At 70.6% G+C, this 98,893-nt stretch carries 96 protein-coding genes (1 of these 96 running past the window's edge); 54 read left to right on the top strand and 42 right to left on the bottom strand.

Going from position 1 to position 98,893, the window contains the following annotated elements; genetic code table 11:
- The 5 genes in view from Psi02_RS07000 to Psi02_RS07020 are tightly spaced (at most 11 nt apart) and all read right to left on the bottom strand, a layout consistent with a single transcriptional unit that may run on beyond the window.
- Positions 1-354, bottom strand: partial view of a lysylphosphatidylglycerol synthase transmembrane domain-containing protein gene (locus Psi02_RS07000; protein ID WP_203972628.1) — the 5' portion only. It extends 627 nt beyond the left edge of the window; 354 of the gene's 981 nt are visible here — the first part of the coding sequence; it begins with the start codon at positions 352-354; its stop codon lies beyond the left edge, outside the window.
- 5 nt (positions 355-359) lie between these two features.
- On the bottom strand, positions 360-1,220 hold the full coding sequence (locus Psi02_RS07005; RefSeq protein WP_203972629.1) for a class I SAM-dependent methyltransferase: 861 nt from the start codon (positions 1,218-1,220) through the stop codon (positions 360-362).
- Complete coding sequence (locus tag Psi02_RS07010; RefSeq protein WP_239094671.1) at positions 1,217-2,305, bottom strand: glycosyltransferase family 4 protein; 1,089 nt, start codon at positions 2,303-2,305, stop codon at positions 1,217-1,219. Before Psi02_RS07010 ends, Psi02_RS07005 begins: the two co-directional genes overlap by 4 nt.
- Positions 2,302-2,700, bottom strand: coding sequence for a 6-pyruvoyl trahydropterin synthase family protein (locus Psi02_RS07015; protein ID WP_203972630.1), 399 nt, complete (start codon positions 2,698-2,700; stop codon positions 2,302-2,304). The genes Psi02_RS07010 and Psi02_RS07015 overlap by 4 nt, the downstream gene beginning before the upstream one ends.
- 11 nt (positions 2,701-2,711) lie before the next feature.
- Entirely contained in the window at positions 2,712-3,695 is a 984-nt protein-coding gene (locus tag Psi02_RS07020) for a zinc-dependent alcohol dehydrogenase (RefSeq protein WP_203972631.1), read from the bottom strand.
- Between the two features lie 64 nt (positions 3,696-3,759).
- Between Psi02_RS07020 and Psi02_RS07025 the strand changes: the two genes are divergently transcribed.
- A complete protein-coding gene (locus tag Psi02_RS07025) occupies positions 3,760-4,554 on the top strand; it encodes a CDP-alcohol phosphatidyltransferase family protein (RefSeq protein ID WP_203972632.1) in 795 nt (264 codons plus the stop codon).
- On the opposite strand, the gene Psi02_RS07030 is transcribed toward Psi02_RS07025, so the two are convergent.
- Positions 4,544-5,209 (bottom strand): helix-turn-helix domain-containing protein, encoded by a 666-nt coding sequence (locus Psi02_RS07030; protein WP_203972633.1) that lies wholly within the window; start codon positions 5,207-5,209, stop codon positions 4,544-4,546. The two genes, Psi02_RS07025 and Psi02_RS07030, sit on opposite strands and share 11 nt — an antisense overlap.
- Before the next feature lie 85 nt (positions 5,210-5,294).
- Here Psi02_RS07030 and Psi02_RS07035 point away from each other — a divergent pair, with 85 nt between their 5' ends.
- Complete coding sequence (locus Psi02_RS07035; protein WP_203972634.1) at positions 5,295-6,182, top strand: aldo/keto reductase; 888 nt, start codon at positions 5,295-5,297, stop codon at positions 6,180-6,182.
- A gap of 74 nt (positions 6,183-6,256) precedes the next feature.
- Here Psi02_RS07035 and Psi02_RS07040 read toward each other — a convergent pair whose 3' ends face one another.
- Positions 6,257-7,321 carry a glycerophosphodiester phosphodiesterase family protein gene (locus Psi02_RS07040; protein ID WP_239094672.1) on the bottom strand — a complete coding sequence of 355 codons (1,065 nt, stop codon included), beginning with the start codon at positions 7,319-7,321 and terminating at the stop codon, positions 6,257-6,259.
- Between the two features lie 392 nt (positions 7,322-7,713).
- Between Psi02_RS07040 and Psi02_RS07045 the strand changes: the two genes are divergently transcribed.
- Positions 7,714-9,294, top strand: a complete 1,581-nt coding sequence (locus Psi02_RS07045) for a purple acid phosphatase family protein (RefSeq protein WP_203972635.1) — start codon at positions 7,714-7,716, stop codon at positions 9,292-9,294.
- Between the two features lie 411 nt (positions 9,295-9,705).
- Here the strand turns inward: Psi02_RS07045 and Psi02_RS07050 are convergent, their stop codons facing one another.
- Positions 9,706-10,257: a DUF4240 domain-containing protein gene (locus tag Psi02_RS07050; protein WP_203972636.1), complete on the bottom strand. Its 552-nt coding sequence runs from the start codon at positions 10,255-10,257 to the stop codon at positions 9,706-9,708.
- A 233-nt stretch (positions 10,258-10,490) separates the two neighbouring features.
- On the opposite strand from Psi02_RS07050, the gene Psi02_RS07055 reads away from it, so the two are divergent.
- The gene (locus tag Psi02_RS07055) at positions 10,491-12,941 is read left to right on the top strand and encodes a M14 family metallopeptidase (RefSeq protein ID WP_203972637.1); all 2,451 of its coding nucleotides are present in this window, start codon (positions 10,491-10,493) and stop codon (positions 12,939-12,941) included.
- 64 nt (positions 12,942-13,005) lie between these two features.
- On the opposite strand, the gene Psi02_RS07060 is transcribed toward Psi02_RS07055, so the two are convergent.
- The 3 genes from Psi02_RS07060 to Psi02_RS07070 form a co-directional block, all read right to left on the bottom strand.
- The gene (locus Psi02_RS07060) at positions 13,006-14,415 is read right to left on the bottom strand and encodes a pyridoxal phosphate-dependent decarboxylase family protein (protein WP_203972638.1); all 1,410 of its coding nucleotides are present in this window, start codon (positions 14,413-14,415) and stop codon (positions 13,006-13,008) included.
- Between the two features lie 130 nt (positions 14,416-14,545).
- Positions 14,546-15,421 (bottom strand): D-alanyl-D-alanine carboxypeptidase family protein, encoded by an 876-nt coding sequence (locus Psi02_RS07065; protein ID WP_239094673.1) that lies wholly within the window; start codon positions 15,419-15,421, stop codon positions 14,546-14,548.
- Positions 15,422-15,534: 113 nt separating this feature from the next.
- The gene (locus tag Psi02_RS07070; RefSeq protein WP_239094674.1) at positions 15,535-16,260 is read right to left on the bottom strand and encodes an alpha/beta fold hydrolase; all 726 of its coding nucleotides are present in this window, start codon (positions 16,258-16,260) and stop codon (positions 15,535-15,537) included.
- Between the two features lie 85 nt (positions 16,261-16,345).
- Between Psi02_RS07070 and Psi02_RS07075 the strand changes: the two genes are divergently transcribed.
- Positions 16,346-16,903 (top strand): TetR/AcrR family transcriptional regulator, encoded by a 558-nt coding sequence (locus tag Psi02_RS07075; RefSeq protein WP_203972641.1) that lies wholly within the window; start codon positions 16,346-16,348, stop codon positions 16,901-16,903.
- Positions 16,904-16,935: 32 nt separating this feature from the next.
- On the opposite strand, the gene Psi02_RS07080 is transcribed toward Psi02_RS07075, so the two are convergent.
- Positions 16,936-17,286 (bottom strand): YciI family protein, encoded by a 351-nt coding sequence (locus Psi02_RS07080; protein WP_203972642.1) that lies wholly within the window; start codon positions 17,284-17,286, stop codon positions 16,936-16,938.
- Between the two features lie 108 nt (positions 17,287-17,394).
- Here Psi02_RS07080 and Psi02_RS07085 point away from each other — a divergent pair, with 108 nt between their 5' ends.
- Complete coding sequence (locus Psi02_RS07085) at positions 17,395-17,895, top strand: hypothetical protein (protein WP_203972643.1); 501 nt, start codon at positions 17,395-17,397, stop codon at positions 17,893-17,895.
- Positions 17,896-17,982: 87 nt separating this feature from the next.
- Here Psi02_RS07085 and Psi02_RS07090 read toward each other — a convergent pair whose 3' ends face one another.
- The 6 genes from Psi02_RS07090 to Psi02_RS07115 are packed head-to-tail and all read right to left on the bottom strand — an operon-like array spanning position 17,983 to position 22,315.
- The gene (locus tag Psi02_RS07090) at positions 17,983-18,255 is read right to left on the bottom strand and encodes a copper homeostasis protein CutC (RefSeq protein ID WP_203972644.1); all 273 of its coding nucleotides are present in this window, start codon (positions 18,253-18,255) and stop codon (positions 17,983-17,985) included.
- Positions 18,252-19,202 (bottom strand): asparaginase, encoded by a 951-nt coding sequence (locus Psi02_RS07095; protein WP_203972645.1) that lies wholly within the window; start codon positions 19,200-19,202, stop codon positions 18,252-18,254. The genes Psi02_RS07090 and Psi02_RS07095 overlap by 4 nt, the downstream gene beginning before the upstream one ends.
- Complete coding sequence (locus tag Psi02_RS07100) at positions 19,195-20,004, bottom strand: amino acid ABC transporter permease (protein WP_203972646.1); 810 nt, start codon at positions 20,002-20,004, stop codon at positions 19,195-19,197. The genes Psi02_RS07095 and Psi02_RS07100 overlap by 8 nt, the downstream gene beginning before the upstream one ends.
- Positions 20,001-20,645 carry an amino acid ABC transporter permease gene (locus Psi02_RS07105; RefSeq protein WP_203972647.1) on the bottom strand — a complete coding sequence of 215 codons (645 nt, stop codon included), beginning with the start codon at positions 20,643-20,645 and terminating at the stop codon, positions 20,001-20,003. The genes Psi02_RS07100 and Psi02_RS07105 overlap by 4 nt, the downstream gene beginning before the upstream one ends.
- Entirely contained in the window at positions 20,645-21,565 is a 921-nt protein-coding gene (locus Psi02_RS07110) for a glutamate ABC transporter substrate-binding protein (protein ID WP_203972648.1), read from the bottom strand. Before Psi02_RS07110 ends, Psi02_RS07105 begins: the two co-directional genes overlap by 1 nt.
- Before the next feature lie 21 nt (positions 21,566-21,586).
- Positions 21,587-22,315 (bottom strand): amino acid ABC transporter ATP-binding protein, encoded by a 729-nt coding sequence (locus tag Psi02_RS07115; protein ID WP_203972649.1) that lies wholly within the window; start codon positions 22,313-22,315, stop codon positions 21,587-21,589.
- Between the two features lie 104 nt (positions 22,316-22,419).
- On the opposite strand from Psi02_RS07115, the gene Psi02_RS07120 reads away from it, so the two are divergent.
- The 7 genes from Psi02_RS07120 to Psi02_RS07150 all read left to right on the top strand — a co-directional run bounded on the left by Psi02_RS07120 (position 22,420) and on the right by Psi02_RS07150 (position 29,288).
- The gene (locus tag Psi02_RS07120) at positions 22,420-23,562 is read left to right on the top strand and encodes an ROK family transcriptional regulator (protein WP_239094675.1); all 1,143 of its coding nucleotides are present in this window, start codon (positions 22,420-22,422) and stop codon (positions 23,560-23,562) included.
- Between the two features lie 451 nt (positions 23,563-24,013).
- The gene (locus tag Psi02_RS07125) at positions 24,014-24,712 is read left to right on the top strand and encodes a FadR/GntR family transcriptional regulator (protein WP_203972650.1); all 699 of its coding nucleotides are present in this window, start codon (positions 24,014-24,016) and stop codon (positions 24,710-24,712) included.
- Between the two features lie 146 nt (positions 24,713-24,858).
- On the top strand, positions 24,859-25,644 hold the full coding sequence (locus Psi02_RS07130; protein ID WP_203972651.1) for a creatininase family protein: 786 nt from the start codon (positions 24,859-24,861) through the stop codon (positions 25,642-25,644).
- A gap of 97 nt (positions 25,645-25,741) precedes the next feature.
- Entirely contained in the window at positions 25,742-26,647 is a 906-nt protein-coding gene (locus Psi02_RS07135; protein ID WP_203972652.1) for a substrate-binding periplasmic protein, read from the top strand.
- Positions 26,648-26,657: 10 nt separating this feature from the next.
- Positions 26,658-27,452, top strand: coding sequence for an amino acid ABC transporter permease (locus Psi02_RS07140; RefSeq protein ID WP_203972653.1), 795 nt, complete (start codon positions 26,658-26,660; stop codon positions 27,450-27,452).
- Between the two features lie 4 nt (positions 27,453-27,456).
- Positions 27,457-28,224 (top strand): amino acid ABC transporter ATP-binding protein, encoded by a 768-nt coding sequence (locus tag Psi02_RS07145; RefSeq protein WP_203972654.1) that lies wholly within the window; start codon positions 27,457-27,459, stop codon positions 28,222-28,224.
- 56 nt (positions 28,225-28,280) lie between these two features.
- A complete protein-coding gene (locus Psi02_RS07150) occupies positions 28,281-29,288 on the top strand; it encodes a CE1 family esterase (protein ID WP_203972655.1) in 1,008 nt (335 codons plus the stop codon).
- A 173-nt stretch (positions 29,289-29,461) separates the two neighbouring features.
- Here the strand turns inward: Psi02_RS07150 and Psi02_RS07155 are convergent, their stop codons facing one another.
- Both Psi02_RS07155 and Psi02_RS07160 read right to left on the bottom strand, forming a co-directional pair.
- Positions 29,462-30,565 (bottom strand): Gfo/Idh/MocA family protein, encoded by a 1,104-nt coding sequence (locus Psi02_RS07155; protein ID WP_203972656.1) that lies wholly within the window; start codon positions 30,563-30,565, stop codon positions 29,462-29,464.
- The gene (locus tag Psi02_RS07160; RefSeq protein WP_203972657.1) at positions 30,562-31,305 is read right to left on the bottom strand and encodes a sugar phosphate isomerase/epimerase family protein; all 744 of its coding nucleotides are present in this window, start codon (positions 31,303-31,305) and stop codon (positions 30,562-30,564) included. The genes Psi02_RS07155 and Psi02_RS07160 overlap by 4 nt, the downstream gene beginning before the upstream one ends.
- Before the next feature lie 766 nt (positions 31,306-32,071).
- On the opposite strand from Psi02_RS07160, the gene Psi02_RS07165 reads away from it, so the two are divergent.
- A complete protein-coding gene (locus Psi02_RS07165) occupies positions 32,072-34,408 on the top strand; it encodes an HNH endonuclease signature motif containing protein (protein ID WP_203972658.1) in 2,337 nt (778 codons plus the stop codon).
- A gap of 376 nt (positions 34,409-34,784) precedes the next feature.
- On the opposite strand, the gene Psi02_RS07170 is transcribed toward Psi02_RS07165, so the two are convergent.
- The 6 genes from Psi02_RS07170 to Psi02_RS07195 all read right to left on the bottom strand — a co-directional run bounded on the left by Psi02_RS07170 (position 34,785) and on the right by Psi02_RS07195 (position 39,674).
- Entirely contained in the window at positions 34,785-35,012 is a 228-nt protein-coding gene (locus Psi02_RS07170) for a hypothetical protein (protein ID WP_203953145.1), read from the bottom strand.
- 161 nt (positions 35,013-35,173) lie between these two features.
- Positions 35,174-36,112, bottom strand: coding sequence for an IclR family transcriptional regulator (locus Psi02_RS07175; protein WP_203972659.1), 939 nt, complete (start codon positions 36,110-36,112; stop codon positions 35,174-35,176).
- Positions 36,113-36,125: 13 nt separating this feature from the next.
- A complete protein-coding gene (locus Psi02_RS07180) occupies positions 36,126-37,385 on the bottom strand; it encodes a cytochrome P450 (RefSeq protein ID WP_239094676.1) in 1,260 nt (419 codons plus the stop codon).
- Between the two features lie 28 nt (positions 37,386-37,413).
- Positions 37,414-38,355 (bottom strand): PDR/VanB family oxidoreductase, encoded by a 942-nt coding sequence (locus tag Psi02_RS07185; RefSeq protein ID WP_203972660.1) that lies wholly within the window; start codon positions 38,353-38,355, stop codon positions 37,414-37,416.
- A gap of 6 nt (positions 38,356-38,361) precedes the next feature.
- Positions 38,362-38,586 carry a hypothetical protein gene (locus Psi02_RS07190; protein ID WP_203972661.1) on the bottom strand — a complete coding sequence of 75 codons (225 nt, stop codon included), beginning with the start codon at positions 38,584-38,586 and terminating at the stop codon, positions 38,362-38,364.
- A 5-nt stretch (positions 38,587-38,591) separates the two neighbouring features.
- A complete protein-coding gene (locus Psi02_RS07195) occupies positions 38,592-39,674 on the bottom strand; it encodes an aromatic ring-hydroxylating dioxygenase subunit alpha (protein ID WP_203972662.1) in 1,083 nt (360 codons plus the stop codon).
- A gap of 183 nt (positions 39,675-39,857) precedes the next feature.
- Here Psi02_RS07195 and Psi02_RS07200 point away from each other — a divergent pair, with 183 nt between their 5' ends.
- From Psi02_RS07200 to Psi02_RS07220, 5 genes are all read left to right on the top strand, one after another.
- Entirely contained in the window at positions 39,858-40,634 is a 777-nt protein-coding gene (locus tag Psi02_RS07200) for an ABC transporter ATP-binding protein (RefSeq protein ID WP_239094677.1), read from the top strand.
- A complete protein-coding gene (locus Psi02_RS07205) occupies positions 40,631-41,338 on the top strand; it encodes an ABC transporter ATP-binding protein (protein ID WP_203972664.1) in 708 nt (235 codons plus the stop codon). Before Psi02_RS07200 ends, Psi02_RS07205 begins: the two co-directional genes overlap by 4 nt.
- Before the next feature lie 3 nt (positions 41,339-41,341).
- Positions 41,342-42,223 carry a branched-chain amino acid ABC transporter permease gene (locus Psi02_RS07210; protein ID WP_203972665.1) on the top strand — a complete coding sequence of 294 codons (882 nt, stop codon included), beginning with the start codon at positions 41,342-41,344 and terminating at the stop codon, positions 42,221-42,223.
- Complete coding sequence (locus tag Psi02_RS07215) at positions 42,220-43,239, top strand: branched-chain amino acid ABC transporter permease (protein ID WP_203972666.1); 1,020 nt, start codon at positions 42,220-42,222, stop codon at positions 43,237-43,239. Before Psi02_RS07210 ends, Psi02_RS07215 begins: the two co-directional genes overlap by 4 nt.
- A gap of 61 nt (positions 43,240-43,300) precedes the next feature.
- The gene (locus Psi02_RS07220; RefSeq protein WP_203972667.1) at positions 43,301-44,530 is read left to right on the top strand and encodes an ABC transporter substrate-binding protein; all 1,230 of its coding nucleotides are present in this window, start codon (positions 43,301-43,303) and stop codon (positions 44,528-44,530) included.
- A gap of 61 nt (positions 44,531-44,591) precedes the next feature.
- On the opposite strand, the gene Psi02_RS07225 is transcribed toward Psi02_RS07220, so the two are convergent.
- On the bottom strand, positions 44,592-45,665 hold the full coding sequence (locus tag Psi02_RS07225; RefSeq protein ID WP_203972668.1) for an acyl-CoA dehydrogenase family protein: 1,074 nt from the start codon (positions 45,663-45,665) through the stop codon (positions 44,592-44,594).
- Positions 45,666-45,732: 67 nt separating this feature from the next.
- Here Psi02_RS07225 and Psi02_RS07230 point away from each other — a divergent pair, with 67 nt between their 5' ends.
- Together Psi02_RS07230 and Psi02_RS07235 are read left to right on the top strand one after the other, a co-directional pair.
- Complete coding sequence (locus Psi02_RS07230) at positions 45,733-46,896, top strand: acyl-CoA dehydrogenase family protein (RefSeq protein ID WP_203972669.1); 1,164 nt, start codon at positions 45,733-45,735, stop codon at positions 46,894-46,896.
- Positions 46,897-46,972: 76 nt separating this feature from the next.
- The gene (locus Psi02_RS07235) at positions 46,973-47,863 is read left to right on the top strand and encodes an IclR family transcriptional regulator (protein WP_203972670.1); all 891 of its coding nucleotides are present in this window, start codon (positions 46,973-46,975) and stop codon (positions 47,861-47,863) included.
- 18 nt (positions 47,864-47,881) lie between these two features.
- Here Psi02_RS07235 and Psi02_RS07240 read toward each other — a convergent pair whose 3' ends face one another.
- Positions 47,882-48,457, bottom strand: a complete 576-nt coding sequence (locus Psi02_RS07240) for a flavin reductase family protein (RefSeq protein ID WP_203972671.1) — start codon at positions 48,455-48,457, stop codon at positions 47,882-47,884.
- A gap of 234 nt (positions 48,458-48,691) precedes the next feature.
- Here Psi02_RS07240 and Psi02_RS07245 point away from each other — a divergent pair, with 234 nt between their 5' ends.
- The 11 genes from Psi02_RS07245 (at position 48,692) to Psi02_RS07295 (ending at position 61,009) form a co-directional block, all read left to right on the top strand.
- Entirely contained in the window at positions 48,692-49,561 is an 870-nt protein-coding gene (locus tag Psi02_RS07245; protein WP_203972672.1) for an alpha/beta fold hydrolase, read from the top strand.
- A complete protein-coding gene (locus Psi02_RS07250) occupies positions 49,558-51,231 on the top strand; it encodes an FAD-binding protein (RefSeq protein ID WP_203972673.1) in 1,674 nt (557 codons plus the stop codon). The genes Psi02_RS07245 and Psi02_RS07250 overlap by 4 nt, the downstream gene beginning before the upstream one ends.
- A complete protein-coding gene (locus Psi02_RS07255; protein ID WP_203972674.1) occupies positions 51,232-52,251 on the top strand; it encodes a ferredoxin--NADP reductase in 1,020 nt (339 codons plus the stop codon).
- 106 nt (positions 52,252-52,357) lie between these two features.
- Complete coding sequence (locus Psi02_RS07260; protein ID WP_203972675.1) at positions 52,358-53,143, top strand: 2-keto-4-pentenoate hydratase; 786 nt, start codon at positions 52,358-52,360, stop codon at positions 53,141-53,143.
- A 13-nt stretch (positions 53,144-53,156) separates the two neighbouring features.
- The gene (locus Psi02_RS07265) at positions 53,157-54,059 is read left to right on the top strand and encodes an acetaldehyde dehydrogenase (acetylating) (RefSeq protein WP_203972676.1); all 903 of its coding nucleotides are present in this window, start codon (positions 53,157-53,159) and stop codon (positions 54,057-54,059) included.
- Between the two features lie 18 nt (positions 54,060-54,077).
- A complete protein-coding gene (gene dmpG, locus Psi02_RS07270; RefSeq protein WP_203972677.1) occupies positions 54,078-55,100 on the top strand; it encodes a 4-hydroxy-2-oxovalerate aldolase in 1,023 nt (340 codons plus the stop codon).
- Between the two features lie 8 nt (positions 55,101-55,108).
- On the top strand, positions 55,109-56,293 hold the full coding sequence (locus Psi02_RS07275) for an acyl-CoA dehydrogenase family protein (RefSeq protein WP_203972678.1): 1,185 nt from the start codon (positions 55,109-55,111) through the stop codon (positions 56,291-56,293).
- A gap of 89 nt (positions 56,294-56,382) precedes the next feature.
- Entirely contained in the window at positions 56,383-57,561 is a 1,179-nt protein-coding gene (locus tag Psi02_RS07280; protein WP_203972679.1) for a hypothetical protein, read from the top strand.
- A 204-nt stretch (positions 57,562-57,765) separates the two neighbouring features.
- A complete protein-coding gene (locus Psi02_RS07285) occupies positions 57,766-58,698 on the top strand; it encodes a VOC family protein (RefSeq protein WP_203972680.1) in 933 nt (310 codons plus the stop codon).
- Positions 58,695-60,179, top strand: coding sequence for an FAD-dependent oxidoreductase (locus tag Psi02_RS07290; protein WP_239094678.1), 1,485 nt, complete (start codon positions 58,695-58,697; stop codon positions 60,177-60,179). Before Psi02_RS07285 ends, Psi02_RS07290 begins: the two co-directional genes overlap by 4 nt.
- A gap of 80 nt (positions 60,180-60,259) precedes the next feature.
- Positions 60,260-61,009, top strand: a complete 750-nt coding sequence (locus tag Psi02_RS07295) for an SDR family NAD(P)-dependent oxidoreductase (protein ID WP_203972681.1) — start codon at positions 60,260-60,262, stop codon at positions 61,007-61,009.
- A 46-nt stretch (positions 61,010-61,055) separates the two neighbouring features.
- Here the strand turns inward: Psi02_RS07295 and Psi02_RS07300 are convergent, their stop codons facing one another.
- Together Psi02_RS07300 and Psi02_RS07305 are read right to left on the bottom strand one after the other, a co-directional pair.
- Positions 61,056-61,334, bottom strand: a complete 279-nt coding sequence (locus Psi02_RS07300; RefSeq protein WP_203972682.1) for a ferredoxin — start codon at positions 61,332-61,334, stop codon at positions 61,056-61,058.
- Positions 61,331-62,479: a 3-ketosteroid-9-alpha-monooxygenase, oxygenase component gene (locus Psi02_RS07305; RefSeq protein ID WP_239094679.1), complete on the bottom strand. Its 1,149-nt coding sequence runs from the start codon at positions 62,477-62,479 to the stop codon at positions 61,331-61,333. The genes Psi02_RS07300 and Psi02_RS07305 overlap by 4 nt, the downstream gene beginning before the upstream one ends.
- A 165-nt stretch (positions 62,480-62,644) precedes the next feature.
- Between Psi02_RS07305 and hsaA the strand changes: the two genes are divergently transcribed.
- Positions 62,645-63,811: a 3-hydroxy-9,10-secoandrosta-1,3,5(10)-triene-9,17-dione monooxygenase oxygenase subunit gene (hsaA, locus tag Psi02_RS07310; RefSeq protein ID WP_203953172.1), complete on the top strand. Its 1,167-nt coding sequence runs from the start codon at positions 62,645-62,647 to the stop codon at positions 63,809-63,811.
- 139 nt (positions 63,812-63,950) lie between these two features.
- Positions 63,951-64,562, top strand: coding sequence for a TetR/AcrR family transcriptional regulator (locus Psi02_RS07315; RefSeq protein ID WP_203972684.1), 612 nt, complete (start codon positions 63,951-63,953; stop codon positions 64,560-64,562).
- A gap of 31 nt (positions 64,563-64,593) precedes the next feature.
- On the opposite strand, the gene Psi02_RS07320 is transcribed toward Psi02_RS07315, so the two are convergent.
- Positions 64,594-65,514, bottom strand: coding sequence for a 3-oxoacyl-ACP reductase (locus Psi02_RS07320; protein ID WP_203972685.1), 921 nt, complete (start codon positions 65,512-65,514; stop codon positions 64,594-64,596).
- 43 nt (positions 65,515-65,557) lie between these two features.
- On the bottom strand, positions 65,558-67,216 hold the full coding sequence (gene casG, locus Psi02_RS07325; RefSeq protein WP_203972686.1) for a steroid-24-oyl-CoA synthetase: 1,659 nt from the start codon (positions 67,214-67,216) through the stop codon (positions 65,558-65,560).
- A gap of 145 nt (positions 67,217-67,361) precedes the next feature.
- On the opposite strand from casG, the gene Psi02_RS07330 reads away from it, so the two are divergent.
- The 4 genes from Psi02_RS07330 to Psi02_RS07345 all read left to right on the top strand — a co-directional run bounded on the left by Psi02_RS07330 (position 67,362) and on the right by Psi02_RS07345 (position 71,396).
- Positions 67,362-68,123, top strand: coding sequence for an SDR family NAD(P)-dependent oxidoreductase (locus Psi02_RS07330; protein ID WP_203972687.1), 762 nt, complete (start codon positions 67,362-67,364; stop codon positions 68,121-68,123).
- Positions 68,124-68,237: 114 nt separating this feature from the next.
- The gene (locus Psi02_RS07335; protein ID WP_203972688.1) at positions 68,238-69,404 is read left to right on the top strand and encodes an acyl-CoA dehydrogenase family protein; all 1,167 of its coding nucleotides are present in this window, start codon (positions 68,238-68,240) and stop codon (positions 69,402-69,404) included.
- 49 nt (positions 69,405-69,453) lie between these two features.
- On the top strand, positions 69,454-70,572 hold the full coding sequence (locus Psi02_RS07340) for an acyl-CoA dehydrogenase family protein (protein WP_203972689.1): 1,119 nt from the start codon (positions 69,454-69,456) through the stop codon (positions 70,570-70,572).
- On the top strand, positions 70,569-71,396 hold the full coding sequence (locus tag Psi02_RS07345) for a MaoC/PaaZ C-terminal domain-containing protein (protein ID WP_239094681.1): 828 nt from the start codon (positions 70,569-70,571) through the stop codon (positions 71,394-71,396). The genes Psi02_RS07340 and Psi02_RS07345 overlap by 4 nt, the downstream gene beginning before the upstream one ends.
- Here the strand turns inward: Psi02_RS07345 and Psi02_RS07350 are convergent.
- Positions 71,375-72,136: an SDR family oxidoreductase gene (locus Psi02_RS07350; protein ID WP_308442212.1), complete on the bottom strand. Its 762-nt coding sequence runs from the start codon at positions 72,134-72,136 to the stop codon at positions 71,375-71,377. The two genes, Psi02_RS07345 and Psi02_RS07350, sit on opposite strands and share 22 nt — an antisense overlap.
- A 144-nt stretch (positions 72,137-72,280) precedes the next feature.
- On the opposite strand from Psi02_RS07350, the gene Psi02_RS07355 reads away from it, so the two are divergent.
- Positions 72,281-73,876, top strand: coding sequence for a FadD3 family acyl-CoA ligase (locus tag Psi02_RS07355; protein WP_203972690.1), 1,596 nt, complete (start codon positions 72,281-72,283; stop codon positions 73,874-73,876).
- On the opposite strand, the gene Psi02_RS07360 is transcribed toward Psi02_RS07355, so the two are convergent.
- Positions 73,864-74,787 carry an SDR family oxidoreductase gene (locus Psi02_RS07360; RefSeq protein WP_203972691.1) on the bottom strand — a complete coding sequence of 308 codons (924 nt, stop codon included), beginning with the start codon at positions 74,785-74,787 and terminating at the stop codon, positions 73,864-73,866. The genes Psi02_RS07355 and Psi02_RS07360 overlap by 13 nt on opposite strands.
- Before the next feature lie 108 nt (positions 74,788-74,895).
- On the opposite strand from Psi02_RS07360, the gene Psi02_RS07365 reads away from it, so the two are divergent.
- The 4 genes from Psi02_RS07365 to Psi02_RS07380 are packed head-to-tail and all read left to right on the top strand — an operon-like array spanning position 74,896 to position 78,345.
- Positions 74,896-75,645, top strand: a complete 750-nt coding sequence (locus Psi02_RS07365) for an enoyl-CoA hydratase family protein (RefSeq protein WP_203972692.1) — start codon at positions 74,896-74,898, stop codon at positions 75,643-75,645.
- Positions 75,645-76,517, top strand: coding sequence for a CoA transferase subunit A (locus Psi02_RS07370; protein ID WP_203972693.1), 873 nt, complete (start codon positions 75,645-75,647; stop codon positions 76,515-76,517). The genes Psi02_RS07365 and Psi02_RS07370 overlap by 1 nt, the downstream gene beginning before the upstream one ends.
- On the top strand, positions 76,514-77,287 hold the full coding sequence (locus tag Psi02_RS07375) for a CoA-transferase subunit beta (protein ID WP_203972694.1): 774 nt from the start codon (positions 76,514-76,516) through the stop codon (positions 77,285-77,287). Before Psi02_RS07370 ends, Psi02_RS07375 begins: the two co-directional genes overlap by 4 nt.
- Positions 77,287-78,345: an NAD(P)H-dependent flavin oxidoreductase gene (locus tag Psi02_RS07380; RefSeq protein ID WP_239094689.1), complete on the top strand. Its 1,059-nt coding sequence runs from the start codon at positions 77,287-77,289 to the stop codon at positions 78,343-78,345. Before Psi02_RS07375 ends, Psi02_RS07380 begins: the two co-directional genes overlap by 1 nt.
- Here Psi02_RS07380 and Psi02_RS07385 read toward each other — a convergent pair.
- The 3 genes from Psi02_RS07385 to Psi02_RS07395 are packed head-to-tail and all read right to left on the bottom strand — an operon-like array spanning position 78,342 to position 81,296.
- Complete coding sequence (locus tag Psi02_RS07385) at positions 78,342-79,322, bottom strand: acyl-CoA dehydrogenase family protein (protein ID WP_203972695.1); 981 nt, start codon at positions 79,320-79,322, stop codon at positions 78,342-78,344. The genes Psi02_RS07380 and Psi02_RS07385 overlap by 4 nt on opposite strands.
- Positions 79,323-79,339: 17 nt before the next feature.
- Positions 79,340-80,467, bottom strand: coding sequence for an acyl-CoA dehydrogenase family protein (locus Psi02_RS07390; RefSeq protein WP_203972696.1), 1,128 nt, complete (start codon positions 80,465-80,467; stop codon positions 79,340-79,342).
- Positions 80,457-81,296 carry an enoyl-CoA hydratase gene (locus tag Psi02_RS07395; RefSeq protein ID WP_203972697.1) on the bottom strand — a complete coding sequence of 280 codons (840 nt, stop codon included), beginning with the start codon at positions 81,294-81,296 and terminating at the stop codon, positions 80,457-80,459. Before Psi02_RS07395 ends, Psi02_RS07390 begins: the two co-directional genes overlap by 11 nt.
- Before the next feature lie 101 nt (positions 81,297-81,397).
- Here Psi02_RS07395 and Psi02_RS07400 point away from each other — a divergent pair, with 101 nt between their 5' ends.
- From Psi02_RS07400 to Psi02_RS07440, 9 genes are all read left to right on the top strand, one after another.
- Positions 81,398-82,171, top strand: a complete 774-nt coding sequence (locus tag Psi02_RS07400) for an SDR family oxidoreductase (RefSeq protein ID WP_203972698.1) — start codon at positions 81,398-81,400, stop codon at positions 82,169-82,171.
- 14 nt (positions 82,172-82,185) lie between these two features.
- Entirely contained in the window at positions 82,186-82,803 is a 618-nt protein-coding gene (locus Psi02_RS07405) for a TetR/AcrR family transcriptional regulator (RefSeq protein WP_203972699.1), read from the top strand.
- A gap of 10 nt (positions 82,804-82,813) precedes the next feature.
- Positions 82,814-83,971 (top strand): acetyl-CoA C-acetyltransferase, encoded by a 1,158-nt coding sequence (locus tag Psi02_RS07410; protein WP_203972700.1) that lies wholly within the window; start codon positions 82,814-82,816, stop codon positions 83,969-83,971.
- Between the two features lie 56 nt (positions 83,972-84,027).
- The gene (locus tag Psi02_RS07415) at positions 84,028-85,107 is read left to right on the top strand and encodes an NAD(P)H-dependent amine dehydrogenase family protein (protein ID WP_203972701.1); all 1,080 of its coding nucleotides are present in this window, start codon (positions 84,028-84,030) and stop codon (positions 85,105-85,107) included.
- Positions 85,104-85,604, top strand: coding sequence for a carboxymuconolactone decarboxylase family protein (locus Psi02_RS07420; protein ID WP_203972702.1), 501 nt, complete (start codon positions 85,104-85,106; stop codon positions 85,602-85,604). Before Psi02_RS07415 ends, Psi02_RS07420 begins: the two co-directional genes overlap by 4 nt.
- A 295-nt stretch (positions 85,605-85,899) precedes the next feature.
- The gene (locus tag Psi02_RS07425) at positions 85,900-87,366 is read left to right on the top strand and encodes a GMC oxidoreductase (RefSeq protein ID WP_239094683.1); all 1,467 of its coding nucleotides are present in this window, start codon (positions 85,900-85,902) and stop codon (positions 87,364-87,366) included.
- Between the two features lie 189 nt (positions 87,367-87,555).
- Positions 87,556-88,518 (top strand): TIGR03560 family F420-dependent LLM class oxidoreductase, encoded by a 963-nt coding sequence (locus Psi02_RS07430; protein ID WP_239094684.1) that lies wholly within the window; start codon positions 87,556-87,558, stop codon positions 88,516-88,518.
- Positions 88,519-88,766: 248 nt separating this feature from the next.
- Complete coding sequence (locus Psi02_RS07435; RefSeq protein ID WP_203972704.1) at positions 88,767-91,010, top strand: xanthine dehydrogenase family protein molybdopterin-binding subunit; 2,244 nt, start codon at positions 88,767-88,769, stop codon at positions 91,008-91,010.
- An 11-nt stretch (positions 91,011-91,021) separates the two neighbouring features.
- Positions 91,022-91,477, top strand: a complete 456-nt coding sequence (locus Psi02_RS07440) for a (2Fe-2S)-binding protein (RefSeq protein WP_203972705.1) — start codon at positions 91,022-91,024, stop codon at positions 91,475-91,477.
- Positions 91,478-91,749: 272 nt separating this feature from the next.
- Here Psi02_RS07440 and Psi02_RS07445 read toward each other — a convergent pair whose 3' ends face one another.
- The 4 genes from Psi02_RS07445 to Psi02_RS07460 all read right to left on the bottom strand — a co-directional run bounded on the left by Psi02_RS07445 (position 91,750) and on the right by Psi02_RS07460 (position 95,840).
- Positions 91,750-92,934 carry an LVIVD repeat-containing protein gene (locus tag Psi02_RS07445; RefSeq protein ID WP_203972706.1) on the bottom strand — a complete coding sequence of 395 codons (1,185 nt, stop codon included), beginning with the start codon at positions 92,932-92,934 and terminating at the stop codon, positions 91,750-91,752.
- Positions 92,935-92,937: 3 nt separating this feature from the next.
- A complete protein-coding gene (locus Psi02_RS07450) occupies positions 92,938-94,023 on the bottom strand; it encodes an ABC transporter substrate-binding protein (protein WP_203972707.1) in 1,086 nt (361 codons plus the stop codon).
- A gap of 108 nt (positions 94,024-94,131) precedes the next feature.
- Positions 94,132-94,968 (bottom strand): ABC transporter permease, encoded by an 837-nt coding sequence (locus Psi02_RS07455; RefSeq protein ID WP_203972708.1) that lies wholly within the window; start codon positions 94,966-94,968, stop codon positions 94,132-94,134.
- Entirely contained in the window at positions 94,965-95,840 is an 876-nt protein-coding gene (locus Psi02_RS07460; protein ID WP_203972709.1) for an ABC transporter ATP-binding protein, read from the bottom strand. The genes Psi02_RS07455 and Psi02_RS07460 overlap by 4 nt, the downstream gene beginning before the upstream one ends.
- A gap of 383 nt (positions 95,841-96,223) precedes the next feature.
- Between Psi02_RS07460 and Psi02_RS07465 the strand changes: the two genes are divergently transcribed.
- Together Psi02_RS07465 and Psi02_RS07470 are read left to right on the top strand one after the other, a co-directional pair.
- On the top strand, positions 96,224-96,856 hold the full coding sequence (locus Psi02_RS07465) for an acyl-CoA-like ligand-binding transcription factor (protein WP_239094685.1): 633 nt from the start codon (positions 96,224-96,226) through the stop codon (positions 96,854-96,856).
- A gap of 89 nt (positions 96,857-96,945) precedes the next feature.
- Positions 96,946-98,634 carry an FAD-dependent monooxygenase gene (locus Psi02_RS07470; protein WP_239094686.1) on the top strand — a complete coding sequence of 563 codons (1,689 nt, stop codon included), beginning with the start codon at positions 96,946-96,948 and terminating at the stop codon, positions 98,632-98,634.
- A 49-nt stretch (positions 98,635-98,683) separates the two neighbouring features.
- On the opposite strand, the gene Psi02_RS07475 is transcribed toward Psi02_RS07470, so the two are convergent.
- A partial coding sequence (locus Psi02_RS07475; RefSeq protein ID WP_373317606.1) for a hypothetical protein occupies positions 98,684-98,893 on the bottom strand: 210 nt, incomplete at its 5' end.

The raw sequence follows: 98,893 nt of genomic DNA on the forward strand, positions 1-98,893 counted from the left end.
GACCACGGCGCGCACGCCCCGGCCCACGTTCCCGGACTGCCGGCCGTGACTCACCGCCCGGTGGACGTCCCCGAGCACTCCCGCGGGCAGCAGCACGTTGAGGAACAGCGCCCGGTAACAGTCCGCGACGGCCGTCGGCAGCGACAGCCGCAGGTCGAGTCGACGCGCCACGAGACACCAGCGCCAGGCGCTGACCACGGTGGTCGCCAGGCCGATCACGAGGGCCGCGATCGCCGACCGGCCGTCGATCACGCGAAGCCCGTCCACGAAGGCGCCCGTGCCGAGGCGCCACACGAGGATCCCCAGGATGCCCGCTCCGATGAGCATCCGCAGCCAGGGCCAGAGCCTGCGCATCAGCGTCACGCGGCGACCGCCCTCGGGGGGAGCACGAGCAGGTCGGTGTGGTGGAGGACGACGCCGAGCTCGCCCGCGTGGCAGGCCTGGAGCCTTCTGCGCAGGTAGGGATCCGTCCGGGACGTGAGGTCGGGCCGCTGCTCGCAGGCGGCGGCGACCCACCCGCGCAGCCATTCCTCCGCCAGAGCGGCGGAGTCCGCGCCGAGCCGCCAGGGGCTCGGACGGCTCCGCACCACAGCTCCGCGTCGCTCGAAGGCCTTGGTGGCGGCGTCGGGGGCGTCGGGGCCGAGCAGACGGCGGCCTCCGGTCGTGCGTCGCTGATGGGCGTTGAAGGCCTCGGCCAGCTCGGCGTCGAGAGGGTCGGCGGGGGACAGGTCGGCCCTGCCCGCGACGGACAGGGTCAGCAGCGCCGGGCAGCCGGCGTCGACACACGCCGCGGCCAGATCGTCGATCTCGTCGAACGTGAGCAGATCCAGCAGCGCGGACGCGGTCACCAGCGACGTGCCGCCGAAGTCGTCGGCGCGCAGAGCGGTGAGATCTCCCTGGCGGGTCTCGACCGTCACCGGGCCTCCGTCGGCCGCCGAGGTGGGCACGCCCTCATCGACGTGGGCGAGCAGCTCGGGATCACGATCACGGAGGATCCAGTGTTGCGGGCCGCGCAGCCGCCCGGCGAGCCATCGGACCTGTGAGCCGGTGCCGCAACCGAGATCCTGGATGACCAGCCGCTCCGGTGCGACCTCCGCCAGGTAGGCCCGCAGCGGGTCGAGCAGCTCGGCCGCTCTGGCCGCGGCGTCCGCGCCCTCGCGCAACGCCAGCCAGTCCGGGGTGACTCGGGCCGGCTCGCCGCCGGATGCCGGCGTGCTCATCGTGTCCCTCCTTGTAGTCGTCCGAGCACGACGGCCATGCGCCGTGCCGTCTCATGCCACGGTTCCAGCCGGTCACGGCGATCGCGTGCCGAGAGCCGGAGCCGGCGCCGCAGGCCGGGATCGCCGAACCAGCGGCGAAGCCCCGCCGAGATCGCCGCGGGGTCCTCCGGAGATACAAGGATTCCCGGCGGATTGCCATCGGAAGCCTCACCGAGGGTCTGCGGCACGCCGCCCACGGCCGTGGCCAGCACCGGGACCCCGCGCGCCAGCGCCTCGGTCACGACCATGCCGTACGTCTCCGAGCGGGACGGGAGCACCACGAGGTCGGCGCCCGCGTACTCCCCGGCCAGCCGCTCACCCGTCAGCGGGCCGGCCAGCCGTACACGGCCGGCGAGCCCGAGACGATCGATCAGCCACCGCAAACGGCCGACATGCGCGGGATCCCGGCTCAGCGGCCCGACGATCTCGCAGCTCCAGGACGGCTCCCGGACGTCCGCGAGGGCCTCGACAAGCAGGTCGTGGCCCTTGGTCGGGGTCACAGAGCCGACGCAGAGCAGCCGGGAGGAGCCGTCGGTGCCGGACGCCAGGGGCGCGCCGTCGGCGCCGGGGGAGACCACGTGGACCCGTTCTCCCGGCAGCCCGTGGTGATCGATCAGCCGGCGCGCCGTCCAGGGGCTGGTGGCCACGACGACTCCGGCGGCGTGCAGGGTCTCCCGTTCGAGGGCGTCCAGGTCCGCCGCCGCGTCCGGCTCCGGCCCGATCTCGTCGCCCAGCGGCAGGTGGACCAGGACCGCCAGGCGCAGCCGCCCGGCGTGCGGGACGATCACGTCGGGGACCCCGCACGCGACGAGCCCGTCGAGGAGGACGACCGCGTCATCGGGCACCGCGGCGAGCGCCCGGGCGAGCTCCGTCCGGGCGTCGTCATCCGGTCGCGGCCAGGCTCCCCGCACGGCGATCTCGTGGACCGGCAGACCGCCCGCCGCGAGCCCCTGGCAGACCTGGCGGTCGTAGACGTTGCCGCCGCTCGGGGCGGCCACGTCGTCGACGTCGCCGGGCAGCACGGCGAACACGGCGGCCGTGCTCACAGGGTGCGCTCGTACGTCGCCCAGGCGACATGCGACTCGTGCAGGGAGACGGTGATTCCCGCGAGCCCGCGGGCCCCCTCTCCGAGCGCGCCCGCGTGAACCCGGTCGGCGAGCCGGTCGGCGATGACCTTGGCCAGGTACTCGGTCGAGGTGTTGACGCCGGTGAAGGCGGGCTCGTCGTCGAGGTTGCGGTAGTTGAGATCGGCGAGCACCGCGCTGAGCTCCTGGGTCGCCAGCCCGATGTCGACGACGATGTTGTCGGCGTCGAGGTCGGCGCGGCGGAACGTCGCGTCGACCACGAACGTCGCCCCGTGCAGCCGCTGCGCGGGGCCGAAGACCTCGCCGCGGAAGCTGTGAGCGATCATGACGTGGTCGCGAACGGTGATGCTGAACAAGGTGGAACCTCTCAGGGCTGGGCGGGGTCGTAGACGATTCGGTGACACAGAGCGGACGGATCGCCGGCGAGACGGGACATCGCCCCGGGCAGGTCCTCGAACCCGCTCTCGCCGGTGATCAGCGCGTCGAACACGGGATCGGCGAGCAGGCGCAACGCCAGCGACAGCCGGTCGGAGAAGCCGCGGCGCGCACGCCGGGCCGGGGACACCATGCCCACCTGGCTGCTGCGGAGGGTCAGACGGCGGGAGTGGAAGAACTCGCCCAGGGGCAGGCTGACCCGGCGGTCGCCGTACCAGCTGAGCTCGATGACCGTTCCCTCGGGCGCGAGCAACTCGAGGGACCGGAGCAGTCCCGCCTCGGTGGCGCTGGCGTGGACGACGAGGTCGCACTCGCCCTCGGCCTCATCGGGCGACGCGAAGCCGACGCCGAGCGCCGCGGCGACACCGGCCCGCGCGGGATTCACATCGACCAGTTGGACGCCGACGCCGGGGAATCCCGAGAGCAGCCCGGCCACGGCGCAGCCGACCATCCCGGCGCCGACGACGGCGATCCGATCGCCGACCAGTGGCGCCGCGTCCCACAGGGCGTTCACCGCGGTCTCGACGGTTCCGGCGAGCACGGCCCGCTCCGGGGGCACCCCGTCCGGCACGGGGACGACCGTCTCGGCGGGGACCACGTAACGGGTCTGGTGGGGGTAGAGGCAGAAGACGGGACGGCCGAGCAGATCCGGCGGCCCGTGCTCGACGACCCCGACGTTGAGGTAGCCGTACTTCACGGGCCAGGGGAAGTCGCCCTCCTGGAACGGCGCCCGCATCACGTCGTACTGGTTCTCGGGCACGCCGCCGCGCAGGACCAGGGTCTCGGTGCCCCGGCTGACCCCCGAGCAGAGCGTACGGACCCGCACCTCGCCTGGGCCTGGCTCCGGCAGGGCGACCGATCTGATCTCGCCCTCTCCGGGAGACGTGAACCAGAAGGCACGTGCCGTACGTATCACCGGGCATCTCCTCAATTGGTGGATAGATGGTACATATGGGTACGAATGAGTACAGGGGTTCCGAATGACGGCACCGTCCATACGAACTACTCCAACAACACGTGCACAGTTCGGCGCGGGTTCAATCCACTGGGAACAGGCCGCCGGGGCGGGTGTCCAGGTCGGCCTGCTGGGCCTCCTCCACGCCGTCGTGGGCCTGAGCACGGCGAGCCTGGCCGCCGGGGTCGTCTACACGGCCGCCCTGTGGGTGTTCCTCGCCGTCGCCGCCAGGCGGTCGGGAACCCGCTCACTGGGCCCGGCCGATCATGTCACGCTGGCTCGCGCGCTGCTCGTCGGGGGTGTGACGGCGCTCGTGGCGGTCTTGGTGATGACGGATCACCCGGCCGGAGGGCTGTCGCTGGTGATCCTCGTCACACTCGCCACGGTGGCCCTGATCCTCGACGCCGTCGACGGTCAGGTCGCCAGGCGCACCGGGACCGTGTCCAAGCTGGGCGCACGCTTCGACATGGAGGTCGACGCCTTCCTGATCCTGGTCCTGAGCGTCTACGTCTCGGTCTCCCTGGGCGCGTGGGTGCTGGTGATCGGCGCCATGCGGTACGCCTTCGTCGTGGCCGGCTGGACGACGCCCTGGCTGCGGTCGGCGTTGCCGCCGAGCTTCGCCAGGAAGGTCGTGGCGGCGACGCAGGGGATCGTGCTCGTCGTGGCCGCCTCGGGCGTGCTGCCGTACCCCGTCGAGGCCGTCTCGGTCGGAGCGGCGCTGGCGTCCCTGGTGTGGTCCTTCGGCCGCGACGTCGTCTGGCTCCGGCGCAACCGCCCCGCCCGGACAGGGGCGGCGCCGGCGGGTAGGGCTAGCCGGTGAGGCCGAGTTCGCCCGCGCGTAGCCCGGCCTGGAACCGGGAATCGGCCTCCAGCGTGGCCATGAGCTCGGCGACCCGTCTCCGGTAGGTGCGCACGGACAGGCCGAGGCCTCTGGCCGCGGTCTCGTCGGTGTATCCGGCGCCGAGAGCGCGCAGGACGGCCCGGTTGTCGTCGTCGAGATGGGGCCGGTCGCCGGACAGATAGGCCGCCAGGTCGGTCGCGTTGTCCCACGCGGCGAGGAAGAGGGCGTGCACGCCGCTGACGAGCGCGGGCGAAGTGGTGACGGTGAACTCGCGTGGGCCCGGAGCCTCAGGGCTCGCGAGGATCATCACCCGCCGGTCGATGATGATCGTTTCGTGGGGGAGCGGTGCCGAGCTGATCCGCACCCGGCCGCCCGCGGCCGTGATCTGGCCAAGGTGCCGTCGCGACGCCTCGTCGGCGAGGGCGGCCGGCGTGAGCAGCTTGCGCACCACGAAACCGGCCGTGCCGTCCGCGTGCATCCGGCCGCTGATCGCCTCCCGTGCCTCAGGTTGCGACCACGTGTCCAGATCGCGGGCCGCGCACACGAACTCGTGACGGGCGCCGGCGAACAGATGACCCGCGCGAGCGACGAGCTCCGCGTCACCGCGGACGGTCATGACCTGGTTAGCAGTCATTCATCCATTATGACCGGCCCGGCCGGGGTGGCAGCTTGTTGCCATCGCATCGACCCGGCTCCGCCGGCGGAGGAGTCTTGCCCATATGACGACGAACGGATATTCGGTTTCTCCCGCCGCGCTCACAGGGGAGTTCCGCCTCGGCGGAGAACTGCCGGTCAACCGGCTCGGTTTCGGCGCGATGCGGCTGCCGACCGGCACCTTCGACGGTCCCGCCCGCGACCCGGAGACGGGCGTCGCGGTGCTTCGCCGCGCGCTCGAACTGGGCGTGAACCACATCGACACGGCGTGGTTCTACCGCCGGGGCGGGGTGGTGGCCAACGACCTGATCAAGACGGCGCTCGCGCCGTACGGGGACGGGCTTGTGATCGCGACGAAGGTCGGGCCGTTGCTGGACTCCTCGGGAGTGCCGAGCGGTGAGGCCGGCCCCGCGCAACTGCGCGGACTCGTGGAGGACAACCTGAGCAGCCTCGGCGTGGACCGGCTCGACCTCGTCTACCTGCGAGTGGGAGGCATGAACGCCCCCGGCGGGTTCTCGATCTCCGACCGGTTCGCGGCCCTGGCCGAGTTGCGCGAGGAAGGGCTGATCAGGCACCTCGGCGTGAGCAACGTCGATGCCGCCCAGTTGGCCGAGGCCCAGCGGATCGCACCGGTGGCGGCCGTGCAGAACAGCTTCCATGTGCAGGACCGCGGCGACGCCGAGGTTCTGGACCGATGTGAGGAGGCCGGGATCGCCTTCGTGCCGTTCTTCCCGCTCGGCGGCGGGCGGCGGCCGATCGACGGCGCCCGTCTCGCCGGCGTCACGGAGCGCCACCAGGCCACGACGCCGCAGGTCGCGCTCGCGTGGCTGCTGGCGAGCTCACCGGTGATGCTCGCGATCCCCGGCACGGGTTCTCTCGAGCATCTGGAGGAGAACATGGCCGCGGGGCGGATCCGCCTGACGCCCGACGACCTGGCCGCCCTCGACGATTGAGCACCGGGCCGCCCACGCAGACGGAGGCGCCTGCGTGGGCGGTCGGGGAGTTCGGGGCGGTCGGGGTGACGGGGTCAGCCGCGGGGGCCCCTGTACTGCCTGGGCAGAGTGAAGCCCCTGTCGGCGAGCACCGCCCGCAGGCGGTCGGGGTAGTCGGTGATGAGGCCGTCGACGCCGTCATCGATGAGCTTGTTCATGGTGGGCTCGTCGTCGACGGTCCAGGGGATCACCTTCAGGCCGAGCCGGTGGGCCTCGTCGACCATCGCCTTCGTGACGTACGGCCGGTAGCCGGGGTCGGTCACCTTCCCGTTCTGCGGGAACCCGTGGACGGGCGAGAAGGCCTTGGCCCCGAACGACTTGATCGCCTTCAGCGGGTCGCCGCCGAAGGCGTCGATGTCGATGCCGCCCAGCCAGGGCGACGCGCCGGGCTGGCCGGTCTGGAGGAAGTCGTAGTTGGTGAGCGCCACCAGCGGAAGCCGCGGCTCGACCTTCCGCATGCGCATGAGCGAGCCCCAGTCGAAGCTCTGGATCGTGACCTGCTTGATCATGTGAGCGCGGCGGATCTCCCGCGCGGCGACCTGGACGAACTGCTCACGCGGCGCGGTCTCCGCCGGGGCGCCCGCCTCGACCTTGGTCTCGACGTTCAGCTTCACATCGTGCGCGTGGAAGCGCTTGACCAGGTCGAACACCTCGCTCAGCAGCGGCATCCGGGCCCCGGGGGCGGGCCGCTGCCCGGGGAACTCCGTCAGCGGCTTCGACCCGCAGTCCAGCGTCCTGACCTGGGCGAGGGAGAGCGTGTTCACATACTTACCGACATAGGGGTATTCGGGGTCGCCGGGGGAGACGGGCCCGGTGTCCTGGCACTTGCGGCCGTCCACCTTGCGGTCGTGCGTGACGACGGCCTTGCCGTCCTCGGTGATCTGGATGTCCAGTTCCAGCGTGCTGACGCCGACGCGCAGCCCGCTGGCGAAGGAGTCGAGCGTGCTCTCCACGACGAGACCGAGGCCGCCACGGTGAGCCTGGAGGTCGAAGCTCTTGTGGTGATGTCTTCCTGACGAGGTCGCGGACGCCGGGTTCGCGAGGGCCATGACGGCCGCTCCGGCAAGTAGGGCCGCGGCGGTGCTGCGGAATCTGGTCACATGCGTCTCCTGGTCCGATGTACGGAAGGGGGCGTGCCCCCGGACGGTGTGGCGCGATGGTGCAGAGGAGTCGTGGCACGACGGCCCGGCAAGCTTCGCGGGACCCGGGCGGGCGCGACCACGGGTCCCAACCTGCCGATGATCCGTGACCCCTGAGGAAACGTCCGGAGAAGGCTCGACCACCTTCTTGTTCACGTCCGGGACGCTCCCGCGCGCATCGGCTCACGGCAGTACGGCGACGCGGCAGGCCGGCCGGGGCGGCACGTCGCGCACACGACGTTCCTCGGGTGGGGCGGGCCGTGCCGCGCTTCATGGATTGTCATTGCCCAGTCGATCAGCTGTTCGCCGTACGGGGGCGGTGACGTTCAACGTCCGGAATTAATTTCTGCCGTATGCCTGGATGTGATTTCACCCGCAGAGACCTGCTCCGCTGGACGGCGGTGGCGGCGGCCGCCGTGCCGCTCACCGGCATGGGCCCCGCACGCGCCTACGCCTCGGCCAAGCCCACGGACGTGATGCCCGTCAACCTGGAACTCGTGACGCTCACCGAGGACCGGGCGGTGATCACGTGGTACACCGGCGTGCCCGGCACCGACGACGGCCTGGGCCGGATGGTCCCCGCGCCCGCCGACGGAGAGGTGGTCTACGGCACCCATCCCTCGCGGCTGAACCGCGTCGCGGGCGGCATCCGCTCGCACACGCCCTACCACCACGTGGAACTGACCGACCTCGAACCTGGCCAGACCTACTACTACCAGGCGCGATCCAACGGGAAGCTCGCCTCGCCCATGGAGTTCACCCTCATCGCCGGCAACGCGGTGGGGACCTCCGACTACGGTCGCGGCACGAACGGCCCCTTCTCCTTCACGACGCCGCAGCCGCCGCCGGGACGTTTCCTGTTCTCGATCGTGCTCTGCAACGACCTGCACATGGGGGAGACCCAGGCCGGGCTGGTCGGCGGCCAACCGCAGTACATCGGCATCTCCCAGGTTCCCGGGCTGCCGCCGTACCCGGAGGTGATGCTGGAGTCCCTGGTCGACGACGTCGCCAGGCTCGACCCGACCTACCTTCTGGCGGCCGGCGACATCTCGGCCGAAGCCGTGCCCGCCGACCTCAACCGGTCCCGGCAACTTCTGACCCGGTTCGGGCGGTACCGCGAGGACTACTTCGTCACGCGCGGGAACCATGACCGCGCGCACAGCGGGGACGCCTACGCCACCTGCCGGGTCGGCAGGTGGCAGGGCAACGACTGCTTCCAGGACGCCTACTTCCCCCAGGACGAGCTGACGTACTTCTCGAAGGACCTCTCGGGGCTGCACGTGATCGGCCTCGACACCTACGACAAGCCGGGCAACGGCGGCGACGCCGGCGGCATGTCGCCGGAGCAGATGTCGTGGTTCCAGGCCGATCTGGCCGCGCACAGGGACCAGCCGACCGTCGTCTTCGGGCACCACCCGCTCGTGATGACCGACTCGCCGTTCCCGATCACTCCGGGCAGTTCCCTCGACGCCGCTCAGGCGGCCGCGGTCCTCGGCGCGTACGCGAAGACCCCCGGCGTCTTCCTTCACCATGCCGGGCACACGCACCGCAACCACCGCACCGTCAGCCCCGCCGCGCCCGGCGTCACGCTGCAGGAGGTCGCCGCGGTCAAGGAGTACCCCGGAGGCTTCTCCCTGCTCAGGCTGCACACCGAGGGGTACGCGCTGAACTTCTACAAGTGCCGCAGCGAGCTGGCGCGCGCGTGGAGCGAGCGCAGCCGGCAGGAGATCCTGGGCTACTGGCCGCAGTTCGCGCTGGGCAACCACGTCTCCGATCGCAACAGCGTCGCCAAGCGGGACCTTTCCGGGCTGCGGCGGCCGCACCACGGCCGGGGACACGGTCACGACGACCACGACGGCCACGGTCACGAGGGCCACGGTCACGACGACCACCACGGCCGCTCACACTCCGAGGTCGCACATAGCGCGAGCTGACCGACGGGACCCTCCGGACGGGCCGCCCGGGGGAAACACGTACGCGCTCACGTGGGGGTGCGGTGTTTCCTGCGGCCCGTCCGATTGCGTCTCCGGAGCGATCCCTCGGTGGAGGAGCCTGAGACGCAGTCATGAGCGTAGGTGACAGCCTGCTGGGAGATCCCTACCTGTTCGGCAATATCCCGCTCTGCCTCGATCGCGGCGGATCGGTCACCGTCACACGAGTCGGGTTCGGGGAGAATCTGGGGGACCTCAATGTGGACGCCTTCACCCGCGTTCGGCAGGGGCATCGTCGTCACCTATCTCTCCGACAGAGTGGAGCGCCGGTTAGGCATTTCCCTCGGCATCGGTTTATGCGCCCCCGGCGACGCACCGATCGAGAGTGTTTGCGCCTGACGGCCTCGCCGCAGGTCACTGGGCCGGTCCGTAGAAGAGGGCCGTCAGCCGGGGCAGGCGGCGTCGCATCTCCTTTTCGTCGCCGAAGTCGAAATCCCAGTCCGGATCCAGGCGGGGATGCCGGACCGAGAAGGACCACGGCGGCGGTTCCTCGCCCGTCACGGCCTGATAGGCGTTCCAGGCCGCGCTGAGGACGTCCTCCCCCTGAAGGTCGTCGCCTTGGGCGTGCGCGTTCCGGACGGCGGGGACGTCGGCGAGCGAGTCGGGGTCTTCGATCGCCTGGCCGTACGCCGCCTCGCCCTGGGCGACGAGCCAGCCCCGGAAGTAGTCGAATCCGTCGTCCGAGGCGCCGCCGTTGATCACATACGCGGCCGCCCACAGGTCCGCTCGATAGGAGGCGTTGAGCAGGTCCCAGAGCGGCCGTTCGAATGCGACGATCTCGGCCGGTTCTCGCTGGGACAGCAGCGCGACCATCTGCCGGGCCACCGCCTCGGCGTCGTCGCGGGTCTCCTCGTCGAGCTCTGATCGGGCCTGGTGGACGAGGCCCCACACGTCATCGGTATCCATGCTCGCCGAGCGTAACGGTCACGAATTACGCGAAAAGCATGTCCTTATCGCGAAATATGGCCATGGTCCATAAGTTCTAGATAAAGATTCTGTTACATTACCGGACGCACCAAATATGGAGATTTAGGCCCTTGACGAAGATTCACTGCCTAGCGAAGATCATGACAATTGCGCACATTCTGCCGGGATAACCCCCTCCCCGGGAAATCGTGTGCCAACTGGAGGAATCTGTCATGGGGCGTTCCATCAATGGCAGGGTCGGCCGCGTAGCGGTCGTACTGGCCCTGCCCATTGCCCTCACCCTCACTCTCAGTCCGAACCCCGTTCTCGCCGATCCCTCTCCGCAGGCCGGTCAGGTCGTGCCGGATCGGCAGCCCAGCACCGACCAGAACGGTGTGGCGCTGCTCCGCATCGTCGTGCCCGACCAGGCGGCGGTCGACCGGCTCAACGACATGGGCGTCGACCTCGCCGAGTACAAGAAGCCTCTCGACAACGGCATCGAGGTCCACGCCGTCCTCAGCCCGCAGGAGGCACAGGACCTCCGCGACCAGGGCTTCGACGTCCGGGGCGCCATCTCCGACCAGTCGGACTACGCCCAGAACCAGGCCGAGCGGAAGTCCGCGATCATGTCGGCCCAGGCGACCGCCGACGAGACCGACACTCTCACCCCGCTGCGCGCCGAGTGGTTCACCAGCCTCGACGACCAGCGGTTCCTCTCGGTAGAGGTCAAGTCGAGCGCCACGGACGCCGAGACGGTGCTCACCGCCACGTGGGACAGCGGCCCGAAGACCGCGCCCGACTCCGGCGGCACGGCGACGATGTCGCGGTTCACCGACGCCGGCCAGTACATGTACCACCGGTTCAGCGCCCCGCTGCCGATCACCGCGGCGCCCACCAAGGTGACCATCACCAGCAGCCGCGGCGGCTCGGTCACCGTGCCGGTGAACAAGTGGCTCGGTGAAAAGCGCAAGCCGCCGAGCAAGCACTACGTCGAGGACTTCGTCGACCACTACATGGACCCCACCGAGGTCACAGGTCGCATCACCTCCCTCGCCAGGCAGTTCCCGAACATCTCGCAGATCATCGACCTGCCGAACAAGACGAACGGCTACCGCCGGGCGGCTCAGGCGCAGTTCGGCACGGTCACGGCGAGCACCTTCTACGTGACCTCCAAGGCGTACGGAAGCGAGGGCGGCAACGACATCGGCGTGACGGTGGCGCAGCCGACCACCGCCTCCGCCCCGCTGTCGATCGCGGTCGCCGGCAAGAACGTCACGGTCACCCTGGCCACCGACGCCGCCGGCGCGATCAGCAGCACCGCCCGCCAGGTGGTGGACGCGATCAACGCCGACACCGCCGCCGCGGCGCTGCTGACGGCGTCGACCTACCGGGGCAACGCGGGCGCGGGCCTGGTGGCCGCCGCGCCGGCGACGAAGCTGACCGACAACCTGAAGGCGCCGCCGAGCGTCTCGCGGGCCCCGTTCCAGATGAAGGCGCTGCGCATCGGCAAGAAGCGTGACGGCTCGAAGGTCGGTGTGTTCCTCTACTGCCAGGAGCACGCCCGCGAGTGGGTGACGCCGCTGACCTGTGTGGAGACCGCCGAGCGGTTGCTGCGGAACTACGACAGCGACCCGGCGACGAAGAAGCTGGTCGACAACCTCGACATCTTCATCATGCCGACGGTGAACCCCGACGGCGGGACGTACAGCTTCTACGACTACAACATGCAGCGCAAGAACATGACCAACTACTGCCCCGCGACCTCCGGGGACCCGGCGTCGCGTAACTCGTGGGGCGTCGACCTGAACCGCAACTTCACCGTCGGCTCGCTGTTCGACGGGTACAGCGGCGCCTCGTCGAGCTGCACCAGCGGCACGTTCGCCGGTCCGTCCGAGCTGTCGGAGCCGGAGACGCAGAACGAGGTCTGGCTGACCCACCAGTACCCGAACATCAAGTTCGCGATGAACACGCACTCCTACGGCGGCTACTTCATGTGGCCTCCGGGCGCCTACAAGACGGCGGGCCGCGAGCTGCTCCCGCGGGTCGACTTCGGCACGGAGAACTACTTCTGGGACGCCTCCAGCCACATCCTGTCGGCGGTTCAGGCGTGGCGCGGCACGGGGATCTGGCCCGGCCAGACCGGTCCGGTCCCGGACGTGCTGTACTCGGCGGCGGGCAACAGCGCCGACGAGCACTGGTTCAACCGCGGCATCATCGGCTGGGACTTCGAGGTGGGCGCGGACGTCTACAACCCGGCCACCAAGCAGTTCGATGCGGTGGGCTTCCAGCCTGACTTCGCCGAGGGACACGAGGAGGCGATGGAGTTCGCCAACGGCCAGCTCGCCATCCTCGAGGTCGCCAGGTCGTTCTCCGACGACAACGACCGGCCGAAGTCGAAGCTCGAGGTGACCGGCCGCACCGACACCTCGGCCACGTTCACCTTCACGATGGACGAGCCGGCCAACGTGTACTACACGCTGGACGGCAGCCGGCCGACGCTGAACTCGCCCCGCCTCGCCGCGGCGGGCATGCGTGAGGGTGCGCAGCAGATCACCGTCGACAAGACCACCGAGGTCCACTGGTTCGCCGTGGACATCGCGGGCAACGTCGAGGGCAACTACAAGCCGGACGGCAACAGCAAGAGCTACCGCAATGAGACGGTCAAGGTCCGCAACGTCCGCTGACCACTCTCCGTTCTCCCTGATGTTCCGCGCGGCCGCCGGTCTCCCGACCGGCGGCCGTCGCGCGTCATCGGTCTCCGGCGTCCGGCCGGGCGCACCGGAGGATCGCCTCGACGGACCGGTCCACGTCGTCCTGATCGGTCGACCAGTTCGACACCGATATCCGCATCGCGGCACGGCCCTGCCAGATCGTCCCGCTCATCCAGCAGGTCCCCTCCCGCTGCACCCGATCCACCACCGCGCGGGTGTGACCGTCATGGTCGCCGTCGGGAGAGAGGAAACGCACCAGCACCTGGTTGAGGGACACGTCGTTGAGCACCTCGACGTCGTCGTGGGCGGCCAGCCGTTCGGCGAACCTGGCCGCCAGCGTGCAGCAGCGCTCCACCAGGTCGGCGATGCCGGTGCGGCCGAGCGTCCGGATGGCGGCGTACACCGCGAACCCGCGGGCGCGACGGGAGAAGTCGGGGGTGTAGTCGATCGCATCGCGTTCCCCGTCGGCGCCGTGGATGAGATAACCGGCCCGGATGCCCATCGCGGCCCGGTGCGCCTCCGGATGGGCGCAGAAGACCATGCCGGAGTCGTAGGGCACGTTGAGCCATTTGTGCCCGTCGGTGGCCCACGAGTCGGCCTGCTCGACGCCCGCCGTCAGATGCCGCAACCGAGGGACGGCCGCGGCCCACAGCCCGAAGGCGCCGTCGACGTGCACCCAGGCCCCGGCCTCGTGAGCGATCGCGCAGATCTCTCCCACGGGATCGAACGCCCCCGTGTTGACGCCGCCGATCTGGGCGCAGACGATCGTCGGCCCGCCACCCTCCGCGAGCGCCTCGGCGAGCGCGTCGGGGCGCATCCGCCCCTGGTCGTCCGTTTCCACGGGGGTGATCGCGTTGCGGCCCAGGCCGAGGAAGCGCAGCGCGCGGTCGATGCTGTCGTGTCGCTGCCTGCCCGCCAGCACGCGCAGGCGGGGCGCCCCGGCCAGCCCGTCGGCCTCGACGTCCCAGCCTTCCCGGCGCAACATCTCGTGCCGGGCGGCGGCCAGCGCCGTGAAATTGGCCATCTGACCGCCGGTGACGAACCCCACCGACGTCTGGACCGGGAGCCCGAACAGCCGCACCAGCCACTCTCCGGCGACCTCTTCCACCGCCGAGGCGGACGGGGCGAGGGCGGCCAGGCAGGCGTTCTGATCCCACGTGGTCGCGAGCCAGTCCGCGGCCAGCGCCGCGGGATGGGCGCCGCCGACGACGAATCCGAAGAAGCGGCCACTCGGTGTGTTCACCAGACCCGGCTCGGCCGCCGTGGCCAGCTTCGCGACCACGTCCCGCGCGTCCTCCGGTCCTTCCGGCAACGGCCCGCCGAGTGCCTCGCGCAGATCCGGCCAGTTCATCGTGTTGCCCACCGGCCGGTCGGGCAGGGCCGTCAGATAGCCCAGAGACCTTTCGTACGCCTCGGTCAGGGGTCCGGCCCAGTCCGGCTTGTCCACCGAATCCTCCTCGCTAACCGCGGGCGTCGATCTGAACGTGCACACGCCCGACGGGTCGCCAGTCTGGCACCAGTTATCAACCTATTTGCCCGAGTATCAGCCTTTAAGGCCGCGATGACGGCCGACGGCGCTACGCGGCGGAGTTCCGCTGGGACGCCGGGTTGTCCGCCGCCCAGTCCAGCAGAGACTCGGCGGTGCGGAACCGCCTGCTGGAGACGTCCTCGCCGAGGATGACGCCGATCAGCCGATGTCCCTGGCGGTCCGCCGCGAACGCCAGGCAGAAGCCCGCGGCCTGGGTGAAGCCGGTCTTCACGCCGAGCGCGCCCGGCAGGTCGAGCATCTCGTTGGTGTTGTTCCACGTGTGGGCGCCGTGCGCCGCGGTCGAACCGATGCTGTATTGCTGCGTGGAGGTCACCTTCTCGAACGTCTTGTCGCGAAGGGCGGCCGCGGCCAGCCGGGCCTGGTCCTGTGCGGTGGAGTAGCCGTCGCCGCCGGCCATCGGCAGTCCGTCGGGGTTGACGTAGTGGGTGTCCTTCAGCCCGAGTTGCTGGGCGGCGGCGTTCATCTTGCCGACGAACTTGTCGACGCCGGGGCCGTAGGTGCGCGCCATCGCGTGGGCGGCGTCCGCGCCCGACGGCAGCATCAGGCCGTAGAGCAGGTCCTTCACCTGGACGCGGTCGCCGGGATCGAGATCGGCGCTCGTGCCGTCGTTGTCGTTGGCATATCGCTCGTCGTCAGCCGTGATGGTGACGGTGTCGGTCAGCTTGGCCTGCCTGAGGACGACGTAGGCGGTCATCATCTTGGTGAGGCTGGCGATCGGCATGCGCCGGGCACCGTCGTCGTTCAGCCGGACCGCGCCCGTCGAGGCGTCGAGCAGGTAGGTCGCCCGGCCGTAGACCGGTGGCGCGGTGTCCACTGTGGCGGAGTGGACGGATGAGGCGGGCGCCTGTGCGGACTGGGCCAGCGCCGGCGCGGAGAACCCGGTGAACAGGCCAAGAACGGCCATGCACACTACCGGGATAAATTTCCTTGTATGCATGCATTTGAGGCTGCCATGACATTAACGTCACTTCTGACCATATCTGGGTAAAATAATCCCGATTATGGTTATGGTGGGGTTTATGGTGCGAGAGTTTCCATGGATGTGGTGGAATCTCCGGCTCGCGCGGCGCTCTCGATGAAACGGGCGATCCTCGCGGGGTCGGCGAGCACGGTGAGGTGCCCCCGTCCGGGCAGATGGGTGAGACTGCCACGGGCGCACGCCCGGAGAAACTCCTCTTCGTCGACGCGGAAGGGGTCGCGGGAGCCGTTCACCAGCCATACCCGGCCGGGATAGGCCGCGAGCGAGGCCACGGGATCCTCGGCGGCGACGGCCTCGACGACCGAGGGCACCACCTCGCAGGAGACGCCACCTGCGGCGAACGCCTTCGCGACCGGCCCCGGAAGCGCCCTGCGGAAGCCGTACGCACTCAGGCGGCCGGCCAGCGAGGGGTTGCGGGCGGCGAGCCTGCCCGCGAGGCGGTAGACCGCGGCGCGACTCCCGGTGGGCTTCGCCGTACAGCCCATCGCCACCAGGCCGGCCACGAGGGCGGGGTGGCGCGCGGCGGTGGCGATGCCGACGTAGCCGCCGAGGGACAACCCGGCGACGAGTGCCCGTCCGCCCAGATCGGTGATGTGGCCGGCGACGACCTCGCAGGCCGCGTCCATGTCGTACGGCATGCCGCGCCTGCAACCGTGGCCCGGCAGGTCCGGGGCGGCGGACGGGCTCGTGAGATGGGCTCTGACCGGGTCCCACATCGTGCCGCTGACCCGAATCCCATGGATGAAGACGATCGGCAGTCCCACCGCGACCTCCTCGAATGCAACGCAACGGTGCGTTGTTTTTGCTTCAAAGTACAACGCAACGGTGCGTTGCACTACACTCCCGGACATGGCTCCTCGCAAGAAGCGGCAGATCCTGGACGCGACGCTCGAGTTGCTCGCGGAGAAGGGGTATGAGGGCCTCACCATCGAGGGCGTGGCCGCGCGATCCGAGGTCAACAAGACGACGATCTACCGCTGGTGGCCGTCCAAGGCCGCCCTGCTCGGCTCGGCGCTCGTCGAGGCGGATGCGCTCGACTTCGAGGCGCCGGACACCGGCAGCCTCGCCGGAGATCTCCGGAGCCTGGTCGACGGCGTCGCACAGCTGCTCACCATCCCTCCGGCGTCCGACATCGCCGTCGCCGCGCTGGGCGCCGCCGTACACGATCCCGCCCTGGCCGACGCGGCGAAGGGCTTCTTCGCCGACCGCTTCGCCCGAGAGCTGCCGATCTTCGAGCGGGCCCGCGAGCGGGGGGAGATCGACGCGTCGGCTGATCCGATGATGATCGTCGATCTGCTCGCCGGCGCCGTCTGGTTGCGGGTCGTGTTCCGGCAGATGCCCCTGGACCAGGACTTCACCGACAGAGCGGTGGCCCTGGTCCTCCACGGGGCGCGGGCGACCGGCTGATCACCGTCTCCGCGGGTCCCGGCTTCCAGGCGTCAGGCCTCGTCTGCGAACGGCCGCACCTCGATCGGGAGCAGGCCGATCGCCTGGGCGAGCTTGCTGCCCCATTCGAGCGCCGCGTCGAGGTCTGGCGCCGTGATGATCGTGAACCCGCCGAGATGTTCCTTGCCCTCGGCGTACGGTCCGTCGGTCATGAGCACGTCGCCGTCCTTGACCCGCAGCACGGTCGCCGTGCTCGCCGGGTGCAGACGACTGGCGAAGACCCACACGCCGGCGGCCTTCATCTCCTGGTTCAGGGCGTCGAGGTTCCGCGTGATCGAATCCATGATCTCGGGCGGGGGCGGATCCCCGTCGGGCTGGATCACGCTGAGCATGTACTGCTTCATGGGGTACTCCTTCGCGCTTGGACGAGTCTCATCCTCCATACGAACGGCCCCCGGCGGGATCGACATCGGACGTGGCGGGGATTTCGGCCGGCCGCCATGATTGGCGTCGTGATCGAAACGTCAGCGCCGGAACCCCGGCCGTGGAGCCGGTACGCCCTCACGATCGCCGGTCTCGCGGTCGTGTTCGGCGGGGGAATCTGGCTCAGGGACGTCTGCGATCTTCCTGAGCACATCTGGAGTGCCGGGATCGTGGCGACTGGGGGCTACATGATCGCCCACCCGTTTCTCGCCCTCGGATACGCCGTCGGCGGGAGTCCGATGCTGACCGTCCCGGTCGTCTGGTCCCTCTGGCGCGAACTCCGGACGACCTGGACGCTGAGGAACCGCCTGGCTCTCTACCTCGTCCTTCTCGGCATCGCGGCGGCGACGGCGCTCACGGCGGCTCTCACGCTTTCCGGCGAGGACACTCCGACCGGCTTCCTGTACTACCTGGCCCTGGGGGTGTTCCTGGCCACCGCGCTGCCTGGTGCGGGTGGGCTCGTGCACGTCCTGTTCGCCTGGCGCGTGGACCGCAAGGCCGGGGTCGGCGCGGCAGAGCCCACGATGTGACCTGATGTGGCCTGGCCAGCATGTGGCCTGGCCGGGGTCGGCCAGGCCACACACACGACTCGGACGGCTAACGCGCGGAGGCGGAGATCACCTCGGACACCAGCGCGGGCGAGGTGACCTGGCGGACGTACTCCGGCCGGCGCAGCTCCCCGCCCATGAACGGATACGGGTTGCGGTGGACGGCGGGACTCGCGACCGGATCGACGAGACCGCCGCGCGGGTCGCCTCGACCGCGCTGAGGGTCGGCGTCAGGCCGCCGTCGAAGAGCGCCGAGCACAGCTCGACCCGATGCGCACCGGCACGTTCGGCCGCCAGCGCGCCCGCCGTGCTGTCGATGCAGATCTCGTACGTGAGGCTCATGATTCCCCCGAGGCGTGGATCTCGCCGACCGGGATTCCCCCGCCCAGCACCGGAACAGTCGCGAACTCCGCGGCCGGCGTGACGTCTCCGCCCGCCGCCCGCAGCGTCGCCAGAGCGATCGCGGTCGTGGCACGCGGGCTCCCGTCGATGACCTTGACCGCCGCCGCGTGCCCCGAGGCGAGCGCGACGACGAGCACCCCTTCGGCCCCGCCCTTCGCCACCGCGCCCGGCAGCGCCCGCATGAGCGAGGTGTTCACGTGACCGGTCCCGCCGACGTACTCGGGGTGTTCGCGCATCGCGTCCGCGACCGCCCGCGGCGCCGTCCCCGGCTCGGCGAGCACCATGGCCTGTACGGCTCTCGCCAGACCCTCCAGCGAGATGCCGAACAGCGGCGCGCCGCAACCGTCGACGGCGACGTGGGCCGCCTTCTCTCCCGACAGCTCCTCGACGACCGCGCGGACCCGCTGCTGGACGGGATGGCCGGGGTCGAGGTAGGAGTCGACGGCCCAGCCGGAGACCGCCGACGCGGCGAGCATCGCGGCGTGCTTGCCCGAGCAGTTCATCCGCTCACGCGACGGTCCCCGGCTGCCTCGGATCAGCGTGTGCCGGGTGGCCTCGTCCTCCGGCCAGTCGGTGGGGCAGCCCAGGGCGTCGAATCCGAGCCCGGCCTCGGCCAGAATCTCGGAGACCAGCCGCACGTGGAAGTCCTCACCCGTGTGGCTTCCCGCCGCGATCGCCAGGCGCGGGCCGTACAGGTCGGCGCCGGAGAGCAGGCAGGCGAGCGCCTGGAACGGCTTGGCGGACGAGCGCGGCAACACCGGCGCGCCGACCTGGCCGCGCGCGACGGCGGTGCGGCCGTCGGGCGTGAGAGCGACGGCGCTGCCGAAGTGCACGCTCTCCACGAACCCCGACCGCACCACCTCGGCGAGCGGGACGAACTCAGACACGGAACAGCCTCCTTCGCGGCTGGCGCGCCTCGAGAGTGCGGGCCAGTTTGGACAGCGATGCGTTGACCACCAGATAGACCAGCGCGACGACGATGTAGGTCTGGATGAGCAGGCCGTTGTAGTTCGCCAGCACCTTGCCGCTGTAGAGCAGTTCGGCGTAGCTGACGACGAAGCCGAGCGAGGTGTCCTTCAGCAGCCCGACCGACTGGCTGACGATCGAGGGCAGGACGCGCCGGGCCGCCTGCGGCAGCACGATCAGGCGCATGGTCTGCCCCTGCGTCAGCCCGACCGCGAGCCCGGCCTCGCTCTGGCCCCGCTCGATGGACAGGATTCCCGCCCGGAAGACCTCCGCGAACAACGAGGCGTTCGAGACGGTCAGCGGCACGACGAGCTTCCAGAACAGGGGCAGGTCCAGGCCGTACCGGGGCAGCGCGAACAGCACGACGTAGACCAGCACCAGTACGGGGATCGTCCGCACGGTCTCCACGTAGGCGGCCGACGGCATCCGGACCCACGGCCGCCGGGAAAGCCGCCCGAGCGCGAGTGCCAGGCCGGCCGCCATCGAGAGCGCGGCCGACACGACCGCCGCGAGCACGGTGGACCACAGCCCGCCGAGCAGGTAGCGCCACATCGGCCAGGTCGCGTACGGCTGCCAGCGGTCGGCGGCGAGCTGGCCGTTCGCGGCGAACTGGCGGACGGCGAGCGCCACCAGGCCCAGCAGGACGACCGCCCCTGCGATGGTCGCGATCCTGATCCTGCGGCGCGCCCGCGGGCCGGGCTCGTCGAACAACACGTTGCTCACCGGACCACCGCCAGTCGGCGTTCGAGCCGGCCGGTCACCAAGCCGGCGCAGGCCGCGACGACCGCGTAGGCCAGGCCGGCGCCCACGAAGATCGGAATGGGCTGGGCCTCCAGGAGATTGACCCGGTTGGCGGCGGCCGTCAGTTCGACGACGCCGACCGCCGCCGCGAGCGAGGTGTTCATCGTCAGGGCGATGAAGATGTTCCCGATCGGCTGGATGACCGTCCGCAGCGCCTGGGGCAGGACCACGTGCCGCAGGGACTGGCCGAAGGTCAGCCCGAGCGCCCGAGCCGCCTCACCCTGACCTGAGGCGACCGCGTTGACGCCGGACCGCAGCGCCTCGGCGATGTAGGCGCCCTCGTAGAGCGCGATGACGACGGTGGCCGTGACCTGGAGGCCGGCCTGCAGGCCGATCTCCGGCAGGCCGAAGACCGCGAGGACCAGCAGGACGAGGAGCGGCAGGTTCTGCAGGGTCTCCACGTAGGCCGTGCCGATCCCGCGCAGGACGGGGACCGGGCTGACCCGCATGGCGGCGATCAGCAGACCCACGACCGCGGCGCCGGCGAACGACGCCGCGGTCAGTTGGAGGGTCACGATCAGCCCCTGCCAGAACTCGGGCAGGTGATCGAGGAACGCGGACATCAGGAACCCGGAACCGATCCGATCTGCGGCGGAGTCGGGGCCTCACCCTGCACGACCGTGCCGAGGGAGCCCTTCCAGATCTGCTGCCAGACGCCCTGGCCCTGGATCTTCGTGAGCCAGTCGTTGACGAACTTCTTGAACTGGTCGTCGCCGTGCTTCAGGCCGATGCCGTACGGGTCGGTCGTGAACGGCGAGCCGACGACCTGGATCGACGGGTCCTTCTGGGCGTCGGCGACGAGGAGCGTCTCGTCCTGGACGTAGGCGACGCCGCGGTCCTGCTTGAGCGCCTGGACGCACTCGGGGTCGCTGCCGAACGTCACGATCGTTGCCTGCGGGGCGAGCTTCTTGATGGCCGTGATCGCGGGGGTGTTGGCGCCGGCGATGACGGTCTTGCCGTTCAGGTCCTCCGGCTTGGCGATCCCCGCCGCACCCTTCTTCACCGCGATGGACAGGCCCGAGGAGTAGTACGGCCCGGCGAAGGCGACCTGCGCGGCCCGCTCCGGAGTGATCGTGTACGTCTGGAAGACGACGTCTACGGTGCCGTTGCTCAGCAGCGCCTCACGGGTCTCGGACGCCGCGTTGACGATCTTCACCTTGGGCTGGCCGATGATGTACTTCGCCAGGGCCTTGCCCATGTCGGCGTCGAACCCCTCGACCTCGCCGGTCGTCGGGTTCTGCTGGGACAGCAGCGGCGCGTCGAGCGAACCGCCGACGATCAGCTCGCCGCGCTGCTTGATCTTCTCCATCGTCGAGCCGGGCAGGATCTCGGCGGCCGAGGCGACCGGAGCCTGCGCGATCACGCCGTTGTCCTTGGGTGCGCCCGGCACCGCCGAGCTCGTCGAGTCCGTTCCGGAACAGGCCGCCGAAAGGCCGACCATCGACACGGCGGCGACAGCGGCCACCCGCCTCATGGACACCATCGGGCCCACCATCCTTTGCGATCAGTGTGTGAGTACCTTGGCCAGGAAGCTCCTGGCCCGGTCCGTCGTGGGAGATTCGAAGAAGGCGTTCGGCTCCGCCATTTCGACGATCTGGCCGTCGTCCATGAAGACCACCCGGTCGGCGGCCCTGCGGGCGAAGCCCATCTCGTGGGTGACGACGACCATGGTCATGCCGTCGGCGGCGAGCTGGACCATGACGTCCAGGACCTCGCCGACCATCTCGGGGTCCAGGGCCGAGGTCGGCTCGTCGAAGAGCATCACCTTGGGCCGCATGGCGAGCGCCCGCGCGATGGCCGCCCGCTGCTGTTGCCCGCCGGAAAGCTGCCCGGGCATCTTGCCGGCCTGCTCGGCGATTCCGACGCGGGCCAGCAGGTCCCGGGCGGTCTTCTCCGCTTCGGCACGGCTGAGGCCGCGCACCTTCATCGGCGCGAGCATCACGTTGTCCAGCACGGTCTTGTGCTGGAAGAGGTTGAACGACTGGAAGACCATCCCGACGTCGGCCCTGAGCCGGGCCAGTTCGCGGCCCTCCACGGGGGCGGGCACACCGTCGATGAGGATCTCGCCGGAACCGGCGGACTCCAGCCGGTTGAGGCAGCGGCACAGCGTGGACTTGCCGGACCCTGATGGACCGATCACCACGACGACCTCTCCTTGGGCCACGTGAAGATCGATGTCGCGCAACACGTGGTGTTCACCGAACCACTTGTTGAGCCCTTGAACTCGAATCATCGCCATCTTCTTTCGAAATCGAAGATAAAGCGGACCGTAATGGATGATTCTGGCGTAGGTCAACGTGTTGCCGTACAAAGTTAACCCGTGGTATTCCTCTGTCCATGTCAGGCAAAGAGAGGTTGCCGGTGCGGGGTGCGCAAGGCGATCTCCTGCGCCTCATCGCCGGCGGGCACGCCGAGTCGCGGGCGGAGTTGGCCCGTCTCTCCGGCCTGGCGGCGTCGAGCGTCTCCCTGCGCGTCGAGGAACTGATCGGGAGCGGCCTCCTCGTCGAAGAGGGATCGGTCAGTTCGCGCGGCGGCCGGCGCCCGAGAAGGCTCCGGGTCAGTCCCACCGCGGGCGTGCTCGCGGTGGCCGACCTAGGGGGGCACCACGCGCGTCTCGGCCTGCTCGACCTCAGCGGCACTCCTCTGGTCGTCGAGGAGCGTCCCTGTGAGATCGCCCTGGGGCCGGAGGCGACTCTGAACTGGATCGCGGCGTCGTTCGACGACCTGCTGGCGACCCACGGACCGGCTGGGGTCCCTCTGCGCGGGATCGCCATCGGCCTCCCCGGGCCCGTGGATCCGGCCAGCGGTCGTGTCGTGTCGCCCTCGCGGATGCCCGGGTGGAACAACTTCCCCGTCGCCGAGCACCTCGGCGCTCACTACGACCTGCCGGTGCTCGTCGAGAACGACGCCAATCTCCTGGCCGTGGGGGAGGCCCGCGCCTGGCCGGGCTGCGAGACCGTCTTGGTGCTGAAGGCCGGCAGCGGCATCGGCTGCGGAGTGATCGTCAACGGCGTCCTGCATCGCGGGCGCGGCGCGGCCGGCGACATCAGCCACGTCCGCGTCAGTTCGGACTCGTCGGTCACGTGCTCGTGCGGCCACCTCGACTGCCTGGAGGCCTACGCCAGCGGGGCCGCGCTGATGAGCGTCCTCGCCGAGCAGGGGATCGCCGTGGGGCGGCCCTCCGACGTCGTCGCCCTGGTGGACGACGGCATTCCGGAGGCGACCGCCCTGGTGAGGAACGCCGGCCGCCTCATCGGCGAGGTGCTCACCGTCCTGGTGAACTTCATCAACCCCGACGCCATCGTGGTCGGCGGCAGCCTGTCCAAGGCGGAGCCGCTCATCTCGGCCATCCGCGCCGCCGTGTACGAACGTTGTCTGCCCCTGGCCACCCGCGACCTCGAGATCGCCGTGACGCGCTCAGGTCCGGACGCGGCGCTGCTCGGCGCGGGCATCCTGCTCCTGGACGCCGTCCTCAGCTGACCGGCCGTCGCCGGATCAGGTGCACGGCTTGTAGGCCAGGTGCACGGCTTGTTGGCCAGGTGCACGGCTTGTTTAGGCCCGGGCGGTCGTGCCGCCGCGGGGTCCCGGTCATCGCGGGGTCTTTCCGTCATCGCTCCGATCGCATCCGCCTCGCGGCTCGGCCGTACGGATCGAAAGCGAGTGGCGCGACGCCGACCAGGTAGGAGAGCACGCTCACCCCTGGGTCGAGCCCTTTCCGTCGGCGTCCACGTCTTGATCGCCACGCGTGCGACGTGCACACGATCACCGGCTCGGTTGAGGACATCTCGGTCGCGCGGCGCGTATATCCGTGCCAGGCCGGTGCGATGAATTGCCCGTTGTGCTCCATTGACAGAATCTTCGTCCACTGCCAGAGTCACCAAGTGACTAGTTCACTTGGTCGTTTTTCGAACGCGAAATGGATGGCGGCAGCATGACGGAGTACGACGCTCCGGTCTCCCCGTCGGTGAGACCGAGCCTCACCGACGGACTGATGACCCAGATCCTGGAGATCATCAGGCGGGACAACCTGAGTTACGGCGACGGACTCCCTACGGTGCGGGATCTGGCGAAACGGTTCTCCGTCACAGCCCCGACCGTTCGGGAGGCGCTCCGCGGTCTGCAGGCGACCGGCGCGGTCGAGTTGCGTCACGGCTCGGGTGTCTACGTGGGGGCCGGCGTCTCCCGGATGGTCCTCGCCAATCCCCATACGACGGGGATCTCCACGGAGGCGACCCTGCAGCTGGTCGAGGCCCGGTTGATGATCGAGCCCACCATCGCCATGCGGGCGGCGCTGCACCGCACGTCGGACAATCTCGACCGGTTGCAGGCGGCACTCGCCACCGCTCTGCAGCCGCGCGACGCCGACCAGCCGGAGGCGCGGTTGAACTTCCACCGCGAGCTCGCCGCGGCGTCGGGCAACACCGTGATCTACGAGGTGATCGACTCACTGCTCGCCGTGCGGCGGCGGGAGCAGCGGGAGGTGCGGCGGATGTACGACCACCGCGCCGACTATGACCAGCACGTCGCCATCTTCGAGGCGGTGGCGGACCAGGACGCGGCGCGTGCCGGCGAGCTGACCCGCGCACACCTGACCGAGATCCGCAACGCGGTCGCCGCGCGCCTGTCCTGACGCCGGCAGGTGGCCGGAGCCGGCGGTGACCGGCTCCGAACTCGGCGCGAGCACAGCTGTATCGATAGGACTGGAGAGACACATTGGTAGGGGTAGGGCCGCAGAGGCAGAGTCGCCCTCGGGGGAGCGGTCATCTTCTCGCCGAGATGACATGGCCCGAAGTGGAAGCAGCCCGCGAAGTCGCGCCGCTGGTGATCGTGCCGCTCGGCTCGTGCGAGCAACACGGCCGCGGCATGGCCTTGCAGACGGACACGGTCCGGGCGGTCGAGCTGGCGAAGTTGGTCGCCGAACGGATGGCGCCCCGCGCGGTGATCGCGCCGGAGACGACGGTCGGCCTGTCCGAGCACCACATGGGCTTTCCCGGCACGCTCACGCTGTCGCCGGAGACGTTGCAGCAAGTCATCTATGAGATCGTCCACAGCCTCCATCGGCACGGCTGGCGCAAGGTGTTCCTCCTCAACGGGCACGGAGGCAACAACGCGGTGGTCGACATCGCGTCGATCCGCATCCGCGCCGACTTCCCTGACATGCACCTCGCCTCCAGCGGCATCTCCGCCCTGGTGCCGGACGTCATCAGCCAAGAGGGGGTCAGCGAGCTGCGCGGCCATTCCTGCGAGGTGGAGACTTCGCAGGCCCTGTACCTGGCGCCGGATCTGGTGCGGACGGAGAGCCTGGTGTCCGGAACGCATCGCCGTTCCGACCTCGATCCCGCGGGCCGGCTCAGCCGGATGCACCCCGCGATCCATTTCCCCCAGCCCTACCACCGCCTCGATCCGAACGGTGCCCTCGGCGACGCCACCGTGGCGAGCGCCGAGTTCGGTGAACGACAGGTGAAGGCCGCCCTGGACCGGCTCACCTCGTTCCTCGAGCAGTTCATCGCCCTGCCGCTGCCCAGTTCGCCATCGGCGCCGGCCACGCCCCATTCCGTCTGAGCATCGCCATTCCGTCTGAGCATCGACGACGGTTCCACGTCGGACACCCCGTCCATCACTTCGTCGGACACCCCGTCCATCACCTCAAGGAGTCACCATGCCCCCCGCATCCGTACGCAGCAGACGCCGGTCCTCATCGCGGCTGGCCGCGGTCGCCATAGCGGTCGCCCTGGCCGGCACGGCCTGCGGCGGCGCCGACGGTACCGATGGCGGCGCGCAGAACGGTGCCGATCTGGGGCTGGTCAAGCCAGGTGTCCTGTCCATCGCCTTCCGCACCGACGACAAGCCGGCGTCGTTCCTGCAGGACGGCAAGGCCACCGGCATGTACGTCGATCTCATGGATGAGATCGCCAAGCGCATGGGCCTGAAGACGACGTACGTGTCCAGTGACTTCGCCAGTCTGCTGCCCAGCGTCCGCAACCACCGGTACGACACCGCCGCGTTCGGTGTGCTGGTCACGCCCGAACGTGAGGCGGTCACCAACTTCACCGCAGCGGTCTCGTACGGCGAGGCTCAACTGATCTCCCTCAAGCAGTCGCCGCTCGCGACCATCAAGGACTCCGGGGGCAAGACGGTCGCCATCACCCGCGGGAGCGCGCTCATTCCGTTGCTGCAGAAAACCGCTCCCACAGTGGTCATCAAGGAGTTCCCGAACATCGCGGCGAGCGCGAACGCCCTTACCGCCGGCCAGGTGGACGGGCTGTTCTCCGGTACGGCCACCGTGCGCGAGTTGCTCGCACAGCACGACGACTTCACCGCCTCCGAGGTGATCACGTCGGGCAAGACCGCGTTCCCCGTGGCCAAGGACAAGCAGAAGCTTCTCGACGCGGTTAACAAGAACCTCGACGGCATGATCGGGGACGGCACGTACACCCGGCTGTTCTACAAGTGGAACCCGGCGGACGCGCAGATACCCGAGGAACTCGTCACCGAGCATCCGGGCATGTCGACGACCGCTCCCGCCGGGGCCACGGCGTCCGCGGCGCCTTCCGCGAGCTCGTAGGAGGCCTGCGATGTTCGAGGGGCTTCAGCGCGTGTGGGAGACGTTCTTCAACCTCGACCTCATCGGGCAGACCCTGCCGACCCTGCTGCGAGTCGGCCTCCCCAACACGCTGCTCCTGGCGGTGCTCGCGAGCGTGATCGGCGTCGTCGTCGGAGTCGTGATCGCGGCCGGGCTGATGTCGTCCAAGGTGGCGGTCCGCCTGCCGTGCCGGATGTACGTCGACGTCCTGCGCGGTCTGCCGCACATCCTCACCGTTTACCTGGTCGGTCAGGGACTGCCGCTCGCCGGGATCACGCTGTTCGGTGAGAGCACCTACGGATATGCCGCGCTGGCGATCGGCCTGCTCGAAGGTGCCTACATGGCCGAGATCTTCCGGGCGGGATTCCAGAGCGTGGAGAAGGGACAGACGGAGGCGGCCCGCGGCCTCGGCCTGTCCCACCTGGAGACGCTGCGTTTTGTGGTCTTCCCGACGGGAGCCCGTCGCGTCCTGCCACCTTTGACCGGGCAGTTCATCCTCGTCATCAAGGGCACCGCGCTGGTCTACCTCCTCGGTCTGACGGCCGGCCAGCGGGAGATGTTCGCGATCGCGCAGGATACGGCGATCGTCAACGCGTCGCTGTCGCCGCTCGTGGCGGCGGGTCTCCTCTTCCTGGCGATCACGGTGCCGTTGACCTACGCGGTCAACGCCTGGGAACGGCGGCTCCGGGACGGGCGGAAGGACGCGCCGACCGGCAGCGCGACCGACAGCGCGACCGACAGCGCGACCGACATGGACCGGGCACTCGCACATCAAGGCACGGGATGACCCCATGACGACACAGACCACCTCGCAGGCCCCCACGACCCACGGCACCCCGGTCACCTTCGACCACGTGAACAAGAGATTCGGGCGGACCCGGGTCCTCCACGACATCTGCCTGGAGGTCCCGGGCGGTCAGACCACGTGCGTCGTAGGACCCTCGGGCTCCGGCAAGTCGACCCTGCTGCGCTGCACCAACCGGCTCGAGGAACCCGATGAGGGCAGGGTGCTCCTCGGCGACACCGACGTGACCGACAGGTCGGCGGACATCGACGCGGTCCGCGCGCGGATCGGCATGGTCTTCCAGACCTTCAACCTGTTCCCCTACCGCACCGCGCTGGACAACATCACGCTCGCACTCCGGCGCGTACGCAAGCTGCCGGCGGACGAGGCGGCCGAGCGGGCACGCACGCACCTGGCTTCGGTGGGGCTGGCAGGCCTGGAGCATCGGCGGCCGGGACAACTGTCGGGAGGCCAGCAACAACGTGTGGCCATCGCCCGCGCCCTGGCGATGGAACCGGAGGTGATGCTGTTCGACGAAGCGACGTCCGCGCTCGACCCGGAGCTGGTCAAAGGCGTGCTTTCCATCATGCGCGACCTGGCCGGACAAGGCATGACGATGATCGTGGTGACGCACGAGATGCGTTTCGCGCAGGAGGCCGCCGGACAGGTCGTCTTCCTCGACCACGGCAGGCTGATCGAGAAGGCCGCCCCGGACAAGTTCTTCGGCGCGCCGGAAAGCCCGAGACTCCAGGCGTTCCTGAGCGCGGTCACCTGACTCCCGCCGCGCTCCGCACCCCCCACCCGCAACCTTCGACAGAAGGCTGGTTCAGCATGCGCACATTCACCCCCAAACTCCTGCGCGTCGCGGCGTCGGCCGCGCTCGTCGTCGGACTCACCGCGGCCGCCGTGACGCCCGCGTCGGCGTCGGCTTCGGCTTCGGCGGAGCCGGTACGGCAGGCCGGACCGCGCGGTCATCAGTCCGGGGTCGTCGACCACCGGGTCCCGACCCGAGGCTGCCGGCGGCCGCCCACCGCGGAGCCCGGCGTCTCGGAGCAGCACACCATCGTCTCCGGTGGCGTGACGCGCTCCTACGTTCTGCACCTTCCCGCGACCTATCGGCCCGGGAGAAAGACGCCACTGGTCATGGCGTTCCACGGCCGCAAAGGCAGCAGTGAGCAGATCGAGGGCTTCTCCGGCATCTCGGCGCTCGACGCGATCGCCGTCTACCCGCTGGGCCTGATAGGCGAGGGCGGCCACACCGCGTGGCAGGGGGCCCCTTATGCCGCGGGCGCCGACGATGTGCTGTTCGTCAGTGACCTGCTCAACGAGCTGCAGGGCACCCTCTGCGTCGACCCGGCCCGCATCTTCGTCACGGGTAAGTCCAACGGCGCAGGCTTCGCCGGCGTCCTGGCCTGCCGCCTGTCTCGCAGGATCGCCGCCGCCGCACCGGTCTCGGGAGCCTTCTATCAGGCCGGGGAGCAGAACTGCGCACCGCGGCGGGCCGTGCCGATCCTGGACTTCCACGGCACCGCCGACTCGATCGTCGACTACCTGGGTGAGCCCGAAGACGGCCTCCCCCCGGTGTTCGACTGGACCGCCGCGTGGGCCGAGCGTGACGGCTGCGACGGCACCCCGCAGACGATCGTCGCCAAGGACGACATCACCGCCTTCCAGTGGACGGGCTGCCGGGCCCACTCGACGGTCATTCACTACCGCATCGAGGGCGGCGGCCACACCTGGCCCGGCGAACTGGCCGACAGCGGCCCCGGGCACGTCACCCAGACCATCTCCGCCACCGCGGTGATGTGGGACTTCTTCAAGACCCACCCGCTGCGCTGACCGAACGGAGAAGAGGCACGGAGGAGGGGCACGGAGAAGGGGCACGGGCACCGTGACAGGTCACGCGGCCCGTGCCCACACACATCCGTGTGTGACGCTCCTTCTCATGTGTTGGCACTTTCCGGCGTTCGCTTTCCACGCACGCGCTTCCGGCGCGCACACGCCCGGGAAGGTCAGTGCAGGGTCGGCGCGTACGGGTCCCACGCCTCGGGCAGAGGGTCGCCGGGCGGCACCTCGGTGCGGATGGGAAGGAACTCGCCACGCTCCGCGGACTCGATGATCGCCGTCATCGTCTCCAGGACGTGGAGCGCGAGAGCCCCCGAGGCACGGTGCGGCGTGCCGGAACGAAGTGACCGTGCCATGTCGAGCACGCCGAGCCCGCGACCGGCCGTGGTTCCCTCGACCGGCAGTTCGCGCCAGTCGTCGTCCCGGGCGCCGCGAATCGACAACGGACCGGCGAAGGTGTTGGGATCCGGCACCGACAGGGTGCCCTCGGTACCGGTGATCTCGATCATCGTCCGGCGTAAGGGCGAGTCGAAGCTGAAGGTCGACGAGGCCGTCGGGCCCTCTGCGAAGTCGATCAGCGCGGTGACGTGCGTCGGCACCTCGACCTTGAAGCTCGTGCCCGCCTTGGGGCCCGAGCCGATCACGCGATGCGTTCCGGTACGCCGGGTGGTGGCCGCCACCTGGCAGGCGGGGCCGAGCATCGCGACCAGTGCGGTCAGGTAGTAGGGCCCGATGTCGAACAGAGGGCCCGCGCCCCGCTGGTAGAGGAACTCGGGACTCGGATGCCACGACTCGGGGCCGAGGTTCTGCATCATGGCGGTCGCGGCGATCGGCGTGCCGATGAGGCCGGCCCGCAGCGCGCGGACGGCCGACTGGATGCCCGCGCCCAGGAAGGTGTCGGGCGCGTTCCCGACCAGCAGCCCTCGAGTATTGGCTTCGGCCAGCAACTTCTCGCCCTCGACGAGGTCGAGTGTCAACGGCTTCTCGCCGTACACGTGCTTGCCCGCGCGCAGAGCCGCCATCGCGACGGAGGCGTGAGCGGCGGGAATGGTGAGGTTGACGACGATCTCCACCTCGGGCAGCGCGAGGATGGTGTCCACGTCGCCGGACACCGGCACGCCGTACTCCCGGGCCGCGGCGGCGGCCCGGCCGGTGTCGAGGTCGGCGACCCCCAGCACGCGGGTGTCGGGGAAATCGGAGAGATGACGCAGGTAGTGGCTGCTGATCACACCGGCGCCGATGATCGCGACGCCCGCGGGCCCGCTTCTCACACCGCCTCCAGAGTGGACAGGTAGGTGCGGCTCTCGGCCAGGGCGTCGACGATGTCGGTCGCGCAGCTGTCGAGTTCGACGATCCGCCAGGCGTCCGGCCGTGCGGCGAGGATCTCGGGTACCGGCATGACCCCGGCGCCCACGGCGGTGTGCGGCTCGTCCTTGACGCCGGGGCCGTCCTTGACGTGCAGTGCCGCGACCCGATCGCCGAGACGGCCCAGCAGGCCGGGCACGTCGGCGCCGCCCACGGCGGCCCAGTACGTGTCGACCTCCAGGAAGACCTCCGGAGGGAGCATCTCGGCCAGCACCTCCAGTGCGTGACGGCCGTCGACACGCGGCTCGATCTCCCACCAGTGATTGTGATATCCGAGCCGCATGCCGTACGGCTTGGCTTGTTCGGCCAGGCCGCTCAGCAGGTCGGCGGTGCGGGCCAGGCCGTCGCGGGTGGTGAACTCCTCGTGCGGGATGCCGCCCGGGATGACGACCATGTCGGCGCCGATGGTGGCGATCGCGTCGAGCACGGCCCCCGGCTCCTGGTCGAGCAGGGCATAAGCGTGGGTGCACGGCACGGCCAAGCCCAGATCATCGGTCAACTGCCGGAAACCCTGCGGATCGGTGGTCGGGTCGAACGGTTCCACCGCGTCGTAGCCGATATCCGCGATCCGGCGCAGCACGCCGTTACGGTCGGCTGCGAGCTGTTCCCGGACTGTGTACAGCTGGACGCCCAGTGGTCTGCTCATCGCTTCATCGCTCCTGTTCCATGTCGAGCCGCACTTCGCCCGTCACACCTGTCACGCCTGTCACGCCTGAAGGGGGAGACGGGGGCGGCGCGCCCGCGCCCGCTGGTGATGTCGTCGCCGATGAACAGGATGGTGCTGCCGGAGTGAGGGTCACGGTGGCTCCTCGACGGGGGTGGGGGACGTCGTCGATCAGCTTTGCTCCCTTCGATTCAACCCCAAAGATCGTCCGAAATGGGAGTTCCAGATGGGGTGATTTGGGGCGCATCGTCGGTCGTCGGCCGACTGTCCGACCTCTGACCCCCTGGCCCCGACCTCTGCCCCTGGCCCGCCTGACTCCCGCCCCCGGCCCTTGAACCCCCGACCTCTGACCGGCACGGGCACGGGCACGGGCGGTGGGCGCTCGCCGTACCGCCCTGCTCCGCTGTACGCCGCCAGCCGCTTGGACCGCGTGAGGGCAGGAGGGCCGCGTGAGGGCGGGGGCCAGGGGAGGTCGAGACCGTCCGGCATATGGGCGCGTGCGGTCTGAACCTCAGTCCCTGTCCTTGAGCGCCCTGGCGGAGGGCGTGATGCGGACGACCGGCCAGGCCGTGGACCCGGTTCACGGTCTTGCGCATTGCGCGGCATTGTGTTGCTCGCTATTTGTGGCATGGACGGGCGAGATCGGGCCGCCCGGTCTCTTGTATATGCGGATTTCTCCTCCGGTGGGAAATTCTGGTGGGGCGCTGCGCGGGGCGTTTTTGTCGGTGGCGGTTGGTAATTTCGTGGTGTGGTTGTCGAGCGGCAGTTGATTCCTCCCGGCCTGGTGGGCATGGCGCCTGGGCCGGAGTCGGCTGCCGCGTTGCATGGGCTGGATCTGGGCCGGTTGAGCGGTTATGACGCCGTGCTGGTGTTGCAGGCGTATGCGCAGCTGGAGAGCTACGTTCAGGCCCGCAAGGCCGAGGTGATGGCCGAGGTGGGGCTCTATGAGCCGTCGCCGGGTGACATGAAGAAAATGGCCTGCCCGGATAAGTATTCGGCTGACGAGATTCGTGCCGCGTTGACTTTGACGCGTCGTTCCGCCGAATACGAATATTGGTTGTCGTATTTCCTGGCGACCCGATTTCGCCGGGTGCGTGACGAGCTTTTCTGCGGCCGGATCGATAAGGCGCGCGCTCGGGTGTTCTGTGACTGGCTGGAGGACGTGCCCGAGCAGGTGGCCGATGCGGTGGTCGCGGCGCTGTTGCCGAAGGCAGGTGAGTGGACGACCAGCCAGTTGAAAGACAAGATCAAACGCCTGTTGCTGGCCGCCGATCCGGGGTGGGCGCGGCGCAGGTACGAACGTGCGGTGCAGCGGCGCCGGGTGGAGGGCACGCGTCTTGATGACGGGACCGTGACCATCACCGGGCAGCAGTTGCCGGTCGACCAGGCGGCAGCGGCGATCTGCCGGGTGAATGCGATCGCGCAGAAGGCCAAGCGGGCAGGGTTGGGAAGCCCGATCGACCACATTCGAGCCGACGTGTTCCTTGGTCTGCTCGATGGTGAGCTCTCCGGCCTGGACGACGACGCGATCATCGCGGTGCTGCTCCGGGCAGCCGCCGAGGCCGCCCACGGCGACGAGGACGACTACGACGACCAGCTTTCCGACGAGACCTTCCCCGACCTGGAATCGGGCGGTGACTCCGGGCCCGAGCCTGATGGCGACCCGTCGCGTGGCAGCGGGCCTTCCGGTGAGACACCCGTCCAGAATGGTGACCTGCAGCGCGGTAGCGGGCCATTCGACGGGACGCCGCCCGACTCAGACCCTGCCCTCGGACTTGACGGTGATTCCGGACCTGGTCCCGACCCTGATTCCGGGCCTGGTGATGATCCCAGGCCTGGTCGCGACACCGATTCCGGACTTGATGGTGATCCCGGGCCTGGTCGCGACACCGATTCCGGACCTGGTGATGATTCCGGGGCTGATCTCCACCCGAAACCCGAGCCGCGGGCTTCCGATGGGACCTCCGATTCGTCCAGGCTCGGTGCGGTCGGTGCGGTCGGTGCGGTCGGAGAGGTGCGGGTGCGTGTCTCCACGCTCTTTCACCTGGACGACTTCCCTGGAGAATTGGCCGGTTGGGGGCCGATCCCGGCGCATCTGGCTCGCCGCCTGGCCAAACGGCAGATCTGCGGGGAATGGCGTTTCGCCGTCTGCGATGACGACGGCCGGCTTCTGTACGCCGGGATCACCAGGCGTCGCCCCGCAGGTTGGCCCCGCCCACCGGGGAGACTGGGAGGATCCGACGGCCAACCCGGCAGACCGGGCCAACCCGGCGGACCGGGCCAACCTGGCGGGTCAGGCGGACCATCGAGTCGCAACGGGATCGTGGAGTTGCAGATCCCCCTCACCTTGCTGCGCGAGTGGCAGGCCGACCTGCCGGGACTCGAAGGCTGGGCCCCCGTCATCATCGACGTCATCCGGCAACTGGACGTGGCACGCGCCCAGGCGGCCAACCCGCCGGGCTTCGATGCCGACGGTGATGCCGACGGTGATGCCGGCGGTGATGCCGGCGGTGATGCCGGCGGTGATGCCGGCGGTGATGCTGAGGCGCGGCGGCGATTCGCCGCGGCCGGACTTCGGCGGTGGGTGCAGATCCGAGACAGGGTGTGCACCGCTCCCGGTTGCCGCGCGCCCGCGAACCGGTCCGAGCTCGATCACATCAACCCGCACAGCCATGGCGGACTCACCACCGCGCACAACCTCGAGGCCGCCTGCTCGCACGATCACGATCTACGCGATCACGGTTGGCAGGTCGTCCAGTCGACACCGGGTCAGGTGATCTGGATCAGCCGCACCGGACATCGTTACCCGGTGCGCACACCGCCGATCATTGAACCCTTCCCCACGGCCTGGCCGGGCATCATGAAGGTCGATGTCGGGACCATCGCCGACGAGATCGACCTCGACGCCTACGCGTGCCACCCCTCAGGCCAGGAGGCCATCCCCATCTGGTGGGAACCAGTCTCCACCGAACGTCCATCCGAAGGATCAGCGGCCGGTTCATCGGCGGCGGGGCGGGGGCGTGAGCCGTTCGAGCAATCCAAGAAGGAGTCCCCGAATCCCGTGCCCGAGGTCCCGCCCTTCTGACATCCGCGCCTCAAGGACCGGGTGACATCCGCGGCTCAGGGACCGGGCTCCGGGCGTCCTACCCGGAAGCAATGGCGTGGATCAGCGATGTCACGGACAGAAAGCGAACCTGTGATCACGGAAATCACCGGCGACCTGCTACGCGATGACGCTCCCGTGCTCGATGATCGGCTGACCGCACTCCTGGATACGGGCCCGCGCGAGCGACCCGGGCACCGGCCAGGACAGGGAGATCGAGTCTCAGCCACGTCGTCGACTGTCCGCGGGTGCCCGGAGATATGCCTAACCACTGGGCGGGGTCGACCCGCCGCAGTGTCAATGTGCGTCTCTCAGACGCCGATCTTGCGTTCCGCGCGCCGCAGGGGCGCGCGGGATCTCAGAGTTTGACCAGCTTGGCGTACGGCGCCGTGATCCGCTCCTGCCGTGAGCCGAAATCGACGAGGACGGCGGCTCCCTCTTCGACACCGATGACCACACCGAGGCCGTAACGGTCGTGACTCACCCGGTCGTCCACGCTGTACTGCTCAAGTGGTGGCGCGGGAAGCGGGGGCTTGAAGGGACTTGTGGGCAGATGGCGCCGGGGCGCCCCGCTAGCAGACTTCATTCTCCCGAGTATGTCTTGTCCGGGAGACCGCTCGCGACGTATTGCCGCAGGGCAGATGGACCTGCACGTTACAAATTCATCGCGCCGCCACATGATCCGCAGGCCTCGGGCGCGGCCGGCGCGGCCGGAAGCCCGAGGAAATAGGGGCTGTGCCCGGCCGGCTACGTCCTGAGGTGCCGGGCGTCCTCGGAATGTTGCGAGTTGGGCGCACCGAGCAGGCGGGAGATGCTGCGGGCGGTGGAAAGGACCAGCGGCACGAGATGGGCCGGTTCCGCGCCCTGATGGTTGACCACCAGGGACAGCGCGGCCACGACCTCGTCGCCGTGGCCGTAGATGGGGGCCGCGACCGTGAAGGCGTCCTCGGTGACCTGGCGGTCACTGAGCGCGTAGCCCCGGAGCCTGACCTCGGCCAGCACCCGGCGCAGTCTCACCGGACTGTCGATCGTGTACCGGGTGAAGGTCTGCAACGGCTCGGCGAGCACCTGCTCCTGGATCTCAGGAGGCGCGTGCGCGAGCAGGACCAGGCCGCCTCCGGTGGCGTGGATGGCGAAGCGCCCGCCGACCCGGGTCAGGGTGGGCACCGCACCGCGTCCGGAGATCCGCTCGACGAAGACCACGGCCGGGCCCTCGCGCACCGAGAGCTGGACGTTCTCATGGGTCGCCTCGTAGAGGTCCTCCATCAGCGGCAGCGCGACATCGCGCAGCGGCAGGCCACGGGGGGCGAGAGAGCCGAGTTCCCACAGCTTTAGGCCGATCCGGTACTTCCCGTCGGGGCCGCGCTCCAGCGCGCCCCAGGCCGTCAGCTCGCCGAGGAGCCGGTGCGCCGTGCTGAGCGGGACGTCGGCCAGCCTGCTGATCTCCGACAGCGTGAGCTCCGGCTGGGCCGCCGTGAACACGTCGAGGAGCGCGAGCAGTCGCGAGCTGACGCTCCGGCTCCCGTCCGCGCCGGACGGGCCGGAGACGCCGGAAACGGCGGACACGCCGGACTGGCCGGAAACGCCCGAAGCGGCGGACACGCCGGACTGGCCGGAAACGCCCGAAGCGCCGAACGCGCCGGACTGGCCGGAAGCGCCGCCCGTGGCGGGTGAACGGTACGCCATCCCACCGATCTCCTCATCTGCCCCGGACGGCGGCCTTCTCCACCCGGATGGGTGCGCTGGAGAACCCGCGCAGGGTGTTGTTCGGTCTCGGCTCGGGTGCGGCCGTGGGCGACAGCATCGCCGCGCGCCTGGCGAGCGCGGTCAGGACCACGTCGCCTTCGAGGCGGGCGACCTGCTGGCCGACGCAGGCGTGGATGCCCGTTCCGAACCCGACGTGCCCCGCGGTCCGGCGAGTGACGTCGAGTGTATGAGGGTTGATCCATTTGCGGGGGTCACGATTCGCGGCCCCGAGGAACAAAAGGATCTTCTCTCCGGGGCCGATCCGTACCCCGCCGAGGTCCACCGCCCGGGTCGTCGTGCGGAAGAAGGTCTGGACGGGGGACTCGAACCGGATCGCCTCTTCGAAGGCCAGTTTGGCCAGCGCCGGGTTCTCGTGGACCCTCGCCCACTGGCCGGGGTGCGCGGCCAGCGCGGCGAGCGCGTTTCCGATGGCGTACACCGTCGTGTCGATCCCGGCGCTGAGCAGTGAGCGGACCAGCATCGCCGCCTGCTCCGGGGTGATCCGGCCGGTGTCGGCGAAGGCCCAGATGTCCTGGCCCAGGCCGCCGGCGGCGAGGTTCTCCCGGCGGCAGGACTCGTTGATCCATTCCTGGATCCGGGGCGCGTCCGCCATCGCCTCGTGGAACAGGTCGTTGCGCGGGCCGAAGCCGTTGAAGGCCATGCCGCCGTACGGCATCAGGTTCTCCCTGCCCTCCTCCGGCAACCCGAGGGCGTCCGGGAAGACCCGCAGCGGGAAGACCTCCGCGAGATCGCGGACGGCGTCGAAGGTGCCGCGCTCGACCAGGTCGCCCACAAGTGACTCGGCCACGGCGGCGAACTCCTCCCGCAGGCCGCGGACCCTGCGCGAGGACAGGACCTCCGTCATGACCTCCCGGACGCGGGTGTGGTCCGGCGGGTCGGCCTCCAGGAGCAGGCTCGGGACCCGCCACGGCTTCTCCTTGCGGAAGTCGGCGAGCCCGACGCCCGAGGCGGAGGAGAAGGCCCGCCAGTCGGTCAGCGCCGTGACGACCTGCTCGTGACGCGCGGACGCCCAGATCCCGTAGTGGGAGAGCCACACGACGGGGCCGGCCTCGCGCATCCGCTCGTGGCGGGGATACGGGTCGGCCAGGAACGACACGCTGAACGGGTCGTCGTCCAGGACGGGGACGGGGACGGGGACGGGACCGGGGACGGACGGGCCGGGACCGGATGAGGTGGTCGCTCCTGAGGTCAATGTGTCCTCGCTCTTCTGGTTTCCTGTTTCAGAGGTCGAGCACGAGCCTTTCGCCCAGGCAGCGGGAGACGCAGATCATCATGGTCGTCCCCTCGGCGCGCTCGTCCTCGGTCAGCAACGAGTCCCGGTGGTCGGGCGTCCCCTCGAGGACGTCGGTCTCGCAGGTGCCGCACGTGCCCTCCTGGCAGGAGGAGAGCACCGGGATCCCGGCGGCCTCGACGCACTCCAGTACGGTCTGCCCGGGGCCGACCGTGAGAGTGAGCCCGGACTGCGCGAGCACCACCTCGAACATGCCGTCGCGGTCGTCGTGGATCGATTCCTTGGGTGCGAACCGTTCGACGCGCAACATGTCCCGGGCCCCGCAGGCGTCCTCGAGCGCCGCGAGCAGCGGCTCCGGGCCGCATCCGTAGACGAGCGTGTCCCGCGTGGCCTCCTCGAGAAAGCCCTTCAGGTCCAGCAGGCCGTGCCTGTCCTGCGGGCGGACCAGGACGCGGTCGCCGTACCGGTCGAGGACGTCGAGGAACGCCATCGAGGGCCGGGTCCGCCCGCCGTAGAGCAGCCTCCATCGGGCGCCCCCGGCGTCCACCTCCGCGATCATCGGCAGCAGGGGGGTGACGCCGATGCCTCCGGCGACGAAGAGGTACGACGGCGCGTCCTCGAGTTCGAAGTGGTTGCGGGGGCCGCGGACGAGGATCCGGTCGCCCGGGGACAGCGTGTCGTGCACATAGGCCGAGCCGCCCCGGCCGGCCGGCTCGCGCAGCACGCCGAGCCGGTACGCCGACGCGTCCGCCGGGTCGCCGCACAGGGAGTACTGCCGCACCAGCCCGTCGCCCAGGACGAGGTCGATGTGCGCCCCCGGCCGCCAGGAGGGCAGCGGGGTCCCGTCCGCGTGGCCGAGCACCAGGGCGACCACGCCGTCGGAGACGACGATCTTCTCCCGGACGACGGCGACGAACTCCGGTTCGTGCATCGCGGGCTAACGGGTGACAGCCGGTTCGCGGACCGGCGGCGGGGGCTCCGCGGAGCCGGGCGGGTTCACGTGACCTTCCGGGTGCCGCAGCAGCCAGTCCCACAACTCGACCGGGTCTTCGAACCGCCGCCGCGCACCGCAGTGACAGATCCCGAGCAGCAGGTCCGTGCCCGGCACCCATTCGACCGTGAAGACCGTCCCGGAGTCCGTCCTGTCCTTGAGGCCGGCCACGGCCGTCACCCCGTGGCCGCGGTGCTCGGGGCGCGGGCGGGCTCGGCTCCCTCTCCCGCCGCGATCTGCGCCGCGATCAGACGGCGGGCGGCCAGGCCGCCGGTGTCGATGTTGATGCTCAGCTCCTGGTAGCCGTCGCTTTCAGCGGCGAGCACCTCGGCCAGTTTGTTCAGCGCGACGACGTCCTGGAGCACGACGGTCCTGTTGCTCTCGCGCAGGAAGTCGGACACCCCCTCGTCGTCCCGGGCGAAGTCGCGGGCGACGGCCCAGAAGTCGTGCGTGGAGTTCTCCGTCTCCGGGGTGATCGCGTACACGACCTCGACGTGGAAGCCGCCGGCGTCGGAGCCGTCGGCGTCCGGGAGCACACCGACCGGAGCGACCCTGCTGTGCAGCAGGTAGAGGCACGGCGGGTGGTACTCGATGTCCTGCCAGCGCACGATGCGCCCGGTGATCCCGGTGGACTTGGCGTAGAACGGCGGGCAGGCCGCGTCGTCCATGTGCCTGCTGACGTAGATGATCTGCTGCTCGTCGTCGACCTCGGTGCGGATCGGCGTGTCGGCGACCTCGGGCGTCCCGATGTAGCCGCCGTGCAGGTACGTCTCGTGCGACAGGTCCAGGAGATTGTCGACCAGCAGGCCGTAGGGGGCGTTCAGCGGCTCCATGCCGTACACGCTGGTCCACTCCGGGTCGTCGAGCCACGGCGCGCGGGGGATGCCGGCCGGATCCGCCTTGTCCTTGTCGCCGATCCACACCCACACGAACGAGTCCTGCTCCACGACCGGGTAGGCGGGCACGCGGGCGGTGCGCGGGATCCTCCGCTGACCCGGTACGGCGACGCAGGTCCCCGACGGGTCGTAGGTGAACCCGTGGTAGCCGCACACCACGTTGTCGCCGTCGAGGTGGCTCTCGGACAGCGGGAACCTGCGGTGGACGCAGTGGTCCGACAGCGCGACGACCGGTCCGGCCTGAGTCCGGTAGAAGACCAGGGCCTCGCCGAGGATCGTGCGGGGCAGCAGCTTCCGGGTGATCTCGTTGCCGTACGCGGCGACGTACCACCGGTTCCTGGCGAATTTGACTGGGAAGCCCACGATGTCCGTCCTGTCTGGTCGGGTGCGGAGATGCCATGAGGATCGGTCGTCGGGACACTCGGATGAAACATGACTTCCGGCATCCGGAAGTCGTATCGAGACGCAGAAAACTTTTCGGGACGCTTCCACTGACCAGAAGGGCGGCTGTCATGGCCGCCCTCCACACGACCGGTGGGTGGCGGTGTGAACCACGGAACACAGGCCCTCGTGGAGGTGCGCGACCTGACCCTGCGGTTCGGCGGGGTGACGGCGCTGGCGGACGTCGCGTTCGACGTCGGCGACCGGCAGATCTGCGGGTTGGTCGGCCCCAACGGCGCGGGCAAGTCGTCGCTGTTCAACTGCGTCAACGGCTACTACCGGCCGTCAGGGGGGAGCATCCGCGTCGGCGGGGTGGACGTGCTGAGCGTGCCCGCGCACCGGATGGTGCGGCTCGGGATCGCCAGGACGTTCCAGCACCCCACGCTTCAGCCGGACCGCACCGTCCTGGACAACGTGCTGCTGGGCGGGCACAGCACGCTCTCCGGCACCGTGCTGTCGGCCATGTTGGCCCTTCCCGGCGAACGACGCAGGGAACGCGCGCTCGTCACCCGGGCCAGGGAACTGCTGGACTCGCTCGGACTCGCGGGCGTGGAGCGGACATCCGCGGGCGATCTGCCGTACGGGTCGCAGAAGCGGGTCGAGATCGCCAGGGCGCTGCTGAGCGGGCCGCGGCTGCTGCTCCTCGACGAGCCGGCCAGCGGGCTGACGCACAGCGAGGTCGGCGAGGTCGGCGAGCTGATCTCGCGCATCCGCGCCGACCACGGCCTGACCGTGATCGTGGTCGAACATCACATGGGCCTGATCTCCGCCGTCACCGACCACGTCGTGGCGCTGGTCAGCGGCAGGAAGGTCGCGGAGGGGACGGCGCAGGCCGTGCAGTCCGACCCGGTCGTCGTCTCCGCCTACCTGGGGGCGGCGTGAGCACGCTCGAGCTGCGCGGCGTGCACGCCGGCTACGGCAAGGCCCAGGTGCTGCACGACGTGAGCATTCACGTCGGCGACGGCTCGATCACGACTCTGCTGGGCGCCAACGGCGCGGGGAAGACGACGACGCTGCGCGCGATCAGCGGCCTGGTCCGGTCGACCGGGGAGATCCTCGTCGACGGCCGGCCGATCCCGTCCGCCCCCGACGCCGTGGCCAGGCTCGGCGTCGCGCACGTTCCCCAGGGCAGGGGGACCATCGGTCAGCTCAGCGTCGAGGACAACCTGAAGGCCGGGGCGCTGCTGCGGCGAGACCGCGCGCAAATCCGCGCCGACCTGCGGCGGCTGCGCGAGTTGTTCCCCGTCCTGGGGGAGCGGGCGCAGTCGCAGGCGGCGGGCCTGTCGGGCGGCGAGCAGCAGATGCTGGCCATCGCGCGGGCGCTCATGGGGCGCCCCTCGATCCTGCTGCTCGACGAGCCGTCGCTCGGCCTGGCCCCGCTGGTCACCAAGGAGCTGTTCGTCCTGCTTCCCCGGCTTCGCGACGAGTGGGGGCTCACCGTGCTGGTGGTCGAGCAGAACGCCGACCTGGCGCTGAGCGTCGGCGACCACGCGGTCGTGCTCGAGTCCGGGCGGGTCGTGCTGACGGGCACCGCGCGGGAGGTCTCCGGCCATGACGAAGTCCGACGCGCCTACCTGGGGAATTGACCGATGAACCTTCTGCAGCAGGTGCTCGACGGACTCGGCTCCGGATCGGTCTACGCCACGCTCGCCCTGGCCCTCGTGCTCGTCCACCGGTCGACCGGGATCGTGAACTTCGCGCAGGGCCAGATGGCCGTGATCTCCACGTACGTCGCGTGGACCCTCTACGACGCCGGGGTGCCCGTCTGGGGCGCGATCGGGGCGGCGATCGTGCTCTCCCTGGTCGTGGGGGCGCTGGTCGAACGGTTCCTGATCCGCAGGTTCGAAGGCGGCGAGCCGCTCGCCGCGATCGTGGTCACGGTCGGGCTGCTGATCTCCGTCAACGGGCTGGTCAGCCTGATCTGGGGGACCGTGCTCAAGCAGTTCCCCTCGGCCTTCCCCCCGGGCGGCGTCGGCTCGGGAAGCGGCGGCACGATCGGGTACGGCACGCTCGGCACGATCGGGGCGCTGCTCGTCGTCGTGCTGGCCCTCAACTGGCTGTTCCGGCACACCCGGCTCGGCCTCGCCTTCCGCGCGGTCGCCGCCAACCCCGAGTCGAGCGCGCTGCTCGGCCTTCCGGTGGGCAGGCTGCTCATGCTCGGGTGGGGGCTCGCCGCCGCGGTCGGCGCGCTCGCCGGCTGCCTGGTCGCCCCGAAGCTGTACCTCGCCCCGGAGATGATGGACTCGGTCCTGACCTACGCGCTGGCGGCCGCCGTGCTCGGCGGCCTCAACTCGGCGCTCGGCACCGTGCTGGCCGCCTGGTTCATCGGGGTGGTCGAGAACCTCGCGGGCACCTACGTCTCGTTCGTCGGCGGCGACATGAAGATCGCCGTGCCGCTCGTCCTGATGGTCCTCATCCTGCTGTTCAAGCCCGAAGGCGTCTTCGGCCACAAGGAGGTGCGGCGGGTATGAGCGTCGTGGTCGACGAGCCCGCGGTCAGGGACGGCGGCGGGACCTCCCGCCGGCGGCACGGGCGCACGCTCACCGCGGTGGCGCTGGTCCTGGTGTTCGCGGTCTTCCCGCTGTTCATGAGCCCCTTCGCCAACCTGCAGGTGACGCTGATCCTGGTCTACGCCGTCGCGATCCTCGGGCTGGACATCCTGGTCGGCTGGACGGGCCAGGTCTCGCTCGGGCAGAGCGCGTTCTTCGGGATCGGCGCGTACGGCGTCGCGGCCGGCGCCGTGCACGGGTGGCCGGTCTGGGCCGGGCTGCTCCTCGGCACGGCCGTCGCCGGCGTGGTGGGCTGCCTCGTGGCCATCCCCGCCGCGCGGCTGCGCGGATACGCCCTGGGAATGATCACGCTGACGCTGCCGGTGGTCGCGGTGCCCCTCGCCAAGCGGATGGAGGCCGTGACCGGTGGCGCGCAGGGGCTCAACGTCACCATCGTCCAGGCCCCGGCGTGGACCGGGCTGGCCGCCGACCAGTGGCGTTACTACGTCGTCGGCGTCGGCGCGGCGATCGTGTTCGCTCTGGCCGCCGCCCTGCGGCGGGGCCGCTTCGGGCGGGCGTTCGACGCCGTCCGGGTCAACGAGGCGCTGGCGACGGCGCAGGGCGTGCACGTCACCCGGTACAAGGTGCTGGCCTTCACCCTGTCGGCCGTCTACGGCGGGGTCGCGGGAGTGCTGTACGTCGTGGCCGTGCAGTTCATCTCGCCGGAGACGCTCATCCTCACGCTCAGCATCTCGATGCTCGCCGGGCTCGCGATCGGCGGTCTGCGCAGCCTCCTCGGCTGCGTGCTCGGCGCCGCGTTCTACGTCGTCGTGCCCAATCTCACGGGGTCCGTGAGCGCCGGCCAGTCCTATCTCCTGTACGGCGTCTGCCTGCTCGTCGTCATGCTCCTGATGCCCAGGGGCGTCGCCCCGGCGCTCGGCCACGCCGTACGGCGAGTGGCGAACCGGCGGGAGAGGGCGGCCGCCTCTGGTGAGTGAATCCGGTGGCTGTCCCTCCTTGCACGCGCTTCCTGACTGACCGACTACAAAAGGGTTGAACATGAATCAAGCGCAATCACGAGTACTCCGTGCCGGAGTCCTGCTCGCGGCCGCCGTGCTCTCGCTCGCCGCGTGCGGCCGTGGCGGCACGTCCTCGTCCGGCTCGCAGACGCCCGGGATCACCGACACGACAGTGAAGATCGGGGCGAGCTACGCGCTGTCCGGCCCGCTGGCCGCCAACGGCACGGCCGCCATGAACGGCGCGAAGTCCTACTTCGACGCGATCAACGCCCAGGGCGGCGTGAAGATGTCCGACGGCAAGACCCGCAAGATCGAGGTCGTCAAGTACGACGACGGGTACGACCCGGCCCGCGCCGTGCAGAACTACAAGAAGCTGACCACCCAGGACAACGTCTTCGCGCTGTTCCAGACGTTCGGCACGGCCCCCAACCTCGCGATCATGGACTCGGCGAACGCCGAGAAGGTGCCGCAGTTGTTCGTGCACAGCGGCGCCGCCGTCTTCAGCCAGAACCAGCAGGCCAAGCCGTACACGGTCGGCTGGCAGCCGACCTACGAGACGGAGGGGGCGGCTTACGCCAGGTTCCTCACCGCCCAGGACAAGGACGTGACCGTCGCCGTCATCTCCCAGAACGACGACCTCGGCAAGGCCTTCGTCAACGGGTTCACCTCCGGGATCGCGGGAAGCAAGGTCAAGATCGTCGCGCAGGAGACGTACCAGGCGACCGACCCGACGCTGGACAGTCAGGTCACCAAGCTGGCCGCCTCGAAGGCGGACGTGCTGTTCTCCGCGATCGCCATCCCGAAGCTGACGGCGGGGGCGTTGTCGAAGTCGGCCGAGCTCGGCTGGAACCCCGAGCACCTGCTGGTCAGCCTGGTCTCCTCCGTGGACCAGGTGATCAAGCCCTCGGGACTGGACGGTTCGCACGGCATCTACAGCACCGCGTTCGTGAAGGCGGCCGACGACCAGCAGTGGGCGACGGACAAGGACGTGCAGGACTACATCGCCCGGATGAAGACGAGCGCTCCCGGCGCCGACCCGACCGTCCCGAACGCGGCCTGGGGCTACGGCGCCGCCGCGACCCTGGTCAAGGCCCTCCAGGAGGCGAAGGCCGTCACCCGTGACGGTCTCGTGCAGGAGGTCCAGAGCCTCTCCGGCGCGGTGCCGCTGCTTCTGCCCGGTCTGGAGTTGCACGCCTCGCTGGACGGACCGCCGATCAAGGAGTTGCACGTCCAGCAGTTCAAGGACGGCAAGTGGAGCCTGGTCGACTGATCCGGGCCGACGTGGCCTGAGGCGGCTCACCGAGAGTGGGCCGCCTCCCGCCGGGTCGCCGTCATCCCCCGAGCACGAGCGGGCCGAGCCGGGCGCGGTGCCAGGCGGCGTCGCCGAACAGCTTGGCGGCGGAGTGGGCCCGCTTGAAATACAGGTGTGCCTCGTGCTCCCAGGTGAAGCCGATGCCGCCGTGCAGCTGGACGGTCTCGGCGGCCACCGCGGAGAAGGCCTCGGCGCAGTACGCCTGGGCCGTCGCCGCGCGCACCGCCAGGTCGGGGGCGCCGGAGGCGAGTGCGTGGGCCGCGTCGTAGCTGACCGAACGGGCGGATTCGACCAGGACGTAGAGGTCGGCCAGCCGATGCCTGACCGCCTGGAAGGAGCCGATCGGCCGGCCGAACTGCTCCCTGGTCTTCACGTGATCCAGCGTCATCTCCAGGCAGCGCTCGCCGCCGCCGAGTTGCTCGGCGCTGATGGCGGTGGCGGCGACCGCGAGGAGCCGTTCGAGCACGCGGTGCCCGTCGGCTCCGATCAGCCTCACAGGGGCCGCGTCGAAGGTCACGCGGGCCTGGGGCCTCGTCAGGTCGAGCGTGGCCAGCGGCTCGACGCGCACAGCCGGAGTGGAAGGCTCCGCGAGGTAGACGGCCAGACCGCCGTCCCGCGTTCTGGCGGGCACGACGAACAGGTCCGCGCGCGCGCCGTCGAGCACGTGCTCCTTCACCCCCGTCAGCCTGCCGTCCTCCACGTGGGCCCGGATCGCGGCCGGGTCCCATGTCCCGTTCTCCGCCCAGGCCACCGCCGCGACACGGCTGCCGTCGGCCAGGCCGGGCAGCGGTTCCGCGGCTCCGCACACGAGCAGCGCCTCGGTGGCGAGGACCGCCGAGCCGAGGTAGGGCACCGGAGTGAGAGTGCGGCCCAGCTCCTCGCACACCACGTGGGTCTCCAGCGCCGTGCCGCCCGCCCCTCCGCAGGCCTCGGGCACGGCGAGCCCGAAGGCGCCCACCTGCTCCGCGAGCAGCCGCCACACGGTCTCGTCGTAACCGGGATCCGCGTCGGGCGCGGGCCGGGCCGGCGGGTTGCGCTCGAGGAGGGCGCGCACGGTGCGGCGCAGCTCCTCCTGCTCGGCTGTCGTGATCACGGCGGCCCCAAGAGTCCGGCGGCGATGCTCTATTTATGCCTAACAACTGTTTGGTAGATTATCAGTCGTGAGCGGCGGCGAGGCGTTCAGGCGCGAGATCAGAGCCTGGCTCGAGGACGGTCTGACGGGCGAGTTCGCGGGTGCGCGCGGGCTCGGCGGGCCGGGCCGCGAGCACGAGGCGTTCGACGTCCGCCTCGCCTGGGAGCGCCACATGGCCGCCGCCGGCTGGACGTGCCTCGGCTGGCCCGAGCGGTACGGCGGGCGCGACGCGACCATCGGAGAGCAGGTCGTCTTCCACGAGGAGTACGCACTCGCGCGGGCTCCCGCCCGGGTGAACCACATCGGCGAGAACCTGCTCGGCCCGACGATCATCGCGTTCGGGACGGATGAGCAGCGCCGGCGTTTCCTGCCGCCGATCGTGGCCGTCGAGGAGCTGTGGTGCCAGGGCTACTCCGAACCCGGCGCCGGCTCCGACCTGGCGAACGTGCAGACCCGCGCGGAGCTCGACGGCGGGCGGTGGCGGATCAGCGGCCAGAAGGTGTGGACGTCCCTCGCGATGGAGGCCGACTGGTGCTTCGTCCTGTGCCGGACGGAGCCCGGATCCACCCGCCACCGCGGGCTGTCCTACCTGCTGGTGCCGATGCGGCAGGACGGCGTCGAGGTCAGGCCGATCGTCCAGATGACCGGGACGAGCGAGTTCAACGAGGTCTTCTTCGACGAAGCCGTGACCGACGGGGCGAACATCGTGGGCGCACCCGGCGACGGCTGGCGGATCGCCATGGCCACCCTCGGCTTCGAGCGCGGGGTGGCGACCCTTGGTCGGCAGGTGGGCTTCCGCGGGGAGCTCGAGAGCGTCATCGAGCTGGCCCGCGAGACCGGGGCCGTCGCCGACCCGCTGCTGCGCGACCGGCTCGTCCGCTCCTGGATCGGCCTGGAGGTCATGCGGCTCAACGCGGTCCGCACCATGGCGGGCGTCACGGCGGGCGCGCCGGGGCCCGAGTCGTCCATCTCCAAGCTCGTGTGGGGCACCTGGCACCGGGAGCTGGGCGAGCTGGCCATGGACGTGCTCGGGGCGGCCGGCATGGTCGCCGACGGCCGGCCGTACGAACTGAGCGACGTGCAGCGGCTCTATCTGTTCTCCCGCGCCGACACCATCTACGCCGGCTCGAACGAGATCCAGCGCGACATCATCGCCGAGCGTGTGCTCGGCCTGCCCCGGGAGGCGCGGTGAACCCGCGCCCCTTCCCTCGGGCCCACGCCGTTGCTAGATTCCACGGCAAGAATTCATTTCAGTTTCGGGAGGTTCGATGACCGCCCTCAGCGCCGAGCCCGAACCGACGACGCCCGCACGGCGGGAGCTGCCGCTCTCGATGGTCGAGCGGATGACACTGATCATGGATGCCTTCGGCGGCCGCTCCACCCGTCTCACCCTGGAGGACGTGGCCCGATCCACCCACCTCCCGCGCTCGACCGCGCACCGGATCCTCGACCAGCTCGTACGGCTGGACTGGCTCGACCACACGTCCTTCGGATACAGCCTGGGGCGGCGGGCGCTCGGGCTGGGCGGCAGGAACGGAAGCCACGGCGAGATCCGCGAGGCGGCCGCGCCGCTGCTGCACAACCTCCAGATCAAGACCGGGATGGTCGTCCACCTGGCGGTCCTCGACGGGTCGGACGTCTTCTACCTGGACAAGGTCGGCGGGCGGTTCGCCCTGTCCGTGCCCTCCCGCGTCGGAGGCCGGGCCCCCGCGCACTCCACGGCGCTGGGCAAGGCGATCCTCGCCTGGCTGGAGCCGGAGCAGGTCGAGGCGCTGGTCGGCCGCTCCATCAGCCGGCTGACCAGCCGCACGATCGGCGACATCGGCACCCTGCACCAGGAGCTCAACCGGATCCGGCAGCGCCGGGGCCTGGCCTTCGAGCGGGGGGAGTGCTTCCCGAACATCGCCTGCGTCGCGGCGGCGATCCGCGGGCATGAGGGGCCGGTGGCGAGCATCTCCCTGGTGGGCGACGCGCGCATGCCGCTGGAGAAGGTCGCCCCTCTCGTGGTGGACGCCGCGCGGCAGGCCTCGCTGGCCTTCTTCCCCGATCTCGACTCGCCGCGGCGATCCCGCCGGGCCAGGAGCGCGCCGGACCGGACGTGGTCCTCCGAGAGCATGAACCGGTTCCTCACCGTCGGCCAGGACGGCGACTGGCTCTGATCCTCCACGGCTGCGGGGCTACCCCCAGTGGTCACCCCAGCCCCAGAGGTTGGCGAGCGCGGGCTGCCCGGGGGGCTCGTGGCCGTCGACGCCGAACCGGCCGCGGAAGAAGAGCATCGGGCGTTGCTCGGTGATCTGTTCCAGCTCCAGAACCCGGCCGATCACCACGTCGTGGTCTCCCGCGACGTGCACGTCGTGCACCTCGGCGTGGATCCGGAGCAGCACGTCGGGCAGTGCGGGGGTGCCCCACCGGGACGCCTGCCAGCCGAGCCCGTCGAACTTCTTTCCCTTGCTGGAGCCGAACCGGCCGCAGATGTCGACCTGCTCCTCGCCCAGGACGTTGACGCAGAAGCGTCCCGAGTTCCTGATCCTCGGCCAGGTGCGGCCGTTGTGATCGGCGCAGAAGAGGATCAGCGGCGGCTCGAGGGAGACCGAGGCGAACGACTGGCACGCGAAGCCGACCGGCCCGCCTTCGTCGATGCCGGTGACGATCGTCACGCCGCTCGCGAACATTCCCATCGCGCGGCGGAACTCCGCGGGCGTGGGCGGAGCCACGCCGACAGGGTCTGTCGTCAGGGCGGGCTCAGCTGTCATGCGGTCACCTCGAGTTCGGCGTCTCAGCCGCCGCGTCGCGGCGTCTGACAAACGACGTTAAGCCCCGGCCTGTTCCCGGCCGACGGCGGATCCCGTTGAGTGGACGCGGCCCGCGCGGCCCGACGCCGCCGGCGGCGGGCCCCGGGGGTCTCGCTCATCGGGATGATCATCACGACGGGCCGGTGACGTCGATTACCGTCCCCGAGGAGCCGACACTCCTACGACTGGGGCGATATGACCACGGAGCTGACCTACGAGTCGACGGCGCGTGAGCTCGCGACCGACCAGGGAGTGCTGCGTTATCACGAGGCCGGCGAGGGCCCGCCGCTGCTGCTTCTGCACGGTTCGGGTCCCGGGGTCACCGGCTGGCGGAACTTCCGCGGCAACCTGCCCGTGTTCGCCGACCACTTCCGCTGCCTGGTCCTCGAGTTCCCCGGGTTCGGAGTCAGCGAGCCGACCGGCGAGCACCCCATGGTGGCGGCCAACGGCGCGGTGATCCGCTTCCTCGACGGGCTCGGGCTCCAGCAGGTCGACGTGATCGGCAACTCCATGGGCGGCGTCATCGCCGCCCAGTTGGCGATCGCCCACCCCGACCGCGTGCGCAGGCTGGTCACCATCGGCGGCATCGGCAGGAACCTGTTCAGCCCCGGCCCGGGTGAAGGCATCAACCTCCTCATGGAGTTCACCGAGGAGCCCACCAGGGAGGCGCTCGTCCGGTGGCTCAACTCCATGGTGTACGACCCGGCGCTCGTCACCGAGGAGCTGATCGAGGAGCGCTGGGCTCAGGCCACCGACCCGGCCACGCTGGCCGGTGCGCGCCGCATGTACGGCAGGGCCGCGTCGGCGGCTCGTACGGCCGCGTTCGCCCGCTCGGACGCTCCGCCGTACTGGGCGATGCTGCACAGGCTGAAGGCCAAGACATTGATCACGTGGGGCCGTGACGACCGGGTGAGCCCGGTCGACATGGCGATCCTGCCGATGCGCACGATCCCCGACGCCGAGTTGCACATCTTCCCCGACTGCGGTCACTGGGTGATGATCGAGCAGAAGGCCGCCTGGGAGAGCGTCGTGCTCGGCTTCCTGACGAGGAAGGACGCCCAGTGAGCGAGTGGGACCACGAATTCGATCTCGTCATCGTCGGCAGCGGCGCGGGCGGCATGGCCGCCGCGCTGACCGCGCAGGACAGCGGCCTGTCCGTCGTCGTGGTCGAGAAGGGCGGGAAGTACGGCGGCAGCACGGGGATCTCCGGCGGCGGCATCTGGATTCCCAACAACCCCACCCTGCGGGCGAGGGGCCATGACGACAGCCGTGAGTCGATCCGCCGTTATCTCGACCTGCTGACCGAGGGCCGGGTGCCGGCCGCACGGCTCGACGCGTTCGTGGACAACGGACCCGCCGCGATGACGTTGCTCGGCAGGAGCAGGTGGATGCGGTTCTTCTGGGTGAAGGGCTACGCCGACTACCACCCGGAGCTGGAGGGCGGGCGCCCGCGGGGCCGCTCGATCGAGGCCCTGCCGTTCGACACCCGCAAGCTCGGCGACGACGAGAAACACCAGCGTCCCAACGGCATGAAGGGCCCGCTGGGCCTGTGGATCACCGCCAAGGACTACCACGACCTGGCCATGGTCAAGCGGACCTGGCGCGGCCGCTGGGCCTCGGTGATCGCGGCCTGGCGGGTCTCGTCCAACGTCGTCCGCCGCCGGCACATGGCCACCGGCGGGCGCGCGCTCGTCGCCCGGCTGCGGATGGCGCTCAAGGACGCGGGCGTCCCGCTCTGGCTCAAGACGCCCATGGCGGATCTCGTCACCGGCGACGACGGCGCCGTCACCGGCATCGTCGCCCGGCGCGACGGCGGGACCGTCAGGATCCGCGGCAGGTACGGCGTGCTGCTGGCGACGGGCGGCTTCGACCACAACCCGGAGTTGCGCGCGAAACACCTGCCCGAGGGCGCGAAGGCCGACTTCGGCATGGGAGCCAGGGAGAACACCGGCGACGGCATCCTGGCCGGCGAGCGCCTCGGCGCCGCCCTCGACCTGATGGACGACGCCTGGTGGATGCCGTCCGTTCGGCATCCCGCCGGAGCGACCATCCCGCTGGTGTCCGAGCGGTGCATCCCGCCGTCGATCATCGTGTCGTCGGAGGGCAGGCGGTTCACCAACGAGTCCTCGCCGTACGTGAACTTCGTGCACGACCAATTGGCGGGTGGGCACGTCCCGGCGTGGTTCGTGATGGACGCCAAGGCGAGGGGCCGCTATCCGTTCGCGCAGATCCTCCCGGGAGCGCCGATCCCGAAGGAGTTCTACGAGAAGGGGGTGGCGTTCGAGGCCGCCACCATCGGCGAACTGGCGGGCAAGATCGGTGTTCCGGCCGATGCTCTGGCCGGCTCCGTGGAGCGGTTCAACCGGTTCGCCGAGGCGGGCAAGGACGAGGATTTCGGCCGTGGCGACAGCGCGTACGACCGGTATTACGGCGATCCGACGTTGAAGAATCCGAACCTCGATGTGATCGACCGCGCGCCGTTCCACGCGTTCCGGATCGAGGTCGGGGATCTCGGCACGAAGGGCGGGCTGGTCTGCGACGAGCACAGCCGGGTGCTGCGGCCGGACGAGTCGGTGATCGAAGGGCTCTATGCCACGGGCAACACCTCGGCCTCGGTGATGGGCAACGAATACGCCGGTCCGGGGGCCACGATCGGCCCCTCGATCGTCTTCGGATACATCGCCGCACGGCACGCGGCGGCCCGCGCCCGGTCGAGCGGGCACGCGGTCCGGTAGATGACGCAGCAGGGACCGCTCATGGTGCGGGTCGTCGAGGTCATCCGCGAGACCTCCGACGCCCACTCGCTCGTTCTCGAGCCCGCCGACGGCGACCACTCCCGGCTGGGCTACCGGCCCGGCCAGTTCCTCACCGTCCGGGTGCCCACCACGCGCCCGGAGGGCGCCGCGCGCTGCTACTCCCTCAGCAGTTCGCCGGTGTGCGACGACAAGCTCAAGGTGACCGTGAAGCGCACCCGGGGCGGCTACGGGTCCAACTGGATCTGCGACAACGTCACCGAGGGCGACCTGCTCGAGATCCTGCGCCCGTCGGGCACGTTCACCCCCGCCTCGCTCGACGACGACCTGCTCCTGCTCGCGGGCGGCAGCGGCATCACTCCGGTCATGTCGATCCTCAAGTCGTGCCTGCGCGCCGGCACCGCGGCGGTCACCCTCGTCTACGCCAACCGGGACGAGAAATCGGTGATCTTCCGGGACGAGCTCGTCGCGCTCACCGCCGAGTACGGCGAGCGGCTGACCGTCGTCCACTGGCTGGAGTCGGTGCAGGGCCTGCCCTCCGCGGCGGGTCTCGCCGCCCTGGTCCGGCCGTACGCCGGGTGGGAGGCGTTCGTCTGCGGGCCGGGACCGTTCATGGACCTCGCCACGCGGATACTCGCCGGCGGGCGGATCCACGTGGAGCGCTTCGAGTCGCCGGCCACCGACCCGTTCGCCGGGTCGGAGGTCGTCATCGACGCGTCCGGCCCGGTCAGCACGGTGGAGGTCGAGCTGGACGGTGAGACGAGGACCCTGGCCTGGCCCGCGGGCAACAAGCTGCTCGACGTGCTCCTGGACGCCGGCATGGACGCGCCGTTCTCCTGCCGCGAGGGGTCCTGCAGCGCGTGCGCCTGCGTGCTGATCGAGGGCGAGGTCACGCTGGAGCGCAACACCGTGCTCGACAGGCAGGACCTCGCCGACGGCCTGATCCTGTCCTGCCAGGCGATCCCGGTCAGCGAGCGGCTCAAGGTCACCTACGACGGCTGAACCCGTCCCGCGTTCCCGCCGGTTCCCACTGAGCGGGAAGCGCGCACCGGCGGGGAGCCGTGACTGGAACCGTGGAAATCCCGAGGGCCGATCGCAGGAGGACTGGATGCTGGACGGGGCGCAGCGGGCGTCGGTGGCCGGACGGCTGTGGACGGCGGAGCGGGACCGGGTGCCGATCGAGCCGCTGACCGGCACCTACCCGGGAATCGACGTGGTGGACGCCTACGAGATCCAGCTCATCAACATCCGCCGCCGCCTCGCCGGCGGGGCCCGGGTCTACGGGCACAAGGTGGGGCTGTCCTCCCTGGTGATGCAGCGGATGATGGGCGTCGACGAGCCCGACTACGGCCACCTGCTCGACACGATGGTGTTGTCGGAGGACGTTCCCGTCGAGGCCGGCAGGTACTGCCACCCCCGGATCGAGGTCGAGATCGGGTATGTGCTGGGGGCGAGCCTCCCGGGCGAGGGATGCACGGAGGAGGACGTGCTCGCCGCCACCGAGTACGTCGTGCCGAGCCTCGAGCTGATCGATAGCCGCGTCAAGGACTGGCGCATCGGACTGGCCGACACCATCGCCGACAACGCGTCCTCGGCCGGCGTGCTGCTCGGCGCCGCCAGAGTGAGCCCGGCCGGCCTGGACCCCGCGGACGTCGAGGCCGTGCTCTACCAGGACGGCACGGAGATCACCCGGGGCAACACCAGCGCCGTCCTCGGGAACCCCACCACCGCCGTGGCCTGGCTGGCCAGGAAGGTGGCCGCCTTCGGGGTCGAACTCGAGGCCGGGCACGTCATCCTCCCCGGCTCCTGCACCAGGGCCGTCGACGTGCGCCCCGGCGACGTCTTCCGCGCCGAGTTCGCCGGGCTCGGGTCCGTGACCGCTCGATTCGAATGAGGGTGAGACAGCAGTGACCAAGGCGACCGCCGCGATCGTCGGCTCGGGCAACATCGGGACCGACCTGATGTACAAGCTGCTGCGCTCCGAGCTGATCGAGCCGCGCTGGATGATCGGCGTCGAGGCGGACAGCCCCGGGCTGAAACGGGCGGACTCCGCGGGCCTGATCGCCTCCGCCGAGGGCGTCGAGTGGCTGCTCGCCCAGGAGGAACGGCCCGACATCGTCTTCGAGGCGACCTCGGCGTACGTGCACAAGGCGAACGCGCCCAGGTACGAGGCCCTCGGCATCCGGGCCGTGGACCTGACGCCCGCCGCCGTCGGGCCCGCGGTGGTGCCCGCGGTCAACCTCGGCGCCCACCTCGACGCGCCGAACGTCAGCCTGATCACCTGCGGCGGGCAGGCGACGATCCCCGTCGTCCACGCGGTCTCGCGGGTCACCGAGGTGTCCTACGCCGAGATCGTCGCCAGCGTCGCCTCCCCGTCGGCCGGCCCGGGGACCCGCGCCAACATCGACGAGTTCACCCGAACCACCGGCCGGGGCATCGAGACGATCGGCGGCGCGGGGAGAGGCAAGGCGATCATCATCCTCAACCCGGCCGAGCCGCCGATGCTCATGCAGGACACCGTCTTCTGCGCGATCCCCGCCGACGCCGACAGGGACGCGATCGCCGCGTCGATCAGGGACGTCGTCGGGGCCGTGGCGTCGTACGTGCCCGGCTACCGGTTGCGCGCGGAGCCGCAGTTCGACGACCCCACGCCCGTGAGCGGCGGCCTCGCCAGGGTCGCCGTGTTCCTCGAGGTCGAGGGCGCGGGGGACTTCCTGCCGCCCTACTCCGGCAACCTCGACATCATGACCGCCGCCGCCACCAAGGTCGGCGAGGGACTCGCGCGGCGCGCCCTCTCCGAGCGCTCCTAGCCCACCGGGAGATCATCCATGCCCTACAGCGCCGACCTGGACATCCGGGTCACCGACTCGTCGCTGCGCGACGGCTCCCACGCCAAGCAACACCAGTTCACCGTCGAGCACGTCCGCTCCGTCGTCGCCGCGCTCGACGACGCGGGCGTGCCGGTGATCGAGGTGACGCACGGCGACGGGCTCGGCGGATCGTCGTTCAACTACGGCTTCAGCCACACCCCCGAGCAGGAGCTGATCAAGGCCGCCGTCGCGACCGCGACTCGGGCGAAGATCGCGTTCCTCATGTTGCCCGGTCTCGGGATCCAGGACGACATCCGGGAGGCCGCCGACAACGGCGCGAGCATCTGCAGGATCGCCACGCACTGCACCGAGGCGGACATCTCGATCCAGCACTTCGGGCTGGCCAGGGAGCTGGGCCTGGAGACGGTCGGGTTCCTGATGATGGCGCACAGCCGGCCGCCCGAGGTCCTCGCCCGGCAGGCGCGGATCATGGCGGACGCGGGCTGCGAGTGCGTGTACGTCGTCGACTCGGCGGGCGCCCTGATCATGGAACAGACCTCCGACCGGGTCGCCGCGCTCGTGGCCGAGCTCGGGTCCGACGCCCAGGTCGGCTTCCACGGCCACGAGAACCTCGGCCTCGGCGTCGCCAACTCGATCCTCGCGGTCCGGGCGGGCGCCCTCCAGATCGACGGCTCGACCCGCCGGTTCGGCGCCGGGGCGGGCAACACGCCGGTCGAGGCGTTCGCCGCCGCCGTCGAGAGGCTCGGCATCCGCACCGGCATCGACACCATCAAGATCATTGATGCCGCCGAGGACGTCGTCCGCCCGATCATGGACGGCGAGTGCCTGCTCGACCGGATGGCGCTCACCATGGGCTACACCGGCGTCTACTCCAGTTTCCTCAAGCACGCCGACCGCCAGGCGAAGAAGTACGGCGTGCCCGGCGCCGAGATCCTGCTCGAGGCCGGGCGCCGCAAGCTCGTCGGCGGCCAGGAAGACCAGCTCATCGAAATCGCAGTCGCCCTCGCGGCGAAGAAGTGAGAAAAGCCATGGGCAACCCGGTACTCGAAGCGATCACCCAGAGGGCCGAGGAGATCAGCGCGCTCGGTTCCGCGAACGAGACGCTGTGCAGGCTGGACGACCAGGCCGCCAAGGTGCTGCGCGAGGCCGGCGTCATCCGGATGCTCCAGCCGAAGATCCACGGCGGCTTCGAGTTCCATCCGCGCGAGTTCGCCGAGACCGTCATGAAGATCGCCAGTCTGGACGGGTCGACCGGCTGGGTCGCCGGGGTCGTCGGCGTGCACCCCTGGGAGATGGCCTACGCCGACCCGAAGGTCCAGGAGGAGATCTGGGGGGAGAACCAGGACACCTGGATCGCCTCGCCGTACGCGCCGATGGGCGTCGCCCGGCCGGTCGACGGCGGCTACGTCTTCAACGGCCGCTGGCAGTTCTCCTCCGGCACCGACCACTGCGACTGGATCTTCCTCGGCGGCATGCTCGGCGACGAGGAGGGCAAGATGGCCAAGCCGCCGGAGCCGCTGCACCTGATCCTCCCGCGGTCCGACTACGAGATCGTCGAAGACTCGTGGAACGTGGTCGGCCTGCGGGGCACCGGCAGCAAGGACGTCGTCGTCAGGGACGCGTTCGTCCCCGGCTACCGGGTCATCCCGTTCTCGAAGGTGGTGGACGGCAGCGCGGCCAGGGAGGCGGGGCTGACCAACCCGACCTACCACCTGCCGTTCTCCGTCGCGTTCCCCCTCGGCATCACCGCCTCCGTGATCGGGATGGCCGAAGGCGCCCTCGCCCACCACCTGGCCTATCAGAAGGGGCGGGTGCAGATCACCGGCACCAAGATCAAGGACGATCCGTACGTGCTCTACGCCATCAGCGAGGCCGCGGCGGACATCGCGGCCGCGCGGTCGGCGCTCCTCGACAACGCCTCGCGGATGTACGACCTCGTCGCGGCGGGCCGCGAGGTCACCTTCGACGAGCGGGCGGTGAGCCGGCGCACCCAGGTCCAGGCGGCCTGGCGGGCGGTCCGGGCGGTCGACGAGATCGTCAACCGGTCCGGCGGGAACGCCATGCGTGTCGACAACCCGATTCAGCGCTTCTGGCGTGACGCGCACGTGGGCCTGACGCACGCCATCCACGTGCCGGGCTCGGTCTTCCACGTCTCGGCGCTGACCCAACTCGGCATCGAGCCGCCTCAAGGCCCGATGCGCTCGATGATCTGAGGCCGAGGGCGCTCCTGCCGATCATTTGGACGGGGTTGATAGGACTAAACTCCCAAAGGTCAACAATGTTGCCCGTTAGGTGAGCGGCTTTGAACATCCCTCCACAGCCAGGTGCCGAGTGGCGGTTCAACCCCCCGCCCGGCTGGCCGGTTCCCCCCAGAGACTGGATCCCGACTCCGAACTGGACCGGGCCCGGCCCGGGCTGGCCGGAGCCCCCGGCGAACTGGCAGTGGTGGGTTCGCGATCTGACGGCGTTACGCGACACCATGGCGTTCGGTCCGGGGCCGAGCGCGTTCGATCAGCGTCCGGCGGGCCCGGCCCCGATGGGCCGGCCGCCGATGGGCCCGCCGCCGGGTGGGCGGCCGCCGATGGGTCAGCCTCCGATGGGTCCCGGTCCAGGGGGTCCGGGAGCGTTCGGCCCTGCTCAGGGCGGCCCGGGCGGATTCCCTGCTCAGGGTCCGGGTGGGTTCCCTCCTCAGGGTGGCTTCGGTCAGGACGGGTTCGGGCAGGGCGGATTCGGTCAGGACGGCTTCGGGCAGGGTGGCTTCGGTCAGGACGGCTTCGGGCAGGGTGGCTTCGGCCCTGCCTACTCCGGGCCTGACTCGTTCGGCCCGGCCGGGATGGAAGCCGAGCGGCAGGATGCGGCTTCCGAACCCCTGTGGAAGACGTTGGCAGCCATCGGCGTCGCCGCCGTGATCGGCGTCGGGGTCGCTTTCGTGATCTACGCGTTTCAGGGTGACAAGGCAGGTGGCAGCAGTTCGGCGAAGCCCACCGCTTCCCCGTCCTCCAGTGCGAAGGCCGCCGCTGTGAAGAAGGCCGCGCACGTGCAGGCCGTGGCGATCGACAAGGTCCTCGATGCGAGCAAGCCCAGCCGGGGCAAGCTCCAGCAGGGGCTCAACATGATGCGGCCGCCCTGCGCGAAGGCCGAGCAGGGCATCGCGGCGATCCAGCAGGCCGCCGACCAGCGGGCCGAACAGGTCCAGCAGGCGAAGAAGCTGAAAGTCGGCGCGATAGAAGGCGGCGACGAGCTGAAGCGGCAACTCGTGACCGCGCTTCTGAACTCGCAGCGGGCCGACGACGCGTACCTGAAATGGGCGCAGAAGTACCAGGCCAACGGCTGCTCCGGGGCGACCGTGGGAGACGCGGACTACAACGCAGGGAACGCGGCGTCCAAGAGCGCCACCACGGCCAAGGCCGCGTTCGTCGACCTCTGGGGTCCGATCGCGGAACGGGAGGGGCTGCCCGCTCGCAGCCAGGGTGTGATCTGAGCCTTGTACGGCCGGGGCGATGCCGAGAGCGCGGTGGTGGTGAGCCCCCTCCGAAGGTCGCCGTAGACGGGGACTCTCACTCAGCGGGAGCCCCCAGGCGGCGGCACGCCCTGTCTGTCACTTTGGGGTGGACGACGGCCGCTCGCTCAGGCCAGGCCCGAGCGTGGGTGCAGCGAGCTCGGCACCGGCAGATGGGTGGACAGGGTGACACAGATCCGAGGACTGGGCTATCTCAAGGTCCAGACGCGTGACATCGGGCGCTGGCGCGAGCTCGTGATCGACGGGCTCGGCTTCGCCGAGGGCTCCGGGTCTGAGCCGGACGCCCTGTACCTCCGGATGGACGAGCGGCAGGCACGGCTCATCGTGGTCCCCGGCGACTCCGACCGGGTGCTCGCCATCGGGTGGGAGGTCCGCGACCAGTTCGCCCTCGCCGCCGTCGGCCGCGCCGTCGAGGCGTACGGCACGCCGGTCAAGGTGCTCTCCGAACAGGAGTCCATCGACCGCGCGGTGGAGCAGGTGATCGCGTTCACCGATCCCGGCGGTCATCCGATCGAGGTCTACTTCGGCCCCGTGCTCGACCACAGCCCCGTGCTCACCGGCAGGGGGCAGCGGTTCGTGACCGGACCGCAGGGGATGGGCCACGTGGTGCTGCCCACCACGACGATGGAGGAGACCGTCTCCTTCTACACCGAGGTCCTCGGCTTCCTGCCGCGCGGAGCGATGAAGCTGGGCCGGGCCAGGCCGCCGTTCAGGCGGCTTCGCTTCATGGGCGTCAACCAGCGGCACCACAGCCTCGCGATCGCCCCGGCGGGACATTCCGGGGACCCGGGCGTGGTGCACCTCATGGTCGAGGTCGACAGCCTGGACGCGGTCGGCCGGGCACTGGACAGGGTGAACAAGCTCGGCTTCTCCATCTCCTCGACCCTGGGCCGCCACACCAACGACAAGATGGTCTCCTTCTACGTCCGCGCCCCGGGCGGCTGGGACATCGAGTACGGCACCGACGGCATGCTCGTCGACGAGACGTACTACACGGCCGAGGAGATCAGCGCCGACAGCTACTGGGGCCACGACTGGTCAGGCTCAGAACCCCTGGCCGCCTTCGGGCCCGGGCCGGGGTCGGGGCCCCGGGCATGAGCATGGGCGCCGTGCCGCCGGTCGAGCCCGTGCCCGCCGATTCGATCACCGCCTTCGACCATGAATGCGACGTGCTCGTCGTCGGCTTCGGATGCGCCGGCGCGGCCGCCGCCTTCGAGGCCGCGACGGCGGGCGCCGACGTGCTCGTGCTGGAGCGCGCGGGCGGGCCCGGCGGCTCCTCGGCGCAGTCCGGGGGAGAGCTCTATCTCGGGGGCGGCACCGCGGTGCAGCGGGCGTGCGGCTTCGACGACGATCCGGACAACATGTTCGCCTTCCTCAAGGCGGCGCTCGGCCCGCACGCCGACGAGGAGAAGCTGCGGCTGTACTGCGACGAGAGCGTCGAGCACTTCGAATGGTTCCGCGGCCGGGGTCTCACCTTCAACGAGACGTTGCACGACGCCCCGACCTGGATGCCCCTGACGACCGACGGCCTGATGTGGCTGGGCGAGAACGCCTGGCCGTACAACACGATCGCCCGGCCGGTTCCGCGCGGCCATCGGCCGGCGACCGAGGCGTTCGGCGGCTGGCTGCTCATGGAGAAGCTGGCCGAGGCCGCGAAGGCCGCGGGCGCGGCCTGCCACGCCGACACCCGCGCCGCCAATCTGATCGTGGACGGCGACGGCCGGGTGGCCGGAGTCGTGGCGCGCAGATACGGCGAGACGCTGACCTATCGCGCGCGCCGGGCGGTGATCCTCACGACCGGCGGCTTCGTCGACAACGAGGAGATGCTGGCCGACCACGCCCCCGTGCTGCTCGGCCACGGCAAGGTCAGCGACGGCCTCGACGACGGCGGCGGCATCCGGATGGCGACGGCGCTCGGCGCGGCCACCCGGCGCATGTCGGTCGTGGAGATCGCCCTGACGGCGCTGCCCGCGATCCTCGTGCGCGGCATGCTCGTCAACGCGCTCGGCCAGAGGTTCATCAACGAGGACGTCTATCCGGGCCTGTTCAGCGTGGCCGCCGTACGGCACCAGCCGGGCCCCTACTGGGCGATCATCGACGAGAAGGGCTACGAGGAGATCCCGCCCGAGGACCTGTGGGGTGTACGCCCGCGGTTCGTCGCGGAGACGGTCGCCGAGCTGGAGGAGTCGCTCGGCATGCCGGTAGGAGCGCTGGAGGCCACCCTCGCCGTGTACAACCGGCACGCGGAGCGGGCGAGCGACCCCTACTTCCACAAGGACCAGAGGTGGCTGCGGCCACTGCGGCCGCCGCTCGCCGCCGTCGATCCGCAGGAGGGCTTCGCCCCGGGCGACGCCGAGGGCGCGGGCAAGGGGACCGGCGTCGCCGGCTTCACGCTCGGCGGGCTGCACACCACCGTGGACGGCGCCGTGCTCAACCACTCGGGGCGGCCGATTCCCGGCCTGTACGCCGCGGGCCGGGCCGGTGCCGGAATCCACGGCGAGGGCTACATCAGCGGGACGTCGCTCGGCGACGGCACGTTCTTCGGCCGCAGGGCCGGCCGCGCCGCCGCAGGCGAATGACCACGGGAGCCCGACCCGCCGTGCCGGAGGCGCGGCCGATGACCCAGTGCCGCGGGCGCGGCCATGGACATGGAGGACGGATGAACCGTTTCGAGGACAGGAACGTCCTGCTGACCGGCGCCGGGTCCGGCATCGGCAGGGCGACCGTCGTGCGACTGCTCTCCGAGGGGGCGACGGTCTTCGCCGTGGACCGGGACGCCGCCGGGCTCGCCGAGACCTGTGGGCTCGCCGGCGACACCGGCCGGTTCGTCGCCCATGTGGCCGACCTGGCGGAGGAGGAGGCGGTGGTCTCGGCCGCCGCCGCGGCCGTCGCCGCACTCGGACGGGTCGACGTGCTGGTCAATGTGGCGGGGGTCCTCCGGGTCACGCCGATGGACTCGCTGCGGCTCGACGACTACAGGGAGATCTTCGCGATCAACGTGTTCGCGCCGGTCCTGCTCTGCCGGGAGGTGCTGCCGCACGTGCCGGACCGCACCGGGGTGGTCGTGAACGTGACCTCGACGGCGGCGACCAAGGCCCACCCGTGGATGACCGGCTACGCGGCCTCCAAGGGCGCCCTGTTGTCGTTCTCGATCAGCCTGGCCGCGGAGCTGTCGGAGCGGCGGATCCGCGTCGTGCCCGTCTCACCCGGTGGCATCGCCACACCTCTGACGGCGAACAAGGAGACCTACGCGGGCATCGACACCTCGTGGTACGCCCGCACCTATCCCCTGTGGGGCAGGCCCGGCCGCCCCGAGAACGTCGCGGGGACGATCGCCTTCGCGGCCTCCGCGGACGGCGCCTATCTCAACGGCGTCGAGATCCGCGTCGACGGCGGCTCCCACAGCTGATCCACAGAGTCTCGGCCGGCACCGGTGTGCCGGCCGGTGAGTCCGGTCAGTCCTCGGGTACGGCGAGGGCGCCGTCGAGTGCCGCCCGGACGATCGACTCGCGCAGTGCCGTACAGCCCGGGAAGAGACCGTGGTCCGGCCCGCCGCCGTCGCCGGAGCGGGCGGCGCGCCGTTCGAGGCAGGCCCTGAGCGCCTGCGCGCTCCACTGGACGCTGGTCTGGTGCCAGCTCGCCTTTCGCACCTCGACCTCCGCGCCGCACTGGTGGCAGTCCAGCGGCTGCATGGGCGCGCCGTCGAGCAGCCGGTTGTCGGCGCGGATCGTCATGCCTGCCGGCCCGCCGCGGCCCTGCGGGCGAGGTTCGCCTCGACCTCCTGCTTCCACGCCTCGACCGGGCGGGTGGTGTCGAGCTCGAACTCGAAGCGCTCCACCATCTCCGGCCTGACGTCGGCCACGTCGACGTAGAACTGCTCGTACCAGCGGCGGAGCTGGTAGACCGGCCCGTCCTCCTCGCACAGCAGGGGGTTGTCGATGCGGGTCTTGTGCTTCCAGATCTGGACGTCCTGGTCGAAGCCCTTGAGGATGAAGTCCCCCAGCTTCTGGGCCATGGCCTCGGCCCCCTCCCGGGGGAGCTTGTCGCTGTGCTGCACGATGATGCCCGAGTGCAGCATGAACGAGTTCCCGTCGATCGGGTAGTGCGCGTTGATCAGCACGGACTTGAGGTCCATGTCGTCGTAGTGGTAGGTCAGGTCGTCGATCATGAAGGACGGCCCGTGGTAGGACGCCACCGAGGAGTTGCCGAGCATCCGCGGGCCCTTGCCCGGCGGGCGGGCGTCCGGGCGGCTCAGGCCGTTCATGATCTGGGTCGCCACATGGCCCTCGAAGATGTTCTTGAAGTACGTGGGGAACGAGTAGTGCACGTAGAAGAAGTGCGCCATGTCCACCACGTTGTCCATGACCTCGCGGCAGTTCGTCTCGACCACGATCTCCTGCCAGACCCAGTCGGTCCAGTCGTCGCGCGTGGCCCCCTCGATGCGGGGGATCGCCACCTCCGGCGGAGGCGGGTTGCCCTCCGGGTCGTTCCAGACGAACAGGAGGCCGTCCTGCTCCATCGTGATCCACGCGGCGGTGCGGGCGCGCAGGGGGACGCGACGGGCGTAGGGGATCTTCTTGCAGCGGCCGTCGCCGCCCCAGCGCCAGTCGTGGAACGGGCAGGCGAGCTCGTCGCCCTTGATCGTGCCCTTGGAGAGGTCGGCGCCCATGTGCCTGCAGTAGGCGTCCAGCACGTTGAGGCCGCCGTCGCCGCTCTGGAAGACCACGAGCTTCTGGCCGAACGCGTTGACGGTGTGGGGCCTGCCATCCTTGAACTGCCCGGACAGGCCGAGGCAGTGCCAGCCTCTGGCGAATCGCGTGGGCACCGCTTCCGCTTCGATGCTGCGGATGCCGGTGGTCGAGGCCTCGACTGCAGTCACGTTGACCCATCCCTTCAAGGACGCACGTCCTCCCAGCATGCCAATTCGGATCCGGCCGCCCGGCCGTCAGTCCCATTGGCCGGGATGGCCCTGACATGCGCTCATCGGCGCGACGCACCATCATGGACGCAGAGACCCGGACGAACGCGACATGGAGAGCGACACATGAGCAACGAGGTCCTGGAGGCGGTCCGCACGCTGCTGCCCGTGATCGCGGAGCGTGCCCGCGCCACGGACGAGGATCGGGGGGTTCCCGCGGAGACGATCCAGGCGCTGGTCCAGGCCGGGGTCTTCCGGATGTTGCAGCCCAAGAGGTACGGCGGCGCCGAGAGCGACCCGGTGTGGTTCTTCGAGGTCGTCAGGGAGATCTCCGGGGTCTGCGGATCGACCGGGTGGGTGGCGAGCGTGCTCGGCGTGCATCCGTGGCAGCTCGGCCTGTTCGACGAGGCCGCGCAGGACGAGGTCTGGGGCGAGGACCAGGACGCGCTCGTGGCCTCGTCGTACGCCCCCGTCGGGCGGCTGACCCCGGTCGAGGGCGGCTATGAGCTCACCGGCAGGTGGCGGTTCTCCTCCGGCTGCGAGCACGCATCGTGGGTGCTTGTCGGCGGCCTGGTCGTGGGCGCCCAGGGCAGGCCGGTGGACTTCATGACCGTGCTCGTCCCCCGGTCGGACTACGTGATCGAGGACGTGTGGGACGTCATCGGCCTGCGCGGCACGGCGAGCAACGACGTGATCGTGGAGCGGGCGTTCGTGCCCGAGCACCGCACGACGCGCAACTACGAGCAGGCCCAGCTCCGCGGTCCCGGTCAGAAGGTTAACGGCGGGCCGCTCTACCGGATGCCGTTCGGAAGCGTGTTCACGACCGCGATCACCGCCCCGGTGATCGGCATGGCGGCCGGCTGCTACCGGTCCTACGTCACGGCGATGCGCGACCGGGTACGGCTGAGCCTGGGCGGCGGCCGGTTCGCCGAGGACCAGTTCGCCCAGGTCGCGGTGGCCCGGGCCGCCTCGGAGATCGACGCGGCGATCCTGCAGACCGACCGCAACGTGCGCGAGGTGTACGAGCACGCCGTCCGGGGCGAGCGGATCCCGATGGAGTTGCGCCTGCGTGTCCGCAGGGACCAGGTCCGCGCGACCGAGCGGGCGCTTGAGGCGATCGACATCCTCTTCAAGACCGCGGGAGGGAATTCGCTCAGACGCGGCAACCCCATCGAGCGGGCCTGGCGGGACGCCCACGCGGGCAGCGTGCATGTGGCCAACGACGTCGAGCGGGCCCTCGCGATGTACGGCAGGGGCGAGTTCGGCCTGACGGTCGAGGACAACCTCGTCTGACGGGCGGGACGACGGGCCGCGGCCGCGGGGCGGCGCTCACCCTGTGGACAGGTGCGTCCCACTCACCGGTACGAACGGCTCGCCTCACCGCCGGTGGCGGTGTGTATGGTCGTTCCGACAGAACCGACCAGGGGGGACCGTGCCGAGAATCGCCGAGGTCAGGGCGCCGGCGGAACCCAGCTCCCCGGAGCAGCGGGCCCGGCACCTGCGCATCCTCCGGGCCGCCGCGCGGATCGGGGCCGACAAGGGCCTCGAGCGCATGCAGATGCACGAGGTGGCCAAGGCCGCCGGCGTCGCGATCGCGACGTTGTACCGGTACTTCCCTTCGAAGACCCATCTGTTCACGGCCGTGCTCGCCGAGCAGATCGACCGGTTCAACGAGACCATCCCGCGCGCCGAGCCGGGCACGAGCCCGGAGGACGCGGTCGCCGACGTGCTGGTGCTGGCCAGCAGGCAGTTGCTGCGCCGGCCCAGGCTCGCGGTCGCGATGCTCCAGTCCGCGAACGCGGCGAACGCCGCCGCGGTGGCCGACGCCGGGCGGATCGACGGCACCTTCAGCGAGATCATCGTGCGGACGCTCGGGATCGACGACCCCACCGCCCTCGACGTCACGCTGATCCGGTTGCTCATGCAGTGCTGGTACGGCGTGCTGCAGTCGAGCCTCAACGGCCGGATGTCGATCCCCGACACGGAGAGCGACATCCGGACCGCCTGCCGGCTTCTGCTCGCCCCGCGCTCGAACTCCGGGTAGCTCTGGCTCCGGTAACTCGGCTCCGGGTGACTCAGGTGCGCTGCGTCCCGGTGGTGTCGAGCCGGGCCACGCTGTGGGCCGCGTAGCCGCGGTGCGGGTCGCGCCCCGTGAAGTACGGCGTGAGCAGCGCGTCGAACTCGCCGACGGAGAACACGCCGTCGGCCGCGGTGAACTTCTGCTCGACCGTCGGAGCGGCCAGCAGCGCGACCATGTCGCCGTACACGACGAACACCTGGCCGGTGATCTCCTCGGAGGCCGGGGAGGCGAGATAGCTCACGAAGGTGGCGACCCGCTCCGGGGCGAGGATGTCCAGCCCGCCGTCCGCGGGGGCGTCGCCGAACACGCCCGCCGTCATGGCGGTGCGGGCCCGGGGGCAGATCGCGTTGGCCCGCACGCCGTACCTCGCCAGTCCCTGTGCGGTCGACAGGGTGAGCGCGGTGATGCCCGCCTTGGCGGCCGAGTAGTTCGGCTGGCCGGCCGAGCCGAAGAGGAACGCCTCTGAGGCGGTGTTGACGACGCGGCCGTAGATCGGCCCGCCCGCGGCCTTGGAGGCCGCCCGCCAGTGCGCGGCCGCCGCACGGGACACCGCGGCGTGGCCCTTGAGGTGGACGCGGATGACGTCGTCCCAGTCCGACTCGCTCAGGTTGAACACCATCTTGTCGCGGAGGACGCCCGCGTTGTTCACCACGATGTCGAGGGCGCCGAACGTGTCCACCGCCGCCTGGACCAGCCGGTCGCCCATGGACCAGTCGCCGACGTCGCCGGTCACCGCGACGGCCTGCCCGCCGAGGGCCTTGATCTCGGCCACGACGTCGTCGGCGGCCGATCCCACGTCGTTGACCACGACGTTCGCGCCCTGGCCCGCGAGGGCGAGCGCCTCGCTGCGGCCCAGGCCCGCGCCGGCGCCGGTGACGACGGCGGTCCTGCCGTCCAGGCTGGTCTTCGGGCTCATCTCTGCACACTCCTGCTCTGTCGGGTGCTCATGAGTGACGGGCTCAGCCGTCCGCGATGCCGAGGGACAGCCCGACGTCGCGGCGGATCACCTTGCCGGTGGCGTTGCGCGGCAGGGCGTCGGTCGTGATCCGCCAGCGGGACGGCACCTTGAAGTAGGCGAGGTGCTCTCCGGCGTACGCGCGTAGCTCGTCCTCGCTCACCGGGCGCTCGGCGCCGGTGACGACCACGGCCACGACCTCCTGGCCCAGATCGGGGTGGGGGGCGCCGATGACGGCGCACTCGACGACGCCCGGATGCTCCCACAGCACGCTCTCCACCTCGGCGGGGTAGACGTTCTCCCCGCCACGCAGGATCAGGTCGGAACGGCGGGTGGTGAGGCGCAGGCGGCCGCCTTCGATCATGCCGATGTCACCGGTGTGGAGCCAGCGGTCCTCGCGGATCGTCCGCGCGGTGGCCTCCGGGTCCTGCCAGTAGCCGAGCATGTTGAACGGGCTGCGCGCGCAGATCTCCCCCTCGACGCCCTCGGGCACCGGCACGCCCTCCGGATCGCGGACCTCCATCCGCACCGTCGCGACGGGCCGGCCGAGCGTTCCCGGCGCCTCCGCCAGGTCCGTCGGCGACGCCACGGAGATCGCGGTGGCCGACTCGGTCAGGCCGTAGCTGTCGACCAGCGACTGACGGGCCACGGGGAAGCCGGCGCGCAGCCGTTCCTTGAACGACGGTGAGGACGGTGCGGACGCCAGCGAGAAGGCGGTCAGCGAGGACAGGTCGTAGTCCGACAGGTCGCCGTGCTCGAGCAGCCGGTGCGCCATCGTGGGCACGGCCCCCCAGTTGGTGACCCGCTCCCGCTCGACCAGCCGCAGCACCCTGTCGACGTCGAAGGCGCCCTGGTGCATGACGATCGTGGAGCCGGTCGCGAGGCGCGGCACCACGAGGTTGTGCAAGCTCGCGATGTGGAACAACGGCAGCGCCATCAGGTAGCGCCGGTCCGCCGGGTCGGTGGGGTCGCCGAACGCGCGGGTCATCGCGTCGTTCATGCGGTGGTACTCGATGACCGACGTGAGGTTCCGGTGGGAGTGCACCGCGCCCTTCGGCCGGCCGGAGGTGCCGCTGGTGTAGACGATGACCGCCGGGTCGTCCTCGGCGGCGGCGTGCGGGGCCGGGGGCGCGTCGGGGTACCGCCCGGCCAGCAGGGGGATGTCCTCCATGCGCACCACCGGTGTGCCCGGGCCGACGAGGACGGCCCGCTTGGCGTCCGCCACGACCAGTTTCGGCGTCGTGTGGCCCAGGGCGTACTCGAACTCGCGGCGCGACCACCACGCGTTGTAGCCGACCGTGACGGCGCCCACGGCGACGGCCGCCCAGAACGACACGATCCAGCCGGGCCGGTTCGCCGCGGCGACGGCGATCCTGTCGCCGGGACGCACGCCGTACTCCTCACGCAGCGCCTCGGCGAACGACGCGACCTGGCGCGCGTGCTCGGCGTAGCTCATCCGCTCGTCCGCCGTCACGATGTAGTCGCGGTCGCCGAACCGGACCGAGTCGGCGAGGACCTCTCCGAGGTTGCGGCGGCGGTTCCTGAAGACCGGCATCCGGGAGCCGAGGACCTCCTCCTCGGCGAGTTCGAACTCGCCCCCGGGGCCGGTGAGGCGGGTCACGATCGCCATCGCCGCGGTTCTCGGATCTGTCGACGTCCCCATCTGCGCCCTCTCTCTCGGGCGCTCATTGTGACCGCCGGGCGCGTGCCTGCCGAGGGTCGTCTCCCGGTCACCGGGACGGCCCTTCCGGCAGCGGGCGGGCGACACCACTATTGCGGTCGGGCACACGGCTGAGCGGGGAGCACGCATGGGAAGTCTCGACGGGAAAGTCGCCATCGTCACCGGCGCAGGTCAGGGGGTCGGCCAGGGCATCGCGCTCGCCCTCGCCTCCGAGGGCGCGTCCGTCGCGGTCGTCGGGCGCACCATGGCCAAGCTCGAGACGACCTGCGGGCTCGTCCGCGAGCGCGGCGCGACGGCCGAGCCCTTCCTCTGCGACGTCGGCGTCACCGACACCGTCCCCTCGGTGGTCGACGAGGTGGCGGCGCGGTTCGGCGGAGTGGACATCCTCGTCAACAACGCCTACTCCGGCTCGTACGGCACGCTGCTGTCGATGAGCGACGCCGCCTTCCAGAAGGGTTTCCGCAGCGGCCCCTTCGCCGCGTTCGCCTTCATGAAGGCGTGCCACCCTCACATGAAGCGGCGCGGCGGCGGCAGCATCGTCAACCTCGTCACCTCCGCGATGGTCCGGTGGGACCCCACCACGTACGGCGCCTACGCCGCGGCCAAGCAGGCGCTCCGCTCGCTGACGCGGACGGCCGCGGCCGAATGGGGCCCCGACGGCATCCGCGCCAACTCCATCGCCCCGCACGCGTTGTCCCCGGGCCTGAAGTGGTGGACGGAGACCAATCCGGAGGAGGCGGAGGAGTTCCGCCGGACGATCCCGCTCGGTTACATCGGGGACTGCGAGCAGGACATCGGCCGGGCCGTCGTCGCTCTCGTCGGCCCGGACCTGCGGTACCTGACCGGCGCCACCGTGCCGCTGGACGGAGGGCAGGCCTTCTTCGGCTGACCTCGGCCTCTCCCGGTCAGCGGGACTCGCGGGTCCGCGGCGGTCCCCGCTGACTAACGTCGGCCCTGCTCCGCCACCCAGCGAGACGAGCGGGACCAAGGAGGAGAGCGGAACATGGATCTGCGCGAGACCACCGCGCAACGACGGCTGCGCACGGAGTTGCGGGAGTACTTCGCGGGCCTCCTGCCCGAGGGCGAGCGACGCCGGACGGGTGAGGAGGGCGTGGGCGGCGACCGTTTCCGCGAGGTGGTCAGACGGCTCGGCGCCGACGGCTGGCTCGGCATCGGGTGGCCCGTCGAGTACGGCGGGCAGGGCCGGTCGGTGGAGGAACAGTACGTGTTCTTCGACGAGGTCCAGCGGGCCGGGCTGCCCTTCCCGTTCGTCACCGTGAACACGGTCGGCCCGACCCTGATGAGCCACGGGTCGGACGAGCAGAAGAAGAGGTATCTGCCCGGCATCCTGTCCGGTGACATCGTCTTCGCGATCGGCTACACCGAGCCGGGCGCGGGCACCGACCTCGCCTCGCTGACGACCCGCGCGGTCAGGGACGGCGACGCGTGGGTCGTCGACGGCAGCAAGATCTTCACCAGCGGCGCGAACACCGCCGACTACGTGTGGCTGGCCTGCCGTACCGACCCGGACGCGCCCAAGCACAAGGGCATCTCCATCCTGATCGTCCCCACCGCCGCCCCCGGGTTCTCCTGGAGCCCCATCCAGTGCGTGGGCGGCATGGTCGTCACGACCACGTATTACTCCGGCGTCCGCGTGCCCGCGGGCGACGTCGTCGGAGAGGTCGACGGCGGCTGGCGGCTGATCACCCACCAGCTCAACCACGAGCGGATCGGCCTGGCGGCCATCGGCGGCCGGATGATCCAGCTGTGGGAGAACGTCCGGGACTGGGCGCGGGAGAACGGGACCATCGACCTGCCGTGGGTCCAGCGCGATCTGGCCCGCACGTACGCACGGCTGGAGGCGATGCGGCTGATGAACTGGAAGATGACCGGCGCGGTCGCCCGCGGCACCCTGTCCGGCGCGGACGCGGGCGCGGCGAAGGTCTACGGCACGGAGACGCACATCGACGTGCAGCGGACGTTGTCGGGGATCATCGGCGTCGGCGGGCGGATCCGGCCCGGGTCCCCGGGGGCCGTGCTCGCCGGACAGATCGAGCAGTTGTCGCGGCAGGGCATCGTGAACACCTTCGGCGGCGGCGTGAACGAGGTCCTGAGGGACATGGTCGCCACCCAGGGTCTCGGCCTCCCCAGGATGGGGCGCGGCGCATGAGCGAGTCACGACCGGTCCTCCGGCCGGCCGGGCAGGAGGGTCACCGCTGATGGACTTCACTCTCGACGACGAACTCGAAACGGTCCGCGAACTGGCGAACAAGATCTTCACCGGCCGTGCGGGCACCGACCGTGTCCGCCAGGTCGAGAGCACTCCGTCGGGGCTCGACGAGGAGTTGTGGGCGGAGCTGGGCCGTACGGGCCTGCTGGGCATCGCGCTGCCGGAGGAGGCGGGCGGCGCCGGGCTGGGTCTCGGGGCCCTGTGCGTCCTGCTGGAGGAGCAGGGCCGCTTCGTGGCGCCCGTCCCGCTGTGGCCGGCCGCGGTCGCCGCCCTCGCGATCGCCGAGGACGGCACGGCGGAGCAGCGCGAGAGCCTGCTTCCCGGTGCGGCCGACGGCTCGATCCGGCTCACCGCGGCGCTGGAGGAGTTCGGCTCGCACGATCCGGCCGAGCCGCGCACCGCGGCCGGACGGGACGGCGACGCCTGGCGGCTGAGCGGAGTGAAGGCCGCGGTCCCCTCGCCCTTCGGCGCGGCCCACCTGCTGGTCTCCGCGACAGCCGACACCGGGCCCGGCCTGTTCCTGGTCGCCGCCGAGGCGGAGGGAGTCGGCTGGGATCCGGTGGAGACCACCGGTCACGACCGCGGCGGCAACCTCACTTTGACCGCCGTGCCCGCCGCGGCCGTCGGCGTTCCGGGCGACGGAGCTCTCCGGCGGACCGTCCATCGCGCCGCCGTCGCGCTGGCGGCGGTCCAGCTCGGCGTCGTCCAGGGCGCGCTGCGCCACGCCGTGACCCACCTCAGCGGGCGCAGGCAGTTCGGCCGCCCGCTGGCGACCTTCCAGGCGGTGCAGCACCAGCTCGCCGACTGCTACATCGACATCGACGCCATGCGGGTGTGCCTGTGGCAGGCCGTCACCGCCCTTGACGCGGAGGCGGGCGAGGAGGACGCCGCGTCGGCGGTTCTGGTCGCGAAGTGGTGGGCGGGCGACGCCGGGCTGACCGTGGCGCACCGGGTGCAGCACCTCCACGGCGGAATCGGCGTGGACGTCGACTACCCCGTGCACCGGCATTTCCTGTGGGCGCGGCAGATCTCCGGCACTCTGGGCGGGCCCAGCGCCGATCTGGCCAGGCTGGGCGCCGTGCTCGCCTCGGGGACGGCGGCCCCGTGAGCCTGGACGGCTCGGACGCGGACGCGTGGATCGGCCGCGACCTCGGGAAGCACACGGCCGCCTACGACGAGCGCGACGTGATCCTCTACGCGCTCGCGGTCGGCGCCGCGCCCGCCGACCTGGACCTCGTCTTCGAGAAGCGGCTGCGTGTGCTGCCCACGTTCGCGCTGACGAAGGCGCAGTGGGCTCCGGACACCCTCGGCTCACTCGGCGCGTTCGACATCAGGACCACCATGCACGCGTCCCAGCGGCTGCGGGTGCTGCGGCCGCTGCCCCCGGCGGGCGAGCTGACGATGGCGTCGCGCGTCGCGCGCGTCTGGGACAAGGGCAGCGCCGCGATCTTCGAGGTCGAGGTGGAGAGCGAGTTCTTCGTCGCCACCTGGTCGCTGTTCGCGCCGGGGCGCGGCGGGTTCGGCGGCGAGCGGGGGCCGTCCGCGCCGCGACGGCGGGACACTCCGCCCGGCCACGAGTCGCGGCTCGCCACCAGGCCGGACCAGCCCGCGCTGTACCGCCTGCTCGGCGACCGGCATCACATGCACATCGATCCGGAGGCGGCGAAGGCGGCCGGGATGCCGAGGCCGTTCATGCACGGCCTGTGCACGCTGGCCGCGGTGACGCTGCCGCTGGCCGCGGCGGTGGGGGCGCACCCGGCGGACCTGGTCGAACTGGAGGGCAGGTTCGCCTCCCCGGTCTTTCCCGGCGACCGGCTGGACGTGCGGGGGTGGGAGCTGGGAGGCCCGGGGGAGGGCACGCTCTTCGACGCGTCGGTGAACGGCACCCCCGTGCTGACCGGCGGGCGGGCTCAGTTCCGCGTCAGCACGTAGCGGGCCGGGATCTCGCCCCCGCCGTGCACGGGGATGTCCGCCCCGGTGACGTAGGAGGCGAGGTCGCTGGCCAGATAGAGGCAGGTGTTGGCCACGTCGGCGGGCACCGCCATCCGGCCCATCGGGATCAGCTCCGCGACGGCGGCGCCGCCGTCCTCGCCGTACGCCCAGGCGGCGGACTCGGTCCGGATGAGGCCGGTGGTGATGTGGTTGACCCGCACCTTCGGCGACCACTCGAGCGCCAGCGCCCTGGTGAGCACGAGCAGGCCGGCCTTGGCCGCCGAGTAGGCCGCCATGCCCGGCTGGGGATCGATGGCGGCGACGCTGCCGATGTTGATGATCGAGCCGCCGGTCTCCTGCGCCTGCATGACCTTGTTGGCGGGCTGCGCCACGTAGAACGGGGCGAGCAGGTTGAGATCCACGATCTTCTCGACGAACCGCGGCGAGACGGTCGTCGCGTCCGCTGAGGGCGAGCCCCCGGCGTTGTTGACGAGCACGTCGAGCCGACCGAGGTGCCCGACCGCCTGCTCCACCAGATGGGCGGCGGCGCCGGCGTCCCGGATGTCGGCCGAGACGAAGCGGGCCGTCCTGCCGCCGGCGGCGGGCAGGACCTCCGGCTCCGCGCGGCCGCCCACCACCACGTCCGCGCCCGCCGCGAGGAACCTTTCCGCGATCACGAATCCGATGCCCTTGGTGCCGCCGGTGACCAGGACCGCCTGGCTGCCGAAGTCCATCGTCACGTCCAAAGGGGGCCTCCTGGGATGGGGGGTCGCGGAGAAGGATCTCTCGGAGGGTACGGCGGGGCGTACCGGGACGGGGGAGAGGTACCGGCCAGCGGGACGACGCCCCACCGGCCCGGTCCGGCGCGGACACCATGGGGACCTATGAGCGACGACGTGGCACTGACGATTCCCGGCGTCCTGCGGCGCGCCGCCGAACGGTTCCCTGACGCCGAGGCCGTCGTGGACGGCGCGTCCCGGCTGACCTATGCGCAGCTGCGGAGCCGGGTGCGCGAGGCGGCGAAGGCGTTCATCGCACTCGGTGTCGAGCCGGGGGACCGCGTCGGGATCTGGGCGCCGAACGGCATCCGGTGGATCGTGACCGCGCTGGGCGCGCTGAGCGCCGGCGCCGTCGTGGTCCCGGCCAACACCCGGTACAAGGGCGAGGAGGCGCGGTGGCTGTTCGGCCGGAGCGGCGTGCGGGCGCTCTTCGTGGAGGACGGCTTCCTCGGCAACGCCTATCTCGGCATGCTCGGGGTGGAAGGGGACGGGGGAACGACCGGCCTGCCCGGCCTCGCCACCGTGGTGACGTACGACGCCGGGGAACGGCCGGGAGCGACGAGCTGGGAGCACTTCCTGTCGGGCGCGGAGGCGGTCACGGACGAGGAGGCCGACGCCCGGGCCGAGGCGGTGCGCCCCGACGACGTGGCGGACATCCTGTTCACCTCCGGCACCACCGGCAGGTCCAAGGGCGCCATGTGCACCCACCGGCAGAACGTCCGCACCTACCTGGCCTGGAGCGACCGGACCGGCCTGCACCACGGCGACCGCTACCTGATCGTCAACCCGTTCTTCCACTCCTTCGGCTACAAGGCGGGGGTCTTCGCCTGCCTGCTCAGAGCCGCCACGATGGTCCTCCAGCCGGTGTTCGCGGCGGGCGAGACGATGCGGCTGGTCGAGGCCGAGCGGATCACCGTGCTGCCGGGGGCGCCGACCGTCTACATCTCGATGCTCGACGCTCCGGAGCGGGACCGGTTCGACCTGTCGTCGCTGCGGCTCGCGGTGACCGGCGCCGCGGTGGTGCCGGTCGTGCTGGTCAGACGGATGCGGGCCGAGCTCTTCCCCGAGGTGGTCACCGCGTACGGGCTGACCGAGTCGTGCGGCACGGCCACCTCCTGTTCCCTGACGGACGACGACACGACGGTGGCGACCACGTCCGGCCGTCCCATCGAGGGAGTGGAGGTGGTGGTGGCCGACGACAAGGGGGACCCGGTTCCGGTGGGGGAGGACGGCGAGATCCTGGTCCGCGGCCACAACGTGATGGTGGGCTACCTCGACGACGAGGAGGCGACCGCCGCGACGATCAGGGACGGCTGGCTGGTGACCGGGGACCGCGGGCGGCTCGACGAGCGGGGCAACCTGACCATCACCGGCCGGTCGAAGGACATGTTCGTCGTCGGCGGGTTCAACGTGTACCCGGCCGAGATCGAGCAGGTGCTGGCCGCCCACGAGGGGGTGGCCGAGGCCGCGGTGACCGGAGTCCCCGACGCCCGGATGGGCGAGGCCGGCCGGGCGTACGTCGTGGCCCGGCCAGGAGTCGCCCTCGTGCCCGGCGAACTGGTCGCGTACTGCCGGGGCCGGCTCGCCGGTTTCAAGGTGCCGCGCGAGGTCGTGCTCGTCGCGGAACTGCCGCGCAACGCGGCGGGGAAGGTCGACAAGGCCGCGCTGGCCCTGCTCGAGGCTTCTGTTCAGGCGCCGTAGACGGGCTCCGGCCGGGCGGCCTCGGCGAGCAGTCCGGCGATCTCGGGGCCGAGACGCGCCGCGTCCCATCGGGTGCCCCCGTCGATGGCGGGGCCGCGGCGGAAGCCCTCCATCACGCAGATCCGGCCGCCCTCGATCTCGAAGACCCGCCCGGTCACGGCCGCGGACTCGGCCGAGCCGAGCCAGACGACGAGCGGGGACACGTTCCCGGGGTCCATCGCGTCGAACTGGCCGATCCCGGGGGCCGCCATCGTGGCCGCGAAGGCCTGTTCGGTCATCCGGGTGCGGGCGGCGGGGGCGATGGCGTTGACGGTCACGCCGTAGCGGCCGAGTTCGGCCGCGGCGACGAGCGTGAGGCCCACGATGCCCGCCTTGGCCGCCGAGTAGTTGCCCTGCCCGACACTCCCCAGCAGACCGGCTCCCGACGAGGTGTTGATCACGCGGGCGTCCACCGGGCGGCCCGCCTTGGACTCGGCCCGCCAATGCAGCCCGGCGTGCTTCAGCGGCAGGAAGTGGCCCTTGAGGTGGACGCGCATCACCGCGTCCCACTCCTCCTCGGAGAGGTTCACCAGCATGCGGTCACGGAGGAACCCCGCGTTGTTGACGAGCACGTCGAGCCGGCCGAAGCGGTCCAGCGCGGTCGCGACCAGCCGCCGTGCCCCCTCGTCCGCGGCGACGTCGGAGCAGTCGGCGACCGCGTCGCCGCCCATCGCGCGGATCTCCTCGGCCGTCTCCTCGGCCACGGCCTGCGCGGGCCCGTCCGCGCCGCCGCCGCCGCTCTCGCCGGACAGGCTCACGCCGAGGTCGTTGACCACGACCTTGGCGCCCTGCCGGGCGAACTCCAGGGCGTGCGCACGGCCGAGGCCGCGCCCGGCGCCGGTCACGATCACGACGCGGTCCTCGCAGATCATGTTGTGCTCTCCTCCGTGGACCGAAGCCGGCCGGGTCGGTGGCCTCGGAGATCATCCGGGACTCTGCTAGCGTATTTTCTAACAAATGTTAGATCGAAAGGCGGTTGTATGGGAATCTCCGCCAGCAGTCACGGCGAGGGCGTCGTCGAGATCGTGATGGACGCGCCGCCGGTGAACGCGCTGACCGTGCGGGGCTGGTTCGACCTGGCCGCCGCCGTACGGGAGGCCGGGCGGGACGTGCGGACCCGGGTCGTGGTGCTGCGGGCCGAGGGCCGCGGGTTCAACGCGGGCGTCGACATCAAGGAGATGCAGGCGGGCAGCGGCTTCGAGGCGCTGGTGGGCGCGAACCGGGGCTGCTTCGAGGCGTTCGCGGCGGTCTACGAGTGCGAGGTGCCGGTGATCGCCGCCGTGCACGGGTTCTGCCTCGGCGGAGGCGTCGGCCTGGCCGGCAACGCGGACGTCGTGGTGGCCTCCGACGACGCCTACTTCGGGCTGCCCGAGGTCGAGCGGGGCGCGCTCGGGGCCGCCACCCACCTGGCCAGGCTGGTTCCCCAGCACCTGATGCGGGCCATGGTGTACACCTGCCGCAACGTCACGGCCGCCGAGTTGCACGCGTTCGGCTCGGTGCTGGAGGTCGTGCCGCGCGACCGGCTCCGCGACGCGGCGCTCGAGGTGGCGGCCCAGATCGCCGCCAAGGATCCACAGGTGATCCGGCGGGCCAAGGAGTCGCTGAACGGCATCGACCCGGTCGACGTCAGGCGCAGCTATCGGTTCGAGCAGGGCTTCACGTTCGAGCTCGGCCTCACGGGCGCGGGCGACCGGCACCGCGACGCCTTCGTCGCGGACGGGGCGAAGTGATGGGCGCCGTGATGTCGATCGAGGAGATCGTCGGCTCGCTGGACAGCGGCATGACGATCGGGATCGGCGGGTGGGGCTCGCGGCGCAAGCCGATGGCCCTGGTCCGGGCGATCTGCCGGTCCTCCCTGACGGACCTGACCGTCGTGTCGTACGGCGGGCCGGACGTGGGCCTGCTGTGCGCGGCGGGCAAGGTCCGCCGGGTGGTCGCCCCGTTCGTCACGCTCGACTCGATCGCCCTGGAACCGCATTTCCGGGCCGCCCGGCAGAGCGGGGCGATCGAGTTCACCGAGTACGACGAGGGCATGTTCATGTTCGGCCTGCTCGCCGGGGCGCACCGGCTGCCGTTCCTGCCGACCAGGGCGGGGCTCGGCTCCGACGTCCTGCGGGTCGTCCCCGGCCTGCGCACCGTCCGCTCGCCGTACGAGGACGGGGAGGAACTGGTCGCGGTGCCCGCGCTGACGATGGACGCGGCGCTGGTGCACCTGGACCTGGCCGACACCCGGGGCAACGGCCGCTACCTCGGGGCCGACCCGTACCTGGACGACCTGTTCGCCAAGGCGGCCGCGCGCTGCTACGTGTCCTGCGAGCGGATGGTCGAGCCCGGTGGGCTCGGCGGCCCGCCGCAGACGCTGCTGGTCAGCCGCATGCACGTCACAGGCGTCGTGGAGACGCCGGACGGCGGTCACTTCACCGGCCGAGGACCGGGCGGAGAGCGCGATGAGGCGTTCCAGCGGCACTACGCGGCGTCGGCGGCCGACCCGGAGGCGTGGGCGGCGTTCGCCGACCGGTTCCTGTCCGGTGACGAGGCGGCCTACCAGGAGGCCGTACGGCGATGGCACGAGAGGGACCGCGTGGAAGGGGAGACGCGATGAGCGCGGCGTCCGGGACGTCCGCCGCGACCCGCGCGGAGATCTGCGTGGTGGCCTGCGCCGAGGCGTGGCGCGGCGACGGCGAGGTGCTGGCCGCGGCGATGGGCACCTGCTCCATCCTGGGGGCCAGGCTCGCCCGGCACACGTTCGAGCCGGGACTGCTGACCACCGACGGCGGCGCGCTGCTCACCGCGGAGCCGGTGGCGTTCGGCGCCCCCGCGGGAGCGGTCGAGGGATGGTTGCCGTTCCGCGACCACCTGTGGCTCGTGCAGAACGGGCGGCGGCACGTGATGATGGGCGCCTCGCAGATCGACCGGCACGGCAACACCAACATCTCGGCCATCGGCGACTGGGCGCGGCCGAAGTCGCAGCTCCTCGGCGTGCGCGGCGCGCCGGGGAACACGATCGCCAACCCGACGAGCTACTGGATCCCACGGCACTCGACGCGGGTCTTCGTTCCCCAGGTCGACATGGTGAGCGGCGTCGGCTTCGATCGGGCGGCCGCACTCGGGCCCGGCGCCTCCCGGTTCCACGGCCTGCGCCGCGTGGTGACCGACCTCGCGGTGCTGGACTTCGGCACGCCCGACCGGTCGATGCGGCTGGTCTCCGTGCATCCCGGAGTCGAGGTCCAGCGGGTCGTCACCGCGACCGGCTTCGAGTTGGTCATCGAGGGCGACGTGCCGGAGACCCGGCGGCCCGCCGAGGAGGAGTTGCGGCTGATCCGCGAGGTGCTCGACCCGAAGGCCCTGCGCGACCAGGAGGTCAGGGCGTGATCGCCCAGGTGCTGGACACTCCGCTGACGCGGCTCACCGGCGTCCGCCACCCGGTCGTGCAGACCGGGATGGGCTGGGTAGCCGGGCCGCGGCTGGTCTCCGCCGTGGCGGAGGCCGGAGGCCTCGGCATCCTCGGCTCGGCCACGATGACCCTCGACCGGCTCGCCGCCGCGATCGAGGAGGTCCGATCCCGGACGGACGCGCCGTTCGGCGTGAATCTGCGCGCCGACGCCGCGGACGCGGGCGACCGCGTCGACCTGCTGATCAGGAACCGGGTGCAGGTCGCCTCGTTCGCCCTGGCCCCGCGCCGGGAGCTGATCGCGAAGCTGAAGGACGCCGGGGTCGTGGTGATCCCGTCCGTGGGCGCCCGGCGGCACGCCGAGAAGGTCGCCGCCTGGGGAGCCGACGCCGTCATGGTCCAGGGCGGCGAAGGCGGCGGCCACACCGGTGCGGTCGCCACCACCCTGCTGTTGCCCCAGGTCGTCGACGCGGTGGACATCCCGGTGATCGCCGCCGGGGGATTCTTCGACGGGCGCGGCCTGGCGGCGGCTCTGGCGTACGGCGCGGCCGGGGTGGGCATGGGCACCCGGTTCCTGCTGACCGCCGACAGCCCGGTCCCCGACGCGGTCAAGCAGGCCTACCTCGGCACGTCGGAGACCGTCGTCACGCGGCAGGTCGACGGCATGCCGCACCGCGTCCTGCGCACCGCGCTCGTCGACGGGCTGGAACGGTCGGGCAGGGTGTCCGGTCTGGTCCGGGCCGTGCGCAGCGCCGCCCGGTTCAGGCGGATCTCCGGGATGTCGTGGGCCGCGATGATCCGCGACGGTCTGGCGATGCGGCAGGGCAGGGAGCTGACCTGGTCGCAGGTCCTCATGGCCGCCAACACGCCCATGCTGCTCAAGGCGGCCATGGTGGACGGCCGGCCCGACCTGGGCGTGATGGCGTCCGGCCAGGTGGTCGCGCTCATCGACGACCTGCCCACCTGCGAGGAGCTGATCGACCGGATCGTCACCGGGGCCGCCGGCGTCCTGCGCGACCTCGGCGGCCTGGCGGCCTAGTGAGCCAGGGCGGACATCACGCGTGCCCGGTGGGCGGCGGGGGAGCCCCAGGCCGAGTGCAGTGCGCGGGCCTTGCGGATGAGCAGGCTGGGGTCGTACTCGTCGGTGTAGCCGATCGCACCGTGCACCTGCAGGGCGATCCTGGCCGCCGTGTACGCGGCCTCGGCCGCCGAGACCTTGGCCGCCGACACGTCTGTGGCGAAGTCCGGCGTGCCGTACGAGAGGGCGGCGCCGTACACCAGCGGGCGGGCGTACTCCAGCCCCACGAGCGCGTTCGCGAGGTGATGCCGGACCGCCTGGAACTCGCCGATCGGCCGCCCGAACTGCCGCCGCGTTCGCGCGTGGTCCACCGACACCTCCAGGAGCCGGCGTCCCAGCCCGACGAGCTGGGCGGCGCACATCAGTGCCCCCATGTCGTAACCCTCGGCGGTGGCCGCCGTCGCATCTTCGGCGATCACCTCGCCCGGCGTGATCGCGAACAGCCGCCGCGCGGGGTCGAGGGAGGTCCGTGCCTCGCCGGGCACGGCCGCACGGAGCTCCCCGCCGTCCACCGTCAGGACCAGACCGGCGACGTCCGCGTCCAGCGCGTACGGCACCGCGGGAGGAAGGGCGAGCGAGACGACCGCCGTGCCGTCCGCGATCGCGGGCAGCCACGCGGCGGAGGACGAGTCCCCGGGGAGGCGGCCGAGCAGCACGGAGGCGGCGACGGTCTCGGCGTACGGCCCGGGCACGCCGTGCCTGCCGAGCTCGTGGAACGCGGTCACCAGCTCCACCGGGAGCGGGCCGGCGCCGCCCGCGGACTCGGGCACGGCGAGCGCGAGGACCCCGGCGGCGGCCAGTGAGCGCCACAGGGCCAGGCCGGGCCCGTGTCTCCCCGCGGCCCAGTCGCGGGCCACGCCGGCGACGGCAGCCTCGGTCAGCAGCTTGTCCAGGGTCTCGCCGAACAACCTCTGCTCGGCGTCGAGGACGAATCTCACCCGTCACCTCTCATCCGTCACCGCCCCGCTCTCGGCAGGCCGAGCACGCGCTCGGCGATCACGTCACGCTGGATCTCGTTGGTCCCGGCGTAGATCGGGCCGGCGAGGGAGAACACGTATCCCTCCAGCCATTCACCCTCCAGTTCGCCGTCCGGGCCGAGCAGATCGAGGGCCGTCTCGTGCAGCGCCACGTCGAGCTCCGACCAGAAGACCTTGTTGACGCTGGACTCGGCGCCGACGTCGTCGGTGCGTGAGATGGTCTCGAAGCCCTTCAACCGGTAGGCCCGGGCCCTGATCCACGCGTCCGCCACCCGGTCGCGCAGCGCGGTGTCGGCGGGATCGCCGCGCTCGCGCCAGAGCTCCACCAGCCGGTCGGCGGCGGCCAGGAACCGGCCGGGGCTGCGCAGCGTCAGCCCGCGCTCGTTGCCCGTGGTGCTCATCGCGACCCGCCAGCCCTCACCCGGGTCGCCGATGACGTCCCGGTCGGGCACGAACACGTCGTCGAAGAAGAGTTCGGCGAACGCCGGCTTGCCGTCGATGCGGCCGATCGGGCGGCGGGTGATCCCGCCGGCGTCCAGCGGGAACATCAGGTACGTCAGGCCGCGGTGCCGTTCCGCCTCCGGGTCGGAGCGGAAGGGGCCGAAGCCCCGATCGGCGAAGGCCGCCCGCGAGCTCCACGTCTTCTGGCCGTTCAGCAGCCAGCCGCCGTCGGCCCGGGTCGCGGTGGCGCGCAGGGAGGCGAGATCGCTGCCCGCCCCCGGCTCGGACCAGGCCTGCGCCCAGATCACCTCACCCGAGGCCATCGGCGGCAGGACGCGGGCGAGCTGCTCGGGCGTGCCGTACCGGAACAGGGTCGGCGCGAGCAGGTTGACGCCGTTCTGGCCGACCCGGCCCGGCGCCCCCGCCGCGTAGTACTCCTCCTCGAACACGAGCCACTCCAGCGGCGTCGCGTTCCGGCCGCCGTACTCCTCGGGCCAGGACACCACCGACAGCCGCGCCGCGTGCAGTTCGCGCTCCCAGGCGCGGTGGGCGGCGAAGCCCTCCCCGGTCTCCAGGGAGGGCAGCGGTGTGGCGGGGACGTGGGCGCGCAGCCAGTGCCGGACCTCGGCGCGGAACGGTTCCGCGGCCGACAGGTCAAGATCCATCGGCTGCCGCCTTCATGCTCTTGGGATCCATTCCGGCGAGGGAGTCCGCCGAGGTCTCGGCGTTGTGGGCGTGGGCGAGATGGTGCAGCCCGAAGACCGCGTCCATCCCGGCGTGCATGCCCTGCAGGTCCTCGGCCTGGTTCACGGCCTTCTTCGCCAGCGCCAGGCCCATGCGCGGCATGGCCGCGATCCGCTCGGCCAGCGCGAGGACCTGTCCCTCCAGCTCGTCGCGAGGCACGACCCGGTTGACCATCCCGATCTCGTACGCGCGGCGAGCCGGCATGCGGTCGCCGGTGAACAGGAACTCCTTGGCGATCCTCGGCGGCATGGCCCAGGGGTGGGCGAAATACTCCACGCCGGGGATGCCCATCCGCACCACGGGGTCGGCGAAGAAGGCGTCCTCCGAGGCGACGATCAGATCGCAGACCCAGGCCAGCATGAGGCCGCCGGCGATGCACGCCCCCTGCACCATCGCGATCATGGGCTTGGGGATCTCCCGCCACCGCCGGCACATGCCGAGGTAGACCTCCGACTCGCGGGCGAAACGACTCTCCGCCCCGTCCTTGCCCACGTGGTCCCACCACAGGGCCGCCCTGCGGTCGAAGGACAGATGCGCGTCCCGCTGCGGAGTGCCGATGTCGTGTCCCGCCGAGAAGTGCCCGCCCTCGCCGGCCAGCACGATCACCTTGACGTCGTCGTCGGCCACCGCCCGGTAGAAGGCCTCGTCCAAGGCGTACGTCATCGCCGAGTTCTGCGCGTTGCGGTACTCCGGGCGGTTCATGGTGACCACCGCCACGGGTCCGCGCCGCTCGTAGCGGACCACGGTCATGGCATCCTCGCATTCTTTCTAACAACTATTTGATAGAGTAAACCACGTAAGGCTCAGCGAGGAGGATCCCGGTCAGCCGGGCAGTCCGTGAAGGGCGGGGCATGCAGCCGACCTACGTTCCCGGTCACGGCCTGCTGCGCGGCCGGGTCGCGACGGTGACCGCGGCCGCCGGCACCGGCATCGGGGGCGCCTGCGCCCGGCGCATGCTGGAGGAGGGCGCGCGGGTGGTGATCAGCGACGCCCACGAACGGCGGCTCGAGGAGACCCTGGCCGAACTGCGCAAGGAGTTCGGCGACGACGTGGCGGCGGTGCCATGCGACGTCACCTCCGAGGAGCAGGTGCGCAACCTCTTCACGATCGCCGAGGAGCGGTTCGGCCCGGTGGACGTGGTGGTCAACAACGCCGGCCTCGGCGGCACGGCGAGGCTCGCCGAGATGACCGACGAGCAGTGGAACCGGGTCCTCGACGTGACGCTGAACGGCACCATGCGCTGCACGCGGGCCGCGCTGTCGCGCATGCAGCCGAGGGGCCGCGGCGTGATCGTGAACAACGCCTCGGTGATCGGCTGGCGGGCTCAGGAGGGCCAGGCCCACTACGCGGCGGCCAAGGCGGGCGTCATGGCGCTGACCAGATGCGCCGCCGTCGAGGCCGCGCCGTACGGCGTGCGCGTCAACGCCGTGGCGCCCTCGCTGGCCATGCACCCGCACCTGGCCAAGGTGACGACGGAGGAGGTGCTGGCGGAGCTCACCAGGAACGAGGCCTTCGGCCGCCACGCGGAGCCCTGGGAAGTGGCCAACGTTATGGTCTTCCTCGCGAGCGACTACTCCTCCTACATGACCGGGGAGATCGTCTCGGTCTCCAGCCGGCACCCCTGAGAGGTCGACCTTCCATGAGCCCACGACGCCGAGACTCCGAGAGCACCGCGGCCGCCCGCGCCGAGCGCCGGGCCGAGTTGCTCGCGACCGCCGCCGAGGTGTTCGCGTCGCGGGGGTACGCGTCGACGACGGTCCGCGAGGTGGCCGACGCCGCGGGCATGCTCGGAGGCAGCCTCTACTACCACTTCGACTCCAAGGAGTCGATGGTCGACGAGATCCTGTCGGTCTTCCTCACCGACATGTGGGCGGCCTACGACGCCGTGATCGGATCCGGGCTCGACGCGCGGGACACCTTCCGGGCGCTGATCGCCGAGTCGTTCCGCACGATCGACAGGCATCGCCCCGCGGTCGTGATCTATCAGAACGAGTCGAAGCATCTGGCGACGAACCCGCGTTTCGCCTACCTCACCGACTCGCAGCGGCGCTTTCGCGCGATGTGGCTGTCGGTGCTGGACCGGGGGGTCATGGAGGGCGTCTTCCGCGCCGACCTCGACACCGGTCTGATCTACCGCTTCACCCGCGACACCGTCTGGCTGGCCGCGAGCTGGTACCGCAGCGACGGCCGGTTGTCCGCGGACGAGATAGCCCGGCAGTACATGGCGATGGTCCTGGAAGGGATCGTGACGACCTGAGGAGTTCTCGATGGCGGAGGCCTACATCGTCGAAGCCGTGCGCGCCCCCGTGGGCAGGCGCGGCGGCGGACTGTCCGGCGTGCACCCGGCCGATCTGGGCGCGCATGTCCTGACCGAGCTCATGTCGCGGTCCGGGGTCGACCCGGCGGCCGTCGACGACGTCGTCTTCGGTTGCCTCGACGCGGTCGGCCCGCAGGCGGGTGACATCGCCAGGACCTCCTGGCTGGCCGCGGGGCTGCCCCAGGAGGTGCCGGGCGTGACCGTCGACCGCCAGTGCGGCTCGTCCCAGCAGGCGGTGCACTTCGCGGCCCAGGCCGTGATGTCCGGCACGAGCGACCTCGTGGTCGCCGGCGGGGTGCAGAACATGTCCCAGATCCCGATCGCCTTCGCCTCTCGCGGAGCCGCGGACTCCCTCGGCCTCACCGAGGGGCCGTTCGCCGGCTCGCGCGGCTGGCAGGCCAGGTACGGCGGGCAGGACGTTTCCCAGTTCCGCGGCGCCGAGATGATCGCCCGGGATTGGGAGATCTCCCGGGAGGACATGGAGGTCTTCGCCTACGAGTCGCACCGGCGCGCGATCCTGGCGATCGACGAGGGGCGCTTCGAGCGGGAGATCGCGCCGCTGGAGGGCGTCTCGGCCGACGAGGGCCCGCGCCGCGACACCTCCCTGGCGAAGATGGCGGGACTGCGCACCCTGGAGGAGGGCGGACGGCTCACCGCCGCGGTGGCCTCGCAGATCTCGGACGGGGCCGCGGCGCTCCTCATCGCCTCGGAGGAGGCGGTGCGGACGCACGGCCTGCGGCCCAGGGCCCGCGTTCACCACCTGTCGGCGCGCGGCGAGGACCCGATCCGCATGTTGTCCGCGCCGATCCCGGCCACCGCGCACGCGCTGAAGAAGACCGGCATGTCCATCGGCGACATGGACGCCGTGGAGATCAACGAGGCGTTCGCCCCGGTGGTGCTCGCCTGGCTCAAGGAGACGGGGGCCGACCCGGCCCGGGTCAACCCCAACGGCGGCGCCATCGCGCTCGGCCACCCGCTCGGCGCCACAGGCGCCCGGCTGATGACCACCCTGCTGCACGAACTGGAGCGCACCGGCGGCCGGTACGGCCTGCAGACGATGTGCGAAGGCGGCGGCCAGGCGAACGTCACCATCCTCGAACGCCTGTAGTGAGGCGCTCGCCGAGGGCACTATACAGCAAAGCAAGCGCTTGTTAGGATCCGGCCATGATTCCCACGATTGTCTGGGGTACCGGCAATGTCGGCCGTGCGGCCATCCGTGCCGTCGAGGCCCACCCGGCCCTGAAACTGGCGGCCGTACTCGTCCACGACCCCGGCAAGGCCGGCCGTGACGCAGGTGATCTCGCCGGGCTCGGCCGCGATCTGGGGGTCGCGGCGACCGACGACGTCGACGCGGTGCTGGCCGCCGGTCCGGGCGCCGTGGTGTACGCGGCATCGGGTGAGATCCGTCCCGACGAGGCCCTCGCCGACATCATCAGGGCGATCCGGGGCGGAGCCGTGGTCGTCACTCCCTCGCTGTACGCGCTCTACGACCAGAGCAACGCCCCACGAGAACTGCGGGAACCGGTGCTCGCCGCCATCGCGGAGGGCGGCGGCTCGCTGTTCGTCTCCGGCGTCGACCCCGGCTGGGGCAACGACGTGCTGCCCCTGCTGATCAGCGGACTCGGCACCACCGTCGACGTGATCCGCTGCCAGGAGATCTTCGACTACTCCACCTACGACCAGCCGGACTCGGTCCGCTACCTGGTCGGCATGGGCCAGCCGATGGACTACGAGCCGCCGATGACCGCGCCGACGATCCCGACCATGGTGTGGGGCGGGCAGATACGGCTGATGGCCAGGGCACTCGGTGTCGAACTCGACGAGATCCGCGAGACCCTGGACCGGCGCCCGCTCGAGTCCACGGTGAGTACCAAGGCGATGGGCGACTTCGAGGCCGGCACCCAGGGCGCGATCAGGTTCGAGGTGCAGGGCATCGTCGAGGGCGAACCCCGCATCGTCATCGAGCACGTCACCCGCATCCACGCGTCCTGCGCGCCGGACTGGCCGACGCCGCCCGACGGCGACGGGGCGCACCGCGTCATCATCGAGGGCAGCCCGCGCATCGAGGTCACGGTCGAGGCCACCGACGAGGGCGGCAACCGGGCCGCGGGCGGGAACGCCACCGCGGTCGGCCGGCTGGTGGGCGCCATCGACTGGCTCGTGGACGCGGACCCCGGACTCTACGACGCGCTCGACGTCCCCCTGCGTCCCGCGGTCGGCAGACTCGGAAGGAAGCAGCCGTGAACATCGACATCCCCGAGGGCAAGGACGCGATCGAGTACGTGTGGGGCGAGATGGTCCCCGGCATCGGGATCGCCGCCTCGAAGTTCTCGATGTCGGTGTACGCCCACACGACCCTCGGGCTCCGCGAGTTCGAGGCCGCGCGGTTGCGGATCGCGCAGATCAACGGGTGCGTCTTCTGTCTCGACTGGCGTACCGAGCGGGACGGGCAGAAGGTCGAGGAGGAGTTCGCCGACGCGGTGACCCGGTGGCGGACCACCGACGCCTTCGACGACCGCACCCGGCTGGCCGCCGAGTACGCCGAGCGGTACGCCCTGGACCACCACGGCATCGACGACGAGTTCTGGACGCGGATGACCGCGCACTACAGCCAGCTCGAGATCGTCGAGCTGAGTATGAGCATCGGCTCCTGGCTGGCCTTCGGCCGGCTCAACCACGTGCTGGGCCTGGACGCGGTGTGCATGCTGCCGTCGGCCCGTCGCCCTGCGCCGAACCGATAGACGCGCCACGACCTGGCGACCACCAGGCGGGCGATCCACCCACAGGCCACTCACGGAGAGGTAGCGGCGTCACGCACAGTAACGAGAACTTGTCTGAGAGTAGGGAAAGATCGAAATGGTCGACAACACCTCGGGCGGTACTGGTCACAAAGGATTCTCGCGCCGAAAATTCATCACTGGAACCGGTTCTCTACTAGGAGTCGCGGCCCTCGCGGGCCGTACCGCTCCGGCTCAGGCGGCGGTGGCCCTCCCCGCAGCCGCCCCGATCGCCTCCGGTGAACATGTCCCGGTTTTGGTGATCGGTACCGGATACGGCGGATCCGTCGCCGCTCTGCGTCTCGCCCAGGCGGGCGTCGACGTGCACATGATCGAGATGGGCATGGCCTGGGACACCCCCGGCTCGGACGGCAAGATCTTCTGTAGCACGCTCAATCCCGACCAGCGGTCCTACTGGCTGCGCACCAAGACCAAACAGCCCCTCAACTACTTCCTCGGCTTCCCGATCGACAGGGACATCTCCCGCTACACCGGGATCCTGGACGCCGAGGAGTTCAGCGGCATCACGGTCTACCAGGGCCGCGGCGTCGGCGGCGGTTCGCTGGTCAACGGTGGTATGGCGGTCACGCCCAAGCGGGAGAACTTCAGCTTCGTCCTCCCGTCGGTGAACCCCGATGAGATGTACGACACCTACTACCCGCGTGCCAACGCCGGGCTCGGGGTCGGCCTCATCGACTCGGCCTGGTTCGAGTCCGCCTCCGCCTACCAGTACTCCCGGGTCGGGCGTAAGCACGCCGGACGCTCCGGGTTCCCCTGGGGCTTCGTGCCCAACGTGTACGACTGGGACTACATGAAGCAGGAGCAGGCCGGAACCGCCACCAAGTCGGCGCTGGCCGGGGAGATCCTCTACGGCAACAACTACGGCAAGAAATCACTGCAGAAGACCTACATCGCCCAGGCCAAGGCCACCGGCAGGGTCACCATCTCCCCGCTGCACAGGGTCACCTCGGTCGCTCCGGCGGCGGGTGGCGGCTACACCGTCTCCATCGACCAGCTCAACACGAACGGCGACGTCACGAACGTCAAGACCGTGCTCGCCGACAGGGTGTTCTTCGCCGCCGGGAGCGTCGGCACCAGCAAGTTGCTGGTCAAGCTGAAGGCCACCGGCGTGCTGCCCCTCCTGAACGACGAGGTCGGCAAGGGCTGGGGCGACAACGGCAACGTCATGTGCGGCCGGGCCAACTGGCTGTGGGACCCGACCGGCAGCCTCCAGTCGACCATTCCCTGCTCCGGCATCGACAACTGGACCGCCGGTGGCGCGTTCGCCGAGGTCGCCCCGCTGCCAGTGGGGATCGAGACCTTCGCCTCGTTCTACCTGTCGATCACCAAGAACCCGAACCGCGCCCAGTTCTCCTGGAACGCCGCGACGGGCAAGGTCGATCTGAACTGGCAGACCGCCTGGAAGCAGCCGGGCATCGACATGGCCAAGACGATCTTCGACAAGATCAACGCGAAGGAGGGGACGATCTACCGGACCGACCTCTTCGGTGTCTACAAGATCTGGGGCGACCACCTCACGTACCACCCGCTCGGGGGCGCGGTGCTGAACAAGGCCACCGACAACTACGGCCGGCTCGCCGGCTACCCCGGCCTGTACGTCATCGACGGCTCGCTGATCCCCGGCAACACCAGCGTCAACCCGTTCGTCACCATCACGGCGCTCGCCGAACGGAACATCGAAAAGATCATCGCCACCGACCTGTGACGAGGGCCCGATCCCGCACGCGCGTGCACGGCCACCTCAGGTGACCGTGCACTCGCATGTCCAGCCCGCGGGCGTCCACGACATGAATCGCGTATTGCTCATGCGGCCACTCGCTCTGCATAGTGAGATCATCGCGGCTGATCTTCAGATGCCGCCCCGAGCACATCCAGATGAAGGCGGTGCGGTCACGTGGCAGGCAGAGAAGGGATCAGGCTCCGCGTCCTCATGGAGCCCCGGCACGGAGCCCGTTACGAGGACATCCTGGCGCTGGCACTGGCCACCGAGCGGGCCGGGTTCGACGGGTTCTTCCGCTCGGACCATCTGCTCGGCGTCGACCCGGACGACCCGGCCTATCGGCCCACCGACTGCTGGACGACGCTCGGCGGGCTGGCCAGGGACACCGAGCGGATACGGCTCGGCGCGCTGATGAGCGCGGCGACGTTCCGGGCCCCCGGTCTGCTGGCGACCGTCGTCGCGTCCGTCGACGAGATGAGCGGCGGCCGTGTCGAATTCGGCATCGGCACCGGCTGGTTCGCCCGGGAGCACGCCGCGTTCGGGTTCCCGTTCCCGGACACGGGCGAACGGTTCGACCGGCTCGAGGAACAGCTGGAGATCATCACCGGGTTGTGGCGTACGCCCTTCGGAGACGATCAGGGATTCTCCTTCGAGGGAGTCCACTACCGCATCGAGGCCAACCGCACCCCGCCGCGGCCGTTCCAGTCGCCGTACCCGCCGATCCTGATCGGCGGCACCGGGCCGAAGCGGACCCCGGCCATCGCGGCCAGGTACGCGTCCGAGTTCAACGCGGGCCTGGGCGGCGACCTGCGCGAGCAGATGGCGACCTTCACCCGGGCCTGCGAGGAGATCGGCAGAGACCCGGGCGAGCCGCGGCGGTCGGCGTGCGTGCCCGTCGCCTGCGGGTCCACGCCCGCCGAGGTGGAGCGCCGGTCCGAGGGCATCGCGCCGTTCTTCCGCAGCGTCGCGGCGATCGGCTCCCCGGATCAGGTCGCCGAACAACTCGCAGGTCTGGGGGAGTTGGGGTTCGACACGGTCTACCTGTTCATCTTCGACATCCACGACCTGGACCACATCGCCCTGATCGGGGCCGAGGTCCTGCCGCACCTCGCGGCGACGAAGGTCGTGGGCCCGTGAGCCGCACCTGAGCCGGGGGCCGGTGGGAGCGCCGGGAAGTTCAGACGATCTCTCATGTATCCCGGACGATGGCGCCAGGGAGTGTCAGACACGACCTGGGTGAGGGCCCGCGCGTGACGGGGGGACTCGTCCCCGCGCCTGCGGAAATTTCCGGCCGGTACTGCGGAACATCACATACCGGATCCGTGACGGTGCGACGATGCTCCGTACCCGTGAGTTACCTCAGTGTCTGGTGAGAGGGGATCTCCATGGGCAGCCCCACCAAGAGCGCCGCCGAACACGACGAAGGGGCGGTCGGCCGGCGCCGGTTCCTGACCTTCCTGGTCGCCGCCCCGACGCTGACGCTCGCGACGACGAACCTGGCCCCGGACGGGCTCGACGCGGCGGCCGCCGAGGCGGGAGTGCCCGGCCTGCCGCAGCCCGCGGACATCATGGACCTCGGCGATGTCCTCATCCTCGCCGGAACGCCGACGGCGAACCTGCTGGTGCTGGAGGTGACCGAGGACGGCGAGGCCCACTTCGAGTTGCCGCGCGCCGAGGTCGGTCAGGGCATCACCACGGCGGTGGCGATGCTGGTCGCGGAGGAGTTGGACCTCCCGCTGTCGAAGGTGCGGGTACGGCTCGCCGACGCGCGGCCCGAATTGCTGATGAACCAGCTCACCGGTGGTTCCAACACGATCCGCTCGGTCTACGGTCCCGTGCGCCGGACCGCGGCGGCCGCGCGGGCACGGTTGGTCGCCGCGGCGGGCAGGCGATGGGACCTGTCACCCGACCGGCTCGTCACCCGTGACGGCGCGGTCGTCGCACCGGACGGGCGCACGGCCTCCTACGGCTCCCTCACAGGCCTCGCGGCGACGCTTCCGCTGCAAGGTCTCACCGCGAAACCGAAACCGGAGTCCGAGCACACCCTGGTGGGCACCCCGACCTCGCGCATCGACGCCCGGGCGATGGTCACCGGCGCGATGCGCTACACCCTGGACCTCGACGTCGCGGGCGCCAAGCCCACGATGGTGCGGCGGCCGCCGACGATCAACGGCACCGTGCGGTCGGTGAACAACGAGACCGCGGTGCGGGCCATGCCCGGCGTGATCGACCTCGCCGTCGTCCCGACCGGCGTCGCGGTCATGGCCGAGACGTTCGGGCAGGCGCTGGACGCCAAGGACGCGCTGGACGTCACCTGGAACGACGGGACCGTCGACGCCCTGTCCGACGCCGACATCCGCAAGCGGCTCCGCGCGGCCGCCCTGCCGTTCGTCGTGCCGCCGCTGCTGACCCGGCACGTCGACGCGGAGTTCGACTTCGCCTTCGTCAGCCACGCGCCGCTGGAGACCAACTCCGCGATCGCGGACGTACGCGACGACCAGGCCGAGATCTGGGCAGGGCTCAAGTCCGCGATCGTCGCCAAGCAGACCATCGCCGCCGCGATCGGCCTGCCGGAGGATCGTGTCACCGTACATGTGCGGCAGAGCGGCGGCTCGTTCGGCCGCAGGCTGTTCTTCGACGGCGCGCTCGAAGCGGCGCAGATCTCCAAGGCCATGGCCAGGCCGGTCAAGCTGATGTGGTCGCGGATCGACGACATGCGGCACGGGCGGGCCCGTCCGGCGACGCACCACAAGATCCGCGCCACCTACGCGCTCGGGCAGGTGCTCACCTACGAGCATCGCGTGGCCGCCGTGGAGACCGACCTTCGGCACGGTCTCGGCGAGATCCTCACTGCCACCGCGGCCCGGCTCCCCGTCGCCGGAAACCTGAGCTTCGCGCAGACGGTGTTCCTCACCACCGTGAAGGTGCCTTACGACTTCGGCGTCGTGACCGAACTGCTCAACGAGGTGCCGCTGAAGATGCACACCGCGAGCTGGCGGTCGGTGTATTCGGCCAACACCCGCGGCGCCGAGGAGATCCTCGTCGACGAGCTGGCGAACAGGATGGGCAAGGATCCCGTCGCGTTCCGCCGCGCCTTCCTCAAGACCGACCGGCAGCGGAGGGTCCTGGACAAGGTCGCCGCCGCCGGGAACTGGGGGCGCACCATGCCGGCGGGATTCGCCCAGGGAGTGGGCTTCCACGACGAGTACAAGTCCTGCACCGCGTGCCTGGTCGAGATCGACGCGCGCGATCCGGGAAAGCCGAGGGTGGTCCGGGCGGTGATCGCGGCGGACGTCGGCCGCCCGATCAACCCGCGCGGGCTGGAGGCGCAACTGCTCGGCGGACTCACGGACGCGATCTCCACGACCCTGCGGGCGGGCCTGCACATCGACAGGGGCCTGCCGCTGGAGGGCAGCTACTCGCAGTTCCACTACGCGCGGCAGAAGGATTCGCCGACAGACGTGCGGATCTTCATCATGCCCGCCGACGGTGAGCCGGGCGGCGCGGGCGAGCTGGGGGTACCCGCCGCGGTCGGCGCGATCGCCAACGCCTACGCGCGGGCCACCGGGACCAGACCGCGCAGCTTCCCGATCAACTTCGACGTCGACTTCACTCCGTTCCCCCGCTGAGGAGGCAGACCGTGCCCACCTACACCTTCGCCGTGAACGGGAAGACCGTCACCGTCGACGCGCCTGCCGACATGCCCCTGCTGTGGGTGCTGCGCGACAAGCTCGGCGTGACGGGTCCGAAGTACGGCTGCGGCATCGACGTCTGCAAGGCGTGCACCAGCCACCTCGACGGGGAAGCGGTCAACCCGTGCGTCGTCCCGGTGTCCGAGGCGGCGGGCAGGGAGGTCACCACGATCGAGGGGCTCGCCGAAGGCGACACGCTGCATCCCGTGCAGGAGGCCTGGCTCGAGGAGGACGTGGCCCAGTGCGGTTACTGCCAGCCCGGCCAGATCATGGCGGCCGTGGCGCTGCTCCGGAAGAACGCCGACCCCACCGACGCCGAGATCGACGCGATCCAGAACGTCTGCCGCTGCGGCACCTACTTCCGCATCCGGGAGGCGATCAAGCGGGCGGCGGCGAAGATGTAGGCGGCGAAGGGTGCAGCCCGTCCACCGGGCGCGTGGCCGCCGTCGGCGGGTTCTCTGTACAGCAGGTGCCATCGCAATCGGTTGCATGCCATGACCCGGAGCACCGGTGGCAGGGTGTCCAAGATTCACCTGCCGCGGCTCGTACGGGTCACGGCATCTTGGCGTGTAACCGATTGCGATGGCCGTTCACCTGATGGATGAGGTCCGGCGTCTCACCGGGGCCTCAGTGCCACCTCATTGCCACCTCATTGCCACCTCATCGTCAGAGGCGGTTACGCACGCGCCTCCTCCATCAGCGCGGCCAGGGCCGGCTCCGGTTCGAGCACGAACAGCCCGCCGTGGGTTCGATCGGTCACCCAGATGAGCCCGCCCTCGTCGACGAACAGGTCGTTGGCCTGCGGCGCCTGCTGGCCGGGCGGTGTCTCGGAGACCCAGTGTGCGATCTCGCGGGGATCATCCGGGTCCTCCAGGTCGTAGACGCGAACGCCCGCGTTGAAGTACGTCGCGAAGATGAGGCGTTCGCTCCGGTAGGACCGTTGTCTGTTCTCGTGCAGGTTGTGCGGTCCGAAGCGCATCGGCAGGTCGTCGTACGGACCGTCCGGATGCGGGAAGGCGCCGCGGTACGACGGTACGGCCGGGTCGGCGACGTCCACGAGGTGGATCCGCCGCTCAGGAGCGCGCGGACCGTCGTGCTGCTGCTCGTCGGTGACCACGAGGAGGTCGCGGCCGGGCAGCGGCAGGCACGTGTGCGTCGCACCGCCACCCCACCGGCACCGGCCGATCATCTTCGGAGAGGTCATGTCGGAGACGTCGAGCACGACCAGGTTGGCATCGTCGAAACCGAGGTAGGCGACGTCGCCGGAGGTGAGGGCGTGGTGAGCGGCGTAGCGGCGGCCGTCCGGCCAGTCCGGGTGCTCGCCGCCGGCCTCCCACTGGCCCGGCCACCACCAGCGCCCGGCCTCGACGGGCCGCGACGGATCGGAAAGGTCGACGGCGACCCAGATGCGGTCCCTGAAGCCGTCGGGCACCGCCGACATGTGGGCGTACCGGCCGCCTTCCCACACGATGCGGTGGACGCCCTTGCCCCCCGACTCCCAGAACGCGATCTGCTCCGGGGCGAAGGGGTCCTTCAGGTCGTACACCGCGAGGCCCGCCGAGTGCGGACCGAGCGGCCCGGCCGGCCGGTACGGAAAGCGCTCGTGGTTGACGAGCAGCAGTCCGCCGGCCACCTGGACCTTGTGCGTGTGGGTGTTGTCAGGAGCGCGCCACTGGTCCACCAACCGGGGACGCAGGGGGTCCGCCACATCCAGGATCGAGGTGCCCATCCGGGACGTTCCGCTGTGGCCGACGTAGAGGGCGTCGCCTTCGCGCATCACCTGCATGCCGTCGCCGCTGCCGGCGAGGTCGTGGTGGGCGAGAAGCCGGAGTCCCTTGGCGGCAGCCGTTCCCACGCCCATGGCTCACACGTTCCCGAGAGCGGGCCTGAACGGCAGGCCCAGGATCTTCTGGGCGCGCCAGAGCGGGACGAGGTAGGTGTACGCACGCCAGTCGGTGCCCTCGGGGACCGACTTGAACCCGATCTGGTCCGCGATGAACTTGTCCATGTCGGCGGGATCGAATCCGCCGTCGGCCACGTGGTAGTCCGTGGCGTTCTCCGCCGAGTACGCGTCGGCGAACTCCGGCGGCACGTCGAAGCCCTTCTTCACCATCAGCGCCAGGACCTCGTCCTTGTTCGCCTGGTTCGTGATGAACTGCCGTGCCTTCAGCGTGGCCGTGAGGAACGCCGTGACGGTTTCCGGGCTCTCCGTCAGCAGCTTGTTGGCCGCCCACCCGTTCTGCGGCACCTTGCGCGTCTCCTCGAACAGGAACTTGCCGCCCTCCTTCTCCAGCACCTTGCGGTGGCGAAGCTGCAGGCTGGCGCCGTCGACCACGCCGGCGATCACGGACTGGAGCCGCTCGTTGGACTGGCCGCCGGTGCTGACGATCTTGACGTCCTTGTCCGGGACGACACCGTTCTTGGTCAGCAGTTCCCGCAGGATCGCGTCGTTGCGGCTGTTGAACTGGCCGCCCGTGATCGTCTTGCCCTTCAGGTCCGCGGCCGTGTTGATGCCCTTGTGGACACCCAGGATGTTGGCCTCGCCGCCCAGGTAGACCGACAGGAACCGGACTCCCGTGTTGCTCTTCTTGGCGGCGGCGATCGTCGTGTCGGAGTCGTAGAGCGACATGTCGAGCGAGCCGCCGATGAGGGCGGGCAGCGGGTCCTCGATGGTCTTGATGTCGACCGTGTCGATGCCGACCTCCTTGAAGTACCCCTTCTCCTGAGCCACCAGGATGTCCTCGTGGAACAGGTAGTACGGGTTGTCGACGCCGACCACGAGGTTGTGCTTGACCTTGGTCGTGTCGATCGTCGCGTCGATGTCGTCGGCGCTCGCCGGGGCGCTCTGGTTCGCGGCGTTCGGGGCCTTGTCGCCTCCGCCCGCGCCTCCGCAGGCCGCGACGAGGACGGTGAGGCTGAAGACGGTCAGTAACTGCTTGGATCTGTGCATCGGTGACTCCTGGGCGTCGTCCCATGGAAGCGGCTGTGGGAAGTGGGGGATGGCGAACCGCGCCGGCCCTGGGGGGTGAGGAAATCCGAGAGATGCGGGTGGAGAGATCTATGCGCGTGAGATGTCGCGCCACGGCGCCGCGTGCTGTTCGAGCCAGCGCATCGCCTGTACCAATCCGACGGACATGACTGCGAGAAGAATCAAAGTCGCGTACAACATCGGGGCGTCGAACTGTTCGCCCGCCTTGTCCAGCAGGAAGCCGAGTCCGTTCCCTCCGCCGCCGAGCAGTTCACCGATGAGCATGCCGACGAGTCCGCGGGCGATGCCCTGGTTGACGCCGGAGATCACGAACGGGAGCGTGTACGGAAGGATCACCTTGAGGTAGATCTGCGGCCTGCTGGCCCCGAACACCTCGCCGGCCCGAACCAGTGAAGGTTCGACCGTCTTCACCCCCGCCATGCAGTTGACCATGATCGGGAACACGGCGGACAGAACGATGATCGTCAGCTGCATGGAATTGCCGAACCCCATGATCAGGATCAGCAGGGGGATCAGGGCGACGCGGGGGAGCGACGTCATCGCCCATACGTAGGGACTGAGGATCAGGTCGGCGACCCTGCTCGCACCCATGAGCAGACCGACGGGGATGCCGATCACCGCCGAGATCGCCAGGCCGATGAGGAAGTTCGTCAGGCTGTGGCTGAGCTGCGGCCAGATCGTGCCGTCGGCGAACCCGTTGAAGAGCGCGGCGAACATCTCGGTCGCCCGCGGGAAGAACAGCGCGTTGATCACTTCCGCGCGGGCGACGAGCTCCCAGATCACGAAGAAGACGGCCAGGTTGACCACGGTGATCGCGACGTTCTTGAGTGGCGCGAACCGGCTGACGTGAATGCTCTCGATCTGCTGATCGTTCGTGCGCGCGGCGCCCTGGATCGTCTCGGTCATCGTGATGCGCCCTCCTGCTTCGCGCCCAGGGCCTCGTCCGCCAGAAGCGACCACAGGTGACTGCGTATCTCTCCGAACCTGGGCGACCGCTGGACGTCGGCCTGTTCGTCGAATCGCGGACGTGGGAGGTCGACGTCGATGACTTCCCTGATGGTGCCGGGCCGCTTGCTGATGACCACGATGCGATCGGCCAGCAGGATGGCCTCGTCGATCGAGTGCGTGATGAAGACGACCGTCTGCCGGGTCTCGGCGATGATCTTCTCCAGTTCCGCCTGCATGGCCTCACGCGTCATCGCGTCCACTGCGCCGAACGGCTCGTCCATGAGCAGGATCTCGGGCTCGGTCACCAGAGCGCGCGCGATCCCGACTCGCTGCCGCATGCCTCCGGAGAGCTCATGCGGGTAGGACTTCTCGAACCCCGTAAGCCCGACGAGTTCGAGTGCCTGCGCGACGCGTCCGGCCTGCTCCGACTTCGGCACGTGCCCGCGACGGTTCTCCATGGCGAACCGGATGTTCCGTTCGACCGTTCGCCACGGAAGGAGTGCGTAGTCCTGGAAGACCATCGCCCGGTCGGCGCCCGGGCCGGTCACCTCACTGCCGCGTACTCGTACCGAACCTTCGATCGGCTTGACGAAACCCGCGATCAGATTGATGAAGGTCGTCTTCCCGCAACCGGACGGTCCGACGATGGCGAGGAATTCGCCCCGCCGTACTTGGAGTGAGACGTCCCGTAATGCGATGAGTCGTGTGTGTTCTCGTCTGTTGTCATAACCCGCGGTCACATGTGCCGCCTCGATGAGTGCCGGTTCCGGCACGGCGTCATCTACGGCGCGCTGTGCGCCGGGCGCACTGTGGGCCTCTACTTGCCCCATCCCAGCTCCCTGCTCAGATCAGCGTGTTTTCCTGCCTCTGGCGTTGACCGCTGCAATCGGTTGCGCCGACGGTACCCAACGGGTTCAGTAGCGTCAATATGGTGTATACGCATTATTTGGGCCGCAGGAAGCTCACCTTGGCCTTCGGAAAATGGGCGCCACGCAATCGATTGCGAAATGAGATGTGGGCCGAGGGAGACCGCCGGCCGCGGCGTGTCCACGCGTGACGATTCCGCTCCCGCGCCGACGGTCCACCGCCGATCGCATGCGGGACGGATCGGCAGACGGGAAACAAAGTTGCGGACTGTGCATATTTGCATGGTCCGCATATTTACTGAGTCCGCATACTTGCGGGACGCGCAACATCGAGTAGGGTGAGTGACGTGAGCACTGAGGACGGCGCGCGGCTCGGACTGCGAGAGCGCAAGAAGCGTGAGACGAGGGCGATGCTGAGCTGGGCGGCCGTCCGGCTCACGGTCGAGCGCGGGTTCGACCGCGTGCGGGTGGAGGACATCGCCGAGGCGGCGGGGGTGTCTCCGCGCACGTTCAACAACTACTTCTCCAGCAAGGCCGAGGCGATCGTCGCCCGTCACCTCGACCGGACCCTGCGGGTCGCGGAGATGTTGCGGGGCCGGCCCGCGTCCGAGCCGCTCTGGGAGTCCATCGCCCACGCGGCGCGCGCGCAGTTCGAGCCGCCGCCGGAGGCGGTCGCGCATCCGGTGACCGACCGCCGGCAGTGGATCGCCGGGGTGCAACTGATGGTCGCCGAGCCGGCGATGCAGGGCGAGTTCCTGCGGGCGGGAGCACTCGCCGAGGCCGAGATCGCCGCCGCGGTGGCCGAGCGCACCGGCACCGACGTCAACCGTGACCTCTATCCGCACCTGGTGGCCGCCGCGGTCACGGCCGCAGGCAACGTGGCCATGCAGCACTGGCTGCGCATCGGTCCGCCCGCAGAGATGGAGCAGTTGTTGTCCGAGGCTCTGGCGCAGTTCGCCGCGGGTCTGCCCACGCCGTAGCCCGGGCTCGTCCTCCAGTACGTCAACCCGGCGCCGCCGGGTCGATTCACCGTGCGCGCGTTGCGCACCCGTACCCAAAGGATCTTGCCATGCCCATCGACATGCCCATCGACATGCCCATCGACATGCCCATCGACATGCCCATCGACATGCCCATCGACATGCCCATCGACGTCGTCATCGCCGGTGCCGGTCCGAACGGCCTCATGCTGGCCTGCGAGCTGGCCCTGGCCGGTGTCCGGCCGCTCGTCCTGGAGCGACTGACCGGCCCCTCCGGCGAACAGCGGGCCAACGGGCTCGTCGGTCAGGTCGTGCGGATGCTCGACCGTCGCGGCCTGCACGAACGGCTCAGCGGTAGCACCGCGCCGCCGCGCCCGGCACCGGCCTTCATGTTCGGCGCGTTCTCGCTGGACCTGGCCGCCCTGCCCGACAACCCCGTCTACCTGCTGATGGTGCCTCAGCGCCGCATCGAGGAGATGCTGGCGGAGCGCGCCGCCGAGCTCGGGGTCGAGATCCGGCGGGGTCACGCGGTGACCGGGCTGACCCAGGACTCGGGCGTGGCCACGGTCGAGGTGACCGGTCCCGCGGGGCCGTACCGGATCGAGGCGCGCTTCTTGGTGGGAGCCGACGGCGGGCACAGCGTGGTCCGCAAGCTCGCCGGGATCGGCTTCCCCGGCGTGACCACCGATCGCAGGATCTCCCGCAGCGCCCACGTCAGCATGCCGGCCGAGCTGATCGATCCGGTCGGCGGCGGGCTGGTCATCCCCGGCTACGGCGCCGTCCCGCCCTTCATGCACCACCGCACCGAGCGGGGGCTGATCACGTTCGCGCCGTTCCCCAGCGGCCCGTCGTTGGTGAGCACGACGGAGTTCCTGCCGTCCGGTGACGACGCCGGGTTCGAGGAACCGCTCACGATCTCCGAACTGCGCGACAGCGTCCGGCGGGTGCTCGGCGTCGATCTGCCGATCGGTCCACCGGAAGGACCCGGGCCGCACCTGCTGCGGCGGCTGGCCGGTGGCAACACCCGGCTGGCCGACCGATTCCGCGCCGGACGGGTCCTGCTGGTCGGAGACGCCGCCCACGTCCATTCGGCGATGGGCGGCCCTGGGCTCAACCTGGGCCTGCAGGACGCGATCAACCTGGGCTGGAAGCTCGCCGCCGAGCTGCGCGGGTGGGCGCCTCCGGGGCTGCTGGACAGCTACGAGGCCGAGCGCCGCCCGGCCGGTCAGCGGGTGACCATGCACACCCAGGCGCAGGGCGTGCTGGTCGGCCCCGGCAGCGAGATCACCGCGCTCCGTGAGCTGTTCGGCGAACTGCTGGCGGACCGCCACACCGTGCAGCGCCTTGCGGACCTGATAGCCGGCGCCGACATCCGCTACGACATGGGCACGGCTCCCGCCGACCCCGGCGCGGCCTCCCTGACCGGCCGGTGGGCACCTGACCTGCTGCTGCAGACCGAGACCGGTACGGTACGACTCGCTGAGCTGACCCGCGACGCCCGGCCCCTGCTGCTGGACCTCACCGATGGCGGGACGCTCGCCGACTTCGCGGCACCGTGGCGCGATCGGGTCCACATCGTGACCGCACGATGCGACGCCCCGAACGTCACCGCGCTGCTCCTGCGGCCGGACTGCTACGTCGCCTGGGCGTCGACGTCGCCCGGTCCGGACGACCGGCAGCGCGAGGAACTCCGGTCGGCGCTCGTCCGCTGGTTCGGGCACTCGACGAATAGCGGTGTCGAGGGCGCCGGTCAGCCGTCCGCCGACGCCAGGATCTGACGCTGCTCTCAGGCACATGCCGGCGGTTGTGCGCGTCTGGTGTTGCCGCTCAGGGTGGTTGGTCTGGCTGGGAGGCGCCTGTCATGGTCGTGGCGGCCGGCTTGCGTGGGTGGTGTCGGGGCCGCCCGGTGTAGGTGAAGGCCCAGCGGTCCTTGCCTTCGCGTCGGCGTTGGTAGCGGTGGGGGCGGCGGTAGCGGTCGCGGTTGTGGAACTGGCAGGCCGGTCCGAGGAGGCGCAGGTCGGTTAGGCCGCCGTCGGT

It is taken from the genome of Planotetraspora silvatica, assembly GCF_016863315.1.
Taxonomy (GTDB): domain Bacteria; phylum Actinomycetota; class Actinomycetes; order Streptosporangiales; family Streptosporangiaceae; genus Planotetraspora; species Planotetraspora silvatica.

Bases quoted from the DNA above. Each gene is read 5' to 3' on its own strand.
- Psi02_RS07005 (WP_203972629.1), bottom strand. From the start codon at position 1,220: ATGAGCACGCCGGCATCCGGCGGCGAGCCGGCCCGAGTCACCCCGGAC.
- Psi02_RS07025 (WP_203972632.1), top strand. From the start codon at position 3,760: ATGACGGCACCGTCCATACGAACTACTCCAACAACACGTGCACAGTTC.
- Psi02_RS07030 (WP_203972633.1), bottom strand. From the start codon at position 5,209: ATGACTGCTAACCAGGTCATGACCGTCCGCGGTGACGCGGAGCTCGTC.
- Psi02_RS07035 (WP_203972634.1), top strand. From the start codon at position 5,295: ATGACGACGAACGGATATTCGGTTTCTCCCGCCGCGCTCACAGGGGAG.
- Psi02_RS07045 (WP_203972635.1), top strand. From the start codon at position 7,714: ATGCCTGGATGTGATTTCACCCGCAGAGACCTGCTCCGCTGGACGGCG.
- Psi02_RS07050 (WP_203972636.1), bottom strand. From the start codon at position 10,257: ATGGATACCGATGACGTGTGGGGCCTCGTCCACCAGGCCCGATCAGAG.
- Psi02_RS07055 (WP_203972637.1), top strand. From the start codon at position 10,491: ATGGGGCGTTCCATCAATGGCAGGGTCGGCCGCGTAGCGGTCGTACTG.
- Psi02_RS07065 (WP_239094673.1), bottom strand. From the start codon at position 15,421: ATGGCCGTTCTTGGCCTGTTCACCGGGTTCTCCGCGCCGGCGCTGGCC.
- Psi02_RS07075 (WP_203972641.1), top strand. From the start codon at position 16,346: ATGGCTCCTCGCAAGAAGCGGCAGATCCTGGACGCGACGCTCGAGTTG.
- Psi02_RS07080 (WP_203972642.1), bottom strand. From the start codon at position 17,286: ATGAAGCAGTACATGCTCAGCGTGATCCAGCCCGACGGGGATCCGCCC.
- Psi02_RS07090 (WP_203972644.1), bottom strand. From the start codon at position 18,255: ATGAGCCTCACGTACGAGATCTGCATCGACAGCACGGCGGGCGCGCTG.
- Psi02_RS07105 (WP_203972647.1), bottom strand. From the start codon at position 20,645: ATGTCCGCGTTCCTCGATCACCTGCCCGAGTTCTGGCAGGGGCTGATC.
- Psi02_RS07110 (WP_203972648.1), bottom strand. From the start codon at position 21,565: ATGGTGTCCATGAGGCGGGTGGCCGCTGTCGCCGCCGTGTCGATGGTC.
- Psi02_RS07115 (WP_203972649.1), bottom strand. From the start codon at position 22,315: ATGATTCGAGTTCAAGGGCTCAACAAGTGGTTCGGTGAACACCACGTG.
- Psi02_RS07120 (WP_239094675.1), top strand. From the start codon at position 22,420: ATGTCAGGCAAAGAGAGGTTGCCGGTGCGGGGTGCGCAAGGCGATCTC.
- Psi02_RS07125 (WP_203972650.1), top strand. From the start codon at position 24,014: ATGACGGAGTACGACGCTCCGGTCTCCCCGTCGGTGAGACCGAGCCTC.
- Psi02_RS07130 (WP_203972651.1), top strand. From the start codon at position 24,859: ATGACATGGCCCGAAGTGGAAGCAGCCCGCGAAGTCGCGCCGCTGGTG.
- Psi02_RS07135 (WP_203972652.1), top strand. From the start codon at position 25,742: ATGCCCCCCGCATCCGTACGCAGCAGACGCCGGTCCTCATCGCGGCTG.
- Psi02_RS07140 (WP_203972653.1), top strand. From the start codon at position 26,658: ATGTTCGAGGGGCTTCAGCGCGTGTGGGAGACGTTCTTCAACCTCGAC.
- Psi02_RS07145 (WP_203972654.1), top strand. From the start codon at position 27,457: ATGACGACACAGACCACCTCGCAGGCCCCCACGACCCACGGCACCCCG.
- Psi02_RS07150 (WP_203972655.1), top strand. From the start codon at position 28,281: ATGCGCACATTCACCCCCAAACTCCTGCGCGTCGCGGCGTCGGCCGCG.
- Psi02_RS07160 (WP_203972657.1), bottom strand. From the start codon at position 31,305: ATGAGCAGACCACTGGGCGTCCAGCTGTACACAGTCCGGGAACAGCTC.
- Psi02_RS07170 (WP_203953145.1), bottom strand. From the start codon at position 35,012: ATGAAGTCTGCTAGCGGGGCGCCCCGGCGCCATCTGCCCACAAGTCCC.
- Psi02_RS07175 (WP_203972659.1), bottom strand. From the start codon at position 36,112: ATGGCGTACCGTTCACCCGCCACGGGCGGCGCTTCCGGCCAGTCCGGC.
- Psi02_RS07185 (WP_203972660.1), bottom strand. From the start codon at position 38,355: ATGCACGAACCGGAGTTCGTCGCCGTCGTCCGGGAGAAGATCGTCGTC.
- Psi02_RS07210 (WP_203972665.1), top strand. From the start codon at position 41,342: ATGAACCTTCTGCAGCAGGTGCTCGACGGACTCGGCTCCGGATCGGTC.
- Psi02_RS07215 (WP_203972666.1), top strand. From the start codon at position 42,220: ATGAGCGTCGTGGTCGACGAGCCCGCGGTCAGGGACGGCGGCGGGACC.
- Psi02_RS07220 (WP_203972667.1), top strand. From the start codon at position 43,301: ATGAATCAAGCGCAATCACGAGTACTCCGTGCCGGAGTCCTGCTCGCG.
- Psi02_RS07235 (WP_203972670.1), top strand. From the start codon at position 46,973: ATGACCGCCCTCAGCGCCGAGCCCGAACCGACGACGCCCGCACGGCGG.
- Psi02_RS07240 (WP_203972671.1), bottom strand. From the start codon at position 48,457: ATGACAGCTGAGCCCGCCCTGACGACAGACCCTGTCGGCGTGGCTCCG.
- Psi02_RS07245 (WP_203972672.1), top strand. From the start codon at position 48,692: ATGACCACGGAGCTGACCTACGAGTCGACGGCGCGTGAGCTCGCGACC.
- Psi02_RS07255 (WP_203972674.1), top strand. From the start codon at position 51,232: ATGACGCAGCAGGGACCGCTCATGGTGCGGGTCGTCGAGGTCATCCGC.
- Psi02_RS07260 (WP_203972675.1), top strand. From the start codon at position 52,358: ATGCTGGACGGGGCGCAGCGGGCGTCGGTGGCCGGACGGCTGTGGACG.
- dmpG (WP_203972677.1), top strand. From the start codon at position 54,078: ATGCCCTACAGCGCCGACCTGGACATCCGGGTCACCGACTCGTCGCTG.
- Psi02_RS07275 (WP_203972678.1), top strand. From the start codon at position 55,109: ATGGGCAACCCGGTACTCGAAGCGATCACCCAGAGGGCCGAGGAGATC.
- Psi02_RS07290 (WP_239094678.1), top strand. From the start codon at position 58,695: ATGAGCATGGGCGCCGTGCCGCCGGTCGAGCCCGTGCCCGCCGATTCG.
- Psi02_RS07295 (WP_203972681.1), top strand. From the start codon at position 60,260: ATGAACCGTTTCGAGGACAGGAACGTCCTGCTGACCGGCGCCGGGTCC.
- Psi02_RS07300 (WP_203972682.1), bottom strand. From the start codon at position 61,334: ATGACGATCCGCGCCGACAACCGGCTGCTCGACGGCGCGCCCATGCAG.
- hsaA (WP_203953172.1), top strand. From the start codon at position 62,645: ATGAGCAACGAGGTCCTGGAGGCGGTCCGCACGCTGCTGCCCGTGATC.
- Psi02_RS07320 (WP_203972685.1), bottom strand. From the start codon at position 65,514: ATGAGCCCGAAGACCAGCCTGGACGGCAGGACCGCCGTCGTCACCGGC.
- casG (WP_203972686.1), bottom strand. From the start codon at position 67,216: ATGGGGACGTCGACAGATCCGAGAACCGCGGCGATGGCGATCGTGACC.
- Psi02_RS07330 (WP_203972687.1), top strand. From the start codon at position 67,362: ATGGGAAGTCTCGACGGGAAAGTCGCCATCGTCACCGGCGCAGGTCAG.
- Psi02_RS07335 (WP_203972688.1), top strand. From the start codon at position 68,238: ATGGATCTGCGCGAGACCACCGCGCAACGACGGCTGCGCACGGAGTTG.
- Psi02_RS07340 (WP_203972689.1), top strand. From the start codon at position 69,454: ATGGACTTCACTCTCGACGACGAACTCGAAACGGTCCGCGAACTGGCG.
- Psi02_RS07355 (WP_203972690.1), top strand. From the start codon at position 72,281: ATGAGCGACGACGTGGCACTGACGATTCCCGGCGTCCTGCGGCGCGCC.
- Psi02_RS07360 (WP_203972691.1), bottom strand. From the start codon at position 74,787: ATGATCTGCGAGGACCGCGTCGTGATCGTGACCGGCGCCGGGCGCGGC.
- Psi02_RS07365 (WP_203972692.1), top strand. From the start codon at position 74,896: ATGGGAATCTCCGCCAGCAGTCACGGCGAGGGCGTCGTCGAGATCGTG.
- Psi02_RS07370 (WP_203972693.1), top strand. From the start codon at position 75,645: ATGGGCGCCGTGATGTCGATCGAGGAGATCGTCGGCTCGCTGGACAGC.
- Psi02_RS07375 (WP_203972694.1), top strand. From the start codon at position 76,514: ATGAGCGCGGCGTCCGGGACGTCCGCCGCGACCCGCGCGGAGATCTGC.
- Psi02_RS07390 (WP_203972696.1), bottom strand. From the start codon at position 80,467: ATGGATCTTGACCTGTCGGCCGCGGAACCGTTCCGCGCCGAGGTCCGG.
- Psi02_RS07395 (WP_203972697.1), bottom strand. From the start codon at position 81,296: ATGACCGTGGTCCGCTACGAGCGGCGCGGACCCGTGGCGGTGGTCACC.
- Psi02_RS07400 (WP_203972698.1), top strand. From the start codon at position 81,398: ATGCAGCCGACCTACGTTCCCGGTCACGGCCTGCTGCGCGGCCGGGTC.
- Psi02_RS07405 (WP_203972699.1), top strand. From the start codon at position 82,186: ATGAGCCCACGACGCCGAGACTCCGAGAGCACCGCGGCCGCCCGCGCC.
- Psi02_RS07410 (WP_203972700.1), top strand. From the start codon at position 82,814: ATGGCGGAGGCCTACATCGTCGAAGCCGTGCGCGCCCCCGTGGGCAGG.
- Psi02_RS07415 (WP_203972701.1), top strand. From the start codon at position 84,028: ATGATTCCCACGATTGTCTGGGGTACCGGCAATGTCGGCCGTGCGGCC.
- Psi02_RS07435 (WP_203972704.1), top strand. From the start codon at position 88,767: ATGGGCAGCCCCACCAAGAGCGCCGCCGAACACGACGAAGGGGCGGTC.
- Psi02_RS07445 (WP_203972706.1), bottom strand. From the start codon at position 92,934: ATGGGCGTGGGAACGGCTGCCGCCAAGGGACTCCGGCTTCTCGCCCAC.
- Psi02_RS07450 (WP_203972707.1), bottom strand. From the start codon at position 94,023: ATGCACAGATCCAAGCAGTTACTGACCGTCTTCAGCCTCACCGTCCTC.
- Psi02_RS07455 (WP_203972708.1), bottom strand. From the start codon at position 94,968: ATGACCGAGACGATCCAGGGCGCCGCGCGCACGAACGATCAGCAGATC.
- Psi02_RS07460 (WP_203972709.1), bottom strand. From the start codon at position 95,840: ATGGGGCAAGTAGAGGCCCACAGTGCGCCCGGCGCACAGCGCGCCGTA.
- Psi02_RS07470 (WP_239094686.1), top strand. From the start codon at position 96,946: ATGCCCATCGACATGCCCATCGACATGCCCATCGACATGCCCATCGAC.